Origin of the sequence: Roseburia sp. OM03-7AC, from assembly GCF_003462625.1 — a bacterium.
GTDB lineage: Bacteria > Bacillota > Clostridia > Lachnospirales > Lachnospiraceae > Roseburia_C > Roseburia_C amylophila.
Map to the genome: position 1 here is coordinate 865,072 of NZ_QTZJ01000001.1, position 115,343 is coordinate 980,414.

At 41.5% G+C, this 115,343-nt stretch carries 102 protein-coding genes, 2 tRNA genes and 1 pseudogene (2 of these 105 only partly in view); 8 read left to right on the forward strand and 97 right to left on the reverse strand.

Features of this window, described 5'->3' with window-relative positions; genetic code table 11:
• The 3 genes in view from def to DXB39_RS04285 are tightly spaced (at most 27 nt apart) and all read right to left on the reverse strand, a layout consistent with a single transcriptional unit that may run on beyond the window.
• On the reverse strand, positions 1-348 hold the 5' portion of the coding sequence (gene def, locus DXB39_RS04275; protein WP_117698487.1) for a peptide deformylase. 123 nt of this gene lie to the left of the window's left edge; 348 of the gene's 471 nt are visible here — the first part of the coding sequence; the start codon lies at positions 346-348; its stop codon lies off the left edge, out of view.
• Positions 349-375: 27 nt separating this feature from the next.
• A complete protein-coding gene (gene priA, locus DXB39_RS04280; RefSeq protein ID WP_117840868.1) occupies positions 376-2,601 on the reverse strand; it encodes a replication restart helicase PriA in 2,226 nt (741 codons plus the stop codon).
• Positions 2,602-2,610: 9 nt separating this feature from the next.
• Positions 2,611-4,065, reverse strand: coding sequence for a UDP-N-acetylmuramoyl-L-alanyl-D-glutamate--2,6-diaminopimelate ligase (locus DXB39_RS04285; protein ID WP_117840867.1), 1,455 nt, complete (start codon positions 4,063-4,065; stop codon positions 2,611-2,613).
• 474 nt (positions 4,066-4,539) lie between these two features.
• Here DXB39_RS04285 and DXB39_RS04290 point away from each other — a divergent pair, with 474 nt between their 5' ends.
• Complete coding sequence (locus tag DXB39_RS04290) at positions 4,540-4,938, forward strand: putative ABC transporter permease (RefSeq protein WP_117840866.1); 399 nt, start codon at positions 4,540-4,542, stop codon at positions 4,936-4,938.
• Positions 4,939-5,024: 86 nt separating this feature from the next.
• Here DXB39_RS04290 and DXB39_RS04295 read toward each other — a convergent pair whose 3' ends face one another.
• Positions 5,025-5,441: a PH domain-containing protein gene (locus tag DXB39_RS04295; RefSeq protein WP_117698484.1), complete on the reverse strand. Its 417-nt coding sequence runs from the start codon at positions 5,439-5,441 to the stop codon at positions 5,025-5,027.
• A 179-nt stretch (positions 5,442-5,620) separates the two neighbouring features.
• Here DXB39_RS04295 and pyrB point away from each other — a divergent pair, with 179 nt between their 5' ends.
• Positions 5,621-6,535: an aspartate carbamoyltransferase gene (gene pyrB, locus DXB39_RS04300; RefSeq protein ID WP_022243183.1), complete on the forward strand. Its 915-nt coding sequence runs from the start codon at positions 5,621-5,623 to the stop codon at positions 6,533-6,535.
• A gap of 5 nt (positions 6,536-6,540) precedes the next feature.
• Positions 6,541-6,981 (forward strand): aspartate carbamoyltransferase regulatory subunit, encoded by a 441-nt coding sequence (locus DXB39_RS04305; protein WP_117840865.1) that lies wholly within the window; start codon positions 6,541-6,543, stop codon positions 6,979-6,981.
• Between the two features lie 103 nt (positions 6,982-7,084).
• On the opposite strand, the gene DXB39_RS04310 is transcribed toward DXB39_RS04305, so the two are convergent.
• The 6 genes from DXB39_RS04310 to DXB39_RS04335 all read right to left on the reverse strand — a co-directional run bounded on the left by DXB39_RS04310 (position 7,085) and on the right by DXB39_RS04335 (position 10,903).
• Positions 7,085-8,017 carry a hypothetical protein gene (locus tag DXB39_RS04310; RefSeq protein ID WP_243005990.1) on the reverse strand — a complete coding sequence of 311 codons (933 nt, stop codon included), beginning with the start codon at positions 8,015-8,017 and terminating at the stop codon, positions 7,085-7,087.
• A gap of 320 nt (positions 8,018-8,337) precedes the next feature.
• On the reverse strand, positions 8,338-8,565 hold the full coding sequence (locus DXB39_RS04315; protein WP_022243186.1) for a KH domain-containing protein: 228 nt from the start codon (positions 8,563-8,565) through the stop codon (positions 8,338-8,340).
• Positions 8,566-8,577: 12 nt separating this feature from the next.
• Positions 8,578-8,823 carry a 30S ribosomal protein S16 gene (gene rpsP, locus DXB39_RS04320; RefSeq protein WP_022243187.1) on the reverse strand — a complete coding sequence of 82 codons (246 nt, stop codon included), beginning with the start codon at positions 8,821-8,823 and terminating at the stop codon, positions 8,578-8,580.
• Between the two features lie 49 nt (positions 8,824-8,872).
• Entirely contained in the window at positions 8,873-10,234 is a 1,362-nt protein-coding gene (gene ffh, locus DXB39_RS04325) for a signal recognition particle protein (RefSeq protein WP_117840864.1), read from the reverse strand.
• Between the two features lies 1 nt (position 10,235).
• Positions 10,236-10,580: a YlxM family DNA-binding protein gene (gene ylxM / locus DXB39_RS04330; protein WP_117840863.1), complete on the reverse strand. Its 345-nt coding sequence runs from the start codon at positions 10,578-10,580 to the stop codon at positions 10,236-10,238.
• A gap of 239 nt (positions 10,581-10,819) precedes the next feature.
• A tRNA-Leu gene (locus tag DXB39_RS04335) sits at positions 10,820-10,903 on the reverse strand.
• Between the two features lie 183 nt (positions 10,904-11,086).
• Between DXB39_RS04335 and DXB39_RS04340 the strand changes: the two genes are divergently transcribed.
• A tRNA-Leu gene (locus DXB39_RS04340) sits at positions 11,087-11,171 on the forward strand.
• A 162-nt stretch (positions 11,172-11,333) separates the two neighbouring features.
• On the opposite strand, the gene DXB39_RS04345 is transcribed toward DXB39_RS04340, so the two are convergent.
• The 7 genes and pseudogenes from DXB39_RS04345 to DXB39_RS04370 form a co-directional block, all read right to left on the reverse strand.
• Positions 11,334-12,110, reverse strand: a complete 777-nt coding sequence (locus tag DXB39_RS04345) for an NYN domain-containing protein (RefSeq protein ID WP_022243191.1) — start codon at positions 12,108-12,110, stop codon at positions 11,334-11,336.
• Between the two features lie 22 nt (positions 12,111-12,132).
• Positions 12,133-13,554 (reverse strand): annotated as a pseudogene (gene pyk, locus DXB39_RS04350) (pyruvate kinase); the annotation flags it as partial.
• A gap of 45 nt (positions 13,555-13,599) precedes the next feature.
• On the reverse strand, positions 13,600-13,737 hold the full coding sequence (locus DXB39_RS14740) for a hypothetical protein (RefSeq protein WP_156454686.1): 138 nt from the start codon (positions 13,735-13,737) through the stop codon (positions 13,600-13,602).
• 97 nt (positions 13,738-13,834) lie between these two features.
• Positions 13,835-14,239, reverse strand: coding sequence for a hypothetical protein (locus DXB39_RS04355; protein ID WP_117840862.1), 405 nt, complete (start codon positions 14,237-14,239; stop codon positions 13,835-13,837).
• Between the two features lie 194 nt (positions 14,240-14,433).
• Entirely contained in the window at positions 14,434-15,045 is a 612-nt protein-coding gene (locus tag DXB39_RS04360; RefSeq protein ID WP_117840861.1) for an HAD family hydrolase, read from the reverse strand.
• 18 nt (positions 15,046-15,063) lie between these two features.
• Entirely contained in the window at positions 15,064-16,338 is a 1,275-nt protein-coding gene (locus tag DXB39_RS04365; protein WP_022243196.1) for an adenylosuccinate synthase, read from the reverse strand.
• A gap of 228 nt (positions 16,339-16,566) precedes the next feature.
• Complete coding sequence (locus DXB39_RS04370) at positions 16,567-17,454, reverse strand: LysR family transcriptional regulator (protein ID WP_117840860.1); 888 nt, start codon at positions 17,452-17,454, stop codon at positions 16,567-16,569.
• A 148-nt stretch (positions 17,455-17,602) separates the two neighbouring features.
• Between DXB39_RS04370 and DXB39_RS04375 the strand changes: the two genes are divergently transcribed.
• Positions 17,603-18,952 (forward strand): MATE family efflux transporter, encoded by a 1,350-nt coding sequence (locus tag DXB39_RS04375; RefSeq protein WP_117840859.1) that lies wholly within the window; start codon positions 17,603-17,605, stop codon positions 18,950-18,952.
• A 105-nt stretch (positions 18,953-19,057) separates the two neighbouring features.
• Here DXB39_RS04375 and DXB39_RS04380 read toward each other — a convergent pair whose 3' ends face one another.
• From DXB39_RS04380 to truA, 20 genes are all read right to left on the reverse strand, one after another.
• Positions 19,058-19,849: a zinc ribbon domain-containing protein gene (locus DXB39_RS04380; protein ID WP_117840858.1), complete on the reverse strand. Its 792-nt coding sequence runs from the start codon at positions 19,847-19,849 to the stop codon at positions 19,058-19,060.
• Between the two features lie 11 nt (positions 19,850-19,860).
• A complete protein-coding gene (locus DXB39_RS04385; protein WP_158565942.1) occupies positions 19,861-21,573 on the reverse strand; it encodes a zinc ribbon domain-containing protein in 1,713 nt (570 codons plus the stop codon).
• A gap of 131 nt (positions 21,574-21,704) precedes the next feature.
• On the reverse strand, positions 21,705-22,568 hold the full coding sequence (locus DXB39_RS04390) for a DegV family protein (RefSeq protein ID WP_117840856.1): 864 nt from the start codon (positions 22,566-22,568) through the stop codon (positions 21,705-21,707).
• Positions 22,569-22,758: 190 nt separating this feature from the next.
• Positions 22,759-24,381, reverse strand: coding sequence for a chaperonin GroEL (groL, locus tag DXB39_RS04395; protein ID WP_117840855.1), 1,623 nt, complete (start codon positions 24,379-24,381; stop codon positions 22,759-22,761).
• Between the two features lie 67 nt (positions 24,382-24,448).
• Positions 24,449-24,733 carry a co-chaperone GroES gene (gene groES, locus DXB39_RS04400; RefSeq protein ID WP_022242508.1) on the reverse strand — a complete coding sequence of 95 codons (285 nt, stop codon included), beginning with the start codon at positions 24,731-24,733 and terminating at the stop codon, positions 24,449-24,451.
• A 232-nt stretch (positions 24,734-24,965) separates the two neighbouring features.
• Positions 24,966-25,754 (reverse strand): Cof-type HAD-IIB family hydrolase, encoded by a 789-nt coding sequence (locus tag DXB39_RS04405; protein WP_117840854.1) that lies wholly within the window; start codon positions 25,752-25,754, stop codon positions 24,966-24,968.
• 170 nt (positions 25,755-25,924) lie between these two features.
• Complete coding sequence (locus DXB39_RS04410; RefSeq protein WP_022242506.1) at positions 25,925-27,418, reverse strand: glutamate synthase subunit beta; 1,494 nt, start codon at positions 27,416-27,418, stop codon at positions 25,925-25,927.
• 14 nt (positions 27,419-27,432) lie between these two features.
• Positions 27,433-31,986, reverse strand: coding sequence for a glutamate synthase large subunit (gltB, locus tag DXB39_RS04415; protein ID WP_117840853.1), 4,554 nt, complete (start codon positions 31,984-31,986; stop codon positions 27,433-27,435).
• 355 nt (positions 31,987-32,341) lie between these two features.
• Positions 32,342-33,085, reverse strand: a complete 744-nt coding sequence (locus DXB39_RS04420) for a CPBP family intramembrane glutamic endopeptidase (protein WP_158565944.1) — start codon at positions 33,083-33,085, stop codon at positions 32,342-32,344.
• A complete protein-coding gene (folK, locus tag DXB39_RS15185; protein WP_330416439.1) occupies positions 33,072-34,535 on the reverse strand; it encodes a 2-amino-4-hydroxy-6-hydroxymethyldihydropteridine diphosphokinase in 1,464 nt (487 codons plus the stop codon). The genes DXB39_RS04420 and folK overlap by 14 nt, the downstream gene beginning before the upstream one ends.
• A complete protein-coding gene (gene folP, locus DXB39_RS04430) occupies positions 34,528-35,346 on the reverse strand; it encodes a dihydropteroate synthase (protein ID WP_117840851.1) in 819 nt (272 codons plus the stop codon). Before folP ends, folK begins: the two co-directional genes overlap by 8 nt.
• Positions 35,347-35,412: 66 nt before the next feature.
• Positions 35,413-35,919: an HD domain-containing protein gene (locus tag DXB39_RS04435; protein ID WP_117840850.1), complete on the reverse strand. Its 507-nt coding sequence runs from the start codon at positions 35,917-35,919 to the stop codon at positions 35,413-35,415.
• A 13-nt stretch (positions 35,920-35,932) separates the two neighbouring features.
• Entirely contained in the window at positions 35,933-36,487 is a 555-nt protein-coding gene (gene folE / locus DXB39_RS04440) for a GTP cyclohydrolase I FolE (RefSeq protein WP_022242494.1), read from the reverse strand.
• Positions 36,477-37,799 carry a bifunctional folylpolyglutamate synthase/dihydrofolate synthase gene (locus tag DXB39_RS04445; RefSeq protein ID WP_117840849.1) on the reverse strand — a complete coding sequence of 441 codons (1,323 nt, stop codon included), beginning with the start codon at positions 37,797-37,799 and terminating at the stop codon, positions 36,477-36,479. The genes folE and DXB39_RS04445 overlap by 11 nt, the downstream gene beginning before the upstream one ends.
• A 1-nt stretch (position 37,800) precedes the next feature.
• Positions 37,801-40,038 (reverse strand): DNA gyrase/topoisomerase IV subunit A, encoded by a 2,238-nt coding sequence (locus DXB39_RS04450; protein ID WP_117840848.1) that lies wholly within the window; start codon positions 40,036-40,038, stop codon positions 37,801-37,803.
• A 95-nt stretch (positions 40,039-40,133) separates the two neighbouring features.
• Positions 40,134-42,056 (reverse strand): DNA gyrase/topoisomerase IV subunit B, encoded by a 1,923-nt coding sequence (locus DXB39_RS04455; RefSeq protein ID WP_117840847.1) that lies wholly within the window; start codon positions 42,054-42,056, stop codon positions 40,134-40,136.
• A 479-nt stretch (positions 42,057-42,535) separates the two neighbouring features.
• Positions 42,536-43,645 carry a DUF1002 domain-containing protein gene (locus tag DXB39_RS04460; RefSeq protein ID WP_243005989.1) on the reverse strand — a complete coding sequence of 370 codons (1,110 nt, stop codon included), beginning with the start codon at positions 43,643-43,645 and terminating at the stop codon, positions 42,536-42,538.
• Positions 43,646-43,659: 14 nt separating this feature from the next.
• The gene (locus DXB39_RS04465) at positions 43,660-44,598 is read right to left on the reverse strand and encodes an alpha/beta fold hydrolase (RefSeq protein ID WP_117840845.1); all 939 of its coding nucleotides are present in this window, start codon (positions 44,596-44,598) and stop codon (positions 43,660-43,662) included.
• Positions 44,599-44,720: 122 nt separating this feature from the next.
• Positions 44,721-46,481: a single-stranded-DNA-specific exonuclease RecJ gene (recJ, locus tag DXB39_RS04470; protein ID WP_117840844.1), complete on the reverse strand. Its 1,761-nt coding sequence runs from the start codon at positions 46,479-46,481 to the stop codon at positions 44,721-44,723.
• 19 nt (positions 46,482-46,500) lie between these two features.
• Positions 46,501-47,241 carry a tRNA pseudouridine(38-40) synthase TruA gene (gene truA / locus DXB39_RS04475; RefSeq protein ID WP_117840843.1) on the reverse strand — a complete coding sequence of 247 codons (741 nt, stop codon included), beginning with the start codon at positions 47,239-47,241 and terminating at the stop codon, positions 46,501-46,503.
• An 89-nt stretch (positions 47,242-47,330) separates the two neighbouring features.
• On the opposite strand from truA, the gene DXB39_RS04480 reads away from it, so the two are divergent.
• The gene (locus tag DXB39_RS04480; RefSeq protein WP_117698174.1) at positions 47,331-48,593 is read left to right on the forward strand and encodes a peptidoglycan-binding protein; all 1,263 of its coding nucleotides are present in this window, start codon (positions 47,331-47,333) and stop codon (positions 48,591-48,593) included.
• Between the two features lie 111 nt (positions 48,594-48,704).
• Complete coding sequence (locus DXB39_RS04485) at positions 48,705-49,211, forward strand: flavin reductase (RefSeq protein WP_117840842.1); 507 nt, start codon at positions 48,705-48,707, stop codon at positions 49,209-49,211.
• An 84-nt stretch (positions 49,212-49,295) separates the two neighbouring features.
• Here DXB39_RS04485 and DXB39_RS04490 read toward each other — a convergent pair whose 3' ends face one another.
• From DXB39_RS04490 to nifJ, 50 genes are all read right to left on the reverse strand, one after another.
• Entirely contained in the window at positions 49,296-49,952 is a 657-nt protein-coding gene (locus DXB39_RS04490) for a FadR/GntR family transcriptional regulator (RefSeq protein ID WP_117840841.1), read from the reverse strand.
• 46 nt (positions 49,953-49,998) lie between these two features.
• Positions 49,999-50,691: an LrgB family protein gene (locus tag DXB39_RS04495; RefSeq protein WP_117840840.1), complete on the reverse strand. Its 693-nt coding sequence runs from the start codon at positions 50,689-50,691 to the stop codon at positions 49,999-50,001.
• Positions 50,684-51,049: a CidA/LrgA family protein gene (locus DXB39_RS04500; RefSeq protein ID WP_117840839.1), complete on the reverse strand. Its 366-nt coding sequence runs from the start codon at positions 51,047-51,049 to the stop codon at positions 50,684-50,686. Before DXB39_RS04500 ends, DXB39_RS04495 begins: the two co-directional genes overlap by 8 nt.
• An 83-nt stretch (positions 51,050-51,132) precedes the next feature.
• Positions 51,133-51,963 (reverse strand): delta-lactam-biosynthetic de-N-acetylase, encoded by an 831-nt coding sequence (locus tag DXB39_RS04505; RefSeq protein ID WP_117840838.1) that lies wholly within the window; start codon positions 51,961-51,963, stop codon positions 51,133-51,135.
• 80 nt (positions 51,964-52,043) lie between these two features.
• Entirely contained in the window at positions 52,044-53,351 is a 1,308-nt protein-coding gene (locus tag DXB39_RS04510) for an O-acetylhomoserine aminocarboxypropyltransferase/cysteine synthase family protein (protein ID WP_117840837.1), read from the reverse strand.
• Positions 53,352-53,425: 74 nt separating this feature from the next.
• Positions 53,426-54,358, reverse strand: a complete 933-nt coding sequence (gene cysK, locus DXB39_RS04515; RefSeq protein WP_117840836.1) for a cysteine synthase A — start codon at positions 54,356-54,358, stop codon at positions 53,426-53,428.
• A gap of 154 nt (positions 54,359-54,512) precedes the next feature.
• Positions 54,513-54,947, reverse strand: a complete 435-nt coding sequence (locus DXB39_RS04520; RefSeq protein ID WP_117840835.1) for an RrF2 family transcriptional regulator — start codon at positions 54,945-54,947, stop codon at positions 54,513-54,515.
• Positions 54,948-55,025: 78 nt separating this feature from the next.
• Complete coding sequence (nifU, locus tag DXB39_RS04525; protein ID WP_022242477.1) at positions 55,026-55,463, reverse strand: Fe-S cluster assembly scaffold protein NifU; 438 nt, start codon at positions 55,461-55,463, stop codon at positions 55,026-55,028.
• Between the two features lie 24 nt (positions 55,464-55,487).
• Entirely contained in the window at positions 55,488-56,666 is a 1,179-nt protein-coding gene (gene nifS / locus DXB39_RS04530) for a cysteine desulfurase NifS (protein ID WP_117840834.1), read from the reverse strand.
• Positions 56,667-56,920: 254 nt separating this feature from the next.
• Positions 56,921-61,501, reverse strand: coding sequence for an alpha-amylase family glycosyl hydrolase (locus DXB39_RS04535; RefSeq protein WP_117840833.1), 4,581 nt, complete (start codon positions 61,499-61,501; stop codon positions 56,921-56,923).
• A gap of 307 nt (positions 61,502-61,808) precedes the next feature.
• Positions 61,809-62,879 carry a PucR family transcriptional regulator gene (locus tag DXB39_RS04540; RefSeq protein WP_117840832.1) on the reverse strand — a complete coding sequence of 357 codons (1,071 nt, stop codon included), beginning with the start codon at positions 62,877-62,879 and terminating at the stop codon, positions 61,809-61,811.
• A gap of 238 nt (positions 62,880-63,117) precedes the next feature.
• Positions 63,118-64,230 carry an ABC transporter ATP-binding protein gene (locus DXB39_RS04545; protein WP_117698184.1) on the reverse strand — a complete coding sequence of 371 codons (1,113 nt, stop codon included), beginning with the start codon at positions 64,228-64,230 and terminating at the stop codon, positions 63,118-63,120.
• A 229-nt stretch (positions 64,231-64,459) separates the two neighbouring features.
• Positions 64,460-65,101, reverse strand: a complete 642-nt coding sequence (locus DXB39_RS04550; protein WP_022242471.1) for a phosphoribosyltransferase — start codon at positions 65,099-65,101, stop codon at positions 64,460-64,462.
• Between the two features lie 24 nt (positions 65,102-65,125).
• Positions 65,126-65,560, reverse strand: a complete 435-nt coding sequence (locus tag DXB39_RS04555; protein WP_117698185.1) for a dUTP diphosphatase — start codon at positions 65,558-65,560, stop codon at positions 65,126-65,128.
• Positions 65,561-65,582: 22 nt separating this feature from the next.
• On the reverse strand, positions 65,583-66,593 hold the full coding sequence (locus tag DXB39_RS04560; RefSeq protein ID WP_117840831.1) for an NAD(P)H-dependent glycerol-3-phosphate dehydrogenase: 1,011 nt from the start codon (positions 66,591-66,593) through the stop codon (positions 65,583-65,585).
• 15 nt (positions 66,594-66,608) lie between these two features.
• Positions 66,609-67,265, reverse strand: coding sequence for a glycerol-3-phosphate 1-O-acyltransferase PlsY (plsY, locus tag DXB39_RS04565; protein ID WP_022242468.1), 657 nt, complete (start codon positions 67,263-67,265; stop codon positions 66,609-66,611).
• A gap of 4 nt (positions 67,266-67,269) precedes the next feature.
• Positions 67,270-68,592 (reverse strand): ribosome biogenesis GTPase Der, encoded by a 1,323-nt coding sequence (gene der, locus DXB39_RS04570; RefSeq protein WP_117698186.1) that lies wholly within the window; start codon positions 68,590-68,592, stop codon positions 67,270-67,272.
• Positions 68,585-69,913: a DUF512 domain-containing protein gene (locus DXB39_RS04575; RefSeq protein WP_117840830.1), complete on the reverse strand. Its 1,329-nt coding sequence runs from the start codon at positions 69,911-69,913 to the stop codon at positions 68,585-68,587. Before DXB39_RS04575 ends, der begins: the two co-directional genes overlap by 8 nt.
• An 89-nt stretch (positions 69,914-70,002) precedes the next feature.
• Positions 70,003-71,916: an ABC transporter permease gene (locus tag DXB39_RS04580; RefSeq protein WP_117840829.1), complete on the reverse strand. Its 1,914-nt coding sequence runs from the start codon at positions 71,914-71,916 to the stop codon at positions 70,003-70,005.
• Positions 71,891-72,790: an ABC transporter ATP-binding protein gene (locus DXB39_RS04585; protein ID WP_117840828.1), complete on the reverse strand. Its 900-nt coding sequence runs from the start codon at positions 72,788-72,790 to the stop codon at positions 71,891-71,893. Before DXB39_RS04585 ends, DXB39_RS04580 begins: the two co-directional genes overlap by 26 nt.
• The gene (locus DXB39_RS04590; protein WP_117840827.1) at positions 72,774-73,160 is read right to left on the reverse strand and encodes a GntR family transcriptional regulator; all 387 of its coding nucleotides are present in this window, start codon (positions 73,158-73,160) and stop codon (positions 72,774-72,776) included. The genes DXB39_RS04585 and DXB39_RS04590 overlap by 17 nt, the downstream gene beginning before the upstream one ends.
• Before the next feature lie 251 nt (positions 73,161-73,411).
• Positions 73,412-73,993, reverse strand: coding sequence for a methyl-accepting chemotaxis protein (locus tag DXB39_RS15150; RefSeq protein ID WP_117840826.1), 582 nt, complete (start codon positions 73,991-73,993; stop codon positions 73,412-73,414).
• A gap of 85 nt (positions 73,994-74,078) precedes the next feature.
• The gene (pgeF, locus tag DXB39_RS04600) at positions 74,079-74,939 is read right to left on the reverse strand and encodes a peptidoglycan editing factor PgeF (RefSeq protein WP_117840825.1); all 861 of its coding nucleotides are present in this window, start codon (positions 74,937-74,939) and stop codon (positions 74,079-74,081) included.
• Positions 74,940-75,036: 97 nt separating this feature from the next.
• Complete coding sequence (locus DXB39_RS04605; RefSeq protein ID WP_117840824.1) at positions 75,037-75,396, reverse strand: YraN family protein; 360 nt, start codon at positions 75,394-75,396, stop codon at positions 75,037-75,039.
• Positions 75,397-75,464: 68 nt separating this feature from the next.
• Complete coding sequence (locus DXB39_RS04610; RefSeq protein WP_117840823.1) at positions 75,465-75,809, reverse strand: EscU/YscU/HrcU family type III secretion system export apparatus switch protein; 345 nt, start codon at positions 75,807-75,809, stop codon at positions 75,465-75,467.
• 3 nt (positions 75,810-75,812) lie between these two features.
• Positions 75,813-77,525, reverse strand: a complete 1,713-nt coding sequence (gene fliK, locus DXB39_RS04615) for a flagellar hook-length control protein FliK (protein WP_158565946.1) — start codon at positions 77,523-77,525, stop codon at positions 75,813-75,815.
• 38 nt (positions 77,526-77,563) lie between these two features.
• A complete protein-coding gene (locus DXB39_RS04620; protein ID WP_117840821.1) occupies positions 77,564-78,334 on the reverse strand; it encodes a ribonuclease HII in 771 nt (256 codons plus the stop codon).
• Between the two features lie 35 nt (positions 78,335-78,369).
• On the reverse strand, positions 78,370-78,933 hold the full coding sequence (lepB, locus tag DXB39_RS04625) for a signal peptidase I (RefSeq protein WP_117840820.1): 564 nt from the start codon (positions 78,931-78,933) through the stop codon (positions 78,370-78,372).
• A 48-nt stretch (positions 78,934-78,981) separates the two neighbouring features.
• The gene (ylqF, locus tag DXB39_RS04630; RefSeq protein ID WP_117840819.1) at positions 78,982-79,833 is read right to left on the reverse strand and encodes a ribosome biogenesis GTPase YlqF; all 852 of its coding nucleotides are present in this window, start codon (positions 79,831-79,833) and stop codon (positions 78,982-78,984) included.
• A gap of 30 nt (positions 79,834-79,863) precedes the next feature.
• A complete protein-coding gene (gene lepB, locus DXB39_RS04635; RefSeq protein ID WP_199534925.1) occupies positions 79,864-80,451 on the reverse strand; it encodes a signal peptidase I in 588 nt (195 codons plus the stop codon).
• Between the two features lie 225 nt (positions 80,452-80,676).
• Positions 80,677-81,030 (reverse strand): 50S ribosomal protein L19, encoded by a 354-nt coding sequence (gene rplS, locus DXB39_RS04640; protein WP_022242453.1) that lies wholly within the window; start codon positions 81,028-81,030, stop codon positions 80,677-80,679.
• Between the two features lie 115 nt (positions 81,031-81,145).
• Positions 81,146-82,201: a type IV pilus twitching motility protein PilT gene (locus tag DXB39_RS04645; RefSeq protein WP_117840817.1), complete on the reverse strand. Its 1,056-nt coding sequence runs from the start codon at positions 82,199-82,201 to the stop codon at positions 81,146-81,148.
• A gap of 19 nt (positions 82,202-82,220) precedes the next feature.
• Positions 82,221-82,712 carry a hypothetical protein gene (locus tag DXB39_RS04650; protein WP_117840816.1) on the reverse strand — a complete coding sequence of 164 codons (492 nt, stop codon included), beginning with the start codon at positions 82,710-82,712 and terminating at the stop codon, positions 82,221-82,223.
• Positions 82,705-83,160: a hypothetical protein gene (locus DXB39_RS04655; RefSeq protein WP_117840815.1), complete on the reverse strand. Its 456-nt coding sequence runs from the start codon at positions 83,158-83,160 to the stop codon at positions 82,705-82,707. The genes DXB39_RS04650 and DXB39_RS04655 overlap by 8 nt, the downstream gene beginning before the upstream one ends.
• Positions 83,161-83,170: 10 nt before the next feature.
• Positions 83,171-83,659, reverse strand: coding sequence for a DUF4860 domain-containing protein (locus DXB39_RS04660; protein ID WP_158565948.1), 489 nt, complete (start codon positions 83,657-83,659; stop codon positions 83,171-83,173).
• A gap of 17 nt (positions 83,660-83,676) precedes the next feature.
• Positions 83,677-84,024 (reverse strand): hypothetical protein, encoded by a 348-nt coding sequence (locus tag DXB39_RS04665; protein WP_117840813.1) that lies wholly within the window; start codon positions 84,022-84,024, stop codon positions 83,677-83,679.
• 13 nt (positions 84,025-84,037) lie between these two features.
• Positions 84,038-85,090, reverse strand: a complete 1,053-nt coding sequence (locus tag DXB39_RS04670) for a type II secretion system F family protein (protein WP_117840812.1) — start codon at positions 85,088-85,090, stop codon at positions 84,038-84,040.
• Between the two features lie 15 nt (positions 85,091-85,105).
• Positions 85,106-86,077, reverse strand: a complete 972-nt coding sequence (locus DXB39_RS04675; RefSeq protein WP_243005988.1) for a transglutaminase-like domain-containing protein — start codon at positions 86,075-86,077, stop codon at positions 85,106-85,108.
• Between the two features lie 10 nt (positions 86,078-86,087).
• Positions 86,088-86,564, reverse strand: a complete 477-nt coding sequence (locus DXB39_RS04680) for a signal peptidase I (RefSeq protein ID WP_242986144.1) — start codon at positions 86,562-86,564, stop codon at positions 86,088-86,090.
• Position 86,565: 1 nt separating this feature from the next.
• On the reverse strand, positions 86,566-87,663 hold the full coding sequence (locus DXB39_RS04685; RefSeq protein ID WP_199535113.1) for a MucBP domain-containing protein: 1,098 nt from the start codon (positions 87,661-87,663) through the stop codon (positions 86,566-86,568).
• Between the two features lie 3 nt (positions 87,664-87,666).
• The gene (locus DXB39_RS04690; RefSeq protein WP_117840811.1) at positions 87,667-88,425 is read right to left on the reverse strand and encodes a hypothetical protein; all 759 of its coding nucleotides are present in this window, start codon (positions 88,423-88,425) and stop codon (positions 87,667-87,669) included.
• A 13-nt stretch (positions 88,426-88,438) separates the two neighbouring features.
• Positions 88,439-89,218, reverse strand: a complete 780-nt coding sequence (locus DXB39_RS04695; protein ID WP_117840810.1) for a hypothetical protein — start codon at positions 89,216-89,218, stop codon at positions 88,439-88,441.
• On the reverse strand, positions 89,215-89,739 hold the full coding sequence (locus DXB39_RS04700) for a hypothetical protein (RefSeq protein ID WP_022242441.1): 525 nt from the start codon (positions 89,737-89,739) through the stop codon (positions 89,215-89,217). The genes DXB39_RS04695 and DXB39_RS04700 overlap by 4 nt, the downstream gene beginning before the upstream one ends.
• 18 nt (positions 89,740-89,757) lie before the next feature.
• Positions 89,758-90,732, reverse strand: coding sequence for a DUF5979 domain-containing protein (locus tag DXB39_RS04705; protein ID WP_117840809.1), 975 nt, complete (start codon positions 90,730-90,732; stop codon positions 89,758-89,760).
• A complete protein-coding gene (locus tag DXB39_RS04710) occupies positions 90,729-91,625 on the reverse strand; it encodes a class C sortase (RefSeq protein WP_117840808.1) in 897 nt (298 codons plus the stop codon). The genes DXB39_RS04705 and DXB39_RS04710 overlap by 4 nt, the downstream gene beginning before the upstream one ends.
• Positions 91,626-91,628: 3 nt before the next feature.
• Positions 91,629-92,477, reverse strand: a complete 849-nt coding sequence (locus tag DXB39_RS04715) for a class C sortase (RefSeq protein ID WP_117840807.1) — start codon at positions 92,475-92,477, stop codon at positions 91,629-91,631.
• Between the two features lie 121 nt (positions 92,478-92,598).
• The gene (locus tag DXB39_RS04720) at positions 92,599-94,065 is read right to left on the reverse strand and encodes an isopeptide-forming domain-containing fimbrial protein (protein ID WP_117840806.1); all 1,467 of its coding nucleotides are present in this window, start codon (positions 94,063-94,065) and stop codon (positions 92,599-92,601) included.
• 67 nt (positions 94,066-94,132) lie between these two features.
• On the reverse strand, positions 94,133-99,163 hold the full coding sequence (locus tag DXB39_RS04725; RefSeq protein WP_117840805.1) for an LPXTG cell wall anchor domain-containing protein: 5,031 nt from the start codon (positions 99,161-99,163) through the stop codon (positions 94,133-94,135).
• 14 nt (positions 99,164-99,177) lie between these two features.
• Positions 99,178-99,852, reverse strand: coding sequence for a signal peptidase I (gene lepB, locus DXB39_RS04730; protein ID WP_227701174.1), 675 nt, complete (start codon positions 99,850-99,852; stop codon positions 99,178-99,180).
• A 284-nt stretch (positions 99,853-100,136) separates the two neighbouring features.
• Positions 100,137-103,682, reverse strand: a complete 3,546-nt coding sequence (nifJ, locus tag DXB39_RS04735; protein WP_022242434.1) for a pyruvate:ferredoxin (flavodoxin) oxidoreductase — start codon at positions 103,680-103,682, stop codon at positions 100,137-100,139.
• Positions 103,683-103,910: 228 nt separating this feature from the next.
• On the opposite strand from nifJ, the gene DXB39_RS04740 reads away from it, so the two are divergent.
• Positions 103,911-105,551 carry an ABC-F family ATP-binding cassette domain-containing protein gene (locus tag DXB39_RS04740; RefSeq protein WP_022242433.1) on the forward strand — a complete coding sequence of 547 codons (1,641 nt, stop codon included), beginning with the start codon at positions 103,911-103,913 and terminating at the stop codon, positions 105,549-105,551.
• 164 nt (positions 105,552-105,715) lie between these two features.
• Here the strand turns inward: DXB39_RS04740 and DXB39_RS04745 are convergent, their stop codons facing one another.
• The 10 genes from DXB39_RS04745 to DXB39_RS04790 form a co-directional block, all read right to left on the reverse strand.
• The gene (locus DXB39_RS04745; RefSeq protein ID WP_117698209.1) at positions 105,716-106,486 is read right to left on the reverse strand and encodes a flagellar filament capping protein FliD; all 771 of its coding nucleotides are present in this window, start codon (positions 106,484-106,486) and stop codon (positions 105,716-105,718) included.
• 803 nt (positions 106,487-107,289) lie between these two features.
• The gene (locus DXB39_RS04750) at positions 107,290-107,967 is read right to left on the reverse strand and encodes a uracil-DNA glycosylase (RefSeq protein ID WP_022242431.1); all 678 of its coding nucleotides are present in this window, start codon (positions 107,965-107,967) and stop codon (positions 107,290-107,292) included.
• Between the two features lie 4 nt (positions 107,968-107,971).
• Entirely contained in the window at positions 107,972-108,733 is a 762-nt protein-coding gene (gene hisF, locus DXB39_RS04755; RefSeq protein ID WP_117840804.1) for an imidazole glycerol phosphate synthase subunit HisF, read from the reverse strand.
• Positions 108,733-109,353 (reverse strand): imidazole glycerol phosphate synthase subunit HisH, encoded by a 621-nt coding sequence (hisH, locus tag DXB39_RS04760; RefSeq protein ID WP_022242429.1) that lies wholly within the window; start codon positions 109,351-109,353, stop codon positions 108,733-108,735. Before hisH ends, hisF begins: the two co-directional genes overlap by 1 nt.
• A 9-nt stretch (positions 109,354-109,362) precedes the next feature.
• Positions 109,363-111,030: a hypothetical protein gene (locus DXB39_RS04765; RefSeq protein WP_117840803.1), complete on the reverse strand. Its 1,668-nt coding sequence runs from the start codon at positions 111,028-111,030 to the stop codon at positions 109,363-109,365.
• Between the two features lie 135 nt (positions 111,031-111,165).
• The gene (locus tag DXB39_RS04770) at positions 111,166-112,071 is read right to left on the reverse strand and encodes a chemotaxis protein (RefSeq protein WP_117698212.1); all 906 of its coding nucleotides are present in this window, start codon (positions 112,069-112,071) and stop codon (positions 111,166-111,168) included.
• Positions 112,072-112,182: 111 nt separating this feature from the next.
• The gene (locus DXB39_RS04775; protein WP_117840802.1) at positions 112,183-112,896 is read right to left on the reverse strand and encodes a DUF4352 domain-containing protein; all 714 of its coding nucleotides are present in this window, start codon (positions 112,894-112,896) and stop codon (positions 112,183-112,185) included.
• Positions 112,897-112,947: 51 nt separating this feature from the next.
• On the reverse strand, positions 112,948-114,486 hold the full coding sequence (locus DXB39_RS04780) for a sensor histidine kinase (protein ID WP_117840801.1): 1,539 nt from the start codon (positions 114,484-114,486) through the stop codon (positions 112,948-112,950).
• 22 nt (positions 114,487-114,508) lie between these two features.
• Positions 114,509-115,195, reverse strand: a complete 687-nt coding sequence (locus DXB39_RS04785; protein WP_022242424.1) for a response regulator transcription factor — start codon at positions 115,193-115,195, stop codon at positions 114,509-114,511.
• A 68-nt stretch (positions 115,196-115,263) separates the two neighbouring features.
• On the reverse strand, positions 115,264-115,343 hold the end of the coding sequence (locus DXB39_RS04790) for a hypothetical protein (protein ID WP_117840800.1). 508 nt of this gene lie beyond the right edge of the window; the window shows 80 of its 588 coding nt (coding positions 509-588); the start codon falls outside the window, past its right edge; it ends in the stop codon at positions 115,264-115,266.

Here is a 115,343-nt window from a genome sequence, read left to right on the forward strand (position 1 = left end):
ATATTCATCACCATCTTCATTAAATGCACGGGCTTTTACATAATTTGGTCTTGTAACTGTTCCTGCCTTGCCCGGAAGACTTAAGCAGCCTTCATCTCCGGTCTGGGTTCCGGAAGTCTCGATAATCTCAGGATTAATCATAAGAATCGGGCCATCTCCGATATCAATAACTACCATTCTCTTTAAGATTCCAACCTGCGGTGCAGCAAGTCCCACACCATTGGCTTCATACATGGTTTCTAACATATCATCTGCCAGTTCTAAAATCTTTGGTGTTATCTCTTTAATTTCTTTACAGGTCTTTGTCAATACCGGATCTCCTACTGTCCGGATCTGTCTTAATGCCATTTTTACTTCCTCCTTAAATTTCTTTCTCTAAAAGCCATTTACCGGGTCAAAATCAAATTGCACCGATACGTTTCTTACTCCCTGTTTTTCTTCCATAAGCTGTTCTACTTTATCTTTTATCTGAATCAACACACCATAATCCGGGTGTTTGAAATAAAGTACTTTTTTATAAATGTCATTTACCTTGGCTACTGCTGCATCTGCTGGTCCAATCATCTGAAGCTTTTTATCAGCCTGCACTTTTTCCATGGTATCTGCAAGCTCTTTTGCACATGCATAGGCTTCTGCTTCTTCTTTTGATGCACAAAGCACAACCAGCATATGCCATACCGGCGGATAACGCATTGCCTGCCGGTAGAAAATTTCCTCTTCATAGAACTGGTTATAATCCTGATTCTTTGCACAGATGACGCTGTAGTGCTCCGGATTATAAGTCTGGATAATGACCTCTCCCGGTTTCTCACCTCGTCCTGCCCTTCCGGCTGCCTGGGTCAGAAGCTGAAAGGTTCTCTCAGCGGCATGATAATCGGATACATAAAGAGATAAGTCTGCTGCCAGCACTCCTACTAATGTTACATTTGGAAAATCATGTCCTTTTACAATCATCTGGGTTCCAATCAGGATATCTGCTTCCTGATTGGCAAATGCGGAGAGGATTTTCTCATAGCTGTCTTTGCTTCTTGTGGTATCAAAATCCATCCGAAGAATCCTTGCCTTAGGGAATTCTTTTTTTACCAGTTCCTCAATTTTCTGGGTTCCGGCTTTAAAACCACTGATATATTTTGAACCACAGTTCGGACATATCTTAACATGATTTTGCTCATAACCACAATAGTGACATATCAGTTTTCCATTATTATGTGCATGCAATGACACATCACAGTGGGGACATTTCATTACATGACCACAGGCACGGCAGGATACAAAGCCTGCCATTCCCCTGCGGTTAATAAATAGCATAACCTGTTCTTTCCGCAATAACCGCTGCTCTATTTTTTTATGAAGGCTTCTGCTTAAAATCGAAAAGTTTCTTGCCTTTAATTCTTCTCTTAAGTCCACAATTTCACATTCCGGCAGTGGCTTTTCCTTCACCCGCTTATCCATGGAAAGGAGTAAATAGTCACCCTTTTTCGCATGATAAAAGCTTTCGATGGAAGGGGTCGCCGAGCCTAAAATCACAGTGGCACCGGACATTCTCGCCCGCTCTATTGCGGTTTCCCTTGCATGATACCTTGGTATCGTCTCACTTTTATAAGTGCCCTCATGCTCTTCATCTATTATAATATACCCAAGATTTGAAAAAGGTGTGAACAAAGCAGAACGAGGGCCAATCATAACATCAATTTCACCTTTTTTTGCCCGCTCAAACTGGTCGGAACGCTCTCCCGGTGACAGTTTCGAATTCATAATGGAAACCCGGTCGCCAAACCTATGGTAAAACCGCATCACCGTCTGATAGGTCAGTGCAATCTCCGGAATTAATACGATGGACTGCTTTCCCCTGCCGGCAGCTTCTGCAATCAGCTCCATGTAGACTTCTGTCTTACCGCTTCCGGTCACTCCGTGAATGAGGCACGGTTTCTTTTCTGTTCTGGCATTTTCTATCACTGCATCCACCACTTTTTGCTGCATTGCATTTAAGGTCAGGGTATAGGCTCCCATCTCCTGTGTACGGACAGGATTACGGTAAGTCCGCACTTCTTCTACCGTTATAACTCCCTGCTGCACCATTGCTTTGATGACATCTGCCGTAATATGAAGCTTTTTGGTTATTACATCATAACTTAAGACAGTTTCTTCTAACAGTGCTTCTAACAGTCTTGCCCGGGCAGTTCTGTGCTTTCTTTTCAGTTCTTCCAAAAGGCTTGCTGCCTCGTTAAAAGGAAGCATAAGGCGTACCAGACGGCTCTTTTTTTCTTTGGCTTTCTCTTTAATTGGAATCACTGTCTTTAATGCCTGGTTCATGGTTCCACCATAATTTTTACGCATCCACGCTGCCAGGGCAATGAACTGTGATTCAATCTGCATGGCATTGTTATCAACAGCTTTAATGTCCTTTAATTTAGCCGTGTCAAATTCTGCTTTATCTGTCAGTTCTATCACGTAGCCCTTTATCGTCCGGTTTCCAAAGGGAACAATGACCTGCATTCCTTCCGTTATCTCATCCTTCATTTCCGGTGGAATCCGATACTGAAAAGTTTTATCTAATTTTTCATGAGAAATATCAATTATGATATTGGCATATTTTGCCATAGATTCACCTCATATACTGTTCTCTATCATTTCCCGTTCGTTCATCGGATAAAAATGTCCTTCTATCTCCTGATACTCTTCATGACCTTTTCCTGCCACTACAATCAAATCGCCCTCCTGTGCCTGGGAAACAGCATAAGAAATGGCTTCTCTTCTATCCGGAATAATTTTATACTTTCCTTTCGTTCTCTTCATTCCCTGTTCGATGTCAGAAAGGATTGCCTCCGGCTTTTCATATCTTGGATTATCCGATGTCAATATCGTGACATCCGAAAGTCTTCCGGCTGTCTCACCCATCTGAAACCTCCGCAGCGGAGAACGGTTTCCACCGCAGCCAAACAATAATACCAGACGCTTGGGCTGATACTGCCGCAATGTCTTTATCAGGGATTCCAGACTTGCCGCATTATGGGCATAATCAATGACTACATCAAATTTATCTGAAATTCTTACTTCTTCAATTCTTCCTTTTACTGAAACATTTCTTAAGGTTTTCCTTATCGTCTCCGGGGAAATTCCAAGGAGATGTGCTGCTTCCATGGCAGCAAGGGAATTATATACATTGGCAGTTCCGGGCATTTTTAATACGATTTCATCCTTTATCCACCCGGTTGTCTGATATGTGACATTTAATCCACGACTGCTTCTTTCATATATGATATGCTCCGCTTTTACATCGCAGGGTTGTTCGATTCCATAAGTATATACCGGAGCATCAAGATTCGCTGTCATAAAACCATGATATTTATCATCTGCATTGATACAAATCACCCGGCTACGCTCAAAAAGCCGTTTTTTACAGCAGGCATACTCCCGAAAACTCCGATGCTCTCCCGGTCCGATATGGTCCATGGACAGATTAGTATAAATTCCAATGGCAAAGGTGATTCCGTCCACCCGGTAATGCTTCAGTCCCTGGGAGGATACTTCCATCACACAACAACTGCATCCGGCATCCGCCATTTCCCGCAGTTCCTTCTGTAATACCAGAGCATCCGGTGTCGTATTGCTGCCTGGCTTTTTTAATCCATCGCTTCTTCGTACGCCAAGAGTTCCGATCAGTCCGCATTTTACCCCGGCTTCCTTTAACATCTGATACAGCATACAGGCAGTCGTGGTCTTTCCTTTTGTTCCGGTAATTCCTATCATCTGCATGGCTTCTGCCGGTGCGCCATAATAATTTCTGGCTATCCATGCCATGGCTTCACTGGTATTGCGTACCCGGATGACTGTCACATCACCTTCCACCCAGACATGCTTTGATACTACACACACTGCTGCTCCTTTACGAATTGCCTGAGCAAGATAATCATGCCCGTCTTCTCTGCTTCCCGCAAGGCAGATAAACATGCTTCCTCTGACCACCTGTCTGGAATCATGGCAGATATGTGTCACCTTACAATCCATCGTTCCCCGTGTACAAATATATGTAACCTGCTTTAGTAAATCCTTAAGATATGCCATAGACGTATCCTTAAAAATACACTTTTATCATTATATGCTACCGGGTGGGTTTTTACAAGTTTTCCACTTTTTATTTATGAAAGATTTCATAATTTCTTACAGATATTTTATGAAATTACGAAACAGGGTGATGCTGCAAATGTATTTATTGTGTAACCGAAATAACCGGATGTTCACGAAATCTGAATGTAACATAATGACCTGCAAGAAGCACTAAGAATTCTGATATTGTTATGATTTGTTCCGGCAACCAGCGCAAATTCACATCCATGTTCATATGCGCTTCGCTGCCACATCCATGTGTCAGCGTTGCCTGTTTTTATACAGAATTCCAAGTGCTTCTAACAGGTCTTATCATACATTCGTCCTTTCGTGAACACCCAGTTATTTTACACACAAAAATTACCAGCCGCATTCCATCCCTGTTTCATAATTTCATAGTATTTTTCTAAATTCAAAGGAGATACTTTTCTTATGATGAAGAATAATTTTATGATATGCGGACTCACGGGCTGGTGCATGGAAATTATCTTCACCTCCCTTGATTCTGTCCGCAATAACAATTTTAAACTGACGGGGCATACTTCTATCTGGATGTTCCCGATTTATGGCATGGCGGCGGTTATTCCGCCGGTTTATAAGCACATTCATAAGCTGCCTGCCATCTTCCGGGGTTCCATTTACTCTGCCGGTATCTTTGTCTGTGAGTATCTGACCGGAACCTTCTTAAAGAAAAAGGGCATCTGTCCATGGGATTACAGCAATGCCAAAACCAATATCAACGGTGTCATCCGCTTAGACTATGCGCCTCTCTGGATGATGGCAGGTCTCCTATTTGAACGTGTTACCACTGTTCCCCGGAGAAAATCTTAAATCCCCTTTTCTGCATAAAACAGCATCGCACGGAACTTCTTTATTAAGTCCGTGCGATGCCTGAATCCTGCAATGTCCTGTTACGCTTATGAGTCTAAATCATCAATATCTGCGCCAGCTCCAATATCTAACGTATTTAAAGTACGGCGTTTCATTCTTGCAATTTCGGATGCTTTTAAGATGTAATTTTTTACTTCCCTGGAATGTTTGATATGTGTCAGCCGAAGCTCCGGTGTAGTAACATCTCCGGTATAACAGATTACAGTTCCAAGTCCGAACATCCGCTCCAGCAAAGTTGCCGTTAATTTTACATCCTGTACCTTATACATATAGCAGTCATTTTCTTCAATTTTGAATAAGCCTGCATCTACTGTAATTACACTTGGTTTGATGATATATTTGGTAAAGGTCCATGGCAGACCGAAAAAGAGTATTCTCTTGCGTTCTGTGTACTGGGCATCCTCATCAAAGTCCATCTGCATATCGTTTCTTTCCTCAATCATTTTTGCTCTCCTTCTCTTTGCATCACCTTATGATACCCTACTTTATCATATACTGAAAAATTTTTCAAATTTCAGAATATTGCGTCTTTATATTTTACCTTGAATTTTATATTTTAATATTATATGATAGTAAAAATGCCTAGACGACATTACTAAAAACATCATACAGGAGGAATCTTATGCGACACTTAATGAGTCCCCTCGATTTATCCGTAGAGGAGCTGGATCAACTGCTGGATTTAGCAGGTGATATTGAAAAAAATCCACAAAAATATGCACATGCCTGTGATGGTATGAAACTTGCAACCTGTTTCTATGAACCAAGCACCCGTACCCGTCTTAGTTTTGAAGCTGCCATGTTAAACCTTGGTGGTTCTGTTCTTGGTTTTGCCAGTGCAGACAGTTCATCCGCAGCAAAAGGTGAAAGTGTTTCCGATACTATCCGAATCATTTCCTGTTACGCAGATATATGTGCTATGCGTCATCCAAAGGAAGGTGCACCTCTTGTAGCTTCCCAGAAATCTTCTATTCCAGTAATCAACGCCGGTGATGGCGGTCATCAACATCCAACCCAGACATTAACTGATTTATTAACCATTCGTTCTTTAAAAGGGAAATTAGACAATATGACAATCGGTTTATGCGGTGATTTAAAATTCGGCCGGACCGTGCACTCTCTGATTAATGCACTGATTCGTTATCCCGGAATCCGCTTCGTTCTTATTTCTCCGGAAGAACTTAAAATTCCGGACTATATCCGCGAAGACGTTCTGGTAAAAAATAATATTCCGTTTGAAGAAGTAACAAGACTGGATGATGCAATGCCAAAACTTGATATTCTTTATATGACCAGAGTACAGAAGGAACGTTTCTTCAATGAAGAAGATTATGTCCGTCTGAAAAACTATTACATATTAGACAAGGAAAAAATGAAACTTGCCAAAGACGACATGTATGTTCTTCATCCACTTCCTCGTGTCAATGAAATATCCGTAGAAGTAGATGATGACCCAAGAGCTGCTTATTTCCGTCAGGCACAGTACGGTGTCTATGTGCGAATGGCTCTGATTCTTACACTATTAAAATGGAGGTAATCAATATGTTAAATATCAGTGGAATTCATGAAGGTTTCGTTCTCGACCATATCAAAGCCGGTATGAGCCTTTCTATCTATCACAATTTAAAGCTGGACAAGTTAGACTGTACCGTTGCCATTATCAAGAATGCCAAAAGCAATAAAATGGGAAAAAAAGACATCATCAAAGTCGAATGCCCGATTGATGCCTTAGACTTAGATATCTTAGGTTTTATCGACCACAATATTACCGTAAATATTATCAAAGGCGATAAAATCGTTGAGAAAAAGGAACTGCATCTTCCAAAGCAGGTAAAAAATGTAATCCGTTGCAAGAACCCACGCTGCATTACTTCCATCGAACAGGAATTAGACCAGATTTTCCTGCTCACAGATGAAAATGAAGAAACCTATCGCTGCAAATATTGCGAAGAAATGTATACCGACTACGGTTTTCGCGCATAAGTAAAATTGTTAAAAAGTGCACAGGAACGAATTCCTGTGCACTTTTTATAAAACTATATAACTGCTTTTCTTTTCCCCAGAAAAAACTTACTGTTTTATCTTTTTATCTTGACAATTGTCCACAGATTTTCTCTACATCATAGTCTGGTTCCATATTTCTTGCCAGTTCATATATATTTTGAATTTTTTCCGGAGTTTCTTCTAGCATATCCGCAATTTCTTCTACAGATTTTCCTTTTTTCATTTTCTTTATTACAAGTGAAACTAAACTCTGCTCTATTCCATGCTCGACTCCTGCCTCAAATTCTGCTTTCCTTAATTTCTTTTCCTCTTCCTCTTTGTCATATTCAAATATACTCATAGCAATTACCTCCGCCTGATTTTTCCTAAGGAAATCTGCCAGAATATTTTCATGGCTGCATTCTGCAACTGCTTTTTGTACAGCAGCATCTACTGGCATCTGTTCCGTAAAAACACGCACTTTTGCGACATAAATGGAATATTCCCTCAATATCTGGCACTGGGACATTAACTCCGTGTTGTGCCCCACATTCACATTAAATGTGGTAACAACAAGCTCCAAAGATGGATTGTCTGTTGCATGATAAAACGCATCTGACAGCCGTCTGGTACAACAATCCTCTATCGGCATGCTTCCGTTATAAAATACAATAAAATGGGGATTGGGAATTTTCTGTAATGCAGAAGAATATAGGGATTTCTTATCTACAAGCCTCTGGTATTCTGCTGCAATATAAAATAAATCCCGAAGCGGAATGTTCGGATTTATTGTGGATTGATGTTCATATAGATAAAGATTCATATCCAGAATAAAAGCCAGGTCATTCTTCATTCCCATATAAATAGCATTTTCTAAAGTTACAATTTCCAGTGCATCTGCATCCGTATAATTACTGCTATTAACCGCATTATAAAGCGACAGCAAAGCTTCCTTTTCCGAAAATAGCATGCGAAAAATAGTGTCCTTGAATTTACGGTTTGCTACCGGTGTGTTTTCATTTGTTTCTCTTGTCATAGGCAAGTCCTCCTTGTATGTGACAGAAGAACCATTGCTACAAAATCCACTGCTGTACCTCTCCTGCTTTTTTGATTAATTAGTGAATAAAAGCATAGATAGATACAGAAATGTCATGTTCAAAATGAAACAAGATTTGAATAATAGAATTTGCTATTTCGATTGTATTAATGTATGCTTTTTTGTATTTTAACATATGTCGCATAATGGGACAAGATGGAAAAGTGCACAGGAACGAATTCCTGTGCATAATTATTAGCATATAGATAAAAAGGAAGCAACAGATTACTCTGCTGCTTCCTTTTATGTCATCGATATTATTACATAATATCAACGATTACTTTTTTGTTTTCTTTTGAGGCTGCTGCTTTCACAACAGAACGGATTGCCTTTGCAATGCGTCCCTGCTTTCCGATTACCTTTCCCATGTCGGACTGAGCTACGCGCAGTTCCAATACGATGGCTTTCTCGTTCTCTGTCTCTGTGACATTGACCTCATCCGGGTAATCTACAAGTGATTTTGCAATTACTTCTACTAATTCCTTCATAGGTACACCTCACTATTTTACGATACCGGTTGCTTTGAAGATACGGTTTACGGTTTCTGTTGGCTGTGCGCCGTTTGCTAACCATTTCTTAGCCAGTTCTTCATTTACATGGTACTCACTAGGATCCTTAGTTGGGTCATAAGTTCCGATCTCTTCGATGCATTTTCCATCTCTTGGGGAACGGGAATCTGCAACTACGATTCTATAGAAAGGAGCCTTTTTCTGTCCTAATCTTCTTAATCTGATCTTTACTGCCATTACTGTTTCACCTCCTTGAATTATGCTGTCTTAAGCAAATGCTTATATGTTAAAAAGGAAATTTAAATTTTCCCATTTTACCACCGCGTCCACGTCCGCCCATCAGTCCGGGCATCTGTTTCATCATTTTCTTCGCCTGTTCAAACTGCTTTACCAGACGGTTTACTTCACTGATATCTACCCCTGCACCTTTTGCAATCCGGTGCTTACGGCTCGGATTCAAAAGTGAAGGATTACTTCTTTCCTTCTTTGTCATGGAATAGATGATGGCTGTTGTACGTGCCATATTTTTCTCAGCTTCACCTTCATCAATATCCGGCATCTTTCCGCCGCCAAGTCCCGGCAGCATACCAAGAATATTGCCAAGGCCGCCCATTTTCTTCATCTGTTCCATGGAAAGCAGATAATCATCAAAGGTAAAGTCTGCTTTCTTCAGACGCTGCTGCATGTCTTTGGCTTTCTCTTCATCTATATCAATCTCGTTCTGTGCTTTTTCAATCAATGTAAGCACATCGCCCATGCCAAGAATTCTACTTGCCATACGATCCGGATAGAACTGTTCCAAATCAGAAAGTTTCTCTCCCATACCAACATAAAGAATCGGTTTACCGGTTACTGCACGGATGGATAATGCCGCTCCACCTCTGGTATCACCGTCTAACTTTGTCAGTACAACTCCATCAATTCCAATCTTCTCATCGAACGTTCCCGCCACATTTACGGCATCCTGTCCGGTCATGGCATCTACAACCAAAATGGTCTGTGCCACATCCACATTTTCTTTTATCTCAATCAACTCATCCATCATATCTTCATCTACATGAAGACGTCCGGCGGTATCTAAGATGACTACCTGATTGCCATTCTTTACTGCATGCTCTACTGCTGCTTTTGCAATATTTACCGGCTTATTCTTATCGCCCATGGAGAATACTTCAACTTCCTGCTTCTCTCCATTGATTTTCAACTGCTCAATCGCAGCCGGTCGGTATACATCGCAGGCTACTAACAACGGCTTCTTGCCCTTCTGTTTTAATTTACCTGCAATCTTAGCGGTCGTCGTTGTCTTACCAGCTCCCTGAAGACCCACCATCATAATAATGGTAATCTGCTGTCCCGGACGAAGTGCTATCTCCGTCGTCTCGGAGCCCATGAGCCTGACCATCTCTTCATTTACAATCTTAATTACCATCTGTCCAGGATTCAGTCCGTTCATTACATCAGAACCAATTGCACGCTCCTGCACTGCTTTGGTAAACTGTTTTACTACTTTAAAGTTAACATCTGCCTCAAGCAGAGCCATCTTTACTTCTTTCAGTGCTGCCTTCACATCATCTTCTGTAAGACGTCCCTTACTGCGAAGATTTTTAAACACATTTTGAAGTTTCTGTGAAAGACTGTCAAATGCCATATTACAGCTCCTCCAATATCTCTCCTGAAATTCTCTCTATCTTATCAATTACTGTATCTGCGCGTTCTGCCCTGAAGCTTTCCGCTAATTTGTTAATCTCTTCTACCTTCTGCTTCGTCTCTAGGAATTTCTTTACCAGATGAAGCTTCTCTTCATAGCCTTCCAGCATCTTATTGCACCGCTTAATCAGATCATGTACACCCTGGCGGCTGATGCCCTCGCAGGAAGCTATCTCGCCTAAAGATAAATCATTGAACACGAAATCTTCGTAGATTCTTCTCTGATGTTCATTGAGCAGCTCTCCATAAAAATCATATAAATAAGCCTGTTCTACTTTTTCTTCCATGTTCTCACTCCTTGCGACCTTAGCTATCATACTATAAAGGAAGCAGGGTGTCAAGTATTTTTTCTTGACACCCTGCTTTTTCTTCTATTACACTCGCTTTTCATTTTTCCGAATATTTGTTATACGCTCCTTTTTACGATTCATCAAGAAATTTCAGAGTTGCAAAGTCTGCCACCGACAGCTTCTTACGAATACTTTGTAACAGCAAAAAAGCCCTGATATCATCAAGGCTTTTTTCATGCAGGAGATGGGACTTGAACCCACACGATATTGCTACCACAGGCACCTGAAGCCTGCGCGTCTGCCAATTCCGCCACTCCTGCGAACAAATGATATTTTACCGTTTCAACGGTAATAAGTCAACCCCTATTTTTAATTTTTTCCCTTTTTTTGAAAAAATATATAAAATTGGCAAAAATCGAAAAAAGTTAAAAATAAGCATTGACAATTGCCCCGGAATTTGTTACTATTTACAAGTCGTCATGAGACGTAAGTTCATACGGTATGCGGAAGTGTCGGAACTGGCAGACGAGCAAGACTAAGGATCTTGTAAGCATTGCGCTTGTGTGGGTTCAAGTCCCATCTTCCGCATTATTTAATGGAGCGGGAAGCCTGATAAATCAAGGCTTCCTGTTTTTTTGCTTATAACCAGATTTTAGTTACAGCATGTATCTACGCTTTAAAAATATTATGTAAAAAGCTTCTTTCGCCAGCCAAATACAACTCTGGAAAAAGAAGCTTTTACATTCTTTTCTACTCTTTTATTTTTGCATACACAACCTTCAACAGCTTATTGTGTGGATTCTCAATCGGGTTTAATTCAATGCTCCTAAACTTCTTTAAGAAGGTAGAAAGTTTACTGCACTGGTAATTTCGTGGGTCAAAGCCCGGAATACGTTTGCTCAGATTGATTCCAAGCTCAGAAATATTAATCCAGCCATTTTCCTCTGCATTGCTCCGGATAATGGAGATTACCTCCTTTTCAATATCCGAAAGCTTCGGAAGGTTGTCATTGTCCCCGGCATCCTTTTCCGAAGATGCATTCGTATTTCTTCTTGTGGTGGCTGTGCGCTGTTTTTCCTCTGCTTCTTCCTTATTATAAAGTAAATCAAGATACTTGAAATTCTCGCAGGCATTTACAAAAGACTTCGGTGTCTTCTCCTCTCCCATTCCGATTACCATCATACCGGCTTCCTTTAAGCGCATGGCAAGTTTGGTAAAATCACTGTCTGACGACACCAGACAGAAACCGCTGACTTTGCCGGAATAAAGAATATCCATGGCATCTATAATCAATGCCGAATCAGAAGCACTTTTTCCTGCAGTATAATTACACTGCAATTCCGGTGTCAGAGCATACTCCTGCATATTTTTCATCCATGCAGATACGCTCGGATTCGAATAATCTCCATAAACCCGCTTATAAGTAGCCACCCCGTAATTGCTGACCTCATCCATAATTAGTTTCACATATTTATTGGATACATTTTCTGCATCAATCAGCACTGCTAATTTCGGTTGTTCATTCATACCATCTACGCTCCTATTTCTTTAAGTGTCCCGTCACTACTACACGAATCAGATTGGTGGTACCGGAAATACCCAATGGAATTCCAGCTGTAATAACCGCCAGATCTCCATGCTGTACATATCCATGCTGTTCTGCGGATTCCATTGCATTATTAAACAATGCTTCTGTATCCGTCTCTTCCTGTATCATAAGTGGTGTTACGCCCCAGGAAAGATTCATCTGATAATAACTCTTTTCCGATGGGGTACAGCCGATAATTGCACATTTCGGACGATATCTTGAAATCATGCGGGCAGTCTTGCCGGATTTGGTTACCGTAACAATTGCTGCCGCATTGATGTCAATGGCAGTCATACAGGTTGCATGGGAAATGGCATCTGTTACATCCGGATTATCAATCTTCTCCAGCTGGCGGAAACGTTTCTCATAATCAATATCATTTTCTGTATATTCCGCAATCTCTGTCATGGTTTTTAATGCCTCCACCGGATATTTCCCGGCAGCAGTCTCACCAGACAGCATAATTGCACTGGTTCCATCATAAATAGCATTGGCAACATCTGTTGCTTCTGCTCTGGTCGGGCGTGGATTCTTCATCATGGAATCCAGCATCTGGGTTGCCGTAATAACAACCTTTTCTGCATGGTAAACCTTTTTTATAATTTTCTTCTGAATTGCCGGAACTTCACGAATCGGAATCTCCACTCCCATGTCTCCTCTGGCAACCATAATGCCATCTGACACTGCCAGAATCTCATCAATATTATCTACACCCTGACGGTTTTCGATTTTAGAGATAATCTTAATGTCATTGCAGCCCTGCTCTGCCATAATTTTCCGTAACTGCAGCACATCATCTGCACAGCGTACAAAAGATGCTGCAATAAAATCTACACCCTGCTCAATTCCAAATAGAATATCGGAGCGGTCTTTCGGGCTGATATAAGGCATGGACAGATTTACATTCGGTACATTAATTCCTTTGCGGTCTGAAATCACACCACCATTTTCTACTTTACAGGTAATCTCAGTTTCTGTTACATTGGTTACCAGCATTTCAATCAGTCCATCATCAATCAGAATTCTGGTTCCGGCTTTGACATCATGCACCAAATCCTTGTAAGTAATAGAGACCCGCTCTTTATTTCCCATAATATCATTGGTGGTAAGTTTAAAGGTATCTCCCGGAAGCAGTTCTGCTCTGCCACCCTCCAGCTGTCCAATCCTGATTTCCGGTCCACTGGTATCAAGAAGAATCCCAACCGGTCTGCCCAGTTCCTTACGCATCCTTTTTACACGATCCATGGTTACTTTATGTTCTGCCTGTGAGCCGTGGGAAAAGTTAATTCTCGCCACGTCCATTCCATTTTCCATTAACTGTTTTAATACTTCATCATCCTTTGTTGCCGGTCCTAATGTACATATAATTTTTGTCTTTCTCATATTCTGTCCTTTCCTGCTACAAGCCCTCTATCTTCTTTTATTCATTTATACTTCTTTCGTCTTTTCCTGTTCCTCTTTAGAAGAAGTCGCATCCTCTCTGCCATGATGCTCATACCACCAGCATGCAGCAACTGCTGCCGCTGCCATAATGCCCATAAGCGCTACTACAATATCCTGTGCCATATTTTATTATCCTCCTATCACAGTTATGACCTGATATTGTACGCAAAGAAACCTATGCTCCTCTGCGCACAGGTAAATTGCTTCTAACTTATGATAGTCAGCCCTTCGCTCCATCCTGATGATGGATATAGCCTATAATGACACTCCTGCTGTCCAAAACATCCTTTAACTTCCATAAATCGAAATTCCAGCTATCTCCTGCCAGATTTTCAGGCAATACTGCTGCCAGTGATAATGCAGCTTCTTCAACATTACCGGATTTCTCCGTCAGCCTGCGATATCCCGCTGCAATCCTGCCGGTCTCCCGATTTCCCAGAAGTTCTTCGGTACAGCTTTCTGATGGTCTGGATAAATGCACTGCCTGTGTGAAATTCTGGTTCGCAGTATCTTCATATGCAAAGGAAGAATCTATGTTGATATTTTCAACATACATTCCTGAAACCGTCATAATAACAGCCACTATGAGACTTATCAGCTTTTTCTTTAAACCTGTTATCCTCATTGTATTCTCCCTGCTTACTGTGCAACTGCGAAAACACACTTTACAGGAAAGCAATTTCCTGTAAAAAAAACTGGCAGGAGTAACTCCTGCCAGTTGCGTTGCTACCCGTCTGCTTACGCTCATTATAAGCATTTCGCTATTGAAATGCAAGAAACGAATAGACAATTATTCTTTTTTTACATAATCTTTACTTATTAACTACCGGATACGACACCAAGTTCCAAAAGCCTTCTTTTTGCCTGCTGCTGATTCTGAAACTGTATGCCTATAATGCCAAGCTTTTCTGCCGTCTCTATGTTTTCCGGACGGTCGTCTATGAATACACATTCCTGTGGCACTAAATGGTATCTGTCCAGCAATAGCTTATAAATTTCCACTTCCGGCTTGATGCACTTCACCTGATAGGAAAAGATTGCTCCGGTAGTCTCCTTTTCAAAAGAAAGTTCTTCTGTTGCTTTTTCATAAGTGCTCTTTGGAAAATTAGATAATATATAGGTATGATATCCATTTTTCTCAAGGCTTCGTATCCACCGCACCGTATATGGATAAGTACGAATCGTCTCTCCTGCATGGTCATAAAAGAGTCTGATTTCTCTTTCATAATCCGGTGCTTCCTTGATGCATGCAGCAATAATCTCTTCATCCGGCTTTGCTCCCCGGTCGAATTCATTCCAGGTTACGGAACGGACGGTAGCATCCGCCACACATTCAAAAGTTTTCCCCTCAAAACCAAGCTTATGAAATACTTCTTCCCAGCAGAAATCCACCAGTACATTTCCTACGTCAAAGATTACATTTTTTATCATCACAATCTGCCTTTATTCTTAACGATAAATGATATCATTTCTTCCCGGTCCGTTAGAAACCATGGTAATCGGATATCCAATCTGTTCTTCAATGAATTCTACATATTTACGGCAGTTTTCCGGAAGGTCTTCGTATTTCTTAATTCCACGGATATCTGTTTTCCAGCCCGGAAGTTTCTTTAATACAGGTTTTGCTTTTTCAAGCTTTGTGGTTACAGGGAAGTCTGTGGTTACTTCTCCGTCGATTTCATATCCTACGCAAACCGGAATCTCATCTAAATATCCCAAAACATCTAACACGGTAAATGCTACATCGGTAGTTCCCTGCATGCGGCAGCCATATTTACTTGCCACACAGTCAAACCATCCCATACGTCTTGGACGTCCTGTGGTTGCGCCGAATTCTCCGCCGTCTCCACCGCGTTTTCTTAATTCATCCGCTTCTTCGCCAAAGATTTCGCTGACGAATGCGCCTGCACCAACAGCAGAAGAATATGCTTTACATACAGTAACAATTTTCTTAATCTCATATGGTGGGATTCCTGCTCCGATTGCACCATATGCAGCCAATGTAGAAGAAGATGTTACCATTGGATAAATTCCGTGATCCGGGTCTTTTAAGGTTCCAAGCTGTCCCTCTAAGAGAATGTTCTTTCCTTCTTTGATTGCCTTATCAAGATATAAAGAAACATCACAGACATACGGAGCTACCATATCACGGTACTCATGTAATGTATTTAACAGCTCTGCCTTGTCCAGTAATGGTTTGTGGTACATATGCTCTAACATAATATTTTTCATTTCACAGATACGGTCTACCTTTTCAGTTAAAGTATCTTCATCGAAAAGTTCACTTACCTGGAAACCGATTTTTGCATATTTATCTGAATAAAATGGTGCAATACCTGACTTGGTAGAACCGAATGATTTCTTGCCAAGACGCTCCTCTTCGTACTGATCAAAAAGCACATGATACGGCATAACAATCTGTGCACGGTCAGAAACCAAAAGCTTAGGTGCCGGTACATTACGGTCTGTAATAGACTTCATCTCATTGAAAAGCTTCGGGATATCAAGTGCAACACCATTTCCGATAATACTTGTGGTATGTCCGTAGAACACTCCTGATGGAAGGGTATGTAATGCAAATTTTCCGTAATCATTTACGATAGTATGTCCTGCATTTGCACCACCCTGGAAACGGATAATAATATCTGCTTCCTTTGCAAGCATATCAGTAATCTTGCCTTTTCCTTCATCTCCCCAGTTTGCACCAACTACTGCTGTAACCATTTTTATTTCCTCCTTATAATAAGAAATATGTTCTTCGCGCTGCTCGCGTAACTATGAGAAACACGCTTTACGAGCTACTCGCGGAGCGTGTTTTACTTTACAGGAAAGCAATTTCCTGTAAAGCAAAAAAGAACCGGTGTAAAAACCAGTTCTCTGCTTCTTACTTTCTGATTATACCGAATCAGATATTATAAGTAAAGTCAATATTCCTTATACTCGACATAAGTTTTACTTATGTTGTAATAATTTCAACAATTTTTCTGCTGCCGCAGTCAACGGAACCCTGTCATCCGAAACAATACAGAACTGTCTGGCAGGAATCTTCTTATTAAATGTAATCTGAAACAGTTCCCCCTTATCAATTTCTTCCTGGGCAAAGTCCCTGACCACATTTGCTATGCCAAGGCTCCTTTTTGCAAACTGTATCAGCATATCGCTGGTGGCAAGTTCTATCTCCGGGTGAATCACAGCGCCTTCTCCCAGCAGAAATTCCTCTACATATTTTCTGGTAGAGGTATTTCCCTCCAGGCACATAACCGGCAGATGTTCCAATTCTTTATAGCTTAATTTACCGCCCTTTAAATATTCAAATTTTCGTCCTGCCACAAAGACATCTTCTATCTCACGCACCGGAATCACATGCATATTCTTCGTTGTCTCCATAGGCGTGCTGACTACACCAAAATCGATTCTGCCGCTCTGCAGATATTTCAGTGTCTCCGGTGTCGGTGCATTGGTAACTGTAATCCTGATTTTCGGATACTGCTCATGAAACTGTTCCAGATAAGAAAGCAGATAAAACTGCAGTGTCATATCGCTGGCTCCGATACATACTTCTCCGCTGGTCAGCTCCTGCATTTCAAGGAATTTGCGTTCGCCTTCCCGGATGGTCTCATAGCCCCGCTGCACATAGCCGTAAAGTGTCTGCCCCTCTGCAGTCAGACGCACCCCTCTGGATGTCCGCATGAAAAGGGTGGTTCCCAGCTCCCGCTCCAAATTACGGATTGCCTGGGACACTGCCGGCTGTGAAACATTCAGTTCTTCTGCTGCCAATGTAATACTGTGAAGTTTTCCTACATAATAAAAAAATTTGTAATATTCTAAATTCGTATTCATGAGCGAATTATACCATAATTAAATTGATTTTTACATTGTCATTTTTATTTTACCAATGTATACTAATCCCGTTTCCAAAGAATATAGTACTTTTTTCTCATATAGTGCAGAATATTTCTGCAAATTTTTTTGAAAGGAGCTTATAATTATGACGAAAGATATGACAATCGGAAATCCACTGAAATTAATCCTTCTCTTCTCACTTCCTGTATTGTTCGGAAATCTGTTCCAGCAGTTCTACAGCATGGTAGATACCATCATTGTAGGACAGTTTTTAGGAGAAGATGCCCTGGCTGCTGTAGGTGCAACCGGTTCTATTATGTTTCTGGTGCTTGGTTTTGCATCCGGACTTGCCCAGGGATTCGGTGTTATGGTATCACAGGCTTTCGGTGCAAAGGATGAAAGCCGTTTAAAGCATATTGTTGCTTTATCCTTCCTCTTAACCATAATCATTTCCGTGGTTCTTACCGCATTGACTGTTACTACTTCCCGGGAGCTTTTAATCTTTATGAACACACCGGATAATATTCTTGATATGGCAGACTCTTATATCCGGGTTATCTTCTGGGGTATCATTACCAGTATGATGTACAATGTTGTTTCCGGAATTTTAAGAGGTGTTGGTGACAGCAAGACTCCATTATACTTCCTGCTGTTTTCCTCCGCTCTTAATATTGTGCTGGATTTATTCTGTATTGTAACTTTAAAATTAAATGTTGCAGGTGCTGCATATGCCACCGTAATCTCACAGGGTATTTCCGCTGTTCTCTGTCTTATTTATATGTACCGTAAATTCACGATTCTCCGCACCAGAAAAAGTGATTACTACATCGACCGCGTGACAACCGCCCAGATGATGGGACTTGGTATCCCGATGGCTTTGAACTACTCTCTGATAGCTGTTGGTTCCATGATTCTTCAGTCTGCAGTAAATGTATTTGGTTCCAGTGCTGTTGCAGCCTTTACTGCTGCATCCAAGGTAGAACAGATTTCTACCCAGCCAATGCCGGCTCTTGGAACCACAATGTCTACTTACTGCGGTCAGAACTTAGGTGCCGGAAAATATGACCGCATCTTCGATGGCATGAAGAAGGCCTTTGGAATCGCCCTTGGAACTGTTGCTATTGCTGCATTCATCTGTACTGTATTTGGACGTTCCATTGTTTCCCTTTTCTTAAGCGAACCGACGGAAGCCATTTACAGTTATGCCACACAGTACTTAAATACCATCAGCTGCTTTTTCTTCTTTCTTGCCCTTATTTACCTTTACCGTACTTCTTTGCAGGGACTTGGAAAAGGTATCATGCCTATGGTCAGCGGTATCTTTGAAATGATTTGCCGTGTCGGTGTCGTATGGCTCCTTTTAAATCCATATGGATACTGGTCAGTCCGTCTGGCAAGCCCGGTAGCATGGATTGGTGCCGGTGTACCGCTTATGATTTCCTATCTTGTTTGGAAGAACCGGAAAAAGAAACAGCTCCGCAGTCAGGCTGTATAAAATCCTGAGCCTGCAATGCTGCAGCACGCAGAAAAGAAGCCCCATCCTCTGAATAATCAGACGATGGGGCTTCTACTTTACTTATTACTTATTTCATATTCCAGTTTATGCAACCGGATTTCCGCACTTGGTACAAAACTTATTTCCAGCTACAAGCGGAGCACCACATTTACTGCATACCGGCTGTACTGGCTGCTGTGGCTGTACTGGCTGGCTCTGGAACTGCCCCTGCTGTGGCGACATTGGCTGTCCCTGGAACTGTCCCTGCTGCTGTGGTGGCATTGGCTGTCCCTGGAACTGTCCCTGCTGCTGTGGCGGCATTGGCTGTCCCTGGAACTGTCCCTGCTGTGGTGGCACATTTCCATACATATTCTGCTGTGGCATTCCCTGATATCCGTTCATCATTTTCTGTCTGATTAATGGTTTCTCAGCCTGAAGTACGTTGATAATAATCAACAGATCCAACACTACAATTGCCAGAATAAATAAGATATTAAATATAAATCCGGCTGTAACTTTTGCTGTACAGTAATTATCTGTTGCTTCCTTATTTACTCCGACGCAAAGTGCAATCCAGAAAATAAAGTCAACAACTGCACAGCTTCCGGATGCGATTGCAGCAATTTTGTCTTTTAATACGCTCTTTAAGCACCAGAGAGCCAGCATAGCGATTGGAAGCAGCAGCATTATAATGCAGATTACTTTTGGATCTGTTACACTTTCGCCTTCTATCTTAATACCTGTCATAGCTTTAAAAGCACTAATTTTAATATTTCCATATCCAGCACAGGATACCATAAATGATGGCACAAAGAAAAATACCATTAATAAAATAGATAACAAACGAATGATATTTTTCACATGAATGTGCTTTGTAAAATCATTTCCAGAATTCATTTTCTTCTCCTTTAGTTTCCAAACTGAGTTAAATTATCAGTTACTTCGTAAGTATAATCAACCTTCTGAGTTACAACCAGATCATTAAACATCTGTGCCCCATCTGTATAACCCTCAACATTATCCCATCCATCATCATACTCTAAATCAGTATATCCTTCGATATCACCATATGTATTAAAGTTCTGGCTTCCATCGGATAATGCCATAATATTTGTATATTTTACCGGGAAGTATACAACAGTTGGCTCAAATGCATTTTCTGCACTGGTTACAGTTGTCGAAAATACCAGATAAAGGACGTTCGTATCACCCCATGTATCACTGTTTTTTGCAACCAGATAATAAGAACCTTCATAACTGAATCCGGAATTTCCAATATAGGAATTGTTATTTGCAAAATATGCATCTAACGCATCTGTTGCTTCATTTTTCATGGAATCCAGATTGTCTGCTGAAATATCTGCAGCAGATGTTACATAAGAATCTACTCCGGATACAGTATATTCTTTTGATGTCTGTGTGAATTTGTAACCATTTGCCAATGCATTCTCTTCTGACTCATCAACAGTTAAAGTTACGGTATCTCCGACATCAAGACTGTCATAATCTTCAAAGTTGAACCACAGATAACGTAAATAGTCATCCTCTGAATTATTTGTCCAGTTTGGATATACATAAGGTGGTGTTCCTGAGAAGGTTACCTCGATATCTTCAAACGGATCAACTTCTTTTACTTCTTCCAGTCCTTCTACTGTAAATTCCTGTTCTTTGGAAAGAATTTTAACTCCTGCTTTTTTCTCATAATCTTCATTCCATGAAGCAGTAACGGTTACCACATCACCATTTGACAGGTCTGAATCCGGTTTCACATCAAAAGTAATACTGTCAATCAAATCCCAGTTACTGCTTCCCATCAAATCTGTGAGGTCACTCCAGTCAAGGTCATCAAGAGATTTTACATTTTTAAGTTTCTTTCCCTGTGCCTTGATAACAGCTTCACTGAATCCGGTCTCGTCGAAATCAACATATGCTGTTCCTGCTGTTTCATATCCGTTATACTCTACAGAAATATAATCGTTGATATTTACTTTCTTTTTCTGATTCTTCACTACCACAAGTGCAACAATTGCAACTACTACAACTGCAATGACTGCAATAAGCAATGCCCATAACTGTTTCGTCATCTTAAATGGTTTCTTAGGCGGGCGTGCCTGCTGTGGCTGTCCCTGGAACTGTCCCTGCTGTGGCTGTCCCTGGAACTGTCCCTGCTGCGGCTGTCCCTGGAACTGTCCCTGCTGTGGTCTTCCCTGGAACTGTCCCTGCTGTGGTCTTCCCTGGAACTGTCCCTGCTGCGGCTGACTCTGGAACTGTCCCTGCTGCGGCTGTCCCTGGAACTGTCCCTGCTGCGGCTGACTCTGGAACTGTCCCTGCTGCGGCTGACTCTGGAACTGTCCCTGCTGCGGCTGTCCCTGTGCCGGTGCTGCCTGTTCTGCCGGCTGTTCCTGTACCGGTGCTTCCTGTTCTGCCGGCTGTTCCTGTACCGGTGTTTCCTGCTCTGCCGGCTGTTCCTGTACCGGTGTTTCCTGCTCTGCCGGCTGTTCCTGTACCGGTGCTGCCTGCTCTGCCGGCTGTTCCATCTCCCCTTTTAATTTCTGGCCACAATTCGGGCAAAAATCTGCATCATCACCCACTTGTGTGCCACAATTTCCACAAAATGCCATTTTCATTTTCCTCCTTGGTTTTACCATGATATGTTACTTGCTTTTATGCATTAACAAGTTAAACTATTTCAAGTTTACACAATATTTTGTGGTTGGTCAATCAATTTTACCGAGAATTTACACTTTAAATCTTATAATTTTCTTGCACAGGCAAGTGCTAATGCTCCCGGTCCGATATGGCAGGATACATTTAAAGAAAGCGGATCCATCATAATGTCTGTAATCCCAAATTCTGCTTCCACTTCTTTGCGGAATTCCATCGCTGCACTTATATCTCCAGTGTATGCAATACAAAGCTGCATCTCATCCTGACACTCCTTAAAGCGGGATGCATAGTCATCTTTTACTGCTTTTATCATAATGCTTTTTGCCTGCTTTACCGTTCTGGCTTTTGCAAAAGCATCCAGCTTTTCACCCTGAATCTGTAATACTGGTTTTAATTTCAACAATGTTCCCAGTGCTGCTGCTGTCGGTGTAATTCTTCCACCTTTTTTCAGATAGTAAAGGGTATCTACCATGATATAAATGCTGGACTGGAATTTTGCATCCTCTAAAATATCTTTAATCTCTTTTCCGCTCTTGCCACTCTCTGACAGCCTGATTGCATCAAATACGGACTGTTTCTGTGTTACAGAAATTCTCTGATTGTTTACTACAAAAACCTTGCCCTCATACTCTTCATCTGAAGATAATGCTGTTGCTGTCTCACAGGAACTGCTCAATCCACTGGATAAAGGAATGTATACTATTTCATCATATTCTTTTAAAAGCTCATCCCAACGGTCTGTAAGGTCTCCTACTGCCGGCATGGATGTTGAAATCTCAGCTCCATCTGTTAGATGCTCATAAAATGTATCCTGTGTCAGATTGATATCCTCAAACAGTGTTTCACCATTTATAAAAAAAGGCATTGGTAATACGCTAATCCCTAACTGCTGCGCTTCTGCCTGACGAATTCCACTGGAACTGTCTGTAAGAATAACTACCTTTCCCATTTTTCTTCCTCCTTGCTATTCAGACTTCATGTTACACAATGAAATAATTGTAACATATTTTGCAAATCAAAACAACTGCCCCCAAAAAAACTAACATCAGGAAAAAACTGCATAGCAAAACTCCTGACTGCATTATCCGCAGCCAGGAGCTCTCTATCCTTACTTTTCAGTAATATATTTTATTTTCTTATTACATCATTCCCATACCTGGGTTTCCTGCCGGCATTGCAGGAGCATCTTCTTTGATATTTGCTACAACAGATTCCGTTGTAAGTAATGTAGATGCTACAGATGTTGCATTCTGCAAAGCACTTCTTGTAACCTTAACCGGGTCAAGGATACCAGCTTCTACCATATCTACATATTCTTCTGTTGCTGCATTAAATCCGATACCAGGAGCGGACTCTTTTACTTTATTAATAATAACTGCACCTTCGAGACCTGCATTTGCGGAAATGTAATACAATGGAGCCTCCAATGCCTTTAAGATAACCTTTGCACCGGTCTTCTCATCACCTTCCAATGTCTCAGCAAGCTTTGCAACTTCTTTGGATGCATGGATGTATGCAGAACCGCCACCTGCGATGATTCCTTCTTCGACTGCTGCTCTTGTTGCATTCAAAGCATCTTCCATACGAAGTTTTGCTTCTTTCATTTCTGTCTCTGTTGCAGCACCAACACGGATAACTGCTACGCCACCTGCCAGTTTTGCAAGTCTTTCCTGTAATTTTTCTTTATCAAATTCAGATGTTGTCTCTTCAAGCTGTGCACGAATCTGGCCGATTCTTGCCTGAATTTCTTCTTTATTTCCTTCACCATCAACGATAACGGTGTTCTCTTTCTTAACCTTAACAGATTTTGCACGGCCAAGCTGTGCCATAGTAACATCTTTTAATTCCAGGCCAACTTCTTCTGAAATCACCTGACCACCGGTAAGGATAGCGATATCTTTTAACATTTCTTTTCTTCTGTCGCCATATCCTGGAGCTTTTACTGCTACTACGTTAAATGTTCCACGCAGTTTATTTACAATCAATGTAGTTAAAGCTTCACCCTCGATATCTTCGGCAATGATAAGAAGTTTGGAACCGGACTGAACAATCTGCTCTAACAGTGAAAGGATTTCCTGAATGTTGCTGATTTTCTTATCGGTAATTAAGATGTACGGTTCATCTAAAACTGCTTCCATCTTATCCATATCTGTGCACATATATGCGGAAATGTATCCACGGTCAAACTGCATACCTTCTACCAGGTCAAGCTCTGTCTGCATGGTCTTGCTCTCTTCAATGGTAATAACACCATCATTGGAAACTTTTTCCATTGCGTCTGCTACCATGTTGCCAACGCTTTCATCACCTGCGGAAATAGATGCAACTTTTGCAATCTGGTCTTTTCCGGTTACTTTAGAAGACATTGCTGCGATTGTTTCAACTGCTTTTTCAGTTGCTTTCTTCATACCACGTCTTAAAACGATTGGGTTTGCACCAGCCTCTAAGTTCTTCATTCCTTCCTGAATCATTGCTTGTGCAAGAACAGTTGCTGTTGTAGTACCATCACCGGCGACGTCATTGGTCTTGGTTGCTACTTCTTTTACAAGCTGTGCGCCCATATTTTCGAATGCATCTTCCAATTCGATTTCTTTTGCAATGGTAACACCATCGTTTGTGATTAATGGAGCTCCATATGATTTATCCAGTACAACGTTTCTTCCTTTTGGTCCGATTGTTACTCTGACTGTATTTGCCAGTTTATCAACTCCAGCCTCTAATGCTGTTCTGGCTTCTGTTCCATATTTGATTTCCTTTGCCATAATTTCTTACCTCTTTCTTCTATTTTCCTATTTTATTATTTGTTTTATTTACCAATTATCAATTCGATTATTCTACTACTGCAAGAATATCATTCTGCTTTACGATGATATATTCTTCGCCATCCAGTTTTACTTCTGTTCCGGCATATTTAGAATAAATAACCTTCTGACCTTCTTTTACCTGCATGGTAACTTCTTTGCCATCTACCACTCCGCCAGGACCAACTGCGATTACTTCTGCTTCCTGTGGTTTCTCCTGTGCAGCACTTGCTAAGATAATTCCGGATTTGGTTTTTTCCTCTGCTTTTAACTGTTTTAATACAACTCTGTCTGATAATGGTACTAATTTCATGATTCATTGCCTCCTTGATTCGGTCTCTTTGTTTTCTTTCTTTTTTATTAGCACTCATTCAAGCCGAGTGCTAACCGATAGTCATATAATAGTTTCTGCGTCTCTTTTTCGCAAGCCTGACCATTTTTTATTTTTCTCTTGTTTCCTTATATTTTTTCTCGATATCTCGTTTTTTCTCTCGTTTTCTCACTTTCTGCAATTTGTAACGATTTAATACTTTTTTTAGATTTGTTTATGAAATCAGTCCAAAATGCTCCAATCCCTTATAAATGCCGTCTTCGTGCAATGATGCTGTGATATAATCCGCTGCTTCTTTTGCTGCTTTGGTACCATTTCCCATGGCAATTCCATGCTGCACATGCTTTAACATTTCCACATCATTGATACTGTCTCCAAATGCATAGGTATCTTCTTTCTCAATACCAAGAAGCTCACAGGTTTTTTCGATGCCGGACGCTTTGGAAAATCCTTTTGGAATAAACTCTGCGCATGCCGCATCATGCACCAGCGGTGTGAAATTCTCTTCCAAATGGGAAAGTACCTTAAGATAAGCATCATCCGGTGTAGAGCAGGAAAACTTACTGATTTCCATAATTGCTTCATTTCCCGTTACCGGCAGCAAATCCTCTCCCAATGTCTCTTTTAGTTTCAAGCCATAAGGGTCTTCTTCAAATTCTTCCAGATCCATATACAAATTCCGGCTTCCCTCATATACCGTAGGAATTCCATACTCTTTTAATATATGTATGGTATCCTCTATCAATTCCTGTTCTAATTTTTTATAAAAAAGTGTTTTTCCATCCAGCTCTATCCAGGTACCGCAGCCTGCCACAATTCCGTCGAATCCCAGTGCCAGCAATCTTTCATCCTGAATAAATGCTCTGGTTCTTCCGCTGCAGAGAAATGCCAGATGTCCATTTTCCCGTAGCTTCCGGATTGCTTCCTTTGTGCTCTCCGGTATCACAAAATGCTCGTCCCACAATGTTCCATCAATATCAAAAAATACTGCTTTCCTGCTCATTCTCTTTATGTCCTTTCGCTGTTTTCTTCTTCTCGTTCTTTTTGTCACAAGGATTATTTTATGCCCCAAAAGCAGAATGTGTCAACCACGAAAAAGCCGCCTGCCACAGCTCACCTTCCGGCGTCACCATAGTCAGACGACTTTCTTCTATCATTATATTGTAATTTTCATTACTGTACGGAAAGATAAGAATATCCCATCAGACTTTCGTCTACTTCACGGGCTGCTTCTCTTCCTTCACGGATTGCCCATACAACCAGGGACTGTCCACGATGCATATCTCCTGCTGTAAAGACATTTTCCACGTTGGTCTTGTAATGACCGGCTTCTGTTGCCACATTGGTTCTGGCATTTAAGTCTACGCCGAATGCTTTGGCAATGTAATCTTCTGTTCCAAGGAAGCCTGCTGCAATCAGAACCAGATCACAATCTAACTTGCTTTCAGAGCCTGGTACTTCCACCATCTGCATCCGTCCGGTCTTTTCATCCTTTTTGCCCTCTAATTTTACGGTTTTTAATCCGCAGAGCTTACCGTTCTTGTCTTTTAAGAACTCTTTTACGGTTGTCTGGTAAATACGAGGGTCGGAGCCGAACATGGCAATTGCTTCTTCCTGACCGTAGTCTGTCTTGCAGACTCTCGGCCACTCCGGCCATGGATTGTTCTCAGCACGTTCATCCGGTGCCTTTGGCATCATTTCAAGCTGGATGACACTGGCTGCGCCGTGACGGATAGAAGTTCCGACACAGTCATTTCCGGTATCTCCACCACCGATGATAACTACTTTCTTTCCCTTGGCAGAAATATATTTGTTATCTTTAAGCTCGGAATCTAAAAGGCTCTTGGTAGTTGCCTTTAAGAAATCTACTGCAAAGTAAATGCCTTCTGCATCTCTGCCCGGAGCTTTGATGTCTCTTGGATTCTTTGCTCCACAGGCTAAGATGACACGGTCATATTCTTTTAAGAGTTTTGCCGGCTTGATGTCTTTTCCAACATTGGCATTGGTAATAAACTCGACACCCTCTTCTTTCATTATATTAATCTTACGGTCAATAACCCATTTTTCCAGCTTCATATTCGGGATTCCATACATCAAAAGTCCACCGACACGGTCATCTCTTTCAAATACGGTAACGGAATGTCCTCTTTTATTCAACTGGTCTGCTGCTGCAAGTCCGGCAGGACCGGAACCGATGATTGCAACCTTCTTTCCGGTACGGACTCTTGGAGGTTTTGCTGCAGCATATCCTTTTTCATAGGCATTTTCAATGATTCCATGCTCATTTGCCTTACAGGTTACCGGGTCTTCCCAGTGTCCACAGGTACAGGCTGCTTCACAAAGTGCCGGACATACTCTTGAGGTAAATTCCGGGAAGTTGTTGGTCTTGGTCAGACGGTTATATGCCTGCTCCCAGTTGTTGGTATACAAAAGGTCATTCCACTCCGGTACCAGGTTATGCAGCGGACATCCGCTGGTCATTCCCATGATATTCATACCAGCCTGGCAGAACGGCACGCCGCAGTTCATACAACGTGCTGCCTGTACTCTTTGTTTCTCTTTTGAGAGAGGGGTATGGAACTCGTTAAAGTTCTTGATACGCTCCTTTGGTGCAACCGCTGCTGCATTCTCTCTGTCATATTCCATAAATCCTGTTGGTTTTCCCATTTTGCGTCCCCTCCTTAATTTCTTGTATTCGCATAAAATGCTTCAATCTGTGCCTGTTCGGAAGACAATCCTTTTTCTTCCATCTGAACAATTGCCATTAACATACGGTTATAATCGTATGGAATTACTTTCTTGAACTTCGGCAGATACTCACTGAAATTATCTAAGATTTCTTTTCCCTTTTCAGAATTGGTCAAAGCTACGTGTTCTTTAATCATATCTTTCAATTCCATAACATCGTATTTGTTTCCAACTTCTTCTGAGAATACCATTTCTTTATTCAGTCTGGTATAAAGGTCGTTGTCCTCATCTAATACATAAGCGATACCGCCGCTCATTCCGGCTGCAAAGTTTTTGCCAGTCTTACCAAGGATAACAACACGTCCACCGGTCATGTATTCACAGCCATGGTCACCGACACCTTCTACTACTGCAGATGCTCCGGAATTTCGTACGCAGAAACGTTCTCCTGCCACACCACTGATAAATGCTTTACCACTGGTTGCACCGTAAAGTGCTACGTTACCGATGATGATATTTTCATCTTTCTTATATTTCACACCTGCCGGAGCATATACAACCAGTTTTCCACCGGAAAGTCCTTTTCCGAAGTAATCATTGGAATCTCCTACCAGTTCCAGTGTCAGTCCTTTTGGAATGAATGCACCAAAGCTCTGTCCACCGGCTCCGGTACATTTTACAATGAAAGTATCTTCATCTAATGTATCATCATATTTCTTTGTAATCTCAGAACCGAAGATGGTACCAAAGGAACGGTCTGTATTGCTTACTTCTACATCAATGCTTCTCTTCTGTTTCTTATCCAGTGCAGAAGAAAGCTGTTTTAACAGTACAGTTTCGTCCTTGGTCTTCTCCAGTTCGAAATCGTATACATGTTTTGGATCAAATGTAACTTTCTCCTTTGGTCCTGCAAACGGGTTATTCAAAATCTTGGAAAGGTCGATTTCTTTTTCCCGGTCTGTCAAATCCTCTCTTACCCGGAGAAGGTCACTTCTTCCTACCATTTCATCAATGGTACGGCAGCCTAACTTCGCCATGATTTCTCTTAATTCTTCTGCAATAAACCGCATGAAGTTTTCTACATATTCCGGTTTTCCCGCGAAACGTTTCCGAAGCTCCGGATTCTGTGTTGCGATTCCGGCAGGGCAGGTATCCAGATTACATACACGCATCATCACGCATCCCATGGTTACCAGCGGTGCAGTTGCAAATCCGTACTCTTCTGCTCCAAGTAATGCAGCAATCGCTACATCACGGCCGCTCATCAGCTTACCGTCTGTCTCAATTCTTACCTTATTACGAAGTCCGTTCATAATCAGAGTCTGGTGTGTCTCTGCAAGTCCAAGCTCCCAAGGAAGTCCTGCGTTATGGATAGAACTGCTTGGTGCTGCACCGGTACCACCGTCATAACCGGAAATTAACACTACCTGTGCTCCTGCCTTGGCAACACCGGCTGCGACTGTACCAACGCCTGCTTCTGATACCAGTTTTACGGAAATTCTTGCATCACGGTTGGCATTCTTCAAATCGTAAATTAACTGCTCCAAATCCTCGATGGAGTAGATATCATGATGAGGTGGCGGTGAAATCAAGGATACACCCGGTGTGGAAAGTCTTGTCTTTGCAATCCAAGGATATACTTTCTTGCCCGGAAGGTGTCCACCTTCACCAGGTTTTGCACCCTGTGCCATCTTAATCTGAATCTCTTCTGCACTGACTAAGTAACGGCTGGTTACACCAAACCGGCCGGACGCTACCTGCTTGATTGCAGAACATCTGTCTAAGCTTGTATTTTTACTTGCGATACGGTCCGGATCTTCTCCACCCTCACCGGTATTGGATTTACCATGTAAATGGTTCATGGCAATTGCCAGTGTTTCATGGGCTTCCTTGGAAATAGAACCATAGGACATCGCACCTGTTTTAAATCTTGTTACAATAGAATCTACGCTTTCTACTTCTTCAATCGGAACACCTTTTTTCGGGAAATTGAAATCCATCAGTCCACGAATATTGGCATCACGTTCTTCACTGTTCACAAGGTCTGTGTACTGTTTGAACAGGTTGTAATCTCCACGTTTGGTTGATTCCTGTAAAAGGTGGATGGTTGCCGGATTATAAAGGTGAACATCTGCGCCACTTCTCATCTTGTGACGTCCCTTGCTGTCTAAAGTAAGGTCTGTCTCTAATCCCAATGGATCATAGGCTGCAGAATGCAGAGTATCTACATCTTTTGCAATGTCTTCCAGTGTAATTCCACCGATACGGCTTACGGTATTTGTGAAATATTTATCAATTACTGCGGAGTCAATACCAATTGCCTCAAAAATCTTAGAACCCTGATAAGACTGAATGGTTGAAATACCCATTTTGGAAGCAATTTTTACGATACCACTGATAATTGCCTGATTGTAATCATGGATTGCTGCATAGTAATCCTTGTCTAACATATGCTCGTCTACTAACTGCTTTACGGTATCCTGTGCCAGATATGGGTTGATTGCACAGGCACCATAACCAAGCAATGTTGCAAAATGATGTACTTCTCTTGGTTCACCGGATTCCAGAATCATGGCAACTGCAGTTCTCTTCTTGGTCTTTACCAGATGCTGCTGCAAACCGGATACTGCCAGAAGGGATGGGATTGCCACATGGTTCTCATCAATGCCACGGTCGGAAAGAATCAGGATATTTGCACCGTCACGGTATGCACGGTCTGCTTCTACAAACAGATGATCCAATGCTTTTTCCAGGCTTGTATTCTTATAATATGTAGTAGGAAGAACCACAACCTTGAATCCTTCTACTTTCATATTTTTAATTTTCATCAAATCTGTGTTGGTAAGAATCGGGTTATCTACCTTTAATACCTGACAGTTAATCGCCTTTTCTTCCAGCAGGTTACCATCTTCTCCGATATATACGGTAGTGGATGTAACCACTTTCTCACGAATGGAATCAATTGGCGGGTTTGTTACCTGTGCAAATAACTGTTTGAAATAATTAAACAGTGGCTGATGGTCTCCTGCCAGTGCTGCCAGCGGAGTATCAATACCCATTGCAGAAGTTCCTTCTCCTCCGTTTAATGCCATCGGAAGGATTGCTTCACGCAGTGATTCGTAAGTATAACCGAATGCTTTCTGCATTCTCTGACGCTCTTCTTTGGTATATTCCGGAACACGCTGATTTGGAATCTTTAAATCCTCCAGTTTAATCAGGTTACGGTCAAGCCATTCACCATAAGGCTGTTTGCTTGCGTAATACTCTTTTAATTCATCATCATTGATGACTCTTCCCTGAATAGTATCTACCAGAAGCATTTTACCCGGGCGGAGTCTTTCTTTTACGACAATCTTGGTCGGATCAATATCAAGCACTCCAACCTCGGAAGAAAGAATCAGCTGGTCATCATCGGTAATATAATATCTGGAAGGTCTTAATCCGTTACGGTCAAGAACGGCTCCCATGACATCTCCATCTGAGAAAAGTATGGATGCCGGTCCATCCCAAGGCTCCATCATGGTCGCATAGTACTGATAGAAGTCTTTCTTCTTCTGGGACATGGTATTGTTATTTGCCCATGGCTCCGGAATCATAATCATAACTGCCAGTGGTAAATCCATTCCACTCATTACCAGGAACTCTAAGGTATTATCTAACATTGCTGAGTCAGAACCTTCGGAATTAATAACCGGAAGGACTTTCTGCAGTTCCCCTTTCAGTTCTTCGGACTCCATGGTCTCTTCACGGGCAAGCATCTTATCTGCATTACCTTTGATGGTATTAATCTCTCCGTTATGTACAATGAAACGGTTCGGATGTGCTCTCTCCCAGCTTGGATTGGTGTTGGTTGAGAATCTGGAGTGTACGGTTGCGATTGCAGATTCATAATCTTTATCCTGAAGGTCTGCAAAGAACTGACGCAGCTGGTCTACTAAAAACATTCCTTTATATACAATAGTACGGCTGGAAAAGGATACTACATAAGTATCATCATTAGACTGCTCGAATACCCGTCTTGCCACATACAACCGGCGGTCAAAATCAAGTCCCTTGGCTACTTCAGCTGGACGTTTTACAAATCCCTGCATGATATATGGCATACAGTCTACTGCTTTCTGTCCCAGTTTATCCGGGTCAGTCGGAACTTTTCTCCATCCTAAGAATTTCATTCCTTCCTTTTCCACGATAACCTCAAACATTTTCTTTGCCTGATTCCGTTTCAGCTCATCCTGTGGGAAGAAAAACATTCCGACACCGTAATCTCTTTCTCCACCAAGTTCAATATCTGATTCCTTTGCTACTTTAGAGAAAAATTTGTGTGATACCTGAAGCAGAATACCAACACCGTCACCGGTTTTTCCTTCTGCATCTTTACCAGCTCTGTGCTTTAAGTTTTCTACAATCTTTAAAGCATTCTCTACTGTAGCATGGGATTTGATACCTTTGATGTTTACCACAGCTCCGATACCGCAGTTATCATGTTCAAAATTTGGATCATACATACCCTGTGCTACTGCTGTACTTTCATTCCACTGTTCTGTCATAATCGTTCCCTTTCTGCTTTCTCTTTATTTTCTGTCTTACTTTGTTACCTGCACTCTGCTGCTTTAAAGTGCTTTTATTTTCTGAACTAAGTTTACACCCGGCGTAATATACTTTGCAATAGTTTTTTTCTTGCTATTGTCTGATTATTAGACAATTCATTTTATATTCTTTTATTGTATTTATATTTATCATTTTTTTGCATATAAAAAAGGCTTATTAAAACAATTCAACGTGTTTTTTGTTGAAAATATTTTTTCATAAGCCTTTTGAATTTGCCTGCTATTTTAAATTGTGTCTGAATTGTTTCTCTGTTGTACTGGAATTTCTTAGGAAGGTTTTGAGTGTATCTGCTCTTTACTTCTCTTTTCCACCACGGAAAGCCAGCACAAGCAACACCACTATCAGCACGCTCTCCACCACGGTGCATATGACGCTTCCCGTCATGGATGCATCCATGAAATGAAACAGCTTTGTCTCGCTTCGAAGTACCGATACCAGATTCGTTACCATATGGGCTGCCATGGCTGCGCCAAGCCCTTCCTGTTCCATGATGACTGCCAGCAAGAGTCCTACCGCTGTGGCATAAAGGAACTGCACCAGATTAAAATGCATGGCTCCAAATATTACTGCCGATAATACAATTGCCGTCTTCACTCCCAAAAACGCTTTCAAACGCTGGTAAACGATGCCACGGTAAAGAAGTTCCTCTAAGAACGGAATTATGATACAGGTTCCAAGTATTTCCAATGCCAGGCTGCTGCCGTAAAATGCAGCACTTACTTCCTGATAACTCTGCGATGTTTCTTTTAAGCCGGTATATCCGATAAGATTATTTAACACTACGCCAAATAAGCCTGCGGCTGCTGCAAATAAAATGGTTCGTGGCAGATTTGCCATTTTCCCGCCATCCTCTTTCCGATAGAAAGCATAGATAAAGGGAAATGCTATCACCGTTGCAATAATCTGATAAATCATATAATTTTCATTGGTCATTGCATGGATGATATTTAACACAAACATCACAACGTTGGTTACTACAAAATAAATACCAATGGGATAAATCACTTCCCAGATGCGAAGTAACTTATAATCTTTCAATATATTCTGCCGCCTCCTCGATACTGTCACAGATTGCCTTTGCACCAGCCTCCTGCAACTCTTCTCTGGTTCCGAATCCATAAGTGATACCGATGCAGTCCATATGTGCTTCTTTGGCTCCTGACACATCAAATCTGGTATCTCCAATCAATACTGCTTCGGTGGTATCATAAATATGCATCCGCTTTATCGTTTCCTGCAGCACCTCATATTTGCTGTCTATTCTGCCATCCATTGTGGCTCCCACCACTTCATCAAAATAGGAGAGGATATGAAAATGCTCCAAAATACGCCGGCAGGATTCTTCCGGCTTGCTGGATGCCAGTCCGATACGATAGCCTTTTCGCTTGAGAGATTTCAAAGCATCCTCAACGCCATCAAAAAGGCTGCATTCAAAGATACCGGTTGGATGATAGCGTTCCCGGTACTTAGCTACTGCCGCTACTGCGGTCTCTTCATCCATGCCATAATGTTCCATAAAAGTATTTTTAAGCGGCGGTCCGATAAAGAATTCAAGCTTATCTGCATCCGGTTCGTCAATACCATATGCCTTTAGGGCATACTGGGCACACTTTGTTATTCCTTCCTTGGAATTGGTAATGGTTCCATCCAAATCAAATAAAACAATGTCTTTTCTGCCCTTCAGTTCCTGTTTCATCTGAAGCACCGTCCTTTTTAACACAGGATGCCAGAGATATGGTGCGATTTCACACAGCGGTTCTAACACAAACAGGCGGTTTGCCATATCAATATGCGGAATCGTAAGTTCCGGGGTAGATATCACTTCATCATCATAAAATAAAATATCAAGGTCTATCGTTCTTGAGCCCCAGCGCATCTTACGTTCCCGGTTGCCATGAGCTTCTATGGCATGAAGCTTCTCCAATAATTCTTCCGGTGTATACAGGGTTCGAAGTTCCAGACATCCATTAAAAAATGCGCCTTCTGCCACGCCGCCATAAGGTTCTGTCTCGAGGATATCAGATACCTTTCCTACCTTGCAGTCTTCTAAGTTCCGCAGTTCTTCAACGGCATCTTCAATATATTTTCTCCGGTCGCCCATATTGGAACCAAAGGCAAGATATACCTTATGCCAGCCCCGTTCTATTTCCACTGCCACATCTGATAAAGGCAGTCCCACCGGTGCCCATGGTTTATGTATGGAAAATTTTAATTTCTGAATCAACGGAAAATGCAATAACACTGCCCGTGCTGTCTGCTCTGCTGCAGCTTCAATCAGCTTATAGGTATGTGTCGTCAGAAATTCTGTTACAAAATGGCTGACTTCTCCATAATTTACCGATTCTGTCAAATCATCCGAATATCCTGCTTTTCTGGTTGGTAAATAAAGTTCCATATTAATTAGAAACTTCTGTCCAAGCTTTGTCTCCTCCGGGAATACTCCATGATTTGCAAATAGCTCAAGATTTTCTATGATAATTTTATCCATGTAATCCTCCATCCCTGATTGCTTCTGCCATCTTAATTGCCTCTGCATTGGCACGCACATTGTGTACGCGGACAAATCCGCAATGTGCCCATACGGCATAAGCACTGGTTACTGCTGTGGCTGTATCACGTTCCTTTGCCGGAACATCCAGCGTCAGACCGATTACCGACTTCCGGGATGTGCCAAGCAGCACCGGATAGCCCAGTTCATTCAGTTCTCCCACGCATCGGATAGCTTCTAAATTATTCTCATAAGTCTTGCCAAATCCTACACCCGGGTCTGTCATAATACCATCTTCACGAATCCCCGCTTCCTTTGCAAGACGTAATGTTTCCCGCAAATCATTTTTCATATCTTCCATAAAGTTCTTATAATCTGCTTCGTTGCGGTTGTGCATCAGACAGCATGCGGCATCATATTTTGCAATCACGCCAGCCATTTTATCATCTGCTTTCAGTCCCCAGATGTCATTTAAAAGATGTGCTCCTGCCGCAAGGTTAGCCTCTGCCACCTTACTTTTATAGGTATCTACGGAAACCGGCACATCAAAACGGCTTACAATTGCTTCTACCACCGGAACAGTACGCTCAATTTCTTCTTCATCAGAAATCTTTGTATAACCCGGTCTTGTGGATTCTCCACCCACATCGATGATATCTGCCCCCTGTTCCATCATTTCTTCTACATGCTTTAATGCAAGGTCTAACTGGTTATAACTTCCCCCATCCGAAAAAGAATCCGGTGTTACATTTAAGATTCCCATTACATAAGTATGATTTGCTGTGTCAAATGTCCGATTGCCTATTCTCATTTTTCTTCTCCTTTTATGCTGTCTGTAGAACCTGCTACCAACAGCTTCTTGCGGATGCCTGGCAGCTTAAAACCAGGTCTCCGGTTTATTTTTCTCTTCTTCACTCCACTTGCAACTGTCTGCTGCTTCACAGGCAAAGCACATACGGGATGCCTTATCCGCCCATTTCATAAGCTGTGTAAATGCTGTCTGCCATAATTTCTCCCCGTGCAGCTCACTGCAGGTCTCCCTGCGGTGAGCCAGAATTGCCTGGCAGATGATAGCTCCTTTTTCCTTCGGATAGCCTATAGTCGCAAAAATCTCTCCTGCAAATTCGGCAGATGCCGCTGCATGAGAGATTCCCTGTTCATATTCTTTCATACGACCGATATCATGAAGCAGGGCATAAAGATATATCATCTCTTCATCCAAACCAAGCTGCTCCTTTAAATTGCGAATCTGTGCCAGACGTGCCACATCCATAAAATGTTCCATATTATGTCTGCAATAGATTCTGTCCGCTTCCAGACGGGCAATTTTCTTTACGGTTTTCCGGTATTGCTCCTGATGCAAAAGTCTCGCTACATATTCCATTTCATCACCATATCTAACGCACCATCTGGAAAAATTTATTTACCAGACGCTCATCCTCATTAAAGATACCACGGGTCACATAAGTAACCGTCCTGCTGCCCGGCTTCTTAATACCACGCATCGTCATACACATATGCTCTGCTTCCATCATGACCATAACACCCTTCGGCTTTAACTGCTCCATCAGTGCATCTGCCACCTGTGCCGTAAGCTGCTCCTGAATCTGAAGCCGTCTTGCATAGATTTCCACGGTTCTTGCCAGCTTGCTGATGCCGACTACTTCTCCATTTGGAATATAAGCAACGTGGGCTTTTCCATAAAATGGAAGCATATGATGCTCACAGGTAGAATAAAAAGTAATATCCTTTTCTACTACCATCTCATTATTGCTGGCATGAAATCTTTTCTTTAAAGGCTCTGCGGCATCCATGTCCATTCCGCCAAAGATTTCTTCATACATCCGTGCAATACGATCCGGAGTCTCAAGTAATCCCTCCCGGTTCACATCTTCGCCAATGCCTTCTAATATCAGTCGTACACCTGCTTCCACTTTCTCTTTATCTATCATTCTTCTGTCCTTCCCGATACTGTATGACAGCCTGCTTTGCCTCTGCAAGATATGATAGGGAGCCAAATATCAGCACCACATCTTCTCCCGAGCTCTCAGCAATTGCATGTCTTACCGCATCTTCAATCAAAGGTTCTGTTATTACTGTTTGATAGCCTGCTGCCTTCGCTTCCTCCGCCAGCTTCTCTGCCGGAAGTGCCCTGCCATTATGCGGCGTTACCGCATATACAGTTTCCGAATAAGGGCGCATTATCTTTAAAATCTTCTCATGTGCCTTATCAGCAAGCACCCCTATTATATAGGTTATCTTACGATTTGTAAAACAGTTTTCCAGCGTTTTTGCAAGTTGCAGTGCTGCGCCCTCATTATGGGCACCATCCAGAATGCATAATGGTTCCTCTAAAACACGTTCAAAACGCCCATTCCAGCAGACCTTCTGAAAGCCATTTTGTATCACCGATAAGGTAAGCTGCGGAAATGTTTTCTCTTTCAATACTTCTATTACTTTAAGCGCACAGGCTGCATTGGCTGCCTGATAGGCACCGGTCAACGGGAGTCTTATCTTCCACTGTGAATTATCTTCTCTTACATAATCAAACTGCATTCCATTCATATCATACAAAAGATTTCTTATGGCATCCTTCTTCGGCTGGTACAGCTGTGCTTTAAGCCGCTCTGCCTCCTTGACAAGAACCTCTTTCACAGCATCTTCCTGCCAGGCAGATACCACCGGGCAGTTCTCTTTTATGATTCCAGCCTTTGCAGATGCAATCTCTGATAACGTATTTCCCAGGAACTGCATATGATCCATGCTGATAGAAGTAATGACACTGCAAATGGGATGGGTAATCAGATTGGTTGCATCCTCTCTTCCCCCCATGCCGGTTTCCAATAACACCACATCACAGGCTTCTTCTTTAAAATATAAAAACGCTGCTGCAGTCTCTACCTCAAAGGAGGTCGGATGCGGAAGTCCTTTTTCTGTCAGTGTAAGACAGGCTGTCTTTACTTTTTCCATCAAGGCAGCGTATGCTTCTTCGGAAACTGCTTTTCCGTTTATCTGCCAGATTTCCCGATAGAAAAAGACTGCCGGGGAACTATATCTGCCTACCTTTAAGCCGGCTTCTTCCAATACTGCCTGAAGCATTGCTCCAACGGAACCTTTTCCGTTAGTTCCTGCAATGTGAATAATAGATAAGTCTTCCTGCACATCGCCCAATTCTTTCATCAGTGCCCGGATACTGTCCAGTCCTAATATACTGCCATATTTTTTTGTTTCTTCTACAAATGCAAGTGCCTGCTGATATGTCAATTTATTTCTTTACTCCTTTGGTTGCACGGTTTCCAATATGAAGCCGGTTCAGTGCAATTTCTTTATCTTTTACCATGACCACCGGCGGTTCTTCCTCACCCAGTGCATAGATGTTGGTCAGTTCATCCCCTGCTGCAAGCTTCATTCCGCAGACTCCGATTGCCCCCTTCTTCTTCTCAGGAATCGTATCTGCTGCAATCCTAAGGAACATGTCCTTTGCCGACTGCATAACAATAGTCATATTTTCTTCTACCGGTGCTACGAATATAACTGCATCATCATCTGCAAGCTTCGTGGCTGCTGTGGTACGTTTTGCTACGTCAAATTCTTTTCCATCCACCTGTTTTAACATGGCTGTCTTCGTTCCAAATAAAAGCTTCTGTGTACACAGTGCGGCCAGATCCGTGATATAAATCAACTGCTCTTTAGAGCTGTCATAATTACTTACATTATCAATCGGCTGTCCCTTGTCACGGAATTTTCCAAACGGCAAATCGACCACCTTCAGAAGATGCATCTGGCCGGTATTGGTAAAGATGCAGATTTTTCCGGTATTCATACAATGAAGTACATAACGGTTCTCGCTGTCTGCTGCTTCTTTGTTACGCTCATAAGCCGCCACATCAATGGTCTTCGCATAGCCAAAACGATCCATCAGGAAGACTACTTCCATCTCTTCCATCTTCTTTTCTTCATAAACGGCAGCTTCCACATTGTCGATATGGGTACGGCGTTCTCTGGAATAGTTTTTCTTAAGACCATCCAATTCCTTCATAATTACCTTCGCCATTGTACTGCGGTTGGTAAGAATATCTTCGTATTCTGCGATATTCTTTAATGTGGTATTATGCTCATCCATCAATGCTTCCACTTCCAGACCAATCAGCTTATAGAGGCGCATCTCTAAAATTGCTGTTGCCTGACGTTCTGTAAAGTTTAACTTCGAAGCTTTCTTTTCGGATTCTTTCGTTTTGAATTTAATATTTTCTGTTACACCGTTCATCAGACAGTTTTTCGCATCCTTGATATTACAGCTTCCTCTTAAGATTTCAATAATTAAATCAATGACATCGCAGGCACGTATTAAACCTTCCTGAATCTCTTTCTTATCCAGTTCCTTTGCCAGTAATGTCTTATATTTTCTGGTAGCAAGCTCATACTGGAACTTTACATGGTGGCGGATAATCGGAACCAGTCCCAGAGTCTCCGGTCTTCCGTCTGCTACTGCCAACATATTGACACCAAAAGTATCTTCTAATTTTGTCTTCTTATAAAGGAGATTGCAAAGATTCTGTGCATCTGCTCCTTTTCGAAGTTCGATAACAATGCGGATTCCCTCCTTGGATGACTGATTGGAAATATCCACAATATCATTTGTCTTCTTGGTCTCAACCAGACTGTAGACATCATTTAAGAATTTTCCAATATTGGCTCCAATCATGGTGTATGGAATTTCCGTAATAATCAGGCGCTCTTTTCCGCCTTTTACTGCTTCAATTTCTACTTTTCCACGAACCTTAATCTTACCGATTCCAGTCTCATAAATGGAAAGCAGTTCATCCTGGTTGGTCACAATTCCACCGGTCGGGAAATCCGGTCCCTTGATGTATTTCATCATTTCTTCTGTTGTAATATCCGGATTCTTCATATATGCTTTGACACCATCAATGACTTCGCCAAAATTATGCGGTGGAATGCTGGTTGCCATACCAACGGCAATACCCTCTGCTCCGTTTACCAAAAGGTTCGGCACCTTTACCGGAAGTACTTCCGGTTCTTTTTCTGTCTCGTCAAAGTTTGGCACAAAATCTACTACATCTTTATCCAGATCCGCAAGGTATGCTTCCTGGGTAATCTTCTGCAGACGCGCCTCGGTATATCGCATCGCAGCCGCTCCGTCTCCTTCAATGGAACCAAAGTTACCATGACCATCTACCAGTGGCAGTCCCTTCTTAAATTCCTGTGCCATTACCACCAGTGCATCATAAATGGAGCTGTCACCATGCGGATGATATTTACCCATGGTATCTCCCACGATACGGGCACATTTACGATAAGGTTTATCATAACGGATGCCAAGTTCGTGCATATCATAAAGTGTTCTTCGCTGTACCGGCTTCAGACCATCTCTGACATCCGGCAATGCTCTTGCTATAATAACACTCATGGCATAATCGATATAAGATTTCTGCATTACTTCCGAATACTCGGTGCGGATAATCTGTTCTTTCGTTTCCATAATCTATCCAATTCCTTCCTGATTTTCTGCTTCTATCATTTCCCATACATCCATAAAAATATGCTGTCAGCAATTCCTTACGGATTCATAGAAATTTATATGTCAAGTTCTGCGTCCTTTGCATTATCATAGATGAATTTACGACGCGGCGGTACATCCGTTCCCATCAGCATCTCTGTTACATCCGATGCCATTCTGGCATCTTCGATTTCTACCTGTTTTAACATTCTTGTTTCCGGATTTAAGGTTGTCTCCCAAAGCTGCTGTGCGTCCATCTCTCCAAGACCTTTGTAACGCTGCAGTGTAAAGGAGCCTTTGTGTGTCTTACGATAGCGGGCAAGGGCTGCATCATCATAAAGATATTCCTCTTCTCCCTTAGTTGGCATCGCTTTATACAAAGGCGGCATCGCAATATAGACATGACCTTCGTAAATCAGTTCCGGCATAAACCGGTAAAATAAAGTCAGAAGCAATGTTGAAATATGTGCTCCATCCACATCTGCATCTGCCATGATAATTATCTTATCATAACGAAGCTTGCTGATATCAAAGTCATTTCCATATCCTTCGGAAAATCCGCAGCCAAATGCATAAATCATAGTTTTTATCTCTGCATTAGCCAATACTTTATCAATACTTGCTTTCTCTACATTTAATATCTTTCCACGAATCGGAAGAATTGCCTGGAACATTCGGTTTCTTGCAGTCTTAGCAGAACCACCCGCAGAATCTCCCTCCACGATAAAGATTTCACATTTGGAGGCATCACGGCTTTCGCAGTTGGCCAGTTTTCCATTGGAATCAAAGGAGAATTTCTGCTTGGTTAAAAGATTGGTTTTCGCTTTCTCTTCTGTCTTACGGATTTTTGCTGCTTTTTCTGCACATCCGATAATTGCCTTTAAAGTATCCAGGTTACGGTCAAAGTACATCTGAATTTCATCATTGGTTACTTTTCCGGTGGCTCTTGCCGCATCCTGGTTATCAAGCTTGGTTTTCGTCTGCCCCTCAAATCTTGGGTCCGGATGTTTCACAGAAATAACGGCAGTCATTCCATTTCTTACGTCTGTTCCGGTAAAGTTTGCATCCTTTTCTTTTAAGATGCCAAGCTCTCTTGCATAGGAATTAATCACCTGGGTAAAGGTTGTCTTAAAACCGGTCAGATGGGTTCCGCCCTCTGCATTGTAAATATTATTGCAGAAGCCCAGCACATTCTCATGGAATTCTGTTGTATACTGGAATGCCACTTCAACAGAAATGCCCTCAGATTCTCCTTTATAATAAATGACATCATGGAGACATTCATTATTCTGATTCATCTCTTTTACAAATCCAATGATTCCATCCGGCTCATGATATTCAATATGTTCTACTTCTTCCCCACGTCTATCTTCATAAATAATAGTTAAAGCAGGATTTAAATATGCAGTCTCATGGAGACGGCTCTTTACTTCATCCTCTTTAAATCTTGTCTTTTCAAAGATTTCCGGGTCCGGCAGGAAATTAATCTTTGTTCCGGTCTTTTTCGTCTTTCCAATTGTCGGCAACAATCCGTTTACCAGCTCTACCGTTGGTACGCCACGCTCATAGCGGTCATGATGCACATAACCGTCTCTGCTTATTTCTACATCCATATAAGTAGAAAGTGCATTTACAACGGAAGAACCTACTCCATGAAGACCACCGCTGGTCTTATATGCTGCATTATCAAATTTTCCGCCGGCATGCAGAGTAGAAAATACCACACGGGCTGCCGATACGCCCTTCTTATGCATTCCCACCGGAATTCCCCGTCCGTTATCTTCTACGGTACAGGAGCCATCTGCCTCTAATGTAACACGGATGGTATCACATACACCAGCAAGATGCTCATCTACCGAGTTATCCACGATTTCATATATTAAATGGTTCAATCCTTTTCTTGAGACGCTTCCAATATACATTCCCGGTCTCTTCCGGACAGCTTCCAGTCCTTCCAGTACGGAAATACTGCTTGCATCATATGTTTCCTGTTTCGCCATTGTTCCATTCCTTTCTTTCTAAAAACTGCTTCAAAAGAAGCCCTGCGGCTAGTATAACACATGGAGATTTTTTTGGCAAACATGTGTTTTCTATTTTGTTTGATCAGGAAGGAAATGGGCTTCTCATATATTTTATTTGGCAAATTGGTCAAAAGCATATCTATTTGTTCCACTGTATGCAAATAAGATGTTCTAAATGTACCTGATTAAATATAGAAATATCACGCAACCGTCCTAAACGAGCCATCCGGGCTCTTTAGGACTCATTCTGACATCCATGTCAGAATGTTGCTGTATCATGGCAGGTACATTAAGAACTTCTAATTTGCTTCCAAAGTCACAAATAGATATGTTTTTGTACAATTTTGCCATATCCAAAATTTGATTTCTCCATTTGGCACCTGATCTTTCAAAAAAAACAACTACCGGGTGAACCGGTAGTTGTCTGAAATCTCTTTTATAAAATTGTCCTGTCTTATTTAATTGAACAGATTCTTAAAGAAATCTGCAATAGAGGAAAACAGGTTGGAGAAAAAGCTTCCTATCTTATCAAAGATGCCGTCTGCACCAAGGTTTTCAATCTTGTCATAAATGGATTTCGCCTGATTTACAAGGCTGTCTACATCAAGATCCAGATTGCCAATCTTCTTTAACAGGTCTAATAACTGCTCTTTCTGCTCTTCTGTCAGTGCAACATCAAATTTATCTGCTGCTTCATCAATGGCATCACGGATACTTGCATCATCCGTAAGATTGTTTTCTGCCATCTGCTGTTTTAAGTATGCAACCAGTCCTTCTACGGATTCTGCATCTGCACCAGTGCTGCTCTCTAACTGTCCGGTTAAAACCAGCTCATTTAATGCAGTATCTACATTTTCCTGTGGAAGTTCTTTTCCGGTAATCTCCTGGTATGCCTTAAACACACCTACCAGAGCTGCTGTTCCGGAAATATTCTGTGGTCCTGCAACAATTATGTCCGCATCTTCAATTCCGGCTGTTACCAGTGCATTCTTATACATACCAACTGTACAGTATGAAATATTCTTGGTGGAAATATTGATTCCATTTCCTTTATCTTTCTTTACGATTACTACAGAAGACCAGGATTTACTTCCAATCTGTGAAGATGGAATATATGCATCCAGATACTGGTGTTCTTCGGAATTGTTTACTGTAACTACATCATAATTATCAAGCTGTGCAGGATCAATGCCCATCAGACTTAATACTGTATTCTTCTGCTCCTCAGACAGATCAGCACCCAGTGCCAGATATGGTTTATCGCTTTCTTTGATCACGACATTGTCATCTGCCTTATCTTCTGCCGCTGCCGGATTATCTGCATCTGCTCCACTTTCCGGAGTGCCGGCTGCTACTCCACTTTCCGGAGTGCCGGCTGCTGCTCCATTATCTGTATTGGCTGCTGCATCGGAATCGTTGTTCTCTCCGCCTGCTGCAGTACCATTTTCCGATGATGTCTCTGTAGACAGTGTTCCTGTCACTTCTGCTGCGGATGCCTGAAATGGTACTCCAAGAAACAGCATACATGCCAATCCCATTCCCATTATTTTTTTGATATGTTTTTTCATTTTTTCCTCCTTTTTCAGGCAAGATGAACATTCATCCATGCCAGAATATCATGATATACAACATCACGGTCTGTCTCATTTAAGATTTCGTGACGGTCGTTGTCATATAATTTCCAGGTAATATCCTCTTTGCCGGCTGCGTCAAATTTATTATATACCTTCTTTACGCCGCTGCCGCAGCCGCCCACCGGATCCATTGCTCCCGACACAAAGAATAACGGAAGACTCTTTGGAACTGCTTCAATATTTTCCTGCTGGTTGTCAAATAGAACTGCCTCAAACAGTCCCATATAAGCATTTACCGTAAATACAAACGTGCATTTCGGGTCTGCATAATAGGTTTTTACTATTTCTTCATCCTTGGTCAGCCAGCTATTGGAAGCATCTTTTCCTGTCAGGTCAAACTGATGATAGTATTTATCATAAGATAATTTCTGTAATAATTTACTTCTGTGATGCCAGCCGAAAAATGCTGCCTGCAGCTTTGCAATAAACATGGCAAGCTTTGTGGTATTGTCCGGAATACAGCCAGTTCCCATAATTATAGCACCGGTAAGCCCCTCTCCATGTATCGCCAGATATTTCCGAAGCATATAAGAACCCATGCTGTGTCCTAACATAAAATAAGGCACACCCGGATGCTCTTTCCGTGTTATCTCCCGGAGTGTATGCATATCGGCAACCACCGTATCGCTGGGATGCTCTGCAAAAAATCCCCATTCATCCTTAGATACAACGGATTCGCCGTGTCCGATATGATCATGACCTACCACCAGAAAACCATTGTCATTTAAAAATTCTGCAAAAGCCCGGTAGCGCTCAATATATTCCACCATACCATGTGTTATCTGTAAAACTGCACGATACTTTCCATCTTCCGGAGTCCATCGTACTGCATGAACTGTGGTTCGCCCATCTGCGGAAGGGAAAGAAAACACTTCCTCTTTCGTCATATAATATACCCCCTGTATGTTATAAATCCCTTATATTTTACAATGATTCTGCACTTTTTACAACCGAAGCGTCCTGCAAAAACCATAATACTCTATTAAATTTTTCTTAAATCCCTAAAGTTTTACCTAAAACGCCGTATTATTGCCTGTACACTTTCTCTTCCACTGTAAGTGTCCACTGCCGGCTCATAAACGGCTGCAAACTGTATGCTGTTTTCTTTTCCATGCATAGCTGCATCCACTTCTTCACTGCCAAACTTTTCACTGAGAAATGTAAGAAATTTTTCCACTTCTCCAAAATAGACTCCTGCCACCGGATTCCCCTTTGAATCCAACAAATGAAGCTTTAACACATTCCGGTTTACGCCCACTATACCGGCTCTCGTAATCTTAATATTACGGTCTGCAAATACCGGTTTGGTATTGGACTTTCCGCAAGGCTCCAGCACACTTAACTGCCGGATGGTATCTACCGTAAAATAGGACATCGGAAGCACCGCATCCAGCCTTACCACCTCTGCCATATCTTCTTCAGAAAGTTCTGCCTTCTGATTAAGCTGTTCCCGCAATTTATCAATATCTTCTTCCCGCATGGAAAGTCCTGCTGCCATAGGATGTCCGCCATATTTTGTAAACAGCTCCGCCACTTCCGTCATTTTATCAAACATGGAATAGGCTTCGATGGAACGACCGGAGCCTTTGACTCCTTCTTCTCCTCTGGTCAGTACAAATACCGGTCTCTGATAGGCTTCCCGGATTCTTCCGGCAATGATTCCCGCAAGACTCTCATGGCATTCCGGAAGGTAAACCACTAATACTTTATCTTTTTCCCGACCTTCCTTTCCAATCTGTTCCAATGCCTTCTGTGTCTCCTGCTGTGTCATATATTTCCGGCTTTCGTTAAGCTCCACCAATTCGTCTGCCAGTGCAGAAGCCTTTACTTCATCCCGCTCAAGCAGCAGCTCCAGGGAACGTTTTGCCGTATCCAGTCTGCCGCTGGCATTGATACATGGTCCCAATACAAAGCCGATATGATATGCACTCAACGGCTTGTCAGAAAGCTTGTTTTTTGCAATCAACGCTTTCATTCCGGGATTCTTCGTATGCTCTAACGCTTTTAACCCAAGCTTTACCAAAATACGGTTCTCTCCGGTTAAGTCCATGACATCCCCCACCGTTGCAAAGCCTGCATTTTCAATAAAAATATCCGCTTCTTCCACCGGAATATCCATTCTCTCATAAAGCACCTGCACCAGCTTCCACGCCACTACTGCTCCGCAGATTCCTTTGCAGGGATACGGACAATCCGCCTGCTTGGGATTTACAATGGCATCCGCATTACTCTGCAGAAATTCCTTTCCCTGCTCTGTATTGCAATAAGGAATCTCATGATGGTCCGTTACCACAACGGTCATTCCTTTTTCCTTTGCAAAATTAATCTCGTTGATTGCAGCAATTCCATTGTCGCAGGTAATCAAAAGTTCTTTTCTATCGGACAATGCCTGCTCGATTAAATGCTCATTGATTCCATAACCATCCTTCATCCGGTCCGGGATTGCAGCATCCACATTGCCGCCGCACCGGCGGATTCCCTCTAATAAAATATAAGTCGCATTGACACCATCGATATCATAATCACCAATGATACGCATGGCCTTTTTCTCTGCAATGCCCTCTGCAATAATTTCTGCAGCTTTATCCGCATCCTTTAATAAATGGGGATTATGTAATGCCTCTTTTCCACCATACAAATATTCTGTAATTTCTTTTTCATCTGTTATATCCCGGTTTCTTATAATCCGGGCAATCAGCGGGTCAATTCCATATTTCTTTGCCATTTCCATGAAATTGCCGCCTTTTCTGATTTCAATCCATTTCTCCATGAAGCTTTCTCTGCCTTATCTATTCATATTCCACATTTATGAGCACCAGTCCCTTTGCTGCTGCCATTGGTCCTGCCAGACTGCGGTTTCTGCCCTCTAATATTTCTTTCATCTCACGAACTTCCCGCTTTCCCGTTCCAACTTCTAACAGTGTTCCGGTAAGGATTCGCACCATGTTCTGTAAAAATCCATTTCCGGTAAAAGAAATGTCAAGTTCATCCTTTTTCTCTTCCAAGCGAATCTCATAAATCGTCCGTACTGCCGATTTTTTGAAATGACGGTTGCCGCAAAAAGAAGTAAAATCGTGGGTTCCAATCAGCACTTCCGCCGCTGCCTTCATTTTGTTAATATTCAGGTTTTCTGCCACCGGTGTTACATATTTTCTCCGGAATACATCCGGCTTCTCTCCTAAAAAAATGCGATAGCAATAAGTCTTTTTTACTGCGTTTAATCTGCTGTGAAACCGGAGTGGTACTTCGGATACCTCCAATACCACAATATCCTCCGGCAGATACTGGTTGCAGTACCTCTTTATCTCTTCCGGTTCATATGCACTCTGAAGTTTAAAATTTGCCACCTGTCCCATGGCATGCACGCCCGCATCCGTTCTTCCGGAGCCATGTATCTCTATTTCTTCTCCTGTCATTTTCTCCAATACCGACTGCAGCTTTCCCTGAATGGTCTGCTCCGTATTTCCCTGCACCTGCCATCCGCTGTATCTGCTGCCATCGTATTGCAATATCATTTTATAATTTGTCATGTTATTTCTCCATTCATTATGCAACAGTATAACACGTTTTTCTCCATTCCGGCATATACTTTATGGAATAAATATCATGAGGTTTCCATATGTCAAACCTTTCTTATATGCAAAAAACCACGGACATGGGGCAACTGCGGATTCATGTCACCACAGAGCGTGGCTTTTTCCCTATTAAAGATGCCTCCATCCGTCTTTCCTATACGGGAAATCCTACTGAAATCATTGAAGAACTATCAACTGACATTTCCGGTCAGACTGCAGCAGTTGAACTGCCGGCTCCCCCCTTAGAATATAGCATGGAACCTTCTGAATTCCAGCCTTACTCGGAATATACCATTCAGGTAAATGCGTCCGGCTACCGTCCCATCAACATTTCCGGAATCTCCGTTCTGCCGGATAAAACTTCCATCCAAAATGTCCGGATGGAAACTGCCACCGTGGAAAATCCCCCGGAACGAAATATTGTTATTACTGCCAACACTCTCTATGGGAATTTTCCGCCGAAAATCCCAGAGGATGAAATCAAGCCGATGAATGAAAGCGGCGAAATTGTCTTAAGCCGTGTTGTCATCCCGGAATATGTTATTGTCCATGACGGACCGCCAAGCGATTCTTCCGCCAACGACTACTATGTCCGCTACCGGGATTACATCAAAAATGTTGCCTCCAGCGAAATCTATGCTACCTGGCCGGATGCAGCTCTCCGTGCAAATATTTTAGCGATTATGTCCTTTACCCTGAACCGGGTGTATACGGAGTGGTACCGGAACAAAGGCTATGATTTTACCATTACTTCTTCCACCGCCTTTGACCACAAATTTGTCTACGGCAGAAACATCTTTTCCAACATTTCCAATATCGTCGATGAGATGTTTAACAGCTACCTTTCCCGTCCGAACGTCCGCCAGCCGATTCTGACACAGTACTGTGACGGGCAGCGGGTAAGCTGCCCGAACTGGATGACTCAGTGGGGGTCGAAATACTTAGCCGACCAGGGATATTCCACCATTGAGATTCTGCGCTACTATTACGGCAGCAGTATGTATATCAACACGGCGGATGAAATCAGTGGTGTACCTGCTTCCTGGCCGGGCAGCAACCTTGAGATTGGTTCTACCGGGGATAAGGTGCGGATGCTGCAGGAGCAGCTGAACCGGATTGCACGTAACTATCCTGCGCTTCCGACTATTACCGTGGATGGCATTTATGGTCCTGCCACCAAAGCTGCCGTAGAAAAATTCCAGTCCATCTTTGGGCTTCCAGTTACCGGAATTGTGGATTTCCGTACCTGGTACCGTATTTCCGAAATTTATGTGGCTGTTTCAAGAATTGCAGAATTGTATCAATAAATTTCATAACTTAAACCTTTTCTGGAATTCTTTTTACCACAAACCCATAGTAATTATGAAAATACAATGCTATACTAAATGCATATTACGAATTTACTGGAGGGAAAAATAATGCATACATTTCAACCATATCCAATTGACCTCGTGGAAATGAATCCGTTTACTAAAATCGGCAAAGAATGGATGTTAATCACAGCAGGTGATGAGAAGAAAGCAAATACAATGACTGCAAGCTGGGGCGGTGTTGGTGTCCTCTGGGGCAAAAATGTTGTCTACATCTTTGTAAGAGATACACGCTATACCAAAGAATTTATTGATAATGGAGAGACATTTTCACTGACCTTTTTAGATGAGTCCAATAAAGGAGCTTTAAAATATCTTGGAGCTGTTTCCGGACGTGATGAAAATAAAATTGAGAATGCAAGAATGCATCTTGATTACTGCAAGGACACACCTTATATTGACGAAGGAAATCTGGTATTTATCTGCCGTAAATTATCTGCTACAAAGATGACTCCGGACCAGTTTATTGATTCTTCTATCGAAAGCAGCTGGTATGCCGATGGCAACCTTCACACCATGTATGTAGGTGAAATCTTAGAAGTACTTGCCCGCTAAGCTACTTGCGTAAATAGCCCGGCGGCGGTTCTTTTCAGACTCATCTAAAAAGGAACCACTGCCGGGCATTTTTTTGCCATCATTTTACTTATGAATAATATCATAATGTGCCTGTACGGCAGCATCGATTTTTCTCTGGTCTCCCGTTTCAATTGCTTCTGCAATCTGTACATGAAGCTTCCACATTTTTTCAAATTTCTCGGCATCTGCATTTTCCCAGCCTTTTCGGATACTTTCCTTATAAATTTCTGAAAATACCTGCATAATCGTAATCATGAAACGGTTGCCGGAACCTAATATTAATTTCTGATGGAACTCCCGGTCAATCTCATAACTTCTCTGCTGGTCAGCATTCTGCATAGATTCTGCCAGTGCTTTTAACTCCGCAAAATCCTGTTTACCCATGTTTTTAGCCGCGAGAAGACCTATTGTGTATTCTAAAAGGCAGCGTGCCTCTGCAAGCTCATCCTTATCTACCTGCTGCAATAGCAGCATCATATTAATTACTTCTGAAAGGCTTTTTTCCATGTTGCAGCAGATATAATTGCCGGAGCCCTGCTGGCTTTCAATCAATCCGATATTCTCCATACTCTTTAATGCTTCCCGGATAGATGGACGTGACATACCAAGTGTTTCTGCCATTTCACGTTCTGTTGGCAGCTTGCTTCCTACCTGAAACTCCCCGCTCCGTATTCCATCTTTTACGAATGCCATTACTCTCTTATACTCTCTGTCCTTCATCTGAATCTCCTTTCATCCCTTGCAAAATTATTGTATCATAAATACATCAATAAAAATTAGCAAATACAGTTGCTGCTGCTACTGTCAGAAGTCCTGCTACTGCAATGGCAAGACTGCTCATTGCTCCTTCTACTTCTCCCATTTCCATGGCACGGGCGGTTCCGATTGCATGGGCGGAAGTACCGAGTGCCAGTCCCTTTGCCACCGGCTCTTCTATATGAAATACACGGCATACCACTTCTGCGATCATATTTCCCAAGACTCCGGTAATGATAATTACTGCCACCGTAATCGTTACGATTCCTCCAAGTTCTTCAGATACTCCCATTCCAATTGCTGTGGTAATGGATTTTGGCAGAAGGGTTACATATTCCTCATGATTCAGATGAAATATCACCGCAAAAAGAAGCACACTTCCCACACTTGCAATGACACCGGATATAATTCCTGCTACAATGGCACTTTTATGTTTTTTTAACAATTCCAGCTGCTCATACAACGGAACAGCAAGACATACCGTTGCCGGGGTTAAAAGATAGCTTAAATACTTTGCTCCTTCATAATAACTGTCATAGTCAATCCTGCCTACACTTAATACAACCATAACAAAAATAATAGAAATCAAAAGTGGATTAAACAGCGCCAGCTTTAATTTACGCTTTAACAGTGCTCCGATTTCATATCCAATGAGACTGATTACTACACCAAAGAAAAGGGTATCTCCTGCAAAATTATTCATTTTCTTCTTTCTCCCTTCCCTTTCGTATCACATTCTGTGTCACTCTTCCGGTCACGACCATAACAATAATCGTCGTAAGTACTGTAATGACAATCACCGGCACAATAGTCGGACGCAGAACGCTCCAGGAGTCCAGAAGTCCTACTGCTGCCGGAATAAACATCACCGGCATAATTTCAATCAAGAATACCGCAGTGTCCTTCACCTGTTCTATCTTAACGATACCTGTTACCAGCGCAAGCAGCATTAACACCAGTCCGTAAATGCTTGCAGGCACTGGTAATGGCAGCGCCATATGCAGAATTTCTCCAGCAAAAGAAATTGCCAGAATTAAAAAAAACTGTCTAAAATACTTCATTTCTAAATCCTCCGATTGGTATTACCAATCAAAGAGTATAATACAAAAGAAGTAAAAAGACAAGTTTTATTTAAGAATTTTTTCTAAGAATTAGAACCTGCGATTAACTCATCCAGAGTACCAAAATGGTAGCCCATCTCTTCCCACTTTGTAAGTAGTTCATCTAATATTTCACCATTGGTCTTTGAAGTATTGTGCAGCAGCACTATAGCTCCCGGATGAATACGTCCGGTGAGTTTTTTAAAGGCCTCTTCTTTTGTTGGCTGATTATCCGGATCCCAGTCCACATAGGCAAGACTCCAGAAAAAAGTATAATAACCTAATTCTTTTGCCATTTTCAGATTTGATTCACTGTATTTCCCCTGAGGCGGCCGGTAAAATTTAACCATCTCCTTGTCTGTAATCTCTTCATAAAGTAACTTGACATCTTCAACTTCCTTTTGAAATGACGATACATCTGCAATTTCTGACATATCCGGATGATGATAAGTATGGTTTCCTACGGTATGACCTTCTTCCACCATTTTCCTTACCAGATCCGGACTGGTCTCTAAGAAATGCCCTACTACAAAGAAGGTTGCCTTTACATCATGCTTTTTCAATGCTTCCAGTATCTTCTCCGTATTTCCATTCTCATAGCCGCAGTCAAAGGTCAGGTAAATCACCTTATCATCGCCATTACCAATAAAATATGTATTATATTTCCGCAATTCTTCCGGTGTGGCATTTCCGGTTGGCTGTGTCCCCGATTCACCAAATCCAAGTCCCCAGTTCTCTGTTGTAGATGCCACTGCATTTACTCCCAGTAAGCCGCCATTCTGCCAGCTTTTTACCAGCACTGCACTCCCACGGCCTGCGCAAAATACCAATGCCAGCATTACCGCCACTGCCAGTATCCTTTTCCATTTTTTCATAAAAAAAGCCTCATATACTCTTTCTAAAGTATATGAGACTTCTTTTATCTCATGCTTTTCATTTTAGTTCTTTCAGTCATTTACTCTACTGCCTTGAATGCTTCCTCTAAGTCTTCAATAATATCGTCGATATTTTCTGTTCCGATAGAAAGGCGGATGGTATTCGGTTTGATTCCCTGCTCTTCTAATTCTTCTGCACTAAGCTGGGAATGCGTGGTTGATGCTGGATGAATCACCAGGGATTTTACATCTGCAACATTTGCCAGTAAGGAGAAGATTTCCAGATTGTCGATGAAATCTTTTGCCTTTCTGTCATCACCTTTGATTTCAAAGGTAAAGATAGAACCGCCACCGTTCGGGAAGTATTTCTTATATAATTCCTGCTGCTTTGGATCTGTACTTACTGCAGGATGATTTACACGCTCCACCTGTGGATGGTTATTTAAGAACTCTACTACCTTCAATGCATTCTGTACATGACGTTCTACTCTTAAGGATAATGTCTCTAATCCCTGTAAGAAGATAAATGCATGGAACGGAGATAAAGTTGCTCCGGTATCACGGAGTAAGATTGCACGAATCTTGGTTACAAATGCTGCCGGTCCTACTGCCTTGGTAAAGCTGATGCCATGATAACTTGGATTTGGCTCAGTTAAAGATGTAAATTTTCCACTTGCCTCCCAATCAAATTTTCCGCTGTCTACGATAACTCCACCAATTGTTGTTCCGTGTCCACCAATGAATTTTGTTGCAGAATGTACCACGATGTCTGCGCCATACTCAATCGGACGAACCAGATAAGGTGTTGCAAAAGTGTTATCTACGACTAATGGAATCTTGTGTGCATGTGCTACTTTTGCGATGGCTTCAATATCAGCTACGTCTGAGTTAGGATTTCCTAATGTCTCAATATATAATGCTTTTGTATTGTCTTTGATTGCTGCTTCAAATGCTTCCGGCTCCGGCTCAACGAAGGTTGTTGTAATGCCGTACTGTGGAAGTGTATGCTCCAACAGGTTATAAGAACCACCATAGATATTCTTTGCAGCTACAATATGGTCACCATTCTGTGCAAGATTTTCAATCGTATAAGTAATTGCTGCTGCTCCGGATGCTACTGCCAACGCTGCAACTCCACCCTCTAATGCTGCAATTCTCTTCTCAAATACATCTTCTGTCGGATTCGTAAGTCTTCCATAAATATTTCCTGCATCTGCAAGACCAAATCTTGCTTCCGCATGGTCGCTGTTGCGGAATACATAGGATGATGTCTGATAAATAGGTACTGCTCTTGCATCTGTCACCGGATCCGGATTTTCCTGTCCTACATGTAACTGTAAAGTTTCAAATTTTAAATTACGTTCTGCTCTGCTTTTCTTTGTGCTCATCTTCTTTTTCTCCGTTCTGTTATTTATTTCTGTCACTCTGATGTTACATCAGATTTTTTCTATTCTACTGCAAATTACTCTGTAAATAAAGCTGTTGAATAATATCTGTCTCCATTGTCCGGTAATAAAGCTACAATTGTTTTTCCTTTATTTTCAGGTCTCTTTGCCAGTTCAATTGCTGCATAAGCTGCTGCTCCGGAAGAAATTCCTACTAATACGCCCTCTTTGTGTGCAATTTCTTTTGCCACACGGAAAGCATCTTCGTTCTCTACCGGAAATACCTCATCATATACTTTGGTGTTTAATACATCCGGTACGAATCCTGCACCGATACCCTGAATCTTATGTGCTCCACTCTTACCTTCGGATAATACCGGTGAAGATGCCGGCTCTACTGCTACAACTTTAACATCTGCTTTCTGCTCTTTTAAGTATTCACCGGTTCCTGTTACGGTTCCACCTGTACCAACTCCTGCTACGAAGATGTCTACTGCTCCGTCCGTATCTTTCCAGATTTCCGGTCCTGTTGTCTCTTTGTGTACTTTTGGATTCGCAGGGTTTACAAACTGTCCAGGGATAAAGCTGTTTGGAATCTCTTTTGCAAGTTCATCCGCTTTTGCAATTGCACCTTTCATTCCTTTGCTTGCTTCTGTCAGAACAATTTCTGCACCGTAAGCCTTTAAAATGTTTCTACGTTCAACACTCATGGATTCCGGCATAGTAAGAATGATACGGTATCCCTTGGCTGCCGCAAGTGCTGCAAGACCAATTCCTGTATTTCCGGATGTCGGCTCGATAATAACAGAACCTTCTTTTAACTGTCCTTTTGCTTCTGCATCTTCAATCATTGCTTTTGCGATACGGTCCTTTACGCTTCCTGCCGGATTGAAATATTCCAGTTTGAAAAGTAATTTTGCTTCTAAGTTATACGCCTTTTCTAAATTAATTGCCTCGATTAATGGTGTATTTCCAATCAGTCCTAATGTTCCTTTATAAATGTTTGCCATGATAATAATCTCCTTTTCCCTAAATTCATATATTTCCTATCTGTTTGATATGGATTAAGTATAATATAAAACGATGTGTACCAATTGTCAAGACTTTTTTCAAATAAATTATTTAAAATATTTTGTTTCATTGGTACACATCGACCTCGTCCATTTAAATGACATAATCGCTGCTGATATCCTGCTGCCATTCCATCAAATCCTCTAACGTATACTTGTCTACTACACTCTTAATCGCATCGTTTAATTCTTTCCAGATACGAAGTGTTACACATTCTGACTGACGCTCACAGGTGTTCACCTCATCCTCAAGACACGATACCGGTGCAAGACTTCCTTCTACCTGACGTAATATCATCCCTATCGTATATTCCTTCGGTGTCTTTGATAAACGATATCCTCCCTGGGGGCCTCTGATGCTCTTAACAAACCCTGCCCGTACCAGTGTAGAAATAATCTGTTCCAAGTATTTCATGGAAATATCCTGACGTTCCGCAACATCTTTAAGACGTACCGGTTCAACTTCATCATTCATTGCTATATCAAGAAGAAGTCGGACAGCATAACGTCCCTTTGTTGAAATCTTCATACTGTACCTCCATTTCTATTTGTCTATGGGTACAGTATATTTCTTTTTTCCTACTATGTCAATAGGGATATGCTTTTTTTAATATTCTTCCTCTTCTTCACCCTCAGAGATGTCGTTCTTCGGCTTCTTTAAGCCTTCAATGACAATGCCATTCTTCTCAGCATAATCCCAAAGTGCAGCATGAATACCTTCTTCTGCCAGAAGGGAACAATGCACTTTAACCGGTGGAAGTCCGTCTAATGCTTCCATTACTGCTTTATTGGTTACAAGTAATGCTTCCTGTACGGTCTTTCCCTTTACCAGTTCTGTTGCCATACTGCTGGTTGCAACTGCAGCACCACAGCCAAAGGTCTTAAACTTACAGTCCTGAATCACACCATTATCATCAATATCAAGATAGATTCGCATGATATCACCGCATTTTGCATTTCCTACTGTTCCTACTCCGCTGGCATTTTCAATCTCCCCTACATTTCTCGGATTCTGAAAATGATCCATAACTTTTTCACTATACATAATCGTTACTCCTTTTCTTCTCTATTACTGCTGGTTCTTTACAAAATCTTCGTATAACGGTGACATGCTGCGTAAATGTGCAACAATCTCTTTGATTGCATCTACCGTGGTGTCAATCTGCTCTTTGGTGGTATCTGCGCCTAAAGTCAGGCGGAGTGAGCCATGTGCAATCTCATGTGGCAGACCAATTGCCAGCAATACATGAGACGGGTCTAAGGAACCGGAAGTACATGCTGAACCGGAGGATGCACAAATCCCCTTCATATCTAACATAATCAGCATGGATTCTCCCTCCACAAAACGGAAGCATGCATTGACATTATTGGCAAGACGATGCTCTCTGTCTCCATTGATTTTCACATATGGGATTTCCTTTTCAAAACGGGAAATCATATAATCTCTCAATTCTCTTTCTCTTGCAGTACGCTCTTCCATGGAAGCAAATGCCAGTTCTGCAGCTTTACCGAAGCCTACGATTCCCGGTACATTTTCCGTTCCGGCTCTTCTCTTTCTCTCCTGTGCACCACCATGTACAAAGGAGCGGATTTTTACACCTTTTCTGATATAGAGGAAACCGATTCCCTTTGGTCCGTTTAATTTATGGCCACTGCTGCTTAACATATCAATATTCATTTCATCTACCTGGATTGGCTCCTGACCAAATGCCTGTACTGCATCAGTATGGAATAAAACTCCATGTGCCTTGGCAATTGCACCAATCTCTGCAATCGGCTCGATGGTGCCAATCTCATTGTTGGCAAACATAATAGAAATCAGAATGGTATCCGGACGGATTGCTGCTTCTACATCTGCCGGATTGATACGTCCATTCTCATCCACATCAAGATAAGTTACCTCAAAGCCCTGTCTTTCCAACCATTCACAGGTATGAAGAATTGCATGATGCTCAATCTTACTGGTGATGATATGTTTTCCTTTTTCTTTATAAGCTTCTGCTGTTGCTTTCAGTGCCCAGTTATCAGATTCACTTCCACCTGCCGTAAAATATATTTCTTCCGGTTTCGCACCGATTCCTGCTGCAATAATATCTCTGGCTTTGGTTACTGCCTTGCGGCTTTCCTCACCTAATGCATAAATGGTAGATGCATTTCCATAATACCGGGTAAAATAGGGAAGCATTGCCTCCACTACCCGCTCGTCCGTTCTTGTTGTTGCCGCATTGTCCAGATAGATTAATTCCATCGGTTTTCCTCCTTTATCAATTTGCTTTATCAGCTATTTTCGTCCTATTTCCAAGTAATTCAGTCGGAACTAAGAATAACACCTTAGGAATAGTATGTCAATCTTCTGCCTGGATTTATTCCTTTTGTACGTTTATTTATCCAAGAGGGTTAAAAGGGGAAAGGGCAGCTTTCGCTGCCCTTTCCATCTATCCTCTTATTTCAGACGATATACATTATAAAAACTAAACTCTCCTGTTTGCAGTTTTGCTCTGCTTAGACTCTTTTACGTCTTCTGTAAAGTACAACTACCGCTGCTCCTGCAACGAATAACAATACTACCATGCAGGCAATCGGAGTATTATCTCCTGTCTTAACCTGCTTCTCTGCTGTTACAACAGGTGTTGCATTCGGAGTTGTAGATGCTGCTGGTTTCATATCTGTATTGCTAAGTACAATAACATACTCAGATGCATGTGAGAATTTGAAATCAACGGTTCCGTCTGCATTTACCTTTACAGCCTGAACATATTCTAATGCTCCGGTCTTTTCATTGTAATAGTAAAGGTTTGCATATTTTCCACTGTTCTCTGCACCAACGTTGACACGAAGTGTAGCATCAAATCCAAATGCTCCGTCATGTGCCAGTGAAAGTTCAATGGTCTTGTTGTCTCCAGCTAATGCTTTAATCTTATCAGCCGGAATGCTGCTCTTACCTACGGTTACACCGAGGTCTATTGCATCTTTTAATTTACTTACAATGTTCTTTCCGTTTACAATCCAGCTTACGTTGTCGTTCAGCTTGAAGGTAATGGTAATATCTTTTCCAATCATGCCATTGAATACTGCTGCTGGAACTTTTGTGGTATCTGGCATTGTAACACGAATGTTAGTTCCATCGCCAACTTTTCCGATTGTATCAATAACTTCTTCGAAGTCTTTTCCAGGAACAGTAATGTCAAGATTGATCTTATCTTCCTGTTTTTCTTTGGTCAGTACTACTGTACCGCCATCCTTTGCTGCTGGAATGCTTACTGTTACAGTCTTGTCTGCTGATACAGTATACTCTTTTCCATCATAAAGGTTCTCCATCTTGCTTCCTGCCTCTGCGCTTACTGGAATAGTAACCTCAGTGGCTTTTTCTTTGATATTCATTCCTACATATAATGTAGTATCACCATAGCTTCTTGCGATTACATCATAGCCATCTTCATCTGATGAAATAACTGATGTTCTGCTTCCTCTTGCAAATACATCTGTGTATGCGTTACGGATTGAAAGCATGGTCTTGTAATGATTGTAAATGCTATTGCTGTCTGCCTTCTGTGTTTCTAACTCTGTCCAGTCAAAGTCACGACGATTTGTCTGGTATGGCCAGTCATTAGCGCCTGCCTGACCAAGCTCATCTCCATAGTAAATAACCGGCTGACCCTTGGCTGTAATCTGAAGAGTAGCAGCTACCTTCATCAGGTTATAAGCCTCTTCCTCTGAAAATCCACTCTTATCTACAAGCTTGTACTGAAGAGTATCCTCATCATGGCTGTTTAAGAAATTACCCATTGTTGCTGTATTGTTTAGTACACCATTACGCTTTAACAATGAGTTTTCAACAGTAGAAATCTTTCCACCTACAAAATCCTTTGCAAAATCATTGAAATCGAAGTCAAGGAGTGCATCCATGCTTCCTGTTCCAAGCTCTCCGGCTGTATTAGCATATCCGGCTCCAGAGTACTCTCCAATCATCTTGAAGTCTGGATTTACTTTTGTAAGAGAATTCTTGAAAGCTGACCATGTAGTAGAATCAACATGCTTTACAGTGTCTACACGATAATAGTCAATGTCAAATTTATCCATCCAGTCGGTCTGCCATTCAATCAACTGGTCTCTTACTTCTGCATCCTCAGTTACGAAGTCCGGAAGGTCTGAAAGTGCATCTTGCTTGTCATCTCCTGAAACAGTATTGTCGCTGTCACGAAGCATCTTTATTGCATTTCCATCCTCACCTGTGAGAATATTATTGAAGTAATTCTCTGTGCCATAGCCTGCATGGTTCAATACCACATCAACCATAAGCTTCATTCCACGGCTGTGGGCAGCTTCAATAAGTGCTGCAAACTCTTCCTCTGTTCCAAGGTGTTTATTAAGCTTTGTGAAGTCACTAGCCCAGTAACCATGATATCCATACGTATCCATACCTGTCTTTGCGTCAGGCTGGTCATCTGTGATATTCTCTACTATTGGTGTAATCCAGATGGTATTTACACCTAAATCCTTGAGATAGTCAAGCTTCTGTGTTAATCCTGCGAAATCTCCACCATGATAGCTTGAACCACCCTTATCGCTTGTATCGTAGTCTCCTACTCCATAAGCATCATTGTTGCTTGTATCTCCATCGAAGAAACGGTCAGTTACGGCAAAGTAAATTACTGCCTCATCCCAGTCGAAATCTCCATCCTTCTTGTCTCTCTCTGTTACTGTAACATTTGTGCTTGTTCTATATACATTTCCGTATATATCCTTTACAGTTACCGGAAGGGTCTTATCTCCAGTAGTTGTAGTATCAAGACATGAAATTGTTGCTTCCATTAATTCTGGGTCAATTGCATAAGTGCTACTTAAGCCAAGTGCGCTTAAATCTACTGTTGCTGTAGCCACTTCAAATCCAGACATATCTGCACCTTCAGCAGGATTTGTCTTTATTGTCAATACGTTATTGTCATTGTAATCCATAGAGGACTGAGATAATTCTGCTGTAATAGCTGCATCAAACTTCTTATAGTAACGATAGCTGCATGTCTTTCCATCATAATCTTTTGTCTCCGCATTATATGCGTCAAGCTTCTCTACACCATCTACTGTGTAGTAGTAACAGTAATCTCCTGTTGTGATGTCAGTTAAGTCATAGCTAAATCTTTCATTTGCAGCATCATAAGTCATTGCATGCTCTACGCCATTTATTGTAACACTTACTTTATCTGCAATAGATTCCTGTGTGTTATCGGCAGCAAGCACCTCATCATCTCTGTAATAAAAATGAATCTGTCCGTTCTCGCCATCCAATACACATCCAACATTTGATGGAATAACCTCAGTGATTCCCTCACCCTGTACGAATTTTGCTTTTACAACATTCTGATTTGCCGGTACACTCACATAATGGTCTCCACCATCTTTATCAGCCCAAGCATCATCTGCTGTGCTTCTTCTCATACAGAAAGATAACATCATATCTGCTGTAGTATCTTTTACTGGAATCTTGGCTACCATCTTGCCGTTCATTTCCTGAAGGTTAATAGTAACTTCACTTCCAAATCCACTGTTCCATGTAAAGATATTCCAACCATCATAGTCACCAGCTGGTCTGTCATATTCTACCATTACATAACGCTCTCTTGGCGCTACAAGCTCTGGAATGCTTGTGTAAGCTTTTTTGCTGTTTGATGTAATGTAAAGAGTTACATTTTCATCTTTGGCAGTGTTGTCATATGAAATTGTATCATTCTGCCAAGACCATGTATCACCATAGTTCTTTGGAATAATACGAATATTTTTATAATATGGAAGCTTTACAGTAGCTTTAAGCCATGTATTTCCATCGGATAACTGCTCTGTTCCAGAAAAATTATAAAGAACTCCATCAGCTCCGTCATCCTCCCAAATCCACAGAGAACTTGCATCTGCTGCCATATGACTTGCAATGAAATCATGATAGTAAATAGTATAAGTATAAACTTTATCTACTACCGGAATGGTAATATCTTTTGTTGTTCCGTTATATGATGCTCGAATAGTTACATCTGTTCCTTTATATGAGGTTGGAACCTTAAGTGTTGCTCCACTTACTGTGATGCCTTCTGAAACAGCAGTATAAGTTACATCTACACCTTCAGTCTTGCTTCCCTGTTCATCACCTGCGTAATAGGTTCCTGTTGCTGGAAGTGCAACATCTACTCCTTTTTCTACCTGTGCTGGTGTTTCAACATCCAATGCCTCAATATAACTAATGGTTACATCTGTCTTTTTATTAGCATCTGTCTTGTTCAGCTTCATGGTAATGTCTGCCGGTGCCTTCACTTCCAGCTGGATATTACTTCCACCTGCGCCCTGCGCCCATGCTTTGTTCCAGCCATTTAAAGCAGCATCTTCCAAAATCTTATATTCATAAGTTTTCGCCGGAACATTCTTAATAGAAATGCTGTATTCATTCTCGTTTGTTTCAGATTTCACAAAGTTTGGTGTTGCGCTTGCATCCCAACCTGTTCCAGGAAGTGTTCCTACCAGGAGGAAGGTTGTCTCAGTCTCTGGTAAATCAGGAACTGGTGTATTTCCTTCTGCGTCAAGGTAGTATGCAAAGCTTTTTCCACCATCTTTTGTAATATAGTAAACATCAGTAGGTGTATCCCCAGTATACTGTGTTAACTTTGGATCATTTGCAGGATTCTTTGTATTTCCAGTATTCTGAAAATCTAAGAACTGAAATCCTGTTGCATCTGTTTTGACAGTAAGATAATAATCTTTGTCGCCATTTGTATTTGTTGTTGTTCCTTCACTGAAGAAATAAGCTTTTGCTCCTCCCCATGTTGGAATTTCTTTTGATTCTCCACCGTTCGCATCATTGCTCACATAAAGCAAATCCTTGCTATTTCCCCAGAATTGTACCGCTGGCTGTGTCCAGCCCCAATTACTTGGTTCCATAAAGTGAATAGTTACATTCATCGGATTTGAAGCTGCTTTGGTAAGCATACTATTTCCGATTGCCGGAACCATGGTCACAATCATGGCAAGTGCTAGTACCATACTGAAGATTCTGCTTACAATACCATGTTTCTTGTGAAAGCGTTCTTTTAACTTTCTCATCTTTCCCTCTCCTTTTCATCGTTTCATTTTATACTTTCCTGCGATTACGTTTTCCCTCTGAATACGTTTTCGCAGTTTTTCGATAATTAATTATATTCTAATTTTTTTACTTTCGCTATCCGCAAATAAACTAAAAAAGAAATTCTTTTTTGTGCATTTTAACTAATTTCTGTCTTGAAGCTCATTTTTACAATTCATTTTACACAATTTCCGCATGATAATTTTTTCGAAAAAAGGACAGCACCGATTGGTACTGTCCCATATAATTTACATAATTGAATTTTCATAGTTCTGCAAAACAAGGCCGCTAATTCTGGTAATCCATATGTGCAATGACCATCATGGCAATCTTAAAAGTCATGGCATCCTCGAATTTGCGGATATCAAGTCCAATCATCTTTTCCAGACGTTCTAAACGGTATACCAGCGTATTCCGGTGGATGTACAGCTGCCTTGCTGTTTCTGAAATATTCAGGCTGTTCTCAAAAAATTTCTGGATTGTCACCATCGTTTCATCATCTAAATCAATATTCCGCTCACCAAAAATCTCTTTGATAAACATTTCGCAAAGGCTCATCGGAAGCTGGTAAATCAGTCTGCCGATGCCAAGCTTTCCGTAGGAAATGGTTTCCTCTTCTACATTAAAGATTCTTCCTACTTCCAGTGCCATCTTGGCTTCCTGATAAGATTTCGCAATATCCTGCAGGGTATTTACCGTATTGCCATAACCCACACGGACACGCACCATCGCTTCTGCATGCAGATTGTCTACAATTGTTTTCGCCAGATTCAATGCATCCTCTTCTGTTTTCAAATCTGTTGCATCCTTAATCAGGATAATGTTCTGCTCGTCTAACTCTGTTACAAAATCCCGGTTGCGGTCTGCAAAAAGATTCTTCACCATTTCTACAATAACAGAATCTTTTCTGCCATCCACTTCTATGACATAAACCAGACGCTTTGCCTGCTCAATATGCAGCTTCTTTGCCTTATTATACATATCTACAACCAGCATATTTCCAAGAAGGATATTCTGCATAAAGTTGTTCTTATCCGACTGTTCCCGGTTAGAGGCAATCAGATTCCGAATCTGGCATACTGCAAGTCTTCCCACCATATATGCTTCATCATTAGTGGAACGTGCCAGAAGAATATATTCTACTTCCTGTTCTGCAATTACTTTAAAGAAATGATAGCCCGTCAACATCTGGCTTTCTGCCATGGATGCTGCAAAATTCACAACCTCTGCACGCATATCTGTTTCAATCTGAAATGTTGCTGCAACCTGCTTCCCGTTTTCGTCATAAAGGGCAAGTCCGATTTTGGATATATCACTGATTTCTTCTAATGTTGTCTGTAGCTTATGATTTGAAAGCATTCTGCGCACTCCTTACTTATATATAATGTGAGAAAAAACTTTTACTGAGAACAAAGAATGTGCCTTGGCACATTCTCGCGCCTGCGGCGGTCGCTTGCGACATCTACCTTATACGCCGCAGTGCGCATCCTCGCGGAGCGTGTTTTACTTTACAGGAAATTACTTTCCTGTAAAGTAAAACACCCGGATGCATATAGCACCCGGGTTATTGCACTATATTCAGTTCGATTGTACCGAATTAGTTAGTAATTGTCAATTCAGTCTCTTTGTCGAATACATGAACCTTCTCAGGATCGATAGCAAGTTTGATATGATCACCTAAACGAGCCGGTGTTCTGGAATCAACCTTAGCTGTCATCTGAGTTCCTGCAGCTTCGAAGTATAATAATACTTCAGAACCAAGTAACTCATATCCAGTTACATCTGTCTCAATGATGCTGTCTTTGAAGGTTTCAATTGTAATCTGGGAATCATCGATATCTTCTGGTCTGACACCCATAACAACTGTTTTTCCGTTGTAGTTGCCTTCGATTAATTTCTTAGCTTTTGCTGGTGGTAATACAACAGTTGTATTGTCAAATGTAAGGGAAACTTTCTCTCCTTCAATATTACATTTAGCATCTACGAAGTTCATCTGTGGGGATCCGATGAATCCAGCTACAAATAAGTTATCTGGCTCATTGTATAATTTCTGTGGAGAATCAACCTGCATGATAACACCATCTTTTAATACAACGATTCTGGTTCCTAATGTCATAGCCTCTGTCTGGTCATGTGTTACATAGATGATTGTAGCACCTAATCTATGATGCAGAGCAGAAATCTCAGAACGCATCTGTACTCTTAATTTTGCATCCAGGTTGGATAACGGCTCGTCCATAAGGAATACTTTAGGATTACGAACGATTGCACGACCCATAGCAACACGCTGTCTCTGTCCACCGGAAAGAGCCTTTGGTTTACGGTCTAATAATTTCTCAAGGTCAAGGATCTTAGCTGCTTCTTCAACTTTCTTCTTGATTTCATCCTTCGGAACTTTTCTTAATTTTAATCCGAATGCCATATTGTCAAATACGGTCATATGTGGATACAGAGCGTAGTTCTGGAATACCATTGCGATATCTCTGTCTTTTGGTTCTACGTCGTTAACGAGTTTTCCGTCGATGTATAATTCTCCGGAAGAAATCTCCTCAAGACCTGCAATCATACGAAGTGTAGTAGATTTACCACATCCAGATGGTCCTACGAAGATGATGAATTCCTTATCTTCTACTTCAAGGTTGAAATCCTTAACAGCTTCAAAGCCGTTTGGATAAACTTTACAAATGTTTTTTAATGATAAACTTGCCATTGGTTTAACCTCCTAATGTTTTGTTCGTTTTTAACTGTCCTTATCATACAGGATATTGCGCACTTTGGCTATGCGAGGATTCCACAAAGATTTTTCTTTTTTTTGTATGTTCTGACTGATATTCTGTGCATTTTTTTATCTCTTCGTCAGAGTGACGAAAACCCATCTCTTTCTTGTACAATCCGACGAAAGAAATGGGTTTTCACTTTAGAAAATGTTTATCTTTTCTTTATAATTTAGAGTATCCGTAACCATTTACCATGGCCTCTAACTTCATGCCTTTTGCACAATACGGACAGTCATGCTGCTCATACGCCTGATAGCCCGGTACATCTTTCTCGGTAAAGAGACTTTCTACTCTGTGACCGTCTACTTCCTTAACAGTGGAGAAAATTGCTACTACATCTTCAATAATTCCACCGTAATACCGGATGCACTCTAAGCATCTTCTGATTGTCTCACCGGTTGTTGTTGTATCCAGCAAAAGCACGATATGTTTTCCGGTAATCATATTTTTGGTATTATCACGGAAAATCATCTGACCGCTGCTGTTCATCTCCGGAGAAATAACATAAATAGTCTCATGCAGATTGGTTGACATAAAATCTCCCTGTTCAAAACGCTCTGCTAAAAATCCGCCAATCATTTCTGTTCTGTCCATACATACAACGGTATCTACATAGGATGGATTACCGGTCTTCTGGTAAAGCACTTTTGCAGCTTCTTTTGCCTCTTTCACGCGGGCTTTCATACTGGTTACATCAATATAGTAATTGATGTGCGAATGACTGGTGGCAAAATGCCCCGGTATTGCATGTAATGCAAGATTGTTGTTTTCCTTTGAATAAAATTTGACCATACGTTCTTCCATTTGATTTACCCCCTGTTTGATAATTTACTGGATTCCGGTACTTCCGAAACCACCTCTGTCCTGGTTGCCCAGGCTTTCTACTTCTTCAAAATGAATCTGCGGCTGATTCTCTACAATACGGAACTGTGCGATACGGTCATTAACATGAATCACGGTATCACGCATTGCAATTGCAGGCAGTCTCCACATATCATTGTCTCCACAGTAGGAACCGTCTACGATTCCGCAGCTGTTTGCCTGAATAATTCCGAAATTCTTATAAGTAGAACTTCTTGGCATAATGTGTGCTTCATATCCCTTTGGCAGCTCCATTGCCACACCAAGAGGAATCAGTTTAAATTCTCCTGCTTTCATTTCGACTTCTTCGGATGCACGAAGATCAATCCAGTCGGATTTGCCATCGATATATGTAAGCTTTTCGATTTTATCTGTAAAATATTTGATACGAATCTTTTCCATTCTGCTAAAAACTCCTTTTCTCCTACTGCCATTCCAGGTCGTCATGCTCTACCTTTTTATCTCTGAGCATCAGTTCTTTTACTGCATCTTTCGCAGGTTTATTTTCAAACAATACTTCATTGACCTGTTCAATAATCGGCATATCTACATGATATTTCTTCGCTAAAGCAATTGCTGCTTTGGCAGAATAGACACCCTCAACTACCATCTTTACTTCATCCATTGCCTGCTGCATGGTATATCCCTGTCCCATCAGATATCCGGCACGACGGTTTCTACTGTGCTTGCTGGCACAGGTTACGATTAAATCACCCATTCCGGTCAGTCCGCTTAAGGTCTCATATTTTGCTCCCATGGCAATAGCAAGTCTTCCCATCTCGGATATTCCCCGGGTAATGAGTGCTGCTTTGGTATTATCTCCATAGCCAAGCCCATCCGCCATTCCGGCTGCCAATGCAATGACATTTTTTAAAGATGCGCCCAGTTCCATGCCAAGTACATCCGGGCTGGTATAAACTCGTAATACTTCACTCATAAAGGTGTTCTGAACCAGTTCTGCTGTGGCACGCTTCTTTGCTCCTGCTACCAGGCTGGTCGGAATTTCTTTTCCTACTTCTTCCGCATGGCTTGGTCCACATAAAACCGCCACCTCACATTGTGGAATCTCTTCCATAATGATTTCAGATAAAGTCATTAACGTATTCTCTTCAATTCCCTTTGCCACGCTGACAATAAGCTGTCCCTCTGCTACGAACGGGCTCATTGCTTTTGCTGTGCTTCTGGTAAATGGAGAAGGCACTGCTAAGACGAGCATGTCTTTTCCCCCGATTGCTTCTTTTAAATCTGTTGTGAACATAATATCATCCGGTAAAATAACGCCCGGAAGTTTTTCTGCCTGCTCATGCTTTTCCTTTAACATTTCAATTTCCGGTGCAAGTGCAGACCAGATTGTAATCTTATGACCGTTTTTATGTAATACCACCGATAAAGCAGTTCCCCAGCTTCCGGCTCCAATGATACTGATATCAGACATTTGTTTTTTCCTTTCCTATGCTTCCTGCTTCTTTGAATGAAAACTGAATTTGTTCTCGGTTCCCTTAAGAAGTCTTCCGATGTTGGCATGATGTAAAATGATTGCCAGTCCCGCCACAAAACCGAATACAATATACACCTCCGTCAGATACTGCTCCGGTACGGAAAGCAGTCCCATCTGTCCGAATACGATAATCTGTATTTCAAGACTGATTACACCAAGTATGGAACCCAGGGAAACATACCGTGTGATTGCTACCACAAGAATAAAAATTCCAAGGCTTATTGGCACTGCCAGCGGACAGAAGCCAATCAGAAGACCACCGGTACAGGCAATTCCCTTTCCGCCTTTAAATTTCATATAAGCCGGGAAATCGTGACCTAAGATGCAGCCCACACCAGCATAAAGCTCTAAGACCTTCACACTGTCCGGATAACGGTTCCGGAAAATGAGCCATACAATGACCATTGCCATAAATACTTTGCACACATCACCAATCAAGGTAAGAATGCCTGCCTTCACGCCGAGGTTACGCATGGTGTTGGTAGTTCCTACATTTCCACTGCCCACCTTACGTAAATCCACATTTTCTTTCTTTCCATATAAGAAGCCGGATAAAAACATACCGCATAAATATCCGATTCCTACTGATATTACACGTCCGAATAACATTTTATTAATCTTCCTTTCTTTCCCTTATAATGAATTTCAGGGAAGTACCCTTAAAGCCAAATGCTTCCCGAATCTTATTTTCCAGATATCTTGTATAGGAAAAATGCATCAGGTTCTTGTCATTTACAAAGATAACAAAAGTTGGCGGTTTTACCGCTGCCTGTGTAATATAATATAATTTTAAGCGTTTTCCCTTATCGGTCGGCGGCTGCTGCATGGCAACTGCCTCTGCCATAATCTCATTTAATACACCGGTTGCCACACGCATGCTGTTATTTTCAAGCACTACATCAATGGTCTCAAAAATCCTGCCGGTACGCTGTCCGGTCTTGGCTGAAATAAATAAAATCTCTGCATATGGCATGAAGCTTAAAATCTGACGAATTTTCTCTGTATGCTTGTAAATGGTCTTATCATCCTTTTCAATGGCATCCCATTTATTCACTGCAATGATAATTCCTTTGCCTCTTTCATGGGCAATTCCAGCAATCTTGGCATCCTGCTCCGTTACGCCTTCTGTAGCATCAATTACAATAATGACCACATCTGCACGTTCCACTGCTGTTACTGCCCGGATGATACTGTAACGCTCTAATTCTTCTTTAATCTTATTCTTTCTCCGGAGTCCTGCCGTATCAATAAATACATATTCTCTGCCATTATATTTTATATCGGTATCAATGGCATCTCTTGTAGTTCCGGCAATATCAGAAACAATCACACGGTTTTCACCGGTCAGCTTGTTAATCAGTGATGACTTACCTACGTTCGGCTTACCTACAATGGCAATACGCGGTCTGTCATCTTCTGCTTCTTCTAACATTTCCTGGGTAAAATGCTTTGCCACTTCATCTAACAAATCACCGATTCCAAGTCTGGATGCTGCAGATACCGGAACCGGGTCACCAATTCCAAGATTATAAAATTCATAAACATCCGGCATATATTTCTTAAAATCATCTACTTTATTTACTGCAAGAATAACCGGCTTCTTGGAACGGCGCAGCATATCCGCTACTTTCTGGTCTGCATCTACAAGCCCCTGTCTTACATCCGTAATAAAAATAATGACATCTGCGGTATCAATGGCTATCTGTGCCTGCTCCCGCATCTGGGATAAAATAATATCTCCGCTGTCCGGCTCAATACCGCCGGTATCAATTAAGGTAAAGTTATAGTCAAGCCAGGATACTTCGGCATATATACGGTCACGGGTTACCCCCGGTGTATCCTGTACGATAGAAATTCTTTCACCTGCCAACACGTTAAAAAGTGTTGATTTTCCTACGTTTGGTCTGCCTACAATAGCTACTACTGGTTTACTCATTCTGTCTCCTTCCAAGGACTGCATTCAGCAAATCCTGCCCGCTTGATTTTACAATATCTGCCTGTACTTGTAAAGTTCTTTTCAGCTCCGTCAATGTGATGTCATCTAAGAAAACATCCTCTCCCATACGCAATACATTGCATGGCAGCAGTATCTCATCTCCCAAATCTTCGTCCTTAAGCTGTGCGATAATATCCTGTCCGGTCAGAAGTCCTGCAACGGTAATCCGTTCTCCGAAGAAATCGTTTCGGATCACACGGACCCGTATCTTTACATTCGGAAACTTCTCCTTCATTTCTCCTGTCAGTTCCTCCAAAATCGGTCCTGCCAGCTTTCCGGTTACCAGCGTAACTGTCCTTTTCAGATTGGCATCACCTTTTTCTGCTGCAAGTGCCTCCCGGAATTCATCCCGCAGCAGTGTAATCATTCCCACACCATTTTCCAGCTGGATATACCCATCATAGTTTTCTGCAGACGGAAGAGGCTGCTCTGCCAGAAGATACCACTCGTCTCCTCCATGCACAAAGTGTGTACCGAAATGCTCCATGCAATAATCCTGCCAGCGGTGAATCTGCTCTAAGACTTTTCCTGCATCCTCTTTTTCAAAAGCTTCCAAAGGATATAAGCCCTCCCGGTATTTTGTCAGGCCGACCGGTACAATAGAAAGGCTCTGCATATTTGGAATGTATTCTGTCAGATCACGGATGGTCCGCTCTAACTCTTCGCCATCATTGACGCCCTTGCAGAGTACAACCTGTCCATTCATTTCAATTCCGGCATCTGATAAGCGTTTGATTTTCTTTAAGGCTTCTCCAGCGAAACGGTTGTGCAACATGGTACAGCGAAGCTTCGGATTCGTGGTATGCACCGACACATTAATCGGTCCAAGATTGTAGTATATGATACGTTCAATATCCTTATCCTTCATATTGGTCAGCGTTACATAATTCCCCTGTAAGAAGGAAAGTCTGGAATCATCATCTTTAAAATAAAGTGTCTTTCGCATGCCCGGCGGCATCTGGTCAATAAAACAGAACATACACTTATTGGAACAGGATTTGTAATCGTCCATCAGCCCATTTTCAAATTCGATTCCAAGGTCTTCATCATAATCTTTTTCAATTTCCAGTTCCCACTCTTCGCCATTATTCTTTCTTACTACCACCAGAAGATACTCGTCCTCTGTCAGGAACTGGTAGTCAAATACATCTTCTATTTCTTTGCCATTAATGGAAATCAGTTCGTCTCCCGGCTCAAGCTCAAGCTCCATGGCAATACTGTCCGGTTTTACTCCACTGATGACATGTTTCTTTGTATGCATAAATTATTTTCTCAATCTTTCTATATTATAATACCTCTCTAGTTTACAATAAAAAGGGCAGAATAACAACAGTTATTCCACCCTTCCACTTATTCCTGCTCCATGCTCATGCTTCTGTCTTCCATTTCCTGTAATGTCATCAGTTCATCCTCTGACTCAATGATATGTAACTCCAGCAGTTTGTTAATCGTGTATACACAACGATCATTCAAATTCAAATTGAAATAATAATCTTTACTGTTTTCCATTCCCCACATCCGTTGTTCTCTCCTGGTAAGCTGGATCCCCTGACTGTTATAGACATGCAGATACAGTCCATTGACATACGTATGTTTATAGTAGTTATCATTTACTGTATTCAGATAAATATGTCCTGCCCGGATGTCCTTAAGATAAGCATCATATATTTCCTGTGCCCGCTCATCATTTATATTAATGCTGTCATATTCCAAATTCTGGTCATAGTTATCAAACTCCATTGAAATAATATGATTATTCGGATCATCATAATTCACCATCAGATTCCCCTTGAGATAATTCTCCGGATCCATAGACATAGCATAAATTCTTGAAACAACCGAATCTGCATTTTCATAATAATTTTTAGCAGCCGGTACATCATAGCTTCTCACCATAACGCTTCCGTCCGCAAGCTGATAATCAATCTCTACCCACTGCAACGCCTTATCTAAATCAGACGAGCCCTGATATGCCTGAAATTCCTTCTTTGAATCAATAATCTGCTGATGAATACTCATAATTTCATCAATTCCGCTTTCTGAATTTTCTTCTATATCAAAATAGCAGTTAATATTTGCTGCGACAATTTCCTTCTTATCCGGGATTTTATTTTCCAGTCCGAAAGCATTCCATTTGATGCAAAAAAGAAATACGACTGAAATTCCTAACATGACGCCGCATTCTAATAATCTCTTTTTGGTCACTACACGCAGCTTCTTCGTCAAAATCATTTCCGCAATGAAAAATGCCAGAAAACCTGCAATCAATGTTGTAAATAAAACCATCAGGAAATTGCCCAGTGATGTATGTACCAGCACGCCAAACAGTCCGCTCAGCAGAATTGCAGTAAGAAAAGCCACACAAAAAGCCATTCCCCAGCGGAACACCGGGCGGGTTGCCGGAATTGTAAGCACATCTCCCGTGGTTTCCAGTTTACGTTTCTGATAAAGCATGCAGGATATTACTATCAGCACCACACCCACCAGCACATAGATCCCTACAACCGAAAGGCCAAACATATGGTATTCTATCCTGTCCTCTAAATAGTCATACTCTACTCCCACCTTATTTGAAAGATATATCACCGGTGATAAAATACTATTCATACGGTCAGCATAAGAATTCGCCATACCATAGCCAATTGTACTAATCATACATGTAATCACATAGCGGCATCCTATATATAATACGTTCAGAATAATCGTGAATACCGGCATTGCCAATAACTGACCGGTAAACATGCCAACGAAAATTGCCATACTGTAGAAGAAAAAGCTCTCTCCCGTCAACATCAGTGCCCACGCCAGCAGATACTGCAGACTTGTAATTCCCTGCATAATGCAGCATACTGTTCCAATAATAAACGCCAATAGTACAGGAACTACAATCATGCAGAATCCTGACAGGAAATTACTGATAAAAAGTTCTGTTCTTTTCAATGGCAGTGAATGAAACAGATGTGAGCGTCTGTTATTATAAAGATAATAAAATACTGCCATTGCTACAATAATTCCAATTGCCAGACTAAGGAGTGCAATAAGCGCACCGCTTCCATCTGAAAACAGAATCTGCATAAAATTATTCATTTTTATTTCTTTAATTTCCTGTGCTGAATAACCTTCATAAGAAATCCCGGAATTCACTAACAGCCGCAGAGGAACCATACATAGCAGCAATATCGTATAAATCAGCCAGACAGGCCAGAAATGCGTAATATTTTTCCAAAATACCGTCTTATTAAAGTAAGATGTCTTTGACCGCATAATCCGCACCTCCTAATTCGTAAATAAAAATTTCTTCCAATGTCAGAGGCAGCACATCAATCAGCATCGGCGAAGTCTGTTCTAACCGCAGCTTTGCCTCTTTGGGATTGCCTTTTACAATCATGGTATATACCCTTCCTGTACTGGACATATGTAACACTTCAAAATCAGCCGGAAGCTTCGGCATTCTTTCCTGATATGCCACCTGAATCTTACAGACACTTCCCTGTAGTTCGCTTAAGGAACGTTCCAGCATTACTTTTCCATGATGCATAATGCCCACATGGTCACAGACATCCTCCAGCTCTCTTAAGTTGTGGGAAGATACCAGCACCGTAGTTCCATGTTCTGCCACATCAGACATGATAATGCTCCAGATCTGCCTTCTCATTACCGGGTCTAGTCCATCTACCGGCTCATCTAAAATCATAAGCTCCGGTCTGCAGCTGATTGCCAGCCAGAAAGCCGCCTGCTTCTGCATGCCTTTCGACATTCTCCGGATAGACATCTTCGGATCAATATTCGAAAACGCATCCCGGATCCGGAAAAACAAATCTTCATCAAAAGTTTTATAGATTCCCTTATAAAAGCGTTTCATTTCCATGACATCTGCCTGCTGGAAATAGAAAAGATCATCCGGAATATATGCAAATCTGGCCTTTGCCTGAGGATTCTCATACACCGGCATCCCGGCTATTTCTATTTCGCCGGCATCCGGCTTATAGATTCCGGTAATATGTCTTATTATCGTAGATTTCCCGGCTCCGTTTGGTCCTACCAGTCCATAAATTGCTCCATCCTTTACATGCAGGTTTACACCGTCTAACGCCCGGAAATCTCCAAATGTCTTCACTACATTATTTACCCGTATCATGAATATATTCTCCTCCTTCCAGTTCCGTTATCCGATGTTTTAACTGCTCCGGCTCTACTGCCAGATACAGTAATTCTGATACGATTTCATCAAAATGTCCTTTTAATTCCACAGTTCTTGCATCCTTTACATGCTTCTGGGCAGCCACAAATGTGCCTTTCCCGGAAATGGTATAGACATATCCTTCTTTCTCCAGATCCCGGTATGCCCGCTGGATGGTATTCGGATTAATTGCCAGTGTTGCTGCCAGTTCACGCACAGATGGCAGTTTTTCATCCGCTGTCAATGCATTGGAAATCACAAGATGACGCATTCCATCTTTAATCTGTTCGTAAATAGGCTTTGCATCCCTGTAATTAAGCTGTATCACTTCGCTTCCTCCTTTTGGAATATCGTAGGTGTATTATCCGTATTACTTCAATTGATACGCACACTATAACATTCCAGCAGATGAGACACAAGAAAAATATCTGTATGATTTTATTAATAATTCCTTAATGCTGCTCGCGGAGCGTTTTTTACTTTACAGGAAAGCAATTTTCCTGTAAAGCAAAAAAGCGAAACCAGTTTGCACTGATTCCGTCTTTTTACACGATTCTATCTTCCTTTCATCAGGAAATATTATTCACATTTTTCAATTGCTGCAATTACTTCATTTAACTTCTGTAATTCATCTTTGATTTCGCGGTTGTTATTACCAAAGTCTGTTGCCAGTGCAGATACATTGGTTGCAACAATTGCGAATCCTTTTCCAGCCTCTCCTGCACGAGCAGCCTCAATAGAAGCGTTTAATGCAAGAATCTTCTGGTTCTTTTCAATCTTGTCCAGCTGTTTGGTAATATCATTAATCTTCTGGATGTATTCTGAGGTCTTCTGTACATTCTCATGAATATCAGAATTCTTCTTCTCTTCATCCATTCTCTTCTCTTCAGATGCTGCAAGCTGTGTCAGAACGATAGTCAGAGCTGCTATCTTAGATTTAGCTTCGTTTTCATCCTCTGCGTCTTCCTTCTTCGCATAAGAAAGATATCCAGCAATTTCAATTCCGGCTTTGATCACATCTCTGTATTCAGATGCTTCACCTTCCCCGATTGCTACACTTCCATCAGAATCCAGAAGTAATGGTTTTACTCCTGTTACGTTTTCCCATTGTGCAAAAAGTACCTCTATATCTTCTGCATTAAATATCTCATTCAACTGCATATTTCTGCCCTCCTAAATTATTTATCCTAATTATATCACATGTTTGCTTTGTGAACAAAAAAATTTTTCATTTTTTGACATTTTTCTATTTAATGCACAAAAATGCCCCAAGATTTCCTCTTCTTCCATGGCTTGCTCTGTGCGAAAACAACAGTTCACTGTTACAACAGGTACACACATTCGGCAAGATTAGTTTTTCCGGCAGGATTCCCGCATCTAAAAGCACTCTTTCATTGGCTTTCCAGAGATTTAACTGATACTTTCCATTTTCTTTCCGGTACATAATTTCACTGCCATGACCGGAAAACTCCTGCTCAAATTCCAGTGCCACATCTTCACTTACTTCATAACAGTCCTGGCAGATAGATGGGCCTATCGCACACCATACATCCTCCGGTACTGTTCCATATGCTTCTGCCATTGCTTTCAGCGTGGCTCTTCCCATTCTGTTAACCGTGCCCCTCCAGCCGGAATGGCTCAGTCCGATTGCCCTATGCTTTGTATCCACAAAGTAAAGCGGCACACAGTCTGCATAAAAGGTTGCAAGCATCAGCCCCGGCACATCGGTAATCAATCCATCCACATCATGATACGGTCGTTCCTTTGTCAGTCCGCTTCCTGCATCCTCTGCTGTTACTTTTCTTACATTGGTGGTATGGGTCTGGTCAGAGCAGACAATCTGCCCTGCCGGAACTTCCATTGCCTCAGCTACCCTGCGGAAATTTTCCTTTACTGCCTCTATGTCATCTCCACGGTTAAAGCTTAAATCCAGCGAAGAAAATTCATTCTTACTTACTCCACCCATTCTTGTGGTAAAGCAGTGTTTTACCATATCAAGTGCCTGCAACTGTGGATACTGCAGTAACACTAATTCTTTTTTCCCCGCATGGGAAAATACGGACGGTATCATGGTTCGTCCATCCTCTTTTATCTGAAATTCTGTCATTTTTCTTTTCCTGTTCTTATTTTTCCAGTTCCAACTCCATGCTGTAACTGGTTCAATTCTCCAGCATTCTTTTTCCTGTATCAAGTCTCATCTGTCACTAATAAGGCTCTATATAGGGGAAAGCATCCTTCAGCCACTGTATGTCCTCTCCTAATATTGCAATCACATCAAACCTGCAGGGCAGTCCCATCATATGTTTACACATCAGGTAATAATCTGCCACTCTTGATATTTTCCTTTGTTTGCGGTAATCTACCGCTTCCTGTGGAAGTCCCTTTCCGATATCACTGCGGTATTTTACTTCTGCAAAAACAAGATATTTTCCATCTCTTGCAATCATATCAATTTCTCCGAACCTGCAGCGGTAATTCATCTCACAGATGCTGCAGCCGGATGCCTTTAAATACTCTGCCGCCTTTTTTTCATACTCACTGCCCATGCTGCGTTTATTTTCCATCCCTGCTCCCCTTTCTGTTATTCCTACTATTTGGATTTCCACTATCCCGTTTGCCGTTACAGCTATTTTTATTCCAATTTACTGCGCAGCTTATCCATATCATCGACAAAGACAAGTATCTCTGCCACTACTTCATATAATTCCGGCGGAATCATATCTCCAATTTCAAGCCTGGATAAGGTATTTGCCAGCTGATTATCCTGATACAGCGGAACGTCTTCCTCTTTGGCTTTCTCAATAATTTTATCCGCAAGATACCCCTTTCCGGTTGCCAGTATCTTCGGTGCCCTCTCTCCCGGCTCATATGCGATGGCAACTGCTGTTTTTTCTTTTGTTTTCTCTTTTTCTTTTGTTTTCTCTTCTCCGGCATTTTTCCCATCAAAGTCTGCCGGATGCCAGATTCCATTTTTCATAAATTACGCCCTCATATCAAAGGAATACCGATGCAGGATTCCGGCTGACGGATGCTCCTGCTGCATAAAATCTTCAACCAGATTTTTCTTTCCGGACTGGTTCTCCACCTGTACCGTACAGGAATATCCTTTCTCCTGCAGCCGCTGCATCAGCTCAGCCATATGTTCTTCGATTAAATCATAGGATTTCTCATCCTCCAGATAAAAATTCGTATGCACCTTTCTATCCTTCATCCGCACAGACACATCCGTTGCACCAAGGTTATCCATATCAAGATGCAAAAAAGCACTCAGTTCGCCATCCGGTCTGTCCACACCACTCTTATTAGTATAGACAAATAAATCTCCGTGAGCATTCTGATTTGACATCCGAAGGGGAATCTGCACATAATGATAGGCATTATTAATCTGATTCATAAATTCAATATTCCCCTGGAGATTATTTACTGCTTTTGCAAGAGAAGTATTGCTCTGGCCGGATTCCTGCACCAGCTCCTGCATCTTCTGCATCTGATTTTCCATCTTCTCATAAAGATGCTTAACAGCATCCCCTTTGATTTCTTCCGGCTTTAGTGTCCACTGCTGTTTTACCTCATATTCCAGCACTTTCTGATACTCTTTACTGGAAAACAGTTTCTTTGCAGAACCTCCGGTTAAACCCATTATCTCATCCAGTGCCTGATGCAGTTCTTTTAGAAATGCACCTGTAGAAAGATTTCCGTTTAAAGTCCCCTCTGCGGTAAATAATTTACTGCCTGCAAGCTGTGGAAATTCTTTCAGAAGATTTGAAAAATCCTTCATCTGCCCCTCTGTAAACAATGCGCCGACACTGCCCCTGGCATAATACTGCACGCCATCTAATGTTTCTTCTATGGATCCTGCTATCGTTTCAGTTTCTGCTAATTCCGTTCCTGTGATTTCTGTGGCAGCAAATTCTGACGCTCCTTCCAGTATGGCTCCTTCCTGAAGTTCCACCGGACTCCAGCTTCCTTTCTGTACTCCCTCTTTTACAATTACAGACATATCCAAAGAACCATCCTGCTTCAACACCTGATAGATTCGGCTTCCCAGTTCCAATGCCTCTGTCTCGGAAAGGTTTTCGTTCTGATATAATTTTCCGATGCTTTCCAAGACATCATCAAACTGTGAAGTGATTGCCGCCTGATCAGATTTATAATTTTCAAACTGCCGGATAAATTCTTCTGACATCGGAATGTCAAGCTTATGCATCAATACCAGTGACTTAATATCCGCATCCGGATATGCAGAAATACTGCGTGCCATATCCATCAGGCTTTCCCTGCCAATGGACATCTGCTCTTCCATCATGGAATTGACCATATCTATCATTCTTGGTTCTGCCGGAATGCCTGCTGCATCCAGTGCCTTTAACAACGTCGGATTATTGAGATTTCCATTGGTATAAGGTCGAATTTCAACGGTAGTTCCATCATTGGATTTCACCTGGAAAAACATCGCCTGACCAACGGCTAACTGTACGCCTGCTGCTATTCTCGCCTGAACAGTCTGACCATTTGCCAGTCCAAGCGTAACCGTTCCGTTTTTGATATCATTTACGGTTCCTTCAAATACATTTCCTACCGTCATTTCCCGTACGGCTGATACCAGCTGCTGAACCCCTTGCTGCGGGGCTGTTGCTGTAGCTCCGGTAGCCGAACTTCTGTTGTATTGTGCTAACATGTCTGAAATCTGCATATCAATCACTCCACTCTGCATTGCCAATTTCTTTGGAATTATTCACTGTAAAAATTCTTAATAAAGGTTCTCCGGTGAATTGGTGTTGGTCCATATTCTTTGATTGCTGCAATATGGGCTGCGGAGCCATAACCCTTGTTATCCGCAAATCCATATTCCGGCATAATTTTCGCATATTCTTCCATCATGCGATCCCTTGTTACCTTTGCAATGATACTGGCTGCTCCAATGGAAATGCTCTTTGCATCTCCTTTGATAATCGGAACCTGACGGATATCTACTCCCGGTATTGTCACCGCATCATTTAATAATATATCGGGTTTTACTTTCAAATTCGTTATAGCCTGCCGCATAGCTTCATAAGTAGCCTGCAAAATATTAATTTCATCAATCCGCCCCGGACCTGCCATTCCAATTCCTGTTGCCACTGCCTTCTCCATAATTTCATCATAGAGTTTTTCACGCATGGATGCACTGAGTTTCTTGGAATCATTGATATATAAAATGTCACAATCCTTTGGCAGAATCACAGCTCCTGCCACAACCGGCCCCGCCAGCGGACCTCTTCCCACTTCATCTATACCGCAGATATAACCGGCATCCGCATATTCTTTTTCATACTTTTTCAGATTTTCAATCCGGGCATACTCTGTCTCAAGCTTCTGTATCCGCTTTCGTGCTTTTTCCACAAGGCTCTTTACGCCGCTTCGTTCATCTTTTTCATATCTTGCTATAAAATCAGGCAGCATACTGTCTTCTGCTGCCTGTAACTCTTCTTTGATTGCTCCGATTTTCTTCTCTTCTGCCATAATCACTTTATCCTCTGACTGCTCTTTCGTTTTTATTACTGATGCCGGATAAATCCAATTTTATCAAATGGATAGATTCTAAGCCATGCTTTTCCTATGATATCCGCCCGCTTGATATTTCCAACATCCGGGAACCTGCTGTCCTTGCTGTAATTGCGGTTATCTCCCATCACAAAATATTCATCCTCACCTAATGTAATCGGGTCTGATGCAAGTCCCGGGTCTTTAATAACCTCTCTTCCATAAGATTCTACCAGTTCTTCTCCGTTAATCAATATCTCTCCCTTATCGGTAATCTGTACCGTTTCTCCCGGCATTCCGATAATCCGTTTGATAAAATAAGTGTCTTCCTTATACTGATACGGAAATACAATAATATCAAAACGTTCCGGTTCATGAAACCGATAGGATATCTTATCTACAATCAGATTATCTCCATTGGTAAGGGTATTTTCCATGGACGAACCATCCACTCTGGTCCGCTGTCCAACATAACGTATCATCAAAAATGTCAGTACCACAATCACAATGAGATATAGTATGAAACTGACACTTTCCCTTACCGCCTTTCCTCTTTTGCCGTGTTCTTCTTCCTTCATATCTCCGTCTTGCTCCAACTCTTTTTGATTCCTATTCTTATTTTTATCTTATGCTTCCACTTCCGGTTTTTCAAGTGAAATTTTACCGAGCTTTCCAGTACGGAATTCATCCAGCACCAGTGCAGCGGCTTTGGCATAATCTACTTCATTTCCTTTTTTGATACAGCCACGGTTTAAGGCAATTTTCTCCAACATCTCTGCCGGTGTTCCCTCTTCTTCCATTCCATATCTTTCCTTTAATACACCCGGATACTCTTCCCGCAGAATCTGAATCAGTTCCAGTGAAAGTTCATCAATATTTAAAATATCATCTTTGATAGAACCTATCAGTGCCAGTCTTAACCCAACGCTCTGGTCTTCAAACTTTGGCCATAAAATACCCGGTGTATCCAAAAGTTCTACATTCTTATTCAGGCGAATCCACTGCTTGCCCTTGGTTACACCCGGCTTATTTCCGGTCTTGGCGCAGGCTTTTCCTGCAAAAGTATTGATAAAGGTGGATTTTCCCACATTCGGGATTCCCACTACCATAGCCCGCACCGGACGGTTCTTGATTCCTCTTCGTAAATCACGCTCCGTCTTTTCCTTGCAGGCTTCTGCTATAATTGCAGACACCTGCTTCATGCTTCCTTTATTTCTGGCATCCATGCGTACTACATAATAGCCCTTTTTCTTAAAAAACTCTGTCCAGCCTTCATTTTTTCTTTCATCTGCAAGGTCAGATTTGTTCAACAAAATCAGACGGGCTTTTCCTTTTCCCAGGGTATCTATATCCGGATTTCTGCTGCTCACCGGAATTCTTGCATCCACCAGCTCTATTACTAAATCTACCAGTTTTATATCTTCCTGCATCTGACGTTTTGCTTTCGTCATATGTCCCGGATACCATTGAAACTGCATCTTATTTTCCTCTCTTCCCTTACTGTTCTTCTATTTGATAAAACCGATTTTCCGGAGCGGAGAAATCCGGAACCATGCTTTTCCTACAATATATTCCCGTTTTATATTTCCAATATTGGCATAACGGCTGTCCTCACTACTGTTGCGGTTATCTCCCAATACAAAATACTCATCTTCCCCTACCGTAATCTCTTCGGATGCCAGTCCTGCATCTTCAATGGCAGCTGTATCTACTTTTTCATCAAACAGCTCTCCATTTACATAGACTGCTCCATTCTTTATCTGTATCTTATCTCCCGGCACCCCAATGACACGTTTTACATAATAATGCGACTTTTCATTTCCATTTGGAAGAAATACAATAACATCATTTGCTTTTGGTTTCTTCAGTTTATAAACAAAACGATTAACCAGAATCTCTTCTCCGTTCTCTATCGTAGGGTTCATGGACTGTCCTACCACAGTGGTCCGAAGTCCGATAAAATATACAAATACAAATGAAATCACCAGGACAATTGCAATCTCAATGACCCAGGTGCCGATTTCCTTCAGCAGTGGTACATTTATTTTCTTTCTGCGTCTGCCAAAATTCAGACCACGAACGCTTCCTCTACGCATAATCTTATGTTCTCCTTCTTACCTGAATATCATTCGATCTATCTGCAGAAACTGCCACCGGCAGCTTCTTACGAATACGTGGTAACTACAAGAAACACGCTTTGCGAGTTTCTCGAGTTATCGCGGTGCTCGCCAAATCTGCATGCAAGCATGCGATTTCTCTCGCTACTCGCGTAAATACAACAAGAGGGACGATACACATTGGCACGTCCCTCTGACAGATTCTTATTTTACTAACTCTTTTACTTTTGCTTTCTTACCGATACGACCTCTTAAGTAATTCAGCTTAGCTCTTCTTACTTTACCAGCTCTTACTACTTCAACCTTCTCTACGTTAGGAGAATGTAATGGCCAGGTCTTCTCTACGCCAACACCATTAGAGAATTTACGAACGGTAAATGTCTCACGGTTGCTTCCGCCCTGTTTCTTTAATACAACACCTTCGAAAACCTGAATTCTTTCACGGTTTCCTTCTTTAATTTTCGCATAAACCTTAACGGTATCTCCTACACGAAACTCTGGTGCATCTGCCTTTAACTGCTCTGCTTCAATGTTCTTAATAATTTCACTTGCGTTCATTTTGTGACCTCCTGTATATTTTGATGTTCTTAATGCATTCATTTGCAACAGAGGACCATCGCCTATTCACAACTGTTGTATTGTATCATGTTCTCTATGCCTCGTCAAGCTATTTTTATAAGCGTTTCTGTAACATTTCCGGATTGGATGCATAAACCAGTGCTGTCTCTTTTGTAATCTTTCCTTCCTGATACAATTTCAAAAGACTGCTGTCCATGGATATCATATCTTCCCGGTTCGAGGAATATACAATGCCGTCAATCTGTGGCACTTTATTCTCACGAATCATATTGCGGATTGCCGGTGTCACAGTCATAATTTCAAATGCCGGGATTACATTGCCATTCACATCCGGTACAAGCTGCTGGGAAACAATCGCCTGCAGCACCATGGAAAGCTGTACTGCAATCTGCCGCTGCTGATTTGCCGGGAACACATCAATGATACGGTCAATGGTATTAGCCGCTCCTATGGTATGTAAGGTGGATATAATAAGATGTCCTGTCTCTGCCGCTGTCATGGCAACACCAATCGTCTCGTAATCACGCATTTCTCCAAGAAGAATCACATCCGGACTCTGCCGCAGGGATGCACGCAATGCCGTTACATAATTTTCAGTATCTACATTTATTTCACGCTGGCTGATAATTCCCTGCTGATGGCTGTGCAGATATTCAATCGGATCCTCTAACGTAATAATATGCTTGGCACACCGGCGGTTCAGTGCATCTACCATGCAGGCTAACGTGGTAGACTTACCACTTCCTGCCGGTCCTGTTACTAATACCATTCCCTTTGGCTGCAGACCAAGGTCAATGATATTCTGTGGAATTCCAATGTCCTCCGGCTTTGGCAAATCAAAGGTAATCACACGAACCACTGCTGATAATGCGCCTCTTTGCTTATAAGCACTGACACGGAATCTTGACAGTCCCTGCACCGCAAAGGAGAAATCATCATCCCCATGCTTTAATAACCGGTCAATATCACGATGGTCCGCCAGTTCATATATCTGCTCTAAATAATTTTCTGTCTCAGGAGGCATCAACCGCTCTCCCTCTTCTTTTATAATTACATTATTCGAACGATATGATATCGGAAGTCCGGCTACAATAAATATATCTGATGCGTGTTCCTCTACTGCTTTTCGTAATACTTCTTTTACATCCATAATTTTCCCACCAATCTCTTTATTTCTGCTGCTCCATCAACGGAAGTCTGGTTTCCTCCTGTCTTACATCAGTAGCAGTTTCTTTCCATTCTAATATGCTCCATTCCAGCATTTCTCCTGTCTCTCCATCCGTCTCTTCCGTAATAGAAAGCTTTACACGTAACTCCTGTGTGTCTGTCTCCGGCACACAAAAGCTTATGGTATCAGCTGCATCCTTCACCTCCGGCAATCCGGAAATTTCCTGCAACGCCATTTCTTTATTTTCGGATTCTTCCAGAATAGCATCTATCTCTGCTAAGACATCATTTGCCTTGTTACATGCTTCATAATAGGCACTCATCTTATCTGCCGCCCGTTTACTGTATTTATAATCCCGCAGGGACGAAGATAATGACAACACTGCGAATAATAAAAAAGTCAGAATCAATACTACCACTAACAAAAAAGAGTATCCAAAAGGACTGGCTATACGCGGTCTGCGTTTTTCTTCGTATAATGCACTCTTACTCATCTTCTGCCGCCTCCCTCTGACTGATTGCCCTCTTTAGTTCCACTTCATAAATAATCTTATCTTTCTCCCCGTCCTTCTGCTTTACTGCAAAATGACCGACCAGCCGCTGCTTCGCTTCACCCAGTGTAATCCACAGGGTATATTCCGCATCTTTCGTCTTACAGTTCTCCCAGTCAGCAGCAAAGGATACAAAAAATGTATTATCCTCTTTCTCATAATAAGAATACTCTTCCTTCAGATAATCTTCCATATCTGTTCCGGAGCGGAATACTTCTGCTGCCGCTGCAGCCTTATGTACTGCCATATTCATATTTCCTGCATCTTCACTGATGCAATGGGATTTTACAAATAGCTGCAATCCCACCGCTGCAGCAATACAGAAAAATAAAATCGATATCATAAGTTCCAGTAAAAATACCCCGGAACGTCTTGCCTGCCCTTCTATCATATGCCTTCCTCTATTCCTGCCTTCTGCCGACAACAGCCACCACAGTATCCATTTTTCTCCCATCTTCCGACGTACAGGAAAAATGCAATAATCCATTTTCCAAAGCTTCCATTTTAAAATCTTCAACCGGAATGACTGCCTTTCCATCCGCTGTACTTACAGCAGTTCCGGACCGGACAAAAAGCTCTTTCAACATGCCTTCCTCTTCAAAAATATAGGTGCAATATTCTTCTCCATCATAATCCTGACGGATGATAAGACTGTCTGTTCCATCCACCGAACCAATAGTAACTGTCCCATTATCATTCTGATGAATCTTCTCCGTAAGATAAGACAATACTGTTCTGCTTTCATAATTTTCATCTGCCATAGTCGTCGTATCCTGATAAATATCTGCTGCCAGGATAAGCACCAGAAGTCCGCAGATTGCCAGCAGCCCAAACAATGCCCATGGAAATAATATATCAATTGTATGTTTTCTGGCGGTACTCTCTGCCATATTCATCCCTCTTCACTCTAATTCTTGCGCTCAATTACTGTCACATCCGGCATAATGTTTGCTCCAAGCAGCTGGTAGTCCACAAAAAACTGCTCCTTATCATAGGAAAAACCATACTGTTCTTCCAGATACGAAAGACTGTCCGGGTAATGTCCTTCCAGCACATAACACTGCACGATTTCCCTCTGCAGAGCCTCTTCTAAAGAACGTTTTTCCTCCTCTTTACTATCCGCCATCAATCGGTTCAATCCATGGCAGGTCAATAAAATAATACAACAGGAAATGGCCACCGTAAATAATATCTTTGCCCAGACAGAATGCCTTTTTTCATGAAAAAAAAGCCTCTTTCGACGAAATCCTTCCATATGCATCTCCTTCTTACAGTCCTGCCATAATTCCCATCAACGGAAGAATCACGGATAACAGTATCATTCCGACAATAACAGACAAAATAATTACAAGTGTCGGTTCTAATATTGCAATATAAGAAGACATTCTCTGATCAATTTCTCTTTCATACTGTCTTGCTATCGTCTCTAATGTTTCATCAGTCTCTCCGGTTTTCCCGGAAATCACCAGCATCCTCTCATACAAGCCCTCAAATATTCCGGCACCGCCTACTGCTGCTGCAAAATCCTCGCCCTCTTCCATTTTCTGGCTGCATTTCTTAATCTTCTTCGAAAAATTCTTATCTGCAATCAATTCGTCTGCAAATTCCAGTCCCTTTTGCGGATTTTGTCCACTCTTTAAAGTCAGATACAGGCTGTCTGCGAAACGGCATGCTGCGATTTTATCGTATAAGCCATGAAACAAGTGCATTTTTCTGCTAAAACCAGCAAACGCTCTTCGTCCTCTGCTGCTCTTTACAAAATAAACAAATACTCCAACGATTACCGCCGCTATTGCAATGAATACAATTGCATAATTCGAAATTGTTTTTCCCAATGCCAGCATACCACCGGAAAATCCGGTCATCTGTCTGCCTAACTGGTGAAATACCTGTTCAAATACCGGCATTACTTTTGTCAAAAGTATCACAATTACAGCTATCATCATAGCAACCATAATCAAAGGATATGTAAGTGCACTTTTAATACTCTTCTCTATCTCATCCTCACGCTCGTAATGGTGAGTCAGCCCATTCATAACATCATCCAGTGTACCTGTTTCTTCTCCTATCTTAACCATCTGAAGAAGATAATCCGGAAATACACCGGTCTTTTCCAGTGCCGGATATAACAGTCCTGTATTTATCATTTCATCATACATTACCTGAAGTATTGCCTTTTCCTGCACATCCTTTGCATCTTCCAGTAATAATGACACCCCCTCAACTGCCGGAAAGCCTGCATGCAGAACCATTGTCATCTGGCTGCAAAAAGATGCACATTCAAGATTTGACAGCTTTTGCTGTTTTTTACTTTTTCCCATACTTTTCTTCCTCTCTTAATATGTGTACTTTATAATATAACGGCTTCCATCGCCAATATAATCTTTTACGGTATCATCATCATTATTGGCTGCCAGGGTCGGATCCATAAGAGACCAGTCCTTTCCATCAAAAGATATTATATTATCTACCCAGCCTATCTCATCCACATAACAGCTGATCCACGCATGATAAGCCTCACCCGCATATCCTACCTGAAGTTTGGTTGGAATTCTCTGCGAACGAAGCATCGCTGCCATCAATGCTGCATAATCAAAACAGATTCCTTTTCCGGACGAAAGTGTTTCATCTACATCCGGCACATATCCATATGCAACATTCTCTGCTTTTTCTTCATCATATGTAATATTTTCAATTACATAATGATAAATGTTGGTTACTACATCAAGGTCACTGCCGCAGCCTGCTGCCAGTTCTTCCCCTTTCTTTACCGCCTTGGAATTCTCATCAAAATCCACATAGCAGTTAGGTGCCAGAAATGGGACAAATTCATCCGTAATGGTAACATCAATACTCTGGGTAAATGCTGTTGCATACAAATTTTCTTCTACTGATGCAGCTTCATATAAGGTCAACTGGTAAGTACCGCTTCCCTGTGTCAGCGGATATACAATATACGTTCCATTCTTTGTCACCAGATAGGTATATGCTTCCCCTTCCGGTGTCTCTATCTGGAATTTCACTTTTTCATTGGTTCCGGTATAATTAAGCATCACATAACCATCGGATGCATGCGATGCATCAATAGCAATCTGATCTGTCCCATAAGTCACTTCTCCGGAAGCCTCCGGATGTAATACTTCTGCTGTCGCATCGCGATTTCCCTTTGCGGTTTCATTGCTGCTTTGCTCCGGAGAATTCTTCTCTCCGCCACAGCCTCCCAATGCACCGCTCATCAGCAATATCCCTGCGGCCATCCATATTATCAGGTAATATTTCTTACTGTGCCGGCTCTTCTGCCTCTGCATGACAACACACCTATTCCTTTTCCTGTATATTCCTGCTATCTGTACCTATATATAATAAAATTGCCGCCAGTAATACAACTGAGACGATTACAATTTTACCGTAAAAGGTTACCATAGCTGCAAATATCCCTCCTAATACCGGAATGGTCAGGGTTACTTTTCCAATTACCTGTGCATAGGAAACCGGGGAAATATCCTCCGCTTCATTTGCATCTCCTTTGGTAATCAGCTGACCGGACACCACCTGATTCTTCACCACACGATGGGTAATGATAATTCCCGCATCTGTATCGCTCCGATATGCCACAACTTCACCTTCCATAAGTTCTGCCGGTGCTTCTTCCCTGACATAAATAAGACTTCCTACCGGAATCGCCGGTTCCATGCTTCCGGTTACAACTGTATAAATATCAAACCCTGTAAGCCTTGGTAATGTCAATGGTATGCAAATCAGAATCACCAATATCAGAAGAGATACTCCTATCATACTACAGATTCTGGCTATTGTCCTCTTTTTTCTTTTTGTTTTTCCCATTCGTTAATGCCTCTGCTCTGACATTCATTTTCTTTCTTCGTAATGCAAAAACAGTAAGAGCCACAAGTCCTGCAACTGCCGCTGATGCTACACCAATCAGCAATGGCATATTTCCTGCCGGTCTTTTGGTCTTCTCATCCTTTTGCTGCATATCTGCTAACGGAGTTTCCTCATCATCAAGATTTACCAGTTCCTGCGGAGTCTCTTCATCCGGAATATTTACATTTCCATCTGCCCCTTGATTATTATCCGCATTGGCATCATCTGCTGCATTCGCATTGTTTGCCGCATTCGCATTGTTTCCGGCATTTGCATTGTTTGCTGCATTTGCATTGTTTGCCGCATTTGCATTGTTTGCCGCATTTGCATCATTTCCGGCATTTGCACTGTTTGCCGCACTCTGTGTATCCGTCGTGTATACAAACGTAAAAATGTTTTCCGCTTCATTGCTGCTTAAGGTTTTCGTCAGATTATATGCCTGCGGACGATAATTTTCAAAATATTTAAACGCCACCACGGGCTGGTCACCCACTGCACCATAGAAGGTCTCACTGTCTGAAAGTGCATTTCCATTGGCATCCTGATAATTCACAGTATATGCTACCATATTTCCCGCAATTGCATATGCTGCTACATACTCCTGATCAGATTCTACCACAAAGGCAGATTTTCCAACAGTATTATTATCCCTTCCGCTCTCCCGGATTCCACCAATATAATATTTTCCATCTTCCTTTAGCTGAATACAGGACTGTGCCCGAACCATAACCCGGTCACCATATTTCAATCCACTGATTTTTATTTTTTCTCCCTGGCTTTCCTTTTCAATCTGATAAGAAGAACCTGTTATATGATTGTCTACTGTAATTCCATTCGTATCTGAAAAATATCCCTGATTTCCAGAGCATAACGTTACTGTATAGGTATATTCTGTTTCATTTCCACCAACTTTTGCCCATGCCTGTACCGGAAATGCCAGTGTAAGTAATGTTGTAAATAAAATACTTCCGTGAAGAATACGTTCCATTCTTTCTTTTATTTTATTCTTCATCCCTTACTCCTCCTTTTCCAACCGATTTTCAGCTGCCTCATCTTCTTTTCGTGTCCTCTTCACTCTCACAACAAAAAGGACGACTAAAACAAGTCCTGCCGCCAGAGCAAGTGCCGAAAAAAGAAGCACCTGATTATTATCACCCGTTTTAATAACGACATGATTCGACAATGGTGTTGAACCACTGGATAATAATTCTACCGCAAAATTCATCTGCAATTTTGCCAGGGTATCCTGATAGGTATTTCCCTGTGTCTCACCTTCCAGCTTTACGGTTAGTGCAATCTCTGCTTTTTCACCTTTCGTAAGCTCATCCAGATAGAAATAATCTTTCATTGCATTGGTTGCCTGGTGAAGACCTTCACCACTTTCTCCTACCGTATCTCCACCTACATTTTCACTGCTGTATAAAATACGGTTACTTCCATCCGGAGCCGTAAAAGAAAGTATGTACGAATACGCTCCTCCGGAAGCCACACTCTGTGAATCCTCAAGGCTCTGTAATACCTGATTTGTCATATACCACTGCGTATCCCCATCATAGGTATTCTTTAACTCCAGTCTGATATTTACCGTATCTCCCGGCTGAAGCTGATATATCGCATCATCAATATCTGCATTTTTAAATGTGCTGTTTAATTTTTCTCCATCAAACGTTACGTTCCAGTCATCACCGCCGGAAAACTCTTCTGCCTGTACCTGAACAGGGGCTGCTGCAACCAGAGCCAGAGCTGCCATGATACCAATCCATTTTCTCTTCATCTCAGTTTCCTCCTTACTGCAGTAATGTCAGATTTCCATTGGAATCAACAGAAACATCAACTCCCCAGGCACTCTTAATCGCATCCTGCGCATTGTGTGTCTGTACGGCATCCACTTCTGCCTCTACATGAAAGGAAACCCCATTATAATTAAATGTTGTAGTAGTGGTCTTAAGTCCATTTTCCTCCGTTGTATGCTCCGTTACCTTTGACGTAATGGAATTATCAATCTTTAAAGTATCAGAAAATTCCGGTGTACTCTCACCCACCTTCAATACCGATGGCCAGTAAAGAACAGTTCTCTCCTCCGTAGATGCATTTTCATCCACAATCCAGCCATTCTGGGTCAGGTTTAATTCAATCAAACTCGGAGCAAGTGTTGTTTCCTTGCTTCCATCCTCATTCTTCCAGCTCTTATAAATTCTCACACGGACATATTCATCAATATTGCCACTGTTTTTTACGGAAAGTGCTTCCTTATAATTTCTTCCGGCTACCAGCTTTCCATCGGTCTCATCCAGCATATCTGTAAGAAGTGCTCCCTGATTTTGCTTCCAGGCATCATCACTTCCTGCATAATCACGGCTGCTGATATCCTTAGAACCCTTGGCAGATTCTTCCACCAGAGTCACTCCGATATCATACATTTCCATCTGTGCGGTATAATTCTCACTATAGTAAGTAAGTGCTGCTCTCGCACTTCCAACCGCACTTCCTGCCAGAAGAAGTACTGCTGCACCCAATAATAAAAAGGTTCCTTTTCTTCCCTTCATTACTTTTTTCAATCGGCTCATTCTTCACCAGCCTCCCTTGCATCTGCAGTTCCTATATCTGTCCTGGTATCTGCAATCCGGTTCCAGTCTGCATATGGTGTTCCATCCTCTTCATAGAGAACCGGTGTACACTCCTGAACGACCACTACATTAAAACTCTCTTTATATTCCTCCGGTATTGCTATTTGGGCTAAAAGTTCTTCTGTATTGCCACTTACCGGAACAATATCACTATAATACCAATAGCCATCTTCGCCCTGATTCCATGACGAGCCGGACATAGTTAATGTAATCTGACTTCCTGCGAATACCTTTACTCTGACAAAGCAATCACTTTCTCCTGTATTTGTAAGTACGATATGCTTCTCCATATTTTCAACTTTTTCTTCTATTGTAGTTTCATTACCAAGTGTAATCGGATATCCTCCTTCCGCTTCCACATAAGTTGTAAAATACGCCATTGCCGGTGGCACTGCTGCCCCTGCAAGGAATACCAATGCTGCTGCAGTCAGCCAGAACACTTTTGTTTTTTTCTTCATCATCTTATATTCCAGCCTCCTTTATTCTTCCTTTACACTATTATCCGGTAATTGTGTCCACTGCCATCCCTCATCTTCATCATAATCGAAATGATTGGTCACTCCGTAGCCCGGATTCAATCCGTGGTCATATGTATTATCAAACTCCACTGTTACGATTTCATCCGCACTGATTTCTGCTGTCTGCTGTGGCTCACTTACCAGTCTATAACCAGCCCCACTATATACCTCTGTCACAGTAACTTTTGCACCTGCCGGAATATGATCTGCAATTGCCGCTTTCGTTCCTGCCGATGAATGTGTGGTCGATACTACATTACTGTATACCGTATTACCATTTTCATCTACTGCTTCTATCGAAAATACAAAGGTTACCTCTTTCATTGTCTCATTATAGTTATCAAGATTTTTCTGTATAAGAAGACTTCCATACCGTGGAGAACGTTCCGGTTTTAGATTTTCTGTAACCTCATAAATCCATTTGTTTTCTGCGCCTGCAGAATGAAATGCCTGATTATCCGGCAACGCAATCAGACCTGGATTAAAATTATACTCATAAAAACCGGTTGATGCAGTTTCAACCACAACAAGATATATCCCAGAATTCAGTTCTTTCTCTCCTGTTCCATCCGTAATCGTGCATTCTGTATCCGGGGTTTTATCCGAAGCGAGCTCCGCTGCCTTCGCTGTCATCTCTTCCCATGTAACATCTCCATTTACCGCATCTTTTAAAGAGAGGGATTTAAATTCTGATGTTTCGCTGTACTCTCTTGCTGCATCCACAGTCGCTACCTGATATATTTTAGCATGCAGTTCCATCCCATTCAGTTCTTCCGTATATTCTTCGCCCTTCGGCACAGATAAAGTCAAAGTACAAGGTTCTGCCGGATCTATTACATTGGTGGCATATGCAGATGCCACATGTAATCCTGCTGCTGCCAAAAACAACGTCAGTAATCCCGCAATATACCCTTTCTTTATTTTTAACTTTTTCATTTTCCACCCTCCTTAGAACCTCTTGAAACTTTTCTATCTCGAATAATCTTTATCAAAACTGTAATCAGAATTGCTGTTGCAACTGCCAGTATTGCATATAACATATAATAATCTTTCACCGTCTGAAGCATAGATTCATTGGCTATTGCCTTCTCATCATCCTCTCCATTATACGGGACACTGTGACCACGCACCAGCAGTCTATGGCTGTTTACACCATATGGGGTGCAGGTGAAAAGTGTTACATAATCTTCCCCTTCGACATTCTTCATTGCCTCTGTCAAAGTATCCGTATCATCCTTTTCTACCATCGGCAGAATCTGATCCACTTCATATGCAAGCACCTTATCCAGTACATGCACATAGAATTTATCACCTTCTACAAGCTGGTCAATATCGGTAAAAAGTTTCGCACTTGGCAGTCCGCGGTGTGCTGCCAGTACACTATGTTTTCCCTCACCACCAACCGGAAGACTGGTTCCGGACATATGACCTGCGCCAATCTGTAATACTGCCTCCGAAGTTCCATGATAAATCGGAAGTCTCTGTTCTATTTTCGGGATGGAAATATATCCCATTATCCCATTATCTCCCGGATTTAATACGGACCAGTATTTACTTCCTCTCATATTCTGTTCTTCCTGCGAAAACGCATCCCCATCGAAGGTATTATTACCTATCTGGGAATTATATTCCTCTGCCATCTCCCAAAGCTTCTGATAGTCTACTTCATCCATATCTGCAACAGTTTCTTCATAACTGGCAATCGCCCTGCTCTGATGGTATTTATTCCATTGATCTGCCACAGTCGGATATGCAAAGATTCCCAGTCCGACCAGGAAAACCAGTCCAAGCAGAATTCCAGGTAATTTCTGCTTCCATTTCTGTTTCATTCCCTACTCCTTTTTCCTCTTCCAGCTAAACCGCTGCCAAATCAAAAGTCCCAGTAAAATCCAGAACAGTAATATAATCGCAACTACAATTGCAACTGCAGAAGTATTAACAAGATATCCATCTGCCGTCACAAAGTTACCGCTTTCCTCCTGTGAAATCCGCTCACCCCTTACCAGCAGCCGATGAGAATTGATTCCATATGGAGTGCAGGTCATTAATGTACAATAATCTTTTCCATCTTCAATTGTAAGATTATTAATTTCCTGTGGTTCTACAATTTTAATCTGATTCACCTGATAAGTCAGTTTACGATCCAATACGGTAACGGTAAAGGTATCTCCTGCTTCCATTTTATCCAGATTTGTAAAAAGTCTTGCAGACGGAAGTCCTCTGTGTGCAGAAAGAACACTATGTGTGCCTTCTCCTCCAACCGGCAAACTACTGCCCTCTAAATGGCCTGCTGCAACCTGTAATACTCCTTCCGAAGTTCCATGATAAATCGGGAGTTCCACACCTAACTTTTCAATTGTAACATAACCCATGATGCCGGTGCCGGAAATATCAAGAATGCTGTTATAATCGCCAGCCTCTGCATAATTCAGAAATGGCCGGTTCACATCCTTTAATTTTTCATTGTAGGTATCAGCTTTTTTTAACATTGTGTCTTTTTCTTCTTCTGTCAGTGATTTTACGGCATTACTATAAGACGCAACGGCTCTTGACTGGACTTTTGAATTCCAGTAAGAACTAATTGGCGGATACAGCATCACGGAGAGACCTATGATAAAAACAAACACTAACATTACATTCAGTTTATCTTTCTTAAATAATTTCTTTAATGTCCTCTTCATAGATTTCTCCCTAATGCTGTCAAAGTCCCAGCGAGCGGGAATTTTCTTCCAGTCTCGTTCGTGTATAAACCGGCGGTTCACCGGGAATTCCCGGTGAATTACCGCCGTTCATCTTAAAATTCTAGTTTTTTGCAGTACGTTTTCTTGTGATTAACAATACAGCTGCTACAATCATGATAATTGCACCTACGGTATAGAAAATCTTAGTACCGATACCACCGGTTGCAGGAAGTTCAGTTCCACTTAAGTTCTGTACATCCGTGGATACAGCACCTGTTCTTAAAGTTGCTGTAAAGATTGCTTCTGTTCCTTCTGAAACAACCTTTCCAGAAGCATCCTTTACTACTAATGTCTTTAATTCCGGATTATCTGATGTTGTATCATAGGTTGCTTCTACTGAAAATACAAGATCATCTGCTTTATTATATCCTGCCGGAACAGTTGTCTCAACCAATTTATACTGGCCTGCATCTACACCTTTGAAATAGAAGGTTGTTACTCCTGTAATCTCATTTCCAACTGCAACATAATCACCTGTAGTGCTGTCTAATTTGTAAAGGGTAAATCCTGCACCCTCAAGAGGAGCATTGTTACCGTCTACCTTATTTGCGATTAAATTATATGTAAATACAATAACTTTATCTTCCGGAGTTACACCTGTGCCATCTCCATAAGGATTGTTGCTGTATTCCAGTTTGGATACGTTGGTGTTTCCACCTTCACCGATTACTGCATTTTCATTCAGTTTTGCAGTGTAATTTACAACTACTTTACTTCCAGCTTTTACTGCTTTGATATTCTTTAAATCTGCAAAACGAACTTCAAAAGTGCAGCTATCATCTAAATCTTCTGTAACTACTTCATAGCCGGTTGTTACTGCTGTTCCGTCCACTGTTACAGTTACAGAATCTGCATTGAAAGTAAGTCCGTCAGACATGGTATCATGGAATGCATAATAATAACTTCCATAATTATCATATTTTGCATCTACCGTACCGGTTAACTGGAATGGTACGTTATCTCCGATATCATAATCTGCTGCATCCTGCCAGTCACTTTCTGCACCGGTAGAGTCATTTTTCTCTTTTACTTTCTTTTCAAGTTCCGGTCTGTCTTCCTTTGTTGTTACAGTTACGCTGTCATTTCCAGCTGTGTCTAACATAACAAGGGAATAGGTATCACCTTCATCACCTGTTTTTGTTTCTGCAATCAGGTAATAACCCTGATCAACACCGCTAAATTTATCATCGGATGTTTTTGCTTCCGGCTCTAATGTCTTGATTTTTGCAAATACTGCATCTGCAAATGCACGAATACCATCTGCATCTAATCCTGAAATGTAATTAATTACATCCTTATCTTCTGTTTTTCCTGTTACTTCTTTCAATGCTGCTGCATACTTATCATTTAATGTGTATGCAAATTTTCCTTCACCACCATCTGTAGCATTCAGCAATCTGTATGCCGCATATTCAGAACCTGCTGCGCCATTTGTAATTGTAATGTCTGCTGCATAAACAGTAACACCCATTGCAAATGCCATAACCATTGCAACCATTGCTGCAAAAAGTTTTTTCAATTTTTTCATCTTCTTTCTCCTTCTTTGACCTTTTAATATATTTGATACCTGAAACGGATTTCCTCAAAAGGGGGCTTTATATGCCTGCCCCCCTTTCTCTTTTCCGTCTCATCCGGTATCCATACAACAGGGATGACATAAGCATAATTGCTGCACCACCTATAGTATAAACAGTAGTACCTGTTCCTCCTGTTGCCGGAAGTTCATAACCGTATTCCTGATTCTTAACCTGAATCGAAATACTATCAAGATTATCATAATAGGTAAAGGTATATTTATTTTCTTTGCTTAATTCTGTACCCTTCTGACCTATTCCAACTAACTCATAACCATTTACCAGTTTTTCTTTCACCGTGTAGACCTGACCATCTTCCAACGCCTTATTGCCATTCTGGTCTGTAATGGTCTTCAATGCAACCGATCCACCCTGGCATACGGTAAATTCTGTAATATAATCAGATTCCTCCATTGAATCACCCTTATATAATGCAAAAGTAAAGGTTTTTGTCTGATCATACGGAAGTTCATTTCCATACGCATCCAGAACGTCTTTCTCAATTACCGGTTTCTTATAAATCTTTACTCCGACCTTTGGAGGCTCTGCCCGCAGTGTTTTTTCATTTCCGTTTACTTCTGCCGTATACTGGTATGCGAAGCTGTTCCATGCAGTCTCACCCGGGTTTGCATTCTCTCCTACTACTCCATTATATTTCATGGTAAGAATACAGCCCTTCTTTAATGCAAAGGTATCTGCCATCTTTATACGGAAGGACACATCATCTGACTGCCAGAAGGAATGCCACTGTTCTGTTGAAGTACCCGACATATCAGCTTCAGTAAAGCTTACCAGATTTGAAAATTCCACAAAATAATCCACGCCTTCTTCCATCTGCCGTTTTGTGCCGCTCTCCTCAGTTACCAAGAGTTCCAGTCCTTCGGCATATGCAACAGAGAATTCACTTCCTCGTTTTTCTTTCTGGTTCAGTACTCCGGTATCATTTATATGTGGCATACTGTCTACAATAACCATCTGTGTAAAGGAGTTATTGCTGACATTTTCAATATTGTTGGTGTAAATCACATCTTTTCCATCTTCATCCAGATAAATGTAATTCTTTCCTTCCAGTCCAAGATAGCCGCTTCCCCGGTTATCTGAATTACCGGTTTCCTCTACCGTTTTCCATGAGAATGAACCGTAATCACCCAATGCATAAACACAATCAGAAGCTTTTACTCCAATATATTTTCCACTGTCATCCGTCACCAGTTCTCCCATTTTTACACTGTTATCATCAAACGGATCATCCGGCAGGAGATATGCAGTATTTTCATAAATCTTGTTCTCATATACTGTATTTCTGGTATATACCGTAAACTCCGCTTTTCCACCTGCAGGGATCTGATATTCTTTTCCCTCCAGATACAGTGAAAACTCGTGGGTCGCATTATCCGGTATCAGCTTCCATACTTCTTCCGACAAATCATACTTATGAAGTACATTATCATCCTCATCATAAATGGTCAGTACAAAAGCATTTTTGTCAAGTCCCAGGTGAAGGGTTTTATTGGTTGCCTCTTCTTTCGACAATATATGGAATGGAGACTGAACAGAATCTTTAATTGTATAATCGCAGATCGGAATGGTTCCATCGTTGCGTAACTCCAACAGCCACTTTGTCGTTACATTCGGCTGTATATTGTCCTTCTCTTCCAATTCAACAGCATTTTCCACATTTTTACCAGATGGTATATAGGACACTGCTTTCTTGGTAATTCCCGGAACAATTACATCCTTCGGTGTTATCATTACAGATGACGAAATAACACGCTTTTCTCCTACAATTCCTTTATCTTCCGATGTGCCGTTATTCTGTCTGGAATCATCCCTGGTTCCTCTCATTGTAATGTCATTCGGATTCTCACGATATTCCACATCCTTATCTACCAGTAAATCCACGGTATTGGTAATTGGAACATCTAATTCCACGTCTTTACTTACCTTGCACATCACAAAGAATGAAAGATTCTTTCCTGCCGGCAAATCATAACCTTTGCCATCGTCTCCAATCGTAAAGGTAACCATATGATTTTCCTTATCATCATTGGTCATTGCAATGGTAACATCCCTTACCAGACTTCTGCCATCGATATTGGTTACCTGTGCCATGTTCCAGTCGTTTGACTTAATCGGTTCACTATAGCTCTTTTCAATCCGAACCGGAAGCGTATATCCCAGGCCCGGACGTATTCCAATATATTCCAGACCATCCGCCATATGATCTTCCAATGTATCAATATGAACGGGATCTTCTCCTGTATTTGTTACTGTAATATTGTAAATCACATAATTTCCGAGATAATTTCCTTCATTTACACTCTTAGAGAATATGGACTTATCTTTTAACTGGCTGGTCTTCCACTGATGGAACTGATCCAGAATTGCCCACACACTCTTCTGCACATCTACCGCCTGATCCAGCTCCTTTTTTCCTTCCGGTTTCCCTTTTACCGTTACTGTATCCTTCATTCCATTTACGGTTGCACTATTGATATAAGTAAAGGTTCCCGTCTGTTCATTCTCTTTATCATCCATATAAATGTAAGCATTGAATTCTTTTTCAATTACCTCACCCGGTAACATGGTGCCAATCTTCCAGATTAAACGGATTCCTTTATGTGCACTGATATTCATTCCATTGCTCTTGCCAATCCAGTATCTCCTTATCTGCACGTATTCACCATTTATTTTTGTATAATAAGTTCCCCAGTCAGATGTATTTTCTACATACTCTTTCCAGCTGATACCAGCCTCTACCAGTTCCTCATCATTTTTAGGATATCTGGAATTTAACGTTCCTGCCTGCTTTGCCTTATAAATCTTGTATTCATCCGAAGGAAAGACATGATATGGCATATCATCTGTCAATGACAGTCCGCCTTTCTTATATGCGGCATCTCCATCAGCATTTGTAATCGTTATGCTGTATTTAAATAATTCCTCTGCTTTAAAGGTTTCTCCACCTTCCCCGCCATTAACCTTCTTATCTACTGTAATCGGATTTTCAGTCTCAATTACAATTTCAGAATTCTCACCGGTTGAAGTACTCTTTACATAATTCTTAAAATGATAATCAGAAGCCTCCGGCAGTTCATTAACATCAACCTTACATACATACTTAATGGTCACCTTCTCCTTTGCATTCAGCCTGCCAAGAGAAAATGTCAGTGTTTTATCATTTATCTGTAAGCCAACATTGCGGCATCCACCGGTCGCATTGGTTGACTCTGCCACAAAATCCGTCTCGCCCTCCGGAACCTGTGCTCCATTCTTATCTATAACATACTGGAAAATAAGTCCTTTTGGCAGAGTATCTTCTAACGTCTGCTCAATGGTTTTATAATCTTCCATATTTTCAATCGTTATCGTATAAGTAACTAAATCACCATTTTTTACATGTAACCCGTCACCTGGTTCTTCCACTTTCTTTACAATATTGAGCTCCGGTTTTTTATAAACAACCGTTATTGTTGAACTCTTATCTTTATAAGAAGCTTTATTATGAATGGAAGTATTATTTTTATACTTTGCCATTTCTTCCTGGCTTTTTACATTAGCTGCAAAAGTAAATGAGACCTTTTCACCGGCTTTTAATGTACCAGGTGTAAAACTTATTGTTCTGGCTGCTTCGTCATACTCTGCTCCTTTATCATGGATTGCCTGTATCTGCTCCGATGTCAATGTCAGATGCTCCGGCAATTTATCTGTCACCTTATAAACGCTTCCATCTGAAGCTTCTCCTTTAATCGGATTGTTTCCCGTATTTTCTAGCGTAATCGTATAATTAATGGTATCTCCGGCAATTACTTCTTTCTTATCCGCCGTCTTAACAATTCTAAAGTCCTCTTTTATTTCCGGTCTTGACTTTACATCTGCAGACAATTTTATGTGTTCATATTCTTTATAAGGAACAGATTCAAAATCAACATGATTTGTAATTACATCCTCTTTTACTTTTTCTGCGGCTACTGTAATGTAATTATCTGTTAATACTAATTTTGATACATTCAGACTTGCACTTACATTCAGATGCTCCTGTTCTCTTGTTGGCACACCATTTGTCATATACTGGTTCGGCACACTAATCTTATATGTAACAGTTTTTCCATCCAATGTCAGGCTTGTAACGGTTCCTCCCTGAAGATCAGTAAACTGGAAAATCACATTTCCATTGCTATCCACAATGGAAACACCATCTTCACTGACCCTGGTTCCTTCCGGAAAGCTGATTCCATCCGGTAATGTCAATACATCACTCAACTCTACATGATCTGTCCAGATTGCTCCAGTATCACCAACTCCGCATGGATTCATACTGTTTGCAGTGATTCTATAATCTAATGTTCCTTCCAGCGTATTGGTCTTTCCATTCACCGGAATAATTTCCTTGCTGACAGTTTTTTTCAAATCCTGCCAGAGATTCGTTCCATGCCAGATTAATTCTGCCGGTTCAGAAATCACATCATTGTCTTTCTGATCCGGAATCTCCGGTGTCAATGTTACCTTGGAATCCTTTTCCATAATTCCATTTAAGGAATTAAACTGCAAATCGAAGGAAACGGTTGAACCTGCTGGTGGTTCAAACTCTATGTAAGTCTCATTATCCTCTTCTACCAGTTTTACTTCCAGTGTTTCTTCTGTTGTTTCACTGACCGCTTTATAAGTAACCTGCATAACATCACTTTCTTCAAAACCGGTCAATGTAACTCCTTCCGGCAAATCACTAATCCGGATACGAACCGGTACCAGCTCTGTATCTGTCGGATTTGAGTTGGTTGCACTAACGGTTGCATACAGAATCTGTCCATTTTTCCCATCATCCGGACTCTTCTGTGAAACGCTCAAGTTAATACGCTCACTAATCGTGCCTCCGGCTGATATCTGCTCTGTTTCCTTATTTCCTGTTGCTGCAAGTCCCGGAAGAATCAGTCCCCAGACTACACCCACCGCCACAAGAACGCAGCATATCCCCAGTAAAATTTTTGTTCTTCTGCGGATTTTTCTCTTTTCTTCTGCTTTCTTTACATGTTTTCTTACATTTTCCTGCATATCCCTATCTCTCCCTATTTAAGGAATCCCATTTTACTCAATGGCCAGAATCGAAAAGCCACCTTTCCAATTATCTGATCTTCTGCCACACACCCAATGGCTGAACTCCGGCTGTCAACCGATACTGAACGATGGTCTCCCATCACAAAATATTTGCCTTCCGGCACCTGATAAGGAAAATCAATATCACATTCCCCTAAATCTTTCTTTATTGCATATGGTTCATCTAATTTTTCACCATTTACATATACATTGCCGTCTTCGTCTATATCTATGTAATCACCTGCAGTTCCTATGACCCTTTTTACAAGAATCTTACTCTGATAGTAAAAGCCGATGATATCTCCCTGTTTGATTTTTGTGGTTTTCTTTATTACTACCAGTTCACCATTCTCTAATGCCGGTTCCATGCTCTTGCCCGAAACCTGCAATACCGGTACTAATCTTGTTGCAATCAATACTGAAATTGCTGCCACCACAAGCAGTATTCCGAGTGCACTGAAAAGATGCTGCTTCTTCTCTCTGTGAGCCTGTTCCGCCCGTATACTTTGAAGTGCCACATCTAATTCTATTTTCTTGTCCTTATTCCCGTCATTTTCTTCTGTAGTTTCCTGCAAATCCTTCTGGAGTCCCTCTATAATTTCAATCAACTCCCAGCGTTTCAGCTTGCGGAAATCCTTATCTGCCACAAACTGCACCCCCTGTTATTCTTTTGCTGCCCTTATTATGACCTTCCCCTGTCTTTTCATGCATGTGATTTTTCTTTTGCGTTGAATGTAAGTATATATATTTTTTGTATAGAATTATGTCATATTCTGGCATATAGATTTGATTTTTTCTAACGAAATAATCAGACTAATTTAATTTGATATCGTTCTTATAAAGTAAAAAAAGAGACGTAACTTACACTTCTGTAAATTACATCTCTTTTATTTTACTTAATCGTCAGATTCTTCTGTCCAATCAGCTAATCTTATTTGTAAAGTTCAACTAATCTTAACAGATGTTCATAACGAGCCTTTGCAGCTTCCTCAGATGCTTTGAACAGTTTTTCTGCTCTGTCTGGGAAGGAACGTGTTAATCTGCTGTAACGTGTCTCGTTATTTAAGAAATCCTGGTAAGATCCATCACCTGGCTTAGAAGTCAATGTGAATGGGTTCTTTCCTTCTGCTTTCAATGCCGGGTTGTATGAGAATAAGTTCCAGTAACCTGCTGCTACTGCTTTCTTCATCTCATCCTGGCAGTGGTTCATTCCACCCTTAACACCGTGTAACTCACATGGAGCATATCCGATGATAAGTGAAGGTCCGTTGTATGCTTCTGCTTCAGCAATTACCTTAACAGCATTTGCCATATTTGCACCAAGAGCGATCTGTGCTACATATACATAGCCGTAACTCATAGCGATTTCTGCAAGGCTCTTCTTGCCAACTTCTTTACCAGAAGCAGCGAACTGACAAACCTCACCGATGTTAGAAGCTTTAGAAGCCTGTCCACCTGTATTAGAGTACATCTCTGTATCGAATACCATTACGTTTACGTTCTCACCGGAAGCAAGTACATGGTCTAATCCGCCGAAGCCGATATCGTAAGCCCATCCATCACCACCGAAGATCCATACAGACTTCTTAGCAAGGTAATTCTTCTTATCTAATGCATCCTTAGCATCCGGGCATCCTGCTGCTGCAGCTTTCTCTAACTCAGCAACTAATGCTTCTGTTGCAGGTGTATTAGCTTTTGTATCATTCTTAGTCTCTTCGAACTTGTCAAATGCAGCCTTTAATTCTGCGCTTGCTTTATCAGACTCAGCACATTTCTTAGCGCTTGCAATTGCCTGCTCACGAAGAACTTTCTGTCCGATTTCCATACCAAAACCATGCTCAGCGTTATCCTCGAATAAGGAGTTTGCCCAAGCCGGACCTTTCTTGGAATCTTTGTTTACTGTATATGGTGATGTTGCTGCAGGACCGCCCCAGATAGAAGAACATCCTGTTGCATTGGAAATATACATATGCTCACCAAATAACTGAGTAATCAAACGAGCGTAAGATGTCTCTGCACAACCTGCACAAGAGCCTGAGAACTCAAGCAATGGCTGATTGAACTGGGAACCTTTAACGGTATTGTCTGCCGGCATACCAGGTTTCTTTCCAACGTTTGCTACTAAGTAATCGAATACTGGCTGCTGATCTGCCTGTGATTCCTGAGGAACCATTTCGATTGCGCCTACTGGACATACCGTAATACATTCGCCACATCCCATACAGTCTAATGGGGATACGCTCATTGTATATTTGTACTCGCCAGCCTTTGGCTTTGTATCAGCAAGTTTTGTCTGCTCTGGAGCAGCTTTTACTTCTGCTTCGTCTAACATGAATGGACGAATGGTTGCATGTGAACATACGAATGCACACTGGTTACACTGAATACATTTCTCAGCATCCCATGTAGGAACGGTTACGGCTGTACCACGTTTCTCATATGCTGCTGCACCATGTTCGAACTGTCCATCCGGATTCTTTGCAAATGCAGATACCGGAAGGCTGTCTCCGTCCATCTTGGAGATTGGCTCCATTAAGTCTCTTACCATCTTAACAGTCTCAGGACGTCCGGTTAATTCCTTCGGAGCTGGATCTGCTTCTGGGTTAGACCAGGATGCTGGAACTTCAACCTTATGTACTGCGTCTACACCAGCGTCGATAGCTTTGTAGTTCATTTCTACGACAGCGTCACCCTTCTTACCGTAGGATTTCTTAGCTGCTGCTTTCATGAATTCTACTGCATCGTCGATAGGCATAACGTTTGCAAGTTTGAAGAATGCAGACTGTAAAATTGTGTTGGTACGTTTACCCATACCAATTTCAATTGCTTTGTCAATTGCATTGATTGTATATAACTGAATGTTGTTATCAGCAATGTATTTCTTTGCTTCAGCATTCAGATGATGAGCTAACTCTTCGTCTGACCACTGGCAGTTAATCATGAATACTCCGCCTGGTTTAACATCCTGGGCCATCTTGAATCCTTTGGTTACATAAGATGGGTTGTGGCATGCTACGAAGTCAGCCTGGTTGATGTAATATGGGCTCTTGATTGGCTTGTCACCGAATCTTAAGTGGGAAATTGTTACACCACCGGTCTTCTTAGAGTCATACTGGAAGTATGCCTGGATGTATTTATCTGTGTGGTCACCGATAATCTTAGTAGAGTTCTTGTTAGCACCTACAGTACCGTCTCCACCAAGACCCCAGAACTTACACTCTACAGTTCCTTCTGCAGATGTGATAGGTGCTGGCTTAACCTCTGGTAAGCTTAAGTTTGTAACGTCATCTACGATACCTACTGTAAATCTGCTCTTTGGAGCATCTTTTTCCAGTTCTTTGTAGATAGCGAATACAGATGAAGGAGGAGTATCCTTAGATCCTAATCCGTAACGGCCGCCGCATAATACAACGTCGTTTAATCCTGCTTCACGTAATGTTGTAGCTACGTCTAAGTATAATGGGTCTCCTAATGCTCCTGGCTCTTTTGTTCTGTCAAGAACAGCAACTTTCTTTGCAGTCTTTGGAAGAACTTTTAATAAGGAAGCAGATACCCAAGGACGATACAGACGAACTTTGATTAATCCGACTTTCTCTCCTGCTGCTGTTAAGTAGTCGATTACTTCTTCTGCTACGTCACAGATAGATCCCATTGCTACGATAACACGGTCTGCATCTGCTGCTCCATAGTAGTTGAATAAGTCATAATCTGTACCAAGTTTTTCATTGATTTTGCCCATGTATTTCTCAACGATAGCCGGTAACTCATTGTAAGCTGTATTACAAGCTTCACGATGCTGGAAGAAAACGTCTCCGTTTTCATGAGAACCACGCATAGCTGGATGCTCTGGGTTTAATGCATGCTCACGGAATGCTTTTACAGCGTCCATGTTGCACATTTCTTTCAAATCTGCGTAATCCCATTTCTCGATTTTCTGAATCTCATGAGATGTACGGAATCCATCGAAGAAGTTGATGAATGGAACTTTTCCTTCAATTGTTGCAAGATGAGCAACTGGGCTTAAGTCCATAACTTCCTGTGGGTTTGTCTCACATAACATAGCGAAACCTGTCTGACGACAAGCATATACGTCACTGTGATCACCGAAAATATTTAAGGACTGGGTTGCAACGGTACGTGCTGATACATCAAATACACATGGAAGCTGCTCTCCAGCGATTTTGTACATATTAGGGATCATTAATAAAAGACCCTGGGATGCGGTAAATGTAGTGGTTAAAGCACCTGCTGCAAGAGAACCATGTACGGCACCTGCTGCTCCTGCCTCTGATTCCATTTCTACGACTTTAACCTGATTTCCAAAGATATTCTCCTGACCTGCTGCGGACCACTGGTCTACGGAGTCAGCCATTGGACTGGACGGGGTAATAGGATAAATAGCTGCAACGTCTGTGTATGCATAAGCTACATGAGCTGCTGCTGTATTACCGTCCATTGATTGTTTTGCTCTGGACATTATTTATTCCTCCTTATTTAAATATAAAACTTATGTCTTATCGACCTAAATCACATTTTAGCATTTTATTTGTCGATTATCAAGATTATGGACTGTACGAAATGAAGAACAATCACGAATTTCTTCTATAAGAAGTTTTAGTTGCTTTTCCACTGTTTTTCTAGTATGATACGAATTGGTGCATAAGCATGAAAGCACCGTAAATTCAAAGAGTCAGGAGATTTGATTATGATAAGTGCAAACAATGTAACTTTACGAATCGGGAAGAAAGCCTTGTTTGAAGATGTAAATATTAAATTCACGGAAGGCAACTGCTACGGTCTGATTGGTGCCAATGGTGCCGGTAAATCTACTTTCTTAAAGATTTTATCCGGACAATTAGACTCCACCAGCGGCGATGTGGTTATTACACCGGGACAACGTCTTTCCTTCCTGCAGCAGGACCACTTCAAATATGATGAGTACTCCGTTTTAGATACCGTTATCATGGGAAACAAACGTCTCTATGATATCATGAAGGAGAAGGATGCTATCTATGCAAAAGAGGATTTTTCCGATGAAGATGGTATCCGTGCCAGTGAACTGGAAGGCGAATTTGCTGAAATGGACGGCTGGAATGCAGAATCCGATGCTGCCATGTTATTAAATGGTCTTGGCATCCCGACAGAAGACCACTACACCACTATGCGTGACCTTCCGGGTGCTACCAAGGTTAAGGTGCTCTTAGCCCAGGCATTATTCGGTAATCCGGACATTCTGCTCTTAGACGAGCCGACCAACCACTTAGACTTAGATGCCATTGCATGGCTGGAAGAATTCTTAATTAACTTTAACAACACTGTAATCGTCGTATCCCACGACCGTTACTTCTTAAATAAGGTATGTACTCATATTGCCGATATCGATTATGGCAAGATTCAGTTATATGCCGGTAACTACGATTTCTGGTATGAGTCCAGCCAGCTTCTTGTTAAGCAGATGAAAGAAGCCAATAAAAAGAAGGAAGAAAAGATTAAAGAGTTACAGGAGTTCATTTCCCGTTTCTCTGCGAATGCTTCCAAATCCAAACAGGCAACTTCCAGAAAACGTGCCCTTGAGAAAATCGAACTGGATGAAATCAAACCTTCCAGCCGTAAATATCCTTACATTGATTTCCGCCCACAGCGTGAAATCGGTAATGAGGTTCTTACCGTAGAGGGGCTAAGCAAAACTATCGATGGCGTAAAAGTATTAGACAATGTATCCTTTATCTTAGGACATGATGATAAAGTAGCTTTTGTCGGAAGCAACGAGCTTGCCAAGACTACCCTCTTTAAGATTCTTGCCGGTGAAATGGAGCCGGACGAAGGAACTTACAAATGGGGTGTTACGACTTCCCAGTCCTATTTTCCGAAGGACAATACCGAAATCTTTGATACTGACCTTGTTATCACAGACTGGCTGACCCAGTATTCCGAGATCAAAGATGCTACTTATGTACGTGGTTTCTTAGGAAGAATGCTTTTTGCCGGTGAAGACGGCATGAAGAAAATGAGAGTCCTTTCCGGAGGAGAAAAAGTGCGTGTACTGCTCTCCCGTATGATGATTCAGGCTTCCAATGTCTTAATCTTAGATGAGCCTACCGACCACTTAGACATGGAGTCCATTACCGCATTAAACAACGGTCTGATTAAATTCCCGGGTGTTGTACTCTTCGCTTCCCGTGACCACCAGTTCACACAGACCACTGCCAACCGCATTATGGAGCTTCTTCCAAATGGCGGACTCATTGATAAGATTACCACTTACGATGAATACTTAGAAAGTGATGAAATGGCAAGAAAACGTCAGGTTTACTCCATGAGTGAAGAAGACGAGAATGATAACTAAAAATAGCTTTTAAGATAGAAAGCAGGTGTTCCAATCAGAACACCTGCTTTTTTGCTTTACCGAAAATTGCTTTCCTGTAACACACATTTCTTGTTATTTGCATATATTATTTATACCTGACATTTACACCGTCATTATGCGAATCATAATTATTAACCGGTCACTTAGGTTGTCGTATTATAAATCTCTCCGGTATTATAATTGTAGGTATATGTACCTGTATTACCATATGTATTGCCCTTGGATGCTTCCCGTTCTGCATAATAATCTGCCAAAGATGCTTTTGCAGATACCTGATATCCATAGGAACCATTTCCATTGAACAAAGATTTTACCAAAGACATATCTGCCTTCTTAAAGGTATCCTCATCAATACTGAGTTTGTTATCTGCACCAACGGTAATTCCAACCTTAGAAAGTAACTTTTCATTGGAATCCGTAGTCCGAACCATGGAAGAAACTGCATTGAGAATTCCATTGGTATTGGAATCTTCTGATTTCTTCAGCAGGTTATTGTAGCTGTCTACGAAAGCACTTACTTTCTTATAAATTGCGTCTTTATCATAATCTGTTGTGGTATTACCCTTTGCATCGGTTGTTGTTACTTTGTTAAATACAGACTTCTTGGTCTTATCCAGTAAAGCATCGGATGCACCCTTCAACTCTTCCGCAGCATCTTCAATTTTTGCTAATGTCTTAGTATCATCCTTTGCAGTAGACGTTGAAGTCTTCTTGTTTGTCTCTACAATCTTGCTGGCAGAATCATTTCCACCATAATATGCCTTCATCAGTTTAAAATAGGAACCGGTACGAATTGCAGAATAATCAGCAATATTAATTCCTAACAAACCGCTGTTTGAAGTTCTGCTTCCATTTGATAATCCGGAAAACAATGTGTTAATTGAATTCGAATCATAATTTGAAATGCCTATCATATAATCACTCCTTTGATATCTGATGTGTAACATCCTTGTCCCACGTCTGCCTATTGTTAATGCTATTATAGCATTTTAGGCACAGGATTGCAATATTGTGTAAAATTCACAACTTTTTATGTATTTTTTTTCATCTATTGTAACTTTTCACAAAGTTTTTATGGTTTGTTCATAGTTTTGTCATATTTATAGCATACTATAGAACCATCAAAAGAAACTCATGTTTTTAGATATATTTTTTCATAATAGCCTCGGCATCCAAAAGATGTCGGGGCACTCCTCATTTTAGGAATAATTTTTTATGTTGGCTGGATACCAATATATTTGATAACATAAATTACAGGATTTAACAGGTTTCTATGTCAGGCATAAAATACCGCAGTTCTAGAACACATATTTTTCTTTTTACAATATAAAGTGTCTTTCCAATGTTTGACAAACTATCAGCACTGTTCGTCAAAAGGACGGATGTTTGACAAAATTTATTAGGGGCACTTAGAATTTCGTATAGCAACCGGCAACGCCGGCACAGGATGTGCCGGCGAGGTGCAATCTGAACATGGATGTGAATTTGCACCGGTTGCCGGGAAAAACACAATATGTTTCGAAATTCTTAGTGCCCCTTATAAACTTTTGTGTAACATCCGTCTTTGACGGACAGTGCAGATAGTCAGTCAAAGCAACGGAAAGACATTTTGTAATCAAGAAAAAATATGTGCTAAGAACTGCAGATATTCCATGCCAATTAACATAGAAACCTGTTAAATCCTGCAATTCTTTGTTATTCAACATTAAAATCCATCCTACAAATTTTCAATCTGCCAGTCTATCGGTGCTACTCCATGCTCTTCTAAAAATGCATTCGCCTGTGAGAAATGTTTGCATCCGAAGAAACCACGGTATGCCGAAAGCGGGCTTGGATGAGGTGCTTTTAATATCAGATGCTTCGGATTGGTAAGCATTGGAATTTTGCTCTGTGCCGGTCTGCCCCACAGCATATAGACAACTGGTCGATCCTGGGCATTGACCGCCTGGATAATGGCATCCGTAAAATGCTCCCATCCTTTGCCCTGATGGGAATTCGCCTGATGTGCACGGACGGTCAGAACCGTGTTCAATAATAATACACCCTGCTTTGCCCATTTTTCCAGATAACCATTGTCAGGGATATAGCAGCCAAGGTCATCCTGCAGTTCTTTATAGATGTTCTGTAAAGATGGTGGAATCTCTTTCTGATCCGGCAGTACCGAAAAACTAAGGCCATGTGCCTGGTGTTCATTATGGTATGGATCCTGTCCCAAAATCAGCACCTTTACTTCTGAAAGCGGTGTCAGGTGCAAGGCATTAAAGATATCATCTGCCGGTGGATATACCACATGGGTGCTGTATTCTTTTTTTACAAAATCATATAAATCTCTGTAATATGGCTTTTTAAACTCGGCAGATACACTGTCCAGCCAGTCATTGGTAATCATTGCCATAGTTTTATCTCCTTACTGATACCCCGCGACCTGCAAGATAATTCTTAAGGTCCATAATTTCAAGTTCCTTATAATGGAACAAAGATGCTGCCAGTGCTGCATCTGCTTTACCTTCTGTCAAAGCTTCGTAGAAATGCTCTTTCGTTCCGGCTCCACCGGAAGCAATGACCGGGATAGATACATTTTCTGCAATCTGTCTGGTCAGTTCCAAATCGTAACCGGCTTTCGTGCCATCACAATCCATGCTGGTCAAAAGAATTTCTCCGGCTCCAAGCTTCTCGACTTTCATTGCCCATTCTACCGCATCAATGCCTACATCAATTCTTCCGCCATTTTTATAAATGTTCCAGCCGCTGCCATCTTCTCTTCTTCTCGCATCAATGGCAACAACCACACACTGGCTTCCGAATTTGTCTGCCGCATCACTGATTAACTGTGGTGTATTAATTGCAGAAGAATTAATGGAAATCTTGTCTGCACCTTCCCGGAGCAGCACTTTAAAATCTTCCACACTGCGGATTCCTCCGCCTACGGTAAATGGAATAAATACATTTTCCGCTACACGTCTTACCATATCTACTACTGTATTACGGTTATCCGAAGATGCTGTAATATCCAGAAATACCACTTCATCTGCTCCGGCTTTATCATAGGCTGCTGCAATTTCCACCGGGTCACCAGCATCTCTTAAATTCACAAAGTTCACACCTTTTACAACTCTTCCATCATTGACATCCAGACATGGAATAATTCTCTTGGTAAACATTATTTCACACCTCCCTGTAATGACGCAAAGTTCTTAAGTATCTTCAGTCCAACGGAGCTGCTCTTCTCCGGGTGGAACTGGCAGGCAAAGATGTTATCCTGTTCCACAGATGCATGAATAGTGACTCCATATTCTGTAGTTGCTTTTACAATTTCTTCATGTTTTGCCTGTAAATAATAAGAATGCACAAAATATACATAGGCATCCATCGGCACATTCTGAAACAGTCTTCCATTATTCTGTAAATGCAGGGAATTCCAACCGATATGCGGAATTTTCAGCCCATAGGTATCCGGGATCCGCACAATTTTTCCCTCTAAAAGTCCAAGTCCCTCTACTCCTTCTGACTCTTCGCTTCCTTCAAACATTAACTGAAGTCCGAGGCAAATTCCAAGGAATGGCACTTTTCTTTCACAGACTTCATGGATGACCTTGTCCAGTTCATAGCGTTTCAGATTATCCATTGCCACACCAAAAGAACCAACGCCCGGTAAAATCACCTTATCTGCCTGTTCAATAGTATGAAAATCTCTTGTAATTACGCTTTCCTCGCCCAGATATGCCAATGCTTTTTCCACACTCTTTAAGTTTCCTGCATCATAGTCAATAATTGCTATCATAATGTTCTCCTATTCCAGTCCTGCTGCTGCAAGTATCTCCTGAATTGCCTTTGTATAATCTGTTCTCTTTGTCATGGCATGCAATTCTGCTGCTTTTTCCTCTGATACACCAAAATGGTCTGATAACTGCTGCAAAATCTGATTCTTCAGTCCTGCCATTTCATCTGTTATCTCATATTCCTGAGCCAGGTCTGCACCATCTACGCATCTGCCATATCCACGAATCAACGCATCCAAAGCCATTTCATTTTCATTGATTCCGCTTAAGCTCTCATAAGACTGATATTCGCTCTGTATGGAAGCCAGCACCTGTGCTTTCTTATAGAAATTCTCGTCTTTTCCCTTTACAGAAGAACCGGCTACGGTCTGGAATGCTGTTACATAGGAGCCGCTTGCAAAATCATCCTTTGCCTGCTGCATATCCTGTCCATACTGTAAATTGGAGCTTCCCAGCAAAATCAAGATTAGAAGGGAAAGTGCCATAATAAAAATCAGAATAACCGGCTTCTTCGGAAGAGGCGGCGTACGGTCTATTTCTTTTTGAGGCTTCTCTTTCTTTACCTTTGGCGCCTTCTCCTTCTTCGCCTTTTCCTTCTTTTCTTTTTTCTCTTTCTTTTTCTTCTCTTTCTTTCCCTTCTTACCGGCTCCCTCGTCTGCATCCATCTCTTTTAAGATTTCTCTATTTTCGGATGAAATGCTGCCAAGGCTGTCATCTTCTGCAATCTTTGTATCATCCTCTTCTTCATCCGGTCCAAATAAAACGGACATAATTTTACTGAAGAATCCCTGTTTTTTTCTCTTTTCCTTTGCTTCCTTTAAATCCTTTAATTCTTCGATACTTCCAAGGCGTTCAAATTCATCCTGGACCTCACTGTCCTCATCTTCTGAATGCTCTAATTCTTCTCCATTTTCATCTGCTTTCAGCAAATCGCCGATATCGGATAAGTCAGCATCTCCGGATAACATATCCATAAGATTAATGGCATCATCATCTTCTGAAAGAAGTGGTTCCTCTTCCTCAGATTCTGTCTTTGATGCTTCCGGTATCTCTGCCGCCGAATCTTCATCCAGCGTATCAAAAAAGCCCAGAGGCTCTTCTTCCTCGGAAGCATCATCTTCCGGTGTTTTCGACGTATCCATATGTTCTTCCTCTCCGGAATCGCCCACTTTCTTCCGGACAGCGTCCATGATGTCATCCACATCTTCCATCATATCTGACGGTGCAGACCCATCTGTTGCCATATCTGTGGTCCCTGATGAGACTGGCTCCGAAGCATCCCGCAGCTGATTGTTTTCTTCTAACTGTTCTGCTTCTTCCATCTGGTTTGATGCTTCCTGCTGACTAGTTGCTGAAGCTTCCTCGACATCGGATGTCTGGTCTTCATTGACATCAATATCTGCCTGATTCGATGCCTCTTCGTCTAATTCCATTTCGAATTCCTGCAGGAAATCATCTGCTGCTCCTGTTGACAGCTCCTGTTCAAATTCACGTAGAAATCCTGTGCCGGAATAATCCTCGTGTTTCTTTTCCACCGGCTTTTTCTCCCGCTCCCTTGGCTTTGCAGCTTCTTCATTCATTGATTGAATCAGATTCTCGATATCCTTCTTATTATTTCTTCTGTTAGCATCTGAAACTGAATTCAGCAAATCGTCCAGATAATCTTCACTCTTACTCAAATTTATACCTCCATGTATCCAAGTTGCCTGTATATCTGCTTACAGGGTCTGCCACAACACCTCCCAGCAGATGCCGGACAGCGTAAAGGAAAGGGATGTGATGTAACATCACACCCCTTTGTCTGCGTTCTTTCCTTACTTTCCAGTCTGGTCAATCAGTCTGTCGATAGCCTGTACCAGACTTCCAATCTCCGGTTTAGTCAATTGGGCGTCTGCTCCGAGTGATTCACCTTTTCTTCTCATTTCATCATTTACCAGGGAAGAGAAAATGATTACCGGAATATCATGCATGTTATCGTTCTCTTTTACCAGTTTTGTTAACCGGTGTCCGTCCATCAATGGCATCTCGATATCTGTAATAATACAATGTACTTTATCTTTTACATTGCCGGCTTTCTCATAAGCACAAAGCTTGTCCCATGCTTCCTGTCCGTTCATATTGACATTCAGGTTGGTATAACCTGCTTTCTTCAGACAATCTGTAATCAATTTACTTAATAATGGGGAATCCTCTGCAATCATAATCGGGGAATCATTACGGTTACGATTTTCCAGATGCTCTACATCAGATACCTTAAGTCCTGTTTCCGGGCTGATATCAGAAATAATTTTTTCAAAGTCAAGAATAACAATCAACTGTCCATCCAGTTTAATGACTCCGGTTGATACACCCTTGTCCTGGACATTAATCGTTGCATCCGGTTTGATAATCTCTGACCAGGAGACACGATGAATCCCAATAACCTGATCTACATGGAATGCAATATTTAATTTATTAAAGTTTGTGATAATAAACAAACCTTTTCCTTCTTCATCCTGCATACCCAGACATCTTCTCAGGCTGATTACCGTCAGCATGGTATCTCGTGGCATAAAGATTCCTTCCACACTCGGATGTGCATTTGGTACCGGGGTTACCGGCTGATAGGATAAAATCTCACGAATCTTCGCTACGTTAATTCCGTAATGATTATCCCCTAAAGTAAACTCCAGCACTTCCAGTTCGTTCGTACCATTTTCTAACAGAATATTTGTCTCCATTTATGTTTTCCTCCCAAGGTCATTTCTTAGAATATTTCTATTTCAAATTATAACATAATATTACATAAAAATGCACCGTTTTTTTACAATTCTTTAGATATTTTTACCATTTTATAGATTACAGGTCTTATGTACCGTGTTTTCGACTACTTCCAGAGAGATTTTACTCAAATCTTCCGGTGTACCTTCCGGCACCTCAAAGAGTAAAACCGTATCTGTACCACTTCCTGCTTCAATAGTCCCCTGATATGTGCCAAGGTCATTTAACAGAATTGAGACCTGTGCAACAGCTTCCACGCTGTCATTTAATGTCATGCGGAATGACACCTTGCGGCTTAACATATCACAACCAACTGCTTCGGTTCCGGCATTGTTTAAATGAAAATGTAAAACCAGATACTTATTTCCAGCGGTCGGCTCTACGATATAAGACGAATCCTGCTGATAGACGGAAGCAAATTCTGCCCCAGTATACTGCACATCAATGCCCGGTATTGCCACTGCATCGTTTAAGGACACACTGTTGTCCGATGCCGCATTCTCCGGAGTTCCTGTTGCATCTCCACCTTCTGATGGCATCTGCTCAGTGGAATCCGGCTGTTCCACAGCCTCGGTATCTGCAGTCTCTGTTGTCTCTTCACTCTTCGATAGTCTTACAATTCCATCCTGCTGCTTTATATTATACTTTGATACTACATGTGCTGCATAATCTACAATTGTCTGTTCTTCCTGCTCTGTTAATTCAATCGGCTGCTCTCCGCATCCGCCTAAGAATAACGCAGCCAACAGCACACATGCCGTTGTTTTTATCTTTCTGTCTCTCATAGGCACTCCTTAACTTATCAATCTATTCCCATGTTAGCATTTTTCCGGCTTTCAGGCAATAGTTATTTCACGTTCTTCCTCGTTATCATCGCGATTGCTGGTGTCTAATTCTATCCAGAATTCCACACCATCCTCATGGTTAATGACTCCGCACTGCTGATGCATGGAATCCATAATTGCTTTTACAATGGACAGACCAATTCCGCTGCCTCCATAAGCTCTGGTTCTTGCTTTATCTACCTTATAGAATTTAATCCAGATATTATCAATGTCTTCTTCCGGAATCGGCTTTCCTGTATTAAACACGCTGACTCTTACTACATCCTGCTTACATTCATAAGAAATTTTAATCCGGTTTTCACCTTCCAAATGGTTGATTGCATTGCTCAGATAATTGGTTATAACCTCTTCTATCTTAAATTCATCCGCCCACACAAAAAGCGGCTGCTCGTCAAATTCCAGAATAGCTCCTTTCTGTTCTAAGATAATGGCATTACTGGCAGCTACTCCACGGATCAGTTCGGTGATATCAAACCGTTCCATCACAATAGCATCATTCCCAAATTCCAGCTGATTCAAAGTAAGAAGTTTCTTTACCATGCGGTTCATCTTCTCTGCTTCATCTGTAATGACCTCACAATAGAAATTTCTGCTCTCCGGATCGTCCTGCACACATTCCTGTAAGCCTTCTGCATAACCCTGAATCAGTGCCAGCGGTGTCTTTAGCTCATGCGAAACATTTGACAGGAAATCTTTTCTCATCTCGTCAATCTGTTCCTTCTTTTCGATATCTATCTTCAATTCATTATTGGCACTCTTTAATTCCGATATGGTCCGCTCTAAGATTTCCGATAGCTGGTTCATATGCTCGCCCAACTGTTCAATCTCATTATCTCCCTTGACCTCATACTTCGCATCAAAGTCGAATTCTGCCATTTTCTTGGATATATCTGTAAGCTGCAGAATTGGGTTAGTAATACGACGGGTAACAAAAAAAATGATAATACCACTCACTATTACCGCAACAACTCCTACATCCATCAGCAGACGATTAGACACCTGCGCACTTTCCTTGATACTTTCCAATGGAGTTCTCGCCAGCAAAAGATTACCATCTGCCAGGGTTCCCCAGAGAATCAGATAATCCGATTCCAGCCTGGTATCCTCTTTTTCTCCCATGACATAATTGTCGTTTGCTTTCAGTACTTTCATATTAAGATGCATATCATCATTCTGCACACTTGCCATGATAATTTCCATAAACTGCATCCTGAGATTTTCCACACCATTGGTAGAAGAACGCACTACTGTACCATCAGATGTAATGATTAAAATCGTCAGGTTACCATTGGAACAGATTTTTTCAAAATCTATATCATAATCTGATGTATTTAAGATTCCCTGTTCACTGGCCGCATTTATCTGCTGAAACCCATTTTCCAGCACTTCCTGTTTATAGCGGGTATAATAGCCTTCCAGCAGGGTAACATTAAGAAGCCAGCACAGTAATACCGTGCCGGCCACTAATCCAACGATAGTCAATGTAATCTGCGTTGTAATGGAATGCTGCTTTTTCTTATTCTTTGCCATATATCTTCCACCTTATCACATTCTATTGCGGTGCATCAATGTCCAGCTTATAGCCCATACCCCAGATTGTCTTGATATAATCCCCTTTTTCGCCCATCTTGCTGCGCAGCTTTTTCACATGGGTATCGATGGTTCTGGCATCACCGAAATAATCATAATTCCATACATGATTCAGAATTTTCTCACGGGATAAAGCAATTCCCTTATTCTCCATGAAATATGCCAGAAGCTCAAATTCTTTATAGCTCAAATCAATGTTTTTGCCGTCAATTGTTACCATGTGGGCAGCCTTGTCCATTACAATGCCACCTACTTCCAGCACATCATCTTCTGTATAATTGCCGGTTCTCCGCAAAATTGCCTCTACCCTTGCCACCAGGATCTTCGGGCTGAATGGTTTACTGATATATTCATCCACACCAAGTTCAAATCCTAAAAGTTCATCACTTTCTTCACTCTTGGCTGTCAGCATGATAATCGGTGTCTTGGAACTTTCCCTGATTTCCCGGCATACATCCCAGCCGTTCATCTTCGGCATCATAACATCCAGAATGATCAATGCAATATCTTTATTTTTATAAAATACGTCTAAGGCTTCTTCTCCGTCTCCTGCCTCTAACACTTCAAAGTTCTGTTTTACCAGGAAATCCCTCACCAGCTTACGCATACGGCTTTCATCGTCTACCACCAGAATTTTACGTTTTTCCATATTTGCTTCCCTCTTCTTTTTTCTATAGTTTAACGGATAAATATGTCAAATTTGTGTTCTTCTGCGATTTAATTCTGCTTTTCCAAAGCATCCAGTGCCGCTTCTCTTTCATCCAGTTCCTGTTCCCACTCTTCATATTTATTAATGA

Bases quoted from the DNA above. Each gene is read 5' to 3' on its own strand.
- priA (WP_117840868.1), bottom strand. From the start codon at position 2,601: ATGGCAAAATATGCCAATATCATAATTGATATTTCTCATGAAAAATTA.
- DXB39_RS04285 (WP_117840867.1), bottom strand. From the start codon at position 4,065: ATGGCATATCTTAAGGATTTACTAAAGCAGGTTACATATATTTGTACA.
- DXB39_RS04290 (WP_117840866.1), top strand. From the start codon at position 4,540: ATGATGAAGAATAATTTTATGATATGCGGACTCACGGGCTGGTGCATG.
- DXB39_RS04295 (WP_117698484.1), bottom strand. From the start codon at position 5,441: ATGATTGAGGAAAGAAACGATATGCAGATGGACTTTGATGAGGATGCC.
- pyrB (WP_022243183.1), top strand. From the start codon at position 5,621: ATGCGACACTTAATGAGTCCCCTCGATTTATCCGTAGAGGAGCTGGAT.
- DXB39_RS04305 (WP_117840865.1), top strand. From the start codon at position 6,541: ATGTTAAATATCAGTGGAATTCATGAAGGTTTCGTTCTCGACCATATC.
- DXB39_RS04310 (WP_243005990.1), bottom strand. From the start codon at position 8,017: ATGACAAGAGAAACAAATGAAAACACACCGGTAGCAAACCGTAAATTC.
- DXB39_RS04315 (WP_022243186.1), bottom strand. From the start codon at position 8,565: ATGAAGGAATTAGTAGAAGTAATTGCAAAATCACTTGTAGATTACCCG.
- rpsP (WP_022243187.1), bottom strand. From the start codon at position 8,823: ATGGCAGTAAAGATCAGATTAAGAAGATTAGGACAGAAAAAGGCTCCT.
- ffh (WP_117840864.1), bottom strand. From the start codon at position 10,234: ATGGCATTTGACAGTCTTTCACAGAAACTTCAAAATGTGTTTAAAAAT.
- ylxM (WP_117840863.1), bottom strand. From the start codon at position 10,580: ATGGAAGAAAAAGTAGAACAGGCTTATTTATATGATTTTTATGGAGAG.
- DXB39_RS04345 (WP_022243191.1), bottom strand. From the start codon at position 12,110: ATGAATGAACAACCGAAATTAGCAGTGCTGATTGATGCAGAAAATGTA.
- DXB39_RS14740 (WP_156454686.1), bottom strand. From the start codon at position 13,737: ATGGCACAGGATATTGTAGTAGCGCTTATGGGCATTATGGCAGCGGCA.
- DXB39_RS04355 (WP_117840862.1), bottom strand. From the start codon at position 14,239: ATGAGGATAACAGGTTTAAAGAAAAAGCTGATAAGTCTCATAGTGGCT.
- DXB39_RS04360 (WP_117840861.1), bottom strand. From the start codon at position 15,045: ATGATAAAAAATGTAATCTTTGACGTAGGAAATGTACTGGTGGATTTC.
- DXB39_RS04365 (WP_022243196.1), bottom strand. From the start codon at position 16,338: ATGGTTACAGCAGTAGTTGGTGCAAACTGGGGAGATGAAGGAAAAGGC.
- DXB39_RS04370 (WP_117840860.1), bottom strand. From the start codon at position 17,454: ATGAATACGAATTTAGAATATTACAAATTTTTTTATTATGTAGGAAAA.
- DXB39_RS04375 (WP_117840859.1), top strand. From the start codon at position 17,603: ATGACGAAAGATATGACAATCGGAAATCCACTGAAATTAATCCTTCTC.
- DXB39_RS04380 (WP_117840858.1), bottom strand. From the start codon at position 19,849: ATGAATTCTGGAAATGATTTTACAAAGCACATTCATGTGAAAAATATC.
- DXB39_RS04385 (WP_158565942.1), bottom strand. From the start codon at position 21,573: ATGGCATTTTGTGGAAATTGTGGCACACAAGTGGGTGATGATGCAGAT.
- DXB39_RS04390 (WP_117840856.1), bottom strand. From the start codon at position 22,568: ATGGGAAAGGTAGTTATTCTTACAGACAGTTCCAGTGGAATTCGTCAG.
- groL (WP_117840855.1), bottom strand. From the start codon at position 24,381: ATGGCAAAGGAAATCAAATATGGAACAGAAGCCAGAACAGCATTAGAG.
- groES (WP_022242508.1), bottom strand. From the start codon at position 24,733: ATGAAATTAGTACCATTATCAGACAGAGTTGTATTAAAACAGTTAAAA.
- DXB39_RS04405 (WP_117840854.1), bottom strand. From the start codon at position 25,754: ATGAGCAGGAAAGCAGTATTTTTTGATATTGATGGAACATTGTGGGAC.
- DXB39_RS04410 (WP_022242506.1), bottom strand. From the start codon at position 27,418: ATGGGAAAACCAACAGGATTTATGGAATATGACAGAGAGAATGCAGCA.
- gltB (WP_117840853.1), bottom strand. From the start codon at position 31,986: ATGACAGAACAGTGGAATGAAAGTACAGCAGTAGCACAGGGTATGTAT.
- folK (WP_330416439.1), bottom strand. From the start codon at position 34,535: ATGGATAAAATTATCATAGAAAATCTTGAGCTATTTGCAAATCATGGA.
- folP (WP_117840851.1), bottom strand. From the start codon at position 35,346: ATGAGAATAGGCAATCGGACATTTGACACAGCAAATCATACTTATGTA.
- DXB39_RS04435 (WP_117840850.1), bottom strand. From the start codon at position 35,919: ATGGAATATGTAGCGAGACTTTTGCATCAGGAGCAATACCGGAAAACC.
- folE (WP_022242494.1), bottom strand. From the start codon at position 36,487: ATGATAGATAAAGAGAAAGTGGAAGCAGGTGTACGACTGATATTAGAA.
- DXB39_RS04450 (WP_117840848.1), bottom strand. From the start codon at position 40,038: ATGGAAACGAAAGAACAGATTATCCGCACCGAGTATTCGGAAGTAATG.
- DXB39_RS04455 (WP_117840847.1), bottom strand. From the start codon at position 42,056: ATGGCGAAACAGGAAACATATGATGCAAGCAGTATTTCCGTACTGGAA.
- DXB39_RS04460 (WP_243005989.1), bottom strand. From the start codon at position 43,645: ATGAAAAAACATATCAAAAAAATAATGGGAATGGGATTGGCATGTATG.
- DXB39_RS04465 (WP_117840845.1), bottom strand. From the start codon at position 44,598: ATGACGAAAGAGGAAGTGTTTTCTTTCCCTTCCGCAGATGGGCGAACC.
- recJ (WP_117840844.1), bottom strand. From the start codon at position 46,481: ATGGAGAAATGGATTGAAATCAGAAAAGGCGGCAATTTCATGGAAATG.
- truA (WP_117840843.1), bottom strand. From the start codon at position 47,241: ATGACAAATTATAAAATGATATTGCAATACGATGGCAGCAGATACAGC.
- DXB39_RS04480 (WP_117698174.1), top strand. From the start codon at position 47,331: ATGTCAAACCTTTCTTATATGCAAAAAACCACGGACATGGGGCAACTG.
- DXB39_RS04485 (WP_117840842.1), top strand. From the start codon at position 48,705: ATGCATACATTTCAACCATATCCAATTGACCTCGTGGAAATGAATCCG.
- DXB39_RS04490 (WP_117840841.1), bottom strand. From the start codon at position 49,952: ATGAAGGACAGAGAGTATAAGAGAGTAATGGCATTCGTAAAAGATGGA.
- DXB39_RS04495 (WP_117840840.1), bottom strand. From the start codon at position 50,691: ATGAATAATTTTGCAGGAGATACCCTTTTCTTTGGTGTAGTAATCAGT.
- DXB39_RS04500 (WP_117840839.1), bottom strand. From the start codon at position 51,049: ATGAAGTATTTTAGACAGTTTTTTTTAATTCTGGCAATTTCTTTTGCT.
- DXB39_RS04505 (WP_117840838.1), bottom strand. From the start codon at position 51,963: ATGAAAAAATGGAAAAGGATACTGGCAGTGGCGGTAATGCTGGCATTG.
- DXB39_RS04510 (WP_117840837.1), bottom strand. From the start codon at position 53,351: ATGAGCACAAAGAAAAGCAGAGCAGAACGTAATTTAAAATTTGAAACT.
- cysK (WP_117840836.1), bottom strand. From the start codon at position 54,358: ATGGCAAACATTTATAAAGGAACATTAGGACTGATTGGAAATACACCA.
- DXB39_RS04520 (WP_117840835.1), bottom strand. From the start codon at position 54,947: ATGAAGATTTCAACAAAGGGACGTTATGCTGTCCGACTTCTTCTTGAT.
- nifU (WP_022242477.1), bottom strand. From the start codon at position 55,463: ATGTATAGTGAAAAAGTTATGGATCATTTTCAGAATCCGAGAAATGTA.
- nifS (WP_117840834.1), bottom strand. From the start codon at position 56,666: ATGGAATTAATCTATCTGGACAATGCGGCAACAACAAGAACGGACGAG.
- DXB39_RS04535 (WP_117840833.1), bottom strand. From the start codon at position 61,501: ATGAGAAAGTTAAAAGAACGCTTTCACAAGAAACATGGTATTGTAAGC.
- DXB39_RS04540 (WP_117840832.1), bottom strand. From the start codon at position 62,879: ATGCTTTCAAATCATAAGCTACAGACAACATTAGAAGAAATCAGTGAT.
- DXB39_RS04545 (WP_117698184.1), bottom strand. From the start codon at position 64,230: ATGGCAAGTTTATCATTAAAAAACATTTGTAAAGTTTATCCAAACGGC.
- DXB39_RS04550 (WP_022242471.1), bottom strand. From the start codon at position 65,101: ATGGAAGAACGTATGGTCAAATTTTATTCAAAGGAAAACAACAATCTT.
- DXB39_RS04555 (WP_117698185.1), bottom strand. From the start codon at position 65,560: ATGGAAAAGATTCGTATCAAATATTTTACAGATAAAATCGAAAAGCTT.
- DXB39_RS04560 (WP_117840831.1), bottom strand. From the start codon at position 66,593: ATGTCTGATATCAGTATCATTGGAGCCGGAAGCTGGGGAACTGCTTTA.
- plsY (WP_022242468.1), bottom strand. From the start codon at position 67,265: ATGTTATTCGGACGTGTAATATCAGTAGGAATCGGATATTTATGCGGT.
- der (WP_117698186.1), bottom strand. From the start codon at position 68,592: ATGAGTAAACCAGTAGTAGCTATTGTAGGCAGACCAAACGTAGGAAAA.
- DXB39_RS04575 (WP_117840830.1), bottom strand. From the start codon at position 69,913: ATGCATACAAAGAAACATGTCATCAGTGGAGTAAAACCGGACAGTATT.
- DXB39_RS04580 (WP_117840829.1), bottom strand. From the start codon at position 71,916: ATGCGGTCAAAGACATCTTACTTTAATAAGACGGTATTTTGGAAAAAT.
- DXB39_RS04585 (WP_117840828.1), bottom strand. From the start codon at position 72,790: ATGATACGGGTAAATAATGTAGTGAAGACATTTGGAGATTTCCGGGCG.
- DXB39_RS15150 (WP_117840826.1), bottom strand. From the start codon at position 73,993: ATGCAGTTGAATGAGATATTTAATGCAGAAGATATAGAGGTACTTTTT.
- pgeF (WP_117840825.1), bottom strand. From the start codon at position 74,939: ATGACAGAATTTCAGATAAAAGAGGATGGACGAACCATGATACCGTCC.
- DXB39_RS04605 (WP_117840824.1), bottom strand. From the start codon at position 75,396: ATGGAAAATAAACGCAGCATGGGCAGTGAGTATGAAAAAAAGGCGGCA.
- DXB39_RS04610 (WP_117840823.1), bottom strand. From the start codon at position 75,809: ATGAAAAATGGAATCTGGCATCCGGCAGACTTTGATGGGAAAAATGCC.
- fliK (WP_158565946.1), bottom strand. From the start codon at position 77,525: ATGCAGATTTCAGACATGTTAGCACAATACAACAGAAGTTCGGCTACC.
- DXB39_RS04620 (WP_117840821.1), bottom strand. From the start codon at position 78,334: ATGGCAGAAGAGAAGAAAATCGGAGCAATCAAAGAAGAGTTACAGGCA.
- lepB (WP_117840820.1), bottom strand. From the start codon at position 78,933: ATGAAGGAAGAAGAACACGGCAAAAGAGGAAAGGCGGTAAGGGAAAGT.
- ylqF (WP_117840819.1), bottom strand. From the start codon at position 79,833: ATGCAGTTTCAATGGTATCCGGGACATATGACGAAAGCAAAACGTCAG.
- lepB (WP_199534925.1), bottom strand. From the start codon at position 80,451: ATGCGTAGAGGAAGCGTTCGTGGTCTGAATTTTGGCAGACGCAGAAAG.
- rplS (WP_022242453.1), bottom strand. From the start codon at position 81,030: ATGAACGCAAGTGAAATTATTAAGAACATTGAAGCAGAGCAGTTAAAG.
- DXB39_RS04645 (WP_117840817.1), bottom strand. From the start codon at position 82,201: ATGGATGTAAAAGAAGTATTACGAAAAGCAGTAGAGGAACACGCATCA.
- DXB39_RS04650 (WP_117840816.1), bottom strand. From the start codon at position 82,712: ATGAGTAAGAGTGCATTATACGAAGAAAAACGCAGACCGCGTATAGCC.
- DXB39_RS04655 (WP_117840815.1), bottom strand. From the start codon at position 83,160: ATGATAGAAGGGCAGGCAAGACGTTCCGGGGTATTTTTACTGGAACTT.
- DXB39_RS04660 (WP_158565948.1), bottom strand. From the start codon at position 83,659: ATGGCAGAGAGTACCGCCAGAAAACATACAATTGATATATTATTTCCA.
- DXB39_RS04665 (WP_117840813.1), bottom strand. From the start codon at position 84,024: ATGGAAGGATTTCGTCGAAAGAGGCTTTTTTTTCATGAAAAAAGGCAT.
- DXB39_RS04670 (WP_117840812.1), bottom strand. From the start codon at position 85,090: ATGGGAAAAAGTAAAAAACAGCAAAAGCTGTCAAATCTTGAATGTGCA.
- DXB39_RS04675 (WP_243005988.1), bottom strand. From the start codon at position 86,077: ATGCAGAGGCAGAAGAGCCGGCACAGTAAGAAATATTACCTGATAATA.
- DXB39_RS04680 (WP_242986144.1), bottom strand. From the start codon at position 86,564: ATGATAGGAGTATCTCTTCTGATATTGGTGATTCTGATTTGCATACCA.
- DXB39_RS04685 (WP_199535113.1), bottom strand. From the start codon at position 87,663: ATGAAGAATAAAATAAAAGAAAGAATGGAACGTATTCTTCACGGAAGT.
- DXB39_RS04690 (WP_117840811.1), bottom strand. From the start codon at position 88,425: ATGAAGAGAAAATGGATTGGTATCATGGCAGCTCTGGCTCTGGTTGCA.
- DXB39_RS04695 (WP_117840810.1), bottom strand. From the start codon at position 89,218: ATGAGCCGATTGAAAAAAGTAATGAAGGGAAGAAAAGGAACCTTTTTA.
- DXB39_RS04700 (WP_022242441.1), bottom strand. From the start codon at position 89,739: ATGATGAAGAAAAAAACAAAAGTGTTCTGGCTGACTGCAGCAGCATTG.
- DXB39_RS04705 (WP_117840809.1), bottom strand. From the start codon at position 90,732: ATGAAAAAGTTAAAAATAAAGAAAGGGTATATTGCGGGATTACTGACG.
- DXB39_RS04710 (WP_117840808.1), bottom strand. From the start codon at position 91,625: ATGAAACAGAAATGGAAGCAGAAATTACCTGGAATTCTGCTTGGACTG.
- DXB39_RS04715 (WP_117840807.1), bottom strand. From the start codon at position 92,477: ATGAAGAGGACATTAAAGAAATTATTTAAGAAAGATAAACTGAATGTA.
- DXB39_RS04720 (WP_117840806.1), bottom strand. From the start codon at position 94,065: ATGAAAAAATTGAAAAAACTTTTTGCAGCAATGGTTGCAATGGTTATG.
- DXB39_RS04725 (WP_117840805.1), bottom strand. From the start codon at position 99,163: ATGCAGGAAAATGTAAGAAAACATGTAAAGAAAGCAGAAGAAAAGAGA.
- nifJ (WP_022242434.1), bottom strand. From the start codon at position 103,682: ATGTCCAGAGCAAAACAATCAATGGACGGTAATACAGCAGCAGCTCAT.
- DXB39_RS04740 (WP_022242433.1), top strand. From the start codon at position 103,911: ATGATAAGTGCAAACAATGTAACTTTACGAATCGGGAAGAAAGCCTTG.
- DXB39_RS04745 (WP_117698209.1), bottom strand. From the start codon at position 106,486: ATGATAGGCATTTCAAATTATGATTCGAATTCAATTAACACATTGTTT.
- DXB39_RS04750 (WP_022242431.1), bottom strand. From the start codon at position 107,967: ATGGCAATGATTACCAATGACTGGCTGGACAGTGTATCTGCCGAGTTT.
- hisF (WP_117840804.1), bottom strand. From the start codon at position 108,733: ATGTTTACCAAGAGAATTATTCCATGTCTGGATGTCAATGATGGAAGA.
- hisH (WP_022242429.1), bottom strand. From the start codon at position 109,353: ATGATAGCAATTATTGACTATGATGCAGGAAACTTAAAGAGTGTGGAA.
- DXB39_RS04770 (WP_117698212.1), bottom strand. From the start codon at position 112,071: ATGGAGACAAATATTCTGTTAGAAAATGGTACGAACGAACTGGAAGTG.
- DXB39_RS04775 (WP_117840802.1), bottom strand. From the start codon at position 112,896: ATGAGAGACAGAAAGATAAAAACAACGGCATGTGTGCTGTTGGCTGCG.
- DXB39_RS04780 (WP_117840801.1), bottom strand. From the start codon at position 114,486: ATGGCAAAGAATAAGAAAAAGCAGCATTCCATTACAACGCAGATTACA.
- DXB39_RS04785 (WP_022242424.1), bottom strand. From the start codon at position 115,195: ATGGAAAAACGTAAAATTCTGGTGGTAGACGATGAAAGCCGTATGCGT.